The organism is Chryseobacterium sp. CH25, assembly GCF_004119455.1.
Lineage (GTDB): Bacteria > Bacteroidota > Bacteroidia > Flavobacteriales > Weeksellaceae > Chryseobacterium.
Map to the genome: position 1 here is coordinate 1 of NZ_NRQT01000004.1, position 115,343 is coordinate 115,343.

Sequence of the window (115,343 nt, forward strand, 5' to 3'; positions counted from 1 at the left end):
AAAGATAAAAGATAAAAGATAAAAGATAAAAGATAAAAGATAAAAGATAAAAGATAAAAGATAAAAGATAAAAGATAAAAGATCTTGTCGTTAAACAACTATTATACATTTGAATATCAACATCAATAGGGGCGGGCTTTAGCCTGGCAGGTCAAATAAATAATCCAATCCATTGGCTTTAGCCAAAATCTAAAAGAATAGGATGGGTTTGTAATTAATATAGCTATTGGTTGCGAGGATGAGGAAAAGAAAAACCGGACAATTTTGTCCGGTTTTGAATATCATTATATTTTGATATTATTTTTTATGCTGTAACTGGCTGTAAATATTCTGGATCAAACCGTCTGCTACGGAAATCTTAGGAACAAAAATTTTATTAATATCTGCCCAGGCCATTACATTGTTGAAAATGCTTAAAGCGTGAACCAATACATCAGCTCTGTCTTCTCTAAGACTGTATTTTGTCATTCTTTCTTCTACAGAAAGTTCATTGAACTCTTTGTGAGCCTTTTTCAGATGAGATAAAGACATTGGTTTTCCGTCTTTGGTTTTGCTCATGGAGAATACCTTATTGATGTTTCCTCCTGACCCGATAGCCACAATTGGTTTTTTGCTGACAATATTTTTTTTGATCTCCTCCTTCATTTCTTTCCAGTTATCCATGGTAACGAGATTGTTGAGAAGTCGGATTGTTCCGATGTTGAAAGATCTTTCATACACCATCTTACCATTTCATAGAAAGTAAGCTCTGTGGAGCCACCACCTACGTCAATGTATAGATAGGCAAATTCTTTATCAAGTCCTTCAGCAACATGATTTTCATAAATTAAAGTAGCTTCTTCATCTCCGGAAATGATCTCTATATTGATTCCGGAAGCTTCCTGTACCTGCCTGATGATTTCATCACCATTGGCTGCATCACGCATAGCACTTGTTGCACACGCTCTGTAATGGTCTACTTTGTAGATCTTCATCAGATCGCTGAAAATCTTCATGGAATCAACAACCATTTTTTCTCTTTCAGGGCCTATTTTTCCAATGGTAAATACATCCATACCTAATCTAAGAGGGATTCTCAGAAGGTTCAGTTTGATGAATTCCGGTCTTTTATTGTTTATTTTTACTTCATTAATGAGAAGTCTTGCGGCATTACTTCCTATATCTATTGCTGCGATCTTCATTTTTTGCTTGTTTTAGCTTTTAAATACTTATAGGTTTCTATTTGTGATCGGCATTCTTTTTTATCATTTCTGATGTATTCGTTGCTTAATTTCTTATCTAAAATTCTAGCCTTTACATTGTCTCTAAGCTGAATATCAAGAATGTCTTTTAATTCTTTTTTAAGGTTCTTGTCGGTTATTTTGGCTGCAGCTTCAATTCTGTAATCAAGGTTTCTGGTCATCCAGTCGGCAGAAGAAATATACATATCTTCAGCCCCTTTATTGTAAAAATACATTACTCTGGCATGTTCCAGATATTCATCTACAATACTGATAGCCTTAATTTTCTCTTTGAATTCCTTTTGATTAACGGCACAATAGATTCCTCTTACAATCAGTCTTATGGTTACTCCTACTGTGGCAGCATCATATAATTTCATGATTAATAATCTGTCACTCAGGGAATTTGCTTTAACAATAATCTCAGCTTTTCTTCCTGCTTTAGCTTCTTCAATCTCCTTATCAATATGGTGAACAATCTTTTCACGCATAAATTGAGGGCAAACTAGTAAATTTTTACAAGTTTTCAAAACCGGAAGGTAATCATCTTTTGGTTTTTTCAGTACATTGAACACTTTGTTGATGTCTGCCATAATGCCACGGTCAGAAGTAAGAAGCAAATGATCTCCATAAATTCTTGCCGTTTTTTCGTTGAAATTTCCAGTGCTTACAAATCCATACTGAATGGTTTTGTTGTGAGCTCTCTTTTTGATAACACAAAGCTTGGCATGAACTTTTTTGCCCGGAAGCCCTATAAGAACAGTTATTCCTTCCGGTTCCAGCATCTCTTTCCATTCCAGATTGGATTCTTCATCAAATCTTGCCTGGAGCTCAAGCATTACAGTGACTTCTTTACCATTTCTGGCTGCATAAATTAATGCATTACTGATCTTTGAGTTACTGGCCAGTCTGTATGCTGTAATCTGTATGGATTTTACATCCGGATCCATAGCAGCCTCACGCAGAAGATCAATCACCGGATTATATTTATGATAAGGGAAAGTAAGCAATACATCTTCCTTCATAATGACATCGGTCACTCTTTCTCCATGTTCAAAAGCCTGGTGAGTGAAAGATGTTCTTTCCACTGGTTTCTCATAGGTTTCAAAAACATCAGGAAAGTCCATAAAATGTTTGAAGTTATGAATTTTTCCGCCTGGGATAATGCTGTCTTTCTTGGTTAAATTCAATTTTCTGATAAGGAGTTCCAGTAGAGCCTTGTCCATATCTTTATCGAAAACAAATCGGGTAGGTTTTCCTTTTCTACGGTTCTTAAGTCCTTTTTCTATTTTTTCTGCAAAGTTGGTACGGATGTCATTATCCAGATCCAGTTCAGCATCCTTTGTTACTTTAAAAGCATTGGCTGAAAATTCATCGTAGCCGAAGTAAGAGAAGATATGCGGTAAGTTGAAGGTAATTACATCTTCCAGAAGCATTACATTTTTTTCTTCCAGATCCTCAGTGGGAAGCAGTACAAATCGCCCTACAAATCGGGAAGGGATTTCAATGATGGCATAATTACTGGAATACTGCCAGTCTTTTTTTCTCATGGCAACCCCAAGGTAGAGACTTTTATCTCTCAGGTAAGGCATTGGAGTATTTTCATGAAGAAGAATAGGAATTACATTAGATTCCACTACTTCATCAAAGTATTTTCTGACAAAATCCTTTTGTGGAGCTGTCAGGTTTTTAGAATTTTTGATGAAAACTTTATGATCAGCCATTTCAGTCTGGATTTTTTTCCAGGTTTTATCGAAATTAAGCTGTTGCCTCATCACAATTTCATTGATACGCTGAAGAATTTTGGAGGGTGGCTGATAAAAGGACTCGGCAATTACCTTTTCCTTAAAATCCATGGCACGCTTTAATCCGGCAACACGTACCCGGAAGAACTCATCCAGATTGTTGGAGAAAATTCCAAGGAAACGTATTCTTAAATGTAAAGGAACTTTTTCATCCATGGCTTCCTGTAAAACCCTTTCATTAAAGGCTAACCATGTAATATCTCGTGGATTAAAGTGTAATGACATTCTGAATGTATATATTTTATCAAAAGTAATGATTCGTCCAGTTTCTGTCTCTATTTCTTAGGTTAAACTTTGATTAATTTTAACATTTTTATTCCTATCGTTCTATTAGATTGTACTCTTGCCATATTGTAATATAGGATTTCTGTCGGGTTACTATATTTTGTTCTATACTATGTATTAAATGATATGGATGATTGTGACTGATAATAACAGTAAAATCAAGATTACATGAAAAAATTTCAGTATTAAGGTAACAAAAAACCTTATTATTTCAGGGTTTCTGTCTTGATTGTGTCATTTTGTCACAAAACAGGATATGGTACAGATGTTGTGAAATAGTGAGTGTAAATTAAATATAGAAATTAGAAAAAATAAAAATATTATGAGTAAAATAATTGGAATTGACTTAGGAACAACCAACTCTTGTGTTGCTGTTATGGAGGGTAAAGACCCTGTTGTTATTCCTAACGCAGAAGGGAAAAGAACGACTCCATCTATCGTAGCATTTACAGAAGACGGAGAAAGAAAAGTAGGTGATCCTGCAAAAAGACAGGCTGTAACAAACCCAACTAAAACTGTTTACTCTATCAAAAGATTTATCGGAACGCACTTTAAAGAAGATGCTAAAGAAATCTCAAGAGTACCTTATAAAGTTGTTGCTGGACCAAACGATACAGTAAAAGTAAAAATTGACGATAGAGAATATACTCCACAGGAAATTTCTGCAATGACCCTTCAGAAAATGAAGAAAACTGCTGAAGATTACCTTGGTCAGGAAGTAACAAGAGCGGTAATCACTGTTCCTGCATACTTCAATGATGCTCAAAGACAAGCTACTAAAGAAGCTGGGGAAATCGCAGGTCTTAAAGTAGAAAGAATTATCAATGAGCCTACAGCTGCAGCGTTAGCTTATGGTCTTGATAAAAACCATAAAGATCAGAAAATCGCAGTATATGACCTTGGTGGTGGTACTTTCGATATCTCTATCCTTGATTTAGGTGATGGTGTATTTGAAGTATTATCTACAAACGGTGATACGCACTTAGGAGGTGATGACTTTGATGATGTGATCATCAACTGGATGGCAGATGAGTTCAAAGCTGAAGAAGGTGTAGATTTAAAATCTGATGCTATTGCACTTCAAAGATTAAAAGAAGCTGCTGAAAAAGCAAAAATCGAGTTATCTTCTTCTCCACAGACTGAGATCAACTTACCATATATTACAGCTACAGCTACAGGTCCTAAACACTTAGTGAAGACTTTAACTAAAGCTAAATTCGAGCAATTATCTGCAGATCTAGTAAGAAGATCTATGGAACCAGTTGCTAAAGCATTAAAAGATGCAGGTTTATCAACTTCTGATATCGATGAGGTAATCTTGGTAGGAGGTTCTACAAGAATCCCAATCATCCAGGAAGAAGTAGAAAAATTCTTCGGTAAAAAGCCGTCTAAAGGAGTTAACCCGGATGAGGTTGTAGCGATTGGTGCAGCTATTCAGGGAGGTGTATTAACAGGAGACGTAAAAGACGTATTACTTCTAGACGTTACACCACTTTCTTTAGGTATTGAAACTATGGGTTCTGTATTCACTAAATTAATTGAAGCGAACACTACGATCCCAACTAAGAAATCTGAAGTATTCTCTACAGCTTCTGACAATCAGCCGGCTGTAAGCATCAGAGTAGGACAAGGAGAAAGATCTATGTTCAACGATAACAAAGAAATCGGTAGATTCGATCTTACAGATATTCCACCAGCACCAAGAGGAGTTCCTCAAATTGAAGTAACTTTCGATATTGATGCTAACGGTATCTTAAGTGTATCTGCTAAAGATAAAGGAACTGGTAAAGAGCAGTCTATCAAAATCCAGGCTTCTTCAGGTCTTTCTGACGAAGAAATCGAAAGAATGAAGAAAGAAGCTCAGGAAAACTCTGCAGCGGATGCTAAGAGAAAAGAAGAAGTTGAAATCTTCAACAAAGCTGACGGATTGATCTTCCAAACTGAAAAGCAATTGAAAGAGTTTGGTGAAAAGCTTTCTGCTGACAAAAAAGCAGCTATTGAAGCAGCTCACGGAGAATTGAAAACTGCTTTTGAAGCTAAAAATGTTGATGACGTAAAAGCTAAAACTGAAGCGTTAGATGCAGCATGGATGGCAGCTTCTGAAGAATTATATGCAGCTGGTCAACAGCCGGGTGCTGATGCAGGTGCTCAGAACGCTGGTGGAAACGCTGGTGCTGAAGATGTACAGGATGCAGACTTCGAAGAAGTAAAATAATTATTGATTAATAATCATTAATAAAATATATAAAACCGCCTTGGATAGTAATCTAAGGCGGTTTTTACTTTTTACCTTCTGATGTATCCTGATTTTATTTTGCTATTTGTTTACAGATAAGCTTATCAATTTTATTTGTAAAAAGATATTTCTTTCACCTTTCAAATAACTAAGATCTGTTGGTTGATAATAAACAGTATATTTGAGCGGTTTTTTAAATAAAAAATATACGTATGAAAATAAAATTTATCTTTTTTTCTTTATTATTATTCAGTTTTACAAATGCTCAAATCATTTCTGGGAAAATTATCTCAAATGAAAACAATCAGGTAATTTCTTACGCAAGAATTGGAATTGAAAATGAAAGTATCGGAGCACTTACAGATGAAAATGGAAATTATAACATTGACTTATCCAATATCGATCAGTCTAAAAAAATAATTGTTCAATTAGGTGGGTATCATTCTTTTGTGCAGAATCTCAAAGACTTTATCAGTTCAAACAATCATAATATTATTCTTAAAGAAAAAGTTAATGAGATCCCTGAATTAAAACTAACTCCAAAAACTTTTGAAAATAAAAATATTGGGGTCAGATCAAAAGCAAAGAATATGCTTTATGGATTTAGCTCGAATGGTTCCAGCCAAACGGCTTATAGGGAATTTGCTATTCCATTTTCAAACAAAAAAAGGTTGAAAATTGAGAAAATACATCTTAACATTGCCAAGTTTAAAACAGATAAACCTATCGTTCTCAATTTCAATATTTATTCTAATAAAAATAAACAACCGGGAGAGTCTATTCTTTTGGAAAACCTTACTACAGAACTCACTGCAGATAAAATCATAGACGGGACATTTACTTTTGATTTAAATGATTATTCTGTTTGGATTGATAAAGAAGATTTTTACGTCTCTGTACAGGTTATGAGTGGATTTAAAGGTGATTTTGGTTTTAGCGCGGCATTATTAAGAACCGTTTTTGAAAGAACCTTTTACAGCAATTGGGAAAAAATAATTGCAGGAAGTCCGGCAATTAATATTGATGTGAGAATTGAAAAAGAAAAACGATCTACAACATAGTGTATTATAACGTTTTTACATTAATAGTTTTAAGCGATATTTTTGTATAATTGTTTAATATAACTATAAGCAGCAGATGAAGTTGAAATTATCTTTTATTTTGATTGTATTTTTTATAACGGTCAATGCACAATCAAAAAATGATTTAAATCCTGAAGAGAGAGAATATATTTCGAAATTTATATATCCAATAAAAACATTAAACCCGGAAGAAAAAGATAATAGTGATTTACTTATCTTAGACAAACTCATTGGAAATTCTACAATAGTAGGATTAGGGGAAGCTACTCACGGTTCGAGTGAAGTATATCAAATGAAATATAGAATAAGTGAATATTTGATCGCTCATAAAAATTTCAATGTCTTTTCGCTGGAAGCCAATATGCCGGAAAGTTTTTTAATGAATCAATATACTCAGGAAGGAAAAGGAGCTCCTAAGGATATTCTAAAGGGAATGTATTTCTGGCTGTGGCAAACCGAAGAAACTTTAGCTTTTGTTGAATGGTTAAAAAATACAATGAAGATCATCATTCAAAAGTTTTTTTTGATGGTTTTGATATGCAATATGCAACAGGGGCAATAGATCAAATTAGAAAAAAGTATCAGGAAAACCACTTGCCCGAACAAGAGATTAATGATCTTGAAACAGCTTTAAAAGAAAACAACAGAGGCTTCAGAACTTACTCTAAAAAAGGTCAAAAAATCATATCTGAGTATCTGTTTGTAATAAAACAGAAATCTGACTCAATAAAAAATCCGGAAGAAAAATTACGCTTCTTACAAAATATAGATATTGTCAGACAATATAGCCAACTCAGTTTTATCAGGAGAGACCAATTCATGGCGGAGAATGTTAAATGGTTAAAAGAAAACCATTTGAACTCTAAGGTAATCGTCTCGGCTCATAATTATCACATTGCCAAATTAAATTCAGATAGAATGGGGTATTGGGTCAATGAAATGTATAATAAAGATTTTGTGAATTTTGGATTTGCCTTTTATGAAGGTACTTATTCTGCAAGTATTGATGGGAAGCTTGGCTCCTATAATTCAGAAAAAGCCGGCCCTGGAACATTAGAATACAAGCTTAACTCGCTTAATATTCCAATTTTTATTTTAGATTTAAAAGCAATCAAAAAGGACGGCAACAAACTTGGCAACTGGATATTGAAAGATATTCTATTTCGTAAAACAGGATCAGGCACGGATGGAAATGAATTTATAAAAACCAATGTTGCTGATTCTTTTGATTATTTGATATTCATCAATAAGTCTACAAATTCAAAACTTTTAATTGGTAAGTCAAAATAAAGAAATTAGAGTATTGTAAAGTTTAATTAATGTAGCTAACATTTAGTTTATAAAATAATCCGGCGGTAAATTTTGTTTATTGCCGGATTTGCTTTTTGTCAGATGTTCTGTTTTACAATTATTTGTATTAATATTACATGGTTTAAAAAGAGAAAAGAATAATGGACGCAGAAGGGATATTTTTAATAGTATATAATCATCACTACCATGAAAAAAAGCCTTTTAAACAAGGAAACTGCCAATTTCATTATTGAAAGAGTTCAGCATTTATCAGCAACTCATCAACCTCAATGGGGAACCATGACAGCTGGTGAAATGCTTCTTCACTGTAATTCCTGTAACCGACAAATTTTAGAAGAAGGAAGGGGAAATAAAAAGACTAAAATAAAACAGTATTTATTGAGAATCCTCGCTCTTTATGTTGCTCCAGATTTTAAAAAGAATATTCAAGGTGAATCGGAACATAATACCAAAGGAAAAGCCAACGATCTAGATTTTGATCAATATAAAAATGAATTTGTTAGTTTAATTCGCCAATTTCCACTTAATACCCAGCCTTTAACATTATCTCATCCTGCTTTTGGAAATATTTCTACCAACGAATGGGGTATAGCAGCTTATAAACACATGGATCATCATCTGAGACAGTTTGGAGTGTAGCTTTTAATTTTAATGATTAATATTTTTGTCAGCATGATAGCAAGCAGTGGCTCATGCAGATTTTACATACACGGTAAAATAAAGATCCAATAGTCGTAATTGTATCATATTACTGTATATTTATCCCTTCAATTTTAAGCATCAGAAATAGAGAATATATGAAAAAGATCATCGGTATAATAGGGCTGCTCGCAGTTTTGACAGGTTGCAATAATTCTGATCGTAAAGGACCACAAAAAGATGAACTGAAAGACAAACAGTCTTTATCCAAAGAAAAAAAATCAGGTACAAAAGAACCGGAAGCTTCCAAAGACAGGATTTCCAGAGAAGAAGCTGTAAAACTGGCCATGAAACAATTTGATGATTATTTACCTAACATTCTTAAAACTTATGATGATGGAGTGATTGATCTTCAGGTTCCTAATGTTGGAGATTTTACCGGTGATGGGATAGAAGATATCGCCATTTACTGGAATATTGCACCAGAAGGCGGAAATGCATTGATTGGGCAGGGATTATCCCTATATAAGAATGATGGACATACTGTTAAAGTGATTGCAGGATATGAACCGGACTACCTTTTTGCTTTCGATACCATTAAAAATGGAAAAATCATCGTAGAAAAACTGGAATATACCGAAGAGGACGGAAGATGTTGCCCTTCAATAAAAACTAAGCATGCTTTAACTATTAAAGGAAGCAAAGTGTATTAAATAAGCTTATATCTTAAAAACTTGAAAGGCAATTCAGGTTTTTAAGATGTTATTTTCTGTTTCAGAATATTTTTACCCCAATCATTGATATTATCCAGCAGTGGAATAAATGAAGTACCCAATTCTGATAAACTGTATACTACTTTCACAGGTGGTTTTGTCCCGAAAACTGTTCTGGTAATCAGTCCGTCTCTTTCCAATTGTCTCAACTGAAGGCTTAGGGTAGTTTCTGTGATGAAGGATAGCTCTTTTTTGAGTTCTCCAAACCGTTTTTCTCCATTTTTTAAATGACATAAAATTACTCCTTTCCATCTTCCGCCAATAAGATCCATTACAAAGCTTACGGCGCAGGGATAGGATTTTTCGCCAATATTAATATAGGAAGTTTCACACACTTTTTCCATCTTTTTTATAGTATCTAAATTGATAGTTATTTCATGCTAATGCTGCAGAATCTATTTTTACACAATAATAAACATAAAACAGTAAATAATAAAATGTATCAGTTAGCACAGATCAATGTAGCCAGAATGATTGGCGTAAATATTGAAGATCCGGTAATGAAAGAATTTGTAGAGCATTTCGATTCAGTGAATCAACTGGCAGAAGAAAGTAATGGATTTGTCTGGAGATTAAAGGATGAAAATAATAATGCTACGGGTTTTAATCCGTTTAATGATGAACAGGTGATCATCAATCTTTCGGTATGGAAAGACAAAGAATCATTGGAATACTTTACATACAAGACCTTCCATGTAGATTTTTTACGAAGAAGAAAAGAATGGTTTCAAAAATATGGAAAAGCATCTTATGTGCTGTGGTGGATTAAAGACGGTCAATATCCAACTGTAGAAGAAGCATTGGAAAGGTTAGAATATCTTCAGAAAAACGGACCATCAGAATATGCTTTCAGTTTTCAGGCTGCATTTCAAAAACCGGATTAAGATTCTAAATTTTGTATCTTGTCGTTTCATTGCCAGTACAAAATTTTAATACAATGTATAAACTGAAATTTCTCTTTTTAATACTAAACTTTTCATTTTTATTCCAATCATGTCAGAGCCAGGGTTTTGATTTAGAGAAAATGCAGCTTCCCGTTAAACAGACAGAATTAAAAACATTAGGTTTGAAATCGTATGGAATCGGAGTAGGAACAGAGGCAGTTCAGTATTCTATATATAAAGCGGATGTTGTTAATGATGGTAAGCTTCCTGTTAATTTTGGAGGTATGAAGATTGAAGATGCTCCAGAATCCGAATACTATACTCCGGGTATGCTTTCTTTTTACGGAAAAATGAGGGAAGTAACTGCGAGGGATTTAAACTTAATCTTGAAAATCCGGAGAACTTTCAAGCAGTATTGAACTATCTGTTAACTAAAAAAGAGAAGTTTAAACTGGTTTTTGATAACGGAAAAGATACTGTAGACAGGGCCAGAGTTTTCACAGGTAAACAAAATAATATCACGTATCTGGTGTTGTCAATGTTGAATGAAAAAGGGAAGAAAGTTGGCTATTTGGAAGCTATCAGTGCTAAAGAAACGCCTTTGTTAACTTCAAGATTAGGAGGAGTATTTCAATATTATAATGATTATCTGCAGTATCGTAAAGATAAGGCGGCTAATTTCAGTTATCTTGATTTTATCAAAGAAACCGATGATCAGTTTTATAAGGAAAACAATAATCTGAAATAGAAGAATACATTGTTATGAGAAGTATTTTGATCCTATTATGTGTTCTTTTATTTTCAGTGTCTATCTATGGACAGACAAATAACTCTGATAATGAAATCTCAGCTCAGGATAAGATTCTTTTGCAAAAATTCTGGAAAGATTTTACCGATGCTGTTAATAAAAATGACAAGAAAAAATTAGAAACACTCTGTGAATTTCCCTTCTATTGCAGCCCATGTCTTGATTATATTAAATCTAAAAACAATAACCTTTTCACAGTGAAGGTAACCCGGGCATTATATCATCAAAAACATTATAAAATCTTTTTTGAAAAGGCTTTAAAAACCGATGTTAAAAAACATCAGAAGTTTAATGTAAAGCTTTTCCATCCTTATTTTAATGAAGAAATAAAACGATACGGAATTTCCTTTTTATACACTCTGGTTCCACCTTCGGAACATTGGGAAGGCTCTCAGGGAATGATTACTTTGAGAAAGATAGAAGGTAAATTTAAAATAACAGGAATTGACACTGTTCCATAATTTAATCTAAGTTTAGGAATTATTATGCTCCTAAAAAATAACTATCAGATTTTATGACATTCATTAATGATATGACTAAGAGTAATTTCCAATTTCTCACCTTCTCATAAACGGTGCTGATGAGGCCATGGCTTGCCTTTTCCCGTTTCACAAAGCAATTTTAAACTTCTCAGAAACTGTCCCCAGGTATAATTACATTCTGCAAACATAGAAGAATAGGTATCCCAGCCTTTATGCTGAAAAATCAATAAAGTACCGCTGTCATATACCAACTGCTCAATCTGGCCTTCCATTTCCGGATGCATTCTGCGTAATGTTTCTTTGTCTCCGGATAAAAGCTGGAAGGATATATCAGTTCCAATCCACTCATGGGCACCTGCAACACAATGCCATTGAACTTCTTCAAAGGGAACCAATTTTATCAGTTTCATTTCCTTAAAATAATCAGGGCCAAAAGAGAACCGGGCAATACTGCCTGCTTCATTGCTGGTTTTGGTATGTGGAGTCCACCATGCAGATAATCCGGACTGGCTGCTGATGGCGTGGTATACTTTTTCCCTTGATGCTCCAATCAGTAAAGAATGATAAATATTCAGCATGTTCAATGATGAGTTATAATGGTTTGGTTTTTAATTGAATACTAAAAATACAAAATAAAACTAAATCATAGAGTTAAAGAAATGAAAATCAACTATAATAGTATTCTAATAAACCGTTTTTTGTACATTCGTGCTAACAAAAACTATTTTTCGCTTAGAGCAAACATAAATATTCGCTCTTAAACCTGAAAATGGTACACCATGTAAGCAAAATTAATGTATGAGGTATTTTTTTATTGTATTCGTTATCGTATTACTGCAAGCCTGCAATAAGAAAAAGGATGAAAAGCTGATTGTATCTTCCCAAACCGAAATAAAGGGAGATAACAGAAATACAGATTCAACAGCAAACAATACAAAGCCAATTTCTGAGAAACTAAAAGATGGGCAGGACGATGTCATGCTGGCAGAAGATATCCGTTTCAATGGCAAAACAGAAAGAATTTTTGATCTTAAAGATTTTGAAAAGGTTTTTGGAAAACCGGACAGTATCAGGCTGATGGCTGATGAGGAACCCTGTGCCTATATTTTTGAAGAAGGTACAATGGAAGATAAATACCTGTATAAAAACGGTTCTTGCTTTGAAAACAGCAGAGATAAAGTAGGAGTAAATGAATTTATGTTTCTGAATGGAAATTATATCTTGTATAAAGGGAAAAAGATTGATGCTAAAACTACGCTTGATGATATCAGAAAGATATTTCCCAACTCAGTACGAAATATAGAAAAATTGGAGCGTCCGGGTGAAGGAGTGCTTCCGGTCATTAGATTAAGAGAAGATAAAGAGGGCATTTCCGATGGGCATATCAATATATACTTCAAAAATAACCTGATCCATTCCATCTGGTGGTGGTTTCCCTGTTAAAGGACAGATGGTCATTGACCTTAGAATATAAAACAACAATCCAAACAAATATTAAAATGAAACTAACAAAATACCTATCATTATTATTCATAGGCTTTTGTCTGACAAGCTACGGACAGAAAAAAGAAAACAAAGAATTACAGTCTAAGGCAGAACAGTTTACCCAAAAAGTAATCCAACTGGTGAATAAGAAAGATTATGCTGCCCTGAATCAGTTAACAACTTCAAAAGTATACTGTTCTCTGTGTTTTGATGAAGCACCAGAGAAAAGCTATTTTGTGGGGAAAGATATTTTTTACAGGAAACATGTCAGCACTATTTTCAACAAAGAATTATTGGAAAGATTGGGACGTAATGAAGTAAAGTTTTCCTTTGACGGATCTGATCCAGGCTTCAAAGACAGAGATTATATTGTATTATACACTACTTACCGGAAAAATGAAGTTGGCGAAGGGCATGAAGGAGCACAATTTATTTTTTGGTTAAAGGATGAAAAAGGAAATTTCAAGCTTTCAGGAGTTGAAACAGTGCCTTAAAATTTTAAAAATAAGGCCTAAAAAATTCTTCTAATATTTTTTAGGTCTTATAAGATAGTAGAGTTGGCGTTCTTCATCCACTAACAACATATAGTCTCCGTTTTTAGGCTGGTATACAAAAAAAGAAAAAGGATCTCTTACATTATTGTCCGGATGCTCTATGAAAACATCCTGTTTGTAATGCAGTGTTTTTTTCGGCATTTTGATAGAAAAATAGGAAGTGCCAGTCCATCCATGGCGACCGGAACCATTTCCGGTTCCCCAGCTTAGGTTTTTTAAACTCCAGAAAGTACGGGCATTCCATTCTTCTTTCTGAACATGATCTCTTTGGATAAGCCCTGAAGATTTATCCACTTCGTATCCGGCATTGCTGAAGTCAACGGCCTTTTTGTTCGGTGTGTTTTTAGGATAGCCGTGCCAGTCTTTTTCAGCATAAAAATAATTCCAGACATTGTCTTTAAATACAGTCAGTTTATATTTATACTCATTTCCGGGGGATTCGGAGTGAATAATATCATCATACATATAATCTCTGTTGGCTATGATATCTTCCGTTTCTGCTACCGAAAATATCTTAGTATCATCTAGATTTTTATATGGATAATGAGTGGTATCACCATCTTTCATCCAGTTACTGTAGGTATTTTGATCTACATCTACAATATAATCATTGAACGTCTGATAATTATGAATACCATTTTCAGTGTTGTATTGGTATTGAAGGCTGTCTGTAATTTTGCCCTTTAGGTTGATTTTATACCAAGTATACGTATTGTTGCTGCCTTCTTTTCCAGAATCATGATCTCTTTTGGTAATAATCACAATCGTGCTGTCGTTCTCCTGAATAACAGGTTCATGGATGCCACGGGATAGTTTAATGATTTCATAGTCATTATCTTTCAGGCTGTCCAGTGTAGTGTATGATGTATATTGTACCGGAAGTTTTTCAGATTTCAGTTTATATCGCTGGTAATACATTTCAGAATCCGGTAAGATAATCACTGCAATGATGGCAATGCTCCAGAGTATGATAGTTTTCTTTTTAATATTTATTTTCATCGTATTGGTTTTTAGTTTTAATACCAGACTAAGCATGAGATTTTAACCGAATAGGGTAGAAATAATGCCTGGAGTTTGATCCTGATTCCAATATTTTTTTGAGGGGAAGCAAAATACAATAAAATAAAGAATATTGAAAATAAAATATTCTTTAAAAATTTTTTTAGAGTTGAAAATTAGGGATTTATCTGTATTTACGAAGTTTATTATTGAGTAATTGTTTTTATTTCAAAAGCTTCATAAGCTCTGTATTTTTGTTAGCTTTAGCCATCTGTAAAGCTGTTTTTCCGGAAACAGTACCATTATCTGTCTCAAAAGAGATTCTAGATTTTTTATCAGCTCCCTGAGACAGTAGATATTTTGCAATTTCAGTCTCATTTTTTTCTACGGCAATCAATAAGGCATTATATCCATCATAATCATAGTAATCCATTGGGGAATCTTTTCCTTTTAATGGAAGTTTTTTGATGAATTCCAAATCCTTACTTTTTACAGCCAACAACAAAAGTTTACCCGGATCATCATAGTTAATGATCTGAGGTTGGTGATTCAGATAGAGTTCTTTGGCAATGCCGAAGTTTTCATAGAAGATGGCGGTGTATAATGCATTTTTAGCATAAGCTCCTTTTTTGATGAGGTAGAAAGTGATTTCCGGACTTCCATATTCAATAGCACCATCTACCAATTTTTTGTTAGCAGTAATGTTGGCCCCTTTTTCAACCATATATTCAACCATAGGAAAATTCTTTTTCCAGATAGCAGCCAATACGGGGGCTGTTTGATCTGGAAGCGTGGTTTTAATAGGAAATCCATGATCTACTATTTTCTTTACCAGCGGGAAATTATTCTCACGGATGGCAGTATAGAAAGCATCAATCTGCTGCTTGGTTTGGGCACTTAATAATGAAGACAGGCATATAATAACGGATATTCCGAACTTTTTCATTCCAGGTATAATTTTAAAAGGGTGTAAAAATAATTAATTTCAGAGATTACAGTGAAAGAGTAGGTTTATAGAATTTCATTTTGTGAATAAGCTGATTTCAGTTTCTGAAACCTCTTTTCAATCCGGGAAGAATGAATCAGCAATGTCAAATGCTCTTTAAAAGATTTAAGATCTTTATTCATGATGTAATTTGATGTTCAAAGATACATTTAAAAAGATGATAACACTTAAGTTATTGGAAGTAAAAAGTTCTATGCATAAGAAGTACACTTAAGTTTTTTGAAAACCTTAGATTTTCATCTTTAGTGCTCTTTTCTACAGCATTATTTTTAAATTTTCCAAAGTGAACAAAAGTGTTTAAAAAATAAAAACTTTTGTGGTTAAAATATAAACATTAAGATTTAATAATACTTTAAAAGTATTAAAGGATAGCTTTGATGGTAAATTTTCTAGAGTGAAGAAACACCTAAACCTATGATGAAAAAAGGAGTTCATCATAGGTTTAATTGTAAAATAGATTACGAGGTTAGAGGATTTCAACTTCTTCCGGAACCATAAACAGAATAATACATCCATTTTCTGAGGTAACAGAATGTTTAAAGTTAGGTGGAGTATACAAATAATCTCCTTTTTCCAGATTGCCACCTGCGATGGCAGCATCACCTTCCAGAATGAAAAGTTCCTCACCTGCAGGATGGTTGTGGTAAGGATAACTAGCTCCCGGGTCAAATTTTAAAAGGATGGTGGTAGACCTATTTTGCTCCGGATCAAATTTTAAAGATTTTACAAAAATACCTTTGTAGTGGATGCCTTTCTCAATTAAAGGTTGCCATTCTTTTTGTTCTGTTTTTACGATGTAATCGTTGATGCTAGTGCTCATAATATTAAATTTTAAATGATTAATGTAAAAGTTGTTCTAAAGACCATGGATAACGGGGAAAGGTGCTCAGTAAAAATGCTCCCGCACTGAATATGAAAACAGAATAATCCAAAGCTTCCTTACAGCCAAAAGAAATACTAATGGCTATGGCAAAGATTAAAGTCAGGACAGAAGCTGAAAACGCAGCTTTACGGATCTGATACCCAATCAAAAGTAAAATACCAATAGTTAATTCTGTAGTAGTAGATAATACCGCAAGTGTAGGAATCCAGGAAGAAGGTAAAAATGAATTGACTTCAGCAGTATACTGAACAAAATTTTTCCACCCGGAAGATTGGGGTCCCCAAAGATTCAGCCTGCTGGCAACAGCTGATAAAAATCCGGCTGCCAATGCTATTCTTAATAAAAAAGCTGCGATGTCCTGTCTTGTTTTCATAAGCGTAATTTTTAGGTCTTAATGACAGGTACAAAGTTCAGCGAAAGCGGCTGTCTAAAGAATAGACAATTCCGGGAAAAGCATATAATATTTGGTGGAGTTCAGAATTTGGATTAATAAATTATATCAGATTAGTTTTAAAAGTTGAGGAACATAATGTTTTGTATATTGAATCTGTTTTTAATTGAGACGCAAAGTCTTAAGAAACTTATGTTTTATTTTTAGGAGGCAAAGAGGGAATCAACGGAGTTGATTCGATGAAGCAGCTGGATAGCATTCGCTTCATCAGAATCGATTGCTAATCGATTCCTGTTTAGCTCACTTAAAAATATTGCGTATTTTAAATGAAAACTTTGCGTCAAAAAAACAGAAAGAAACATCCCGCTTCAATCCTCCCACTTCCTGATTTATATTAACTCTTTACAGATTTCTGATAGTCTTTGGGAGAAAGAGAAGTATGCTTTTTGAAGAAGTTTGAGAAATAAAAAGGATCGTTAAAACCAAGCTGATAAGCAATTTCTTTAACACTTAGTTTTTCATATAACAATAATCTTTTCGCTTCGGAAACGGTAAGACTGTAGATGACATTTTGAGCCGTTTTATTGGTGTGAAGCTTAGAAACTTCATTCAATTTAGCTTCAGTGGTTGCCAAAGCATCAGCATGATAGGATACAGGGTGATTCTCTGAAAAATGATTTCGGACGCTTTCCAAAAATTTTAAAAACAGAGCATCAGGCTTCCATACTTCATCACCATTGGCAATTTTACTGCGGTTAATTTCCACCAATAATAATTCTACCATAGAATGGGTAGAAATCAGATATTGGTAAGGTTGTTCCTGAATTTCCTTTTCAATAAGATTGAGTGTATCTGTAAAAAATGTAGGGTGCTGAACGGTAATCATTTCATTCATTCCGAAGTGACAGAATAATCCGTTGTGGAAAATCAATTCAATATCACTGTCACTTTTGCAGAAAAAATCCAAAGTAAATTCAAGAGCAGTAAGTTCTCCTTCAACCGAGATTAGCTGATGAAACTGTCCCGAAGTAATGGTAATGGTTTGGCCGATTTTCAGGATGAAAATATTCTCGTCAATCAGAATTTCAGCAGCCCCGGCATGGCACCAGAATAAAGTATATTTTATCACTCTTCTTGGTTCGGGGTGTCCTGGCTGGTTGGAATATTTTTTTACTTCAATCATTTTTTATATTGATTAAAAATGAAAATTGTGATATTGTATTGAAACGAAATTACAAAAAATGATAAAGTAAAGTATAAATTTTATACTGTGAATTTCAGAGTACATAAAAAAGAGAAAAATCCCTACATTCGTACAGCTTAAAGTAAAATTCAATGAAATATTCAAAAGTTATTGTAGTTGTTGCCTTATTGCTGTTTCAGCTGGGAGTAGCACAGGAAAAGGCCGATGTTGTTTTAAATAAAGCTTCTATTGAGGCTAAGGCAAGTAAGAAAAACGTTTTATTAGTATTTCATGCTTCATGGTGTAAATGGTGCAAAATCATGGAAAAGAATATGAACCTTCCGGAAACACAATCCATTTTTGGAGATCGATTTGTTACCGCTTATGTAGATGTTCAGGAAAGAGGAGAGAAGAAGTCTCTTGAAAATCCAGGTGGACAGGAATTGATGAATAAATACAAAGGAGAAAATGCAGGACTTCCATTTTGGCTGATCTTAAATCCAAAAGGTGAGGTATTGGCGGATTCATTTAATGCAAAAGGAGAAAATTTGGGATCCCCTTCAACTCCTGAAGAAGTAGCCACTTTTATTGCCAAGCTCGGGAAAAGTTCAAAATTGAGTAAAGAAGAGATTTCAAGCATTGAAAAGGTATTTACTAAGAAGTAAAAAAGTTTTGATATATGAACAAAAAAAATCGCCTCAAATAAAAGAATTTGAGGCGATTTTTTATCTATTGAATTTTATTTTCCAAAGTAAATCTGGTCCTGCTTCTGCTGTTCATTATAAATAATCTGAAAACTTACCGGCATATACTGATAAAGAAGTTTCCAATGGGCAATCTTAGCATGTTTTTTAAAGCTCTCAAAAGATCTTACAAAGATGTTTTCAATCATTGTTCTTACATAGGAATTTCCATTTCTGTAAAGTCCGTCCATCAGTTTGATGTGATAGGCAATAATGTTGATCTTCGATTCCTGCAACAGTCCTTTCAGATAATTGACGGTTGCCTGCATAATTCCTGCAAAGTTGTCCTGTACAGACAGCTGTATGATTTCATTGCAAAGTCGCGGATAGAAAAATTTTAAGTATTCAACAGCTATTTTTTGATTAATAGTTTGCATTTGTACTTTCATCATAATTAAGAATTTTTCAAACACTTATTATTGCAGCGAAATGTATACCAAAATTTAAAGACACGCTGCAAAAATAAATACCCCTACAATTACAGCGATGTGGGTGAGTAATATCTCTGTATTGTGTCTGTTAGTCGTATTTTTCAATGTTTTCCAGTCGGAAATTCTTCTGATTTTATTTTTCATAATCTATTGATTGTGAGTTATTTTCAATTTTGTTTAATTTAAACACTTTGTAATGAAACCGTTTAAAAATGTAATAAACACTTCATATACCATGACTGTAAATTTGTCTCGAATAGCTGTTTTTCAGGTCAGAAGAAATATGACTGAAGATCATTTGTCTGTATTCTTTGCTGCAAAACGCGGTAAAATTGTCCAGAGAGTAGATAAAAGTGTTCTCAATGGCATTTTTTAATAACGTGTCACCATGAATGTACATTTTGTCTATCTTTTGTAAACTTTTGAATAGCAGATTACTGTCATTCTGGCGGATCATATTTTTAATACGTTCCGTGAAAGTCCGGATCACACTATATGAATTGGGACTTTTGGTTTCATTCACTTCCGTTTCAAAGTCAGGAAACAATTCTTTGATTTCCTGTACAGCCTGTAAATAGTTCATAGTATATATTTGTTAAATGTGGTTTTGTTCCAGCAGTTTGATGAAGGCTCCAAACATGAAAATGATTAAAAAGGCGATGAAAAGAAGGTGATAAGGTTTCAGCCATTTAGGTGTTTCCGGTCCTCTGCTTTTTAATCTTCTTAATTTGTCTATTCGGTTCAATGTTTTCAAGTCCATTTTCTTATGTTTTGAAATTGATGATGCCAATGGTATACCTTTGAAATTGAATTTTATTTAATTAATTGAAAAGCAATGATTTGTGTATTTGTGTTTGAAGCTTGAAAGATGAAAAAGCATTTCAAAATGATAAGGATTTTATCAAATTGGAAAAGATAAATAGAACCATTAAGAGGTAATAAGGTTTTAAGAGTATTAAGAATAGTTTTGTTTTAATCTGAGGATTTGAAAACCAGACTTTCTAAGTTTTTTCAAACGCAAAGAATTAGTAATTCGAATGTTTTATTTTAGGAGGCTAAGGGTGCGACTTCGTCACTGATGAAGCTTTGTGGCTATGTATACGCTTTGTAAGAATCAATTTATTGATTCCACTCTTTGCTCCCTTAATATAAAGCGATATAATTATTTTTCTTTGCGTTTATTTTTTAACAGATGCTAAAGAGTCTGTAATTCTGACGAATGAAGAATATTAAATTATAATAAAGAGATTCTTCATTGTAATCCGTTCCATTCTTGTGCTTTTTTTGTCAACCACAAAAGCCACAAAAGAATTATAACACTTAAGCTATTTTGAGTGAAAAGATTTGTGTATAAGAAGTACACTTAAGTTTTGAAAATCTAAGATTTTCCTCTTTAGAGAACTTTTTTTTGCAGTATTATTTTTGATCTTCTAAAGGAACTAAAGTGTTAAAAAATAAAAACTTTTGAGCCTTTTGTGATTCAAAAAAATCAAAGTAATTCAAAACAAAATCAATACTAATTTTCAGTTTCATAGAAAGGATAGAATGAATATCTTTGCAGTCCAAATATTCAGAAGATGTTTTCAAAAATCATAGTACACAGAGTCGGAAATAAGATTAACGGAGATTCTCTAACGCTTTCCCAGGAGGAATTGAAGCTGGAGGAAGGAATGGCAGAGATGCTTGAGGATTACTTTTTAGGATCATTCAAGTCAGAAGAAACTTTTCATTTTTACAGTGACACGTATCTGGTGAATAACCCGGTTTACAGTGCTGTATCTGAAATTTTTGAAGATAAGTCCAAGTTCATGTGGGAATCTGAGAATATTGCAAAACACCTTTTTGAAGCGGCTGAAAACCCTAGAGTTCAGAGTGGAGAATTGTTTATTGTACTTTTTGAGGACGAAAGTGATCGTCCGGATAAAGTAGATAAGATCGGGATCTTTAAAACTGAGAAAAGAGAATCATTCCTGAAAATTAATCCTGCAGAAGAAACATTTGATATTGAAAAAGATCAGGGGATCGGTTTATCTAAAATTGATAAAGCTGCATTAATCTACAACAATAATAAGGATACAGGATATGTACTTTCTGTGGTTGACAACAACAAAAATGGTGATATGTACTACTGGTTCGAGGATTTCTTAAAGGTAAAACAGCGTGATGATGAGTATTTCCACACTCAGGAAGCTCTTATGGTTTACAAAGATTATATCACGAAGCAGCTTCCACAGGAATTTGAAGTTTCAAAAGCTGACCAGGCAGATTTTCTGAACAAATCCATCAACTTCTTCAAAGAAAAAGAAGAGTTTAAACTGGATGAATTTGCCAATGAGGTTTTAGGCGATGAGCATGTAATCGAAAGTTTTGTGAACTTTAAAACCGATTACGAACAGGATATGCAGGTGAATATTGCTGAAGAATTCCCAATCAGTGAAGCAGCAGTAAAAAAGACCCAAAGACATTTTAAAAGTATTATCAAACTAGATAAAAACTTCCATATTTACATTCATGGAGACCGTCAGAAACTTGAGATGGGAGAGGATGATAAAGGAAAATATTATAGACTTTATTTTGATAAAGAAGTATAATTGAGAAGAACTTTTGAAAGCTGGATGTGGGAAGCAGGATGCTGGAAGTTATGAAGGCCATAAAAACTGCTATTTGTTTGTTTTATATTCTTTTAGGTAGAATTTTAATGAGGTGGTTGACGGTCAGTCATTATAACTGAAAGTAACTTCCAACATCCTGCTTCCATCTTCCTACCTTTAATAAATAATAATATCATAACTTTATTGCTGATTACAAAATAGCAATTATGAAGTTCATGATCGTTTTCTGGGGAGCTTTTCTCTTCTTTTTCTGTGTCCCTTTCCCGATTTTCATTTATTTGATGACGGAGGAAGTCACAACAGGGCCGAGAAATTCATTAGCGGTAAGCTATGGGTTTCTCGGTCTTTCTTTTTTGATATGGGGATATATTCTCGCCTTCTTTATCAATATCCTTTTCATTAAAACCTTTAAACAACGGAATACCATTCATTCCATTCTGAGAAATGGTATTCCCAGAGAGGCTAAAGTGATGCGTTATCAGCTTTTAAAATATTTTCCGAAAACCAATATGAATGCCATTCAGATTGTTCTTTCATTTCCTAATCTAAGCAATACACAGATTGAACATGAGACAATGTTTCATGATTCCAAACCCCAGGAAAAAAGGTTTGATGTGGGGAACCATGTGAAGGTATTACTGAATCCTAATGTTTCAAAGGAACCTTATTTTATTTTAAGCGACCAAAAGGTAGGGTTCAATGCATCAGGAATGATATTAAGAATTGTATTTATTGTATTGTTAATTGCTTATATCATCGGTCTGTATTCTTATTTCTATATCCGGGAATCCTCTGATTTTGGCTGGCAGTTTCTCACCTTTATGCATCCGATTATTTTCAGTGGCGTGATGATCCTGATTTATGTTTTGGTTTTTCAGTTGATTATAGGGAAGTTTTTTAAGAATAAAAATGAAGAACGTATTCTCTTTGCCGGAAGAAATGCGGAAGCTCATATTCTCAGTGTCAGTGAAACGGGTGTTACCATTAATGACCAGCCGCAGATTATGTTTCAGGTAAGTTTTAAAGACTTCAGAGGAAATGAACATATTGCAACCTATAAAAAAATTGTAAGTCTCTTGAATCTTTCCTCTGTACCGAGAAAAGGAACTATAGAGATTATGTATGATGAAAATGATCCAAAGAAAATTATGATTCCAAAAGTGATTTAGGGAAAAACAACGAAGTAAAAGGATAAAAATACATCAAAATAAGTAAAACCATTTTTAGACTTTAGATGTAAAGATTTCTGTTCGAAATTCATTATTTAACATATAAAAAAAGATAAAAAAGCATTTTATTAATAAATGGTTTTTTGTTTAAGTAACATAATAAATTAATTCGATTTTATATGAAAATTTTTTAATCGAAAAATATGTTTTTATCAGATAAACAGCTGCTTAACATAATATGAGATATTCTTTAGGTTTGAGTTAGTTCTATATATTTGAGAACTAATTAAAAATATATTTTATGAAAAAAATTGCTGTAATTAATATTTGTTCATATTAATTATTTGCACTTATGATCTAATAAAGTTATAAGTGCATTTTTTTTACAATCAAAAATAATTCTATGTATTATTATAAAAAAATATTTCAATTATTATTCTTATTTTTTAGTGTCTTATTTTTTTCTCAATTACATAAAAAAGATACTCTGCGTGGTGAATTTACCTATTTATTAAAAGCTAAATTGAGAACATTAACTCCTGATTATAAACATGAAGAATTTTTTTCATTACAGATAGGTGATAAACGTGCTTTTTTTGCAAGTACACAATCAATTAAGAGAGATTCTACATTTCAAACAACCCAACATAAGAAATTGGATAATGGTGGGATTCTTTTGAGTACAAAAGGAATGAATATACCAAAAACCCAATTCTATTATATAATTATACAATCAAATGAAAACATACAGTATTTTGAGTCTGTTTCAATGTCATTACTTATGTATAAAGAACCCGTAATAAAAAATTGGAAACTTATAGACGAAACAAAAATAATCAATACAATTACTTGTAAGAAAGCAGAGGTTTATTTTAAAGGTAGAAACTGGATAGCATGGTATTCTCCTGAAATTCCGCTGCCCTATGGCCCATATAAATTTAGTGGTTTGCCAGGACTAATTGTCAAAATAGCAGATGATAAAGAAGAATATGATTTTGAATTGGTAAAATCTATACCTGCATCTAAATTAAAAGATAAATTAATTACCATTAAAAAGAGCAGATATACAGAAGTCATAGAAACAACACAGCAAAAATTAAAACAAGCAATTAGAAATGCTGATGCAAATGTTGCTGCTGTACTTGCAAGTTACGGAACTACTATTATACAAGGTCAAGAAACTATAAGGCAACGACAAAAAGAAAAAGAGAAAAATAAAAAATACGAAAACCCGATAGAATTAGAAAAAGAGTAGCAATAGCTAATCTTTTTTCGTCTGCTAACTATCTGTTCGTCTTTTTAGCTTATTCATTATCTTTGCCTCCTTAGCTAAATCATATGAAAACAACACTTGTCGATTTAACAAAACCTATTCAGTACAATGCAGGAGATCCTTGGTTTATGAGAGTTAAAATCAAACATAAATCCCACAGAAAATCCCATTGGCTGATTCGCCTGGCTTTGAATCTTCCCTTCAGACTTTTTCCTAAAAACTGGATTGGCTGGGCGGATGATACGATTAAAAATATGGGACTTCATGCTACGACTCATATTGATGCACCCTGGCATTATGGTCCTGTCGTAGAAGGAAAACCTGCTAAAACAATAGACCAGATTCCACTGGAATGGTGCTATGGAGACGGAATTGTGATCGACTGTACTCATAAAGAAGATTTTGTTGCCATTACTATTGATGATCTGAAAAAAGATCTTGATAAAAACGGAATCACGATTCAGGAAGGGAATATTGTTTTGATTAGAACAGATCGGGATAAACTGATGGGAACTCCGGATTTTGTAGAAAAAGGAACCGGAATGAACCGTGAAGCAACAGAATGGCTGATTGACCAAGGCGTAAAAGTAATGGGAATCGATCAATGGGGTTGGGATCTTCCCTTAAAATTTATGGCTAAAAAAGCAAAAGAATTGAACGATCCCGAATACTTCTGGGAAGGTCATCGCATAGGAATAGAAAAAGAATATCTACATATAGAACAGCTTACAAACCTCAAAGCTTTACCGCCATCAGGTTTCAAAGTCTGTGTATTTCCATTAAAGATTGTAGGTGGTTCTGCGGCTCCGGCAAGAGTAGTGGCTATGATGGATTAACACAAATAGATCAAGTGCAAAACTTAGTAATATTTTAGGAGATGTAGTGGATATGCATATGCTTAGAAAGAATCAATGAAATTGATTCCATCCTTTGCTCCCTTGAAAGTATAAGGTTATGTGCTAAAAACTTTACGTTAAATAAAATACAAACAATATTATCCTTCACCTTTTTGAGACTGGTTCATAAAAAATAGAAAGAGCAAACTTGCATTTGCAAATTCGCCCTTTCACACATTATCATTTTTAGCGTTCTTCGTTTATTTAGCTTTTTTTATTGAAAAATAAAGCTCTGTTGTATTCAAAATTCATTCTGGCAATATTCAGAACAGAAATTCCCTGTGGACATTCCACTTCACAGGCTTCCGTGTTGGAGCAGTGCCCGAATAGTTCAGTATCCATCTGAGAAACCATATCCAGCACACGCTTGCTTCTTTCTTCTTTACCCTGAGGCAGTAATGCCATATGAGAAATCTTGGCAGAAGTAAATAAAGCTGCACTTCCGTTTTTACAAGTAGCCACACACGCACCACATCCAATGCACGCTGCAGAATCAAAAGCTTCTTCAGCCGTCTGGTGAGTAACCGGAATAGCTGTAGCATCAGGAGCCTGACCGGTGTTCACGGAAACAAAACCTCCGGAAGAAATAATCCTGTCAAAAGCAGAACGGTCTACCTTTAAATCTTTCTTCACTGGGAATGCTTCTGCACGGAAAGGTTCTATCAGAATAGTTTCACCATCTTTGAATGAACGAAGGTGAAGCTGGCAGGTAGTTGTATTTTTTAATGGACCGTGGGCGATACCGTTAATCATCATTCCACATTGCCCGCAGATTCCTTCACGGCAGTCGTGATCGAACTCTACAGGTTCATCTCCCTCAACGATCAGTTTTTCGTTTAAAGTATCCAGCATTTCAAGGAAAGACATGTGAGAATTTAATCCTTTAAGGTCATAGCTGACCAGTTTTCCCTCACTTTTTCTGTCCTTCTGTCTCCATATCTTAAGGTGTAAATCCATAATTTTTGTTTTTTATTTGTAACTTCTTACCGTTGGCTGTATTTCTTCAAAGAGTAATGGTTCTTTGATGAGTTCAGGTTCGCCATTTTCACCTGTCCATGCCCATGCTGAGATAAATTGATATTCTGCATCATTTCTCATGGCTTCTCCATCCTGAGTCTGGTATTCTTCTCTGAAGTGAGCTCCACAAGATTCATTACGGGTTAAAGCATCGTAGCACATCAGTTCCCCGATCTCAAAATAATCGGCAACACGGCCTGCTTTTTCCAGTTCTGCATTCATTTTGTCGCCTTGTCCGGAAACTCTTACATCTTTGTAGAATTCCTCTTTTAGCTTTCTGATCTCCTGAATCGCATATTTCAGCCCTTCTTCATTTCTGGCCAGTCCGCAATAATCATACAGTAACTTTCCTAATGTTTTATGGAAGTAGTCAACGGTTTTGGTTCCTTTGATATTCATGAAGTCCTGAATCTGGTTTTTGACAGCATTTTCAGCCTGTTCAAACTCAGCAGCATCCGGTGAAATTTTCCCGGTGTGAATTTCGTCTGCTAAATAATTGGCAATCGTATAAGGTGCAATAAAATAACCGTCTACAGAAGCCTGTAAAAGAGAGTTCGCTCCCAATCTATTGGCTCCATGATCCGCGAAATTAGCTTCTCCCAATGCAAACAACCCCGGAACGGTGGTCATCAGCTCATAATCTACCCAAAGGCCTCCCATGGAAAAGTGAGCAGAAGGGGAGATCATCATCGGTTCCTTATAAGCATCATATCCTGTAATCTTAAGATACATATCGAATAAGTTTCCATATTTCTCTTTGATCTTATCTTTTCCCTGCTCTTTTATTGCTTTGGAAAAATCTAAATACACTGCATTTTTCAACGGACCGATTCCAAATCCTGCATCAATTCTTTCTTTAGCCGCACGGGACGAAATATCTCTTGGAGCTAAGTTTCCGAATGCTGGGTATCTTCTTTCCAGATAGTAATCTCTTTCATTTTCCGGAATATCATTCGGTGCTCTGTTTTCATCCTGTTTTGCAGGAACCCAGACCCTTCCGTCATTACGCAATGATTCGGACATCAAAGTCAATTTAGACTGATAATCTCCGGATTGAGGAAGGGAAGTAGGGTGTACCTGAATCCAGCTTGGGGAAGCCATCAAAGCTCCTTTTTTATGGGCTCTCCAGATGGCAGAACCATTACATCCCATGGCCAATGTAGACAGATAATAAATCTTTCCATAACCTCCGGTTGCCAGTATCACAGCATGGGCAGCGTGCCTTTCAATTTCTCCGGTATCTAAATTTCTCACGATAATTCCTCTTGCTTTACCGTCAATAGTGACTAAATCAAGCATTTCATGTCTTGAAAATAGCTGTACAGAGCCTTTTCCAACCTGTCTCATTAAAGCCTGATAAGCGCCCAGAAGCAATTGCTGTCCGGTTTGTCCTCTGGCATAGAAAGTACGGCTTACCTGAACTCCCCCAAAAGATCGGTTATTAAGGTAGCCTCCATATTCACGGCCAAAAGGAACGCCTTGTGCCACGGCCTGATCGATGAGGTTTAAAGAACATTCTGCCATTCGGTAAACGTTAGCTTCACGGGCTCTGAAATCTCCTCCTTTTAAGGTGTCTACGAACATTCTGTACACACTGTCACCGTCATTTTTATAATTTTTAGCGGCATTTACACCACCTTGAGCAGCTACAGAGTGCGCCCGTCTCGGACTGTCCTGAAAACAGAATGCTTTCACATTATATCCCATCTCTCCTAAAGAAGCTGCAATAGAGCTTCCTGCAAGACCTGTTCCTACAACAATCACATCAAGCTTTTTACGGTTGGCCGGGTTCACAAGCTTGGCTTTCTTTTTATAATACGCCCATTTCTGTTCCAACGGGCCTTGTGGTATTTTTGAATCTAAAATCATGATGAGGTCTTTTTAATGATAAGTAAAGAATACATAAACAGGCATCAGGGCAAAACCTAAACTGATTATGATAGAGTAGGCTGTTCCAGCGATTTTAACCCATTTCACAAACTTAGGATGGTATAATCCAAGTGTTCTTACAGAGCTGTATAATCCGTGTATTAGGTGATAGCATAAGGCAATCATAGAAAGTACATAAATAACCACATACCACCATTCTTTAAATACCGTTACTACCAAAATATATAAGTCCTTGTTTCCGTTTTCATCCAAAGGTGGATTTCCGAATTTATAGACATACCAGAAATTCTGGAAATGAATTACTAAAAAGATCAGGATTAAAGTTCCGAGGATCCCCATATTTCTGGAAGCCCATTTACTGGCTCTTCCACGTCTGTCATTCTGATAACCGCCACCGGATTTTCTATTTTTCAGGGTAATTACCAGTCCATCTACGGCATGAAGAATGATACTGGCATACAAAACATAAGAAACTATTTTGATAATAATATTTCCTGATAAAAAATGCGAATAGGCATTAAATTGCAGATGAGCCTGCTCCTGAGGGAGAAAAAGCTGAAGATTTCCGAGGAAATGAATCAACAGGAAGAATCCCAAAAAGAGTCCTGTAAGGCACATCAGCATTTTTCTTGACAATGTTGATAACATATATTTGATTTAATAATTAATAATATCCTAAGACTTTCATCCATAGACCTCCTATAACCATATAGATAATTAAGAGTACGATTCCGATTTCAAGGCCTCGAAGCCACCAGGCTTTCAGATCTACATATCCACTACCGAAGAATACCGGTGCCGGACCATGTCCGTAATGAGTAAGTACCCCATAAATTGAACCCATAAAACCTAACATCATGGCTAAAAGCATAGGCGGAATTCCTAAAGAAACACCCACTCCCAAAAGTGCTGCATACATCGCCGCTACGTGAGCCGTTGCACTGGCGAAAATATAGTGACTGAAGAAATAGACAACAATGATAACTGGGAAGGCTACCTGCCAGCTCAAGCCACCAATCTGAATTTTGATAAGGTTACTGAACCAGCCAATGAAGCCCAATTCATTCAAAGAACTTGCCATCATTACTAAAACAGCGAACCAAACAATGGTATCCCATGCCCCTTTTTCACCTTTTACATCTTCCCAGGTTAATACTGAGGTTAATAGGAGTAAAGTTAATCCGATAAAGGCTGTAGTAGTGGCATCAATAGAAAGGGCTCCTCCAAAGATCCAAAGGAATAAAAGGATAAAGAAAGCCAGCAGCATCAACCATTCGTTTCTGGAAATAGGTCCCATTTCTTTTAGTTTCTGAGCCGCCATTTTTGGGGCATCGCCTGTTTTTTTCAATTCAGGCGGGTATAATTTGTATAAAACCAAAGGAACTACGAAAAATGCCACCAAACCAGGTACAAAACCTGCCGCAGCCCATGACATCCATGTGATATCAATTCCAAGATTGGCTGCAAACTTCTGACACATCGGGTTACTCGCTGTTCCGGTTAAGAACATAGAAGAAGCGATGAGGTTCATGTAGTAACTGTTCAAGGTTAAGAATGAACCCAGTTTTCTATGGGTTTCCGGTTTTTCAGGAACAGAATCAAAGCTTATCGCCATAGATTTCATAATCGGATAGATAATTCCTCCACCTCTTGCGGTATTACTTGGAATAGCTGGAGCCAGACAAACATCTGCCAATCCTAATCCGTAAGCCAATCCCAGTGAGCTTTTTCCAAAAACTCTGATGAATAGAAACGCAATACGGTTTCCAAGTCCTGTTTTGATAAATCCTCTGGCAATAAAGAATGAAATCCCGATCAGCCAGATCACTTTATCTCCAAATCCGGAAAGTGCTTTGGTAATAGATTTTCCGGCATCTCCTGGAGCTACAACCTGTGTAAGGGCTGTAAATCCAATGGCCATCATACACATGGTTCCCATTGGCGCGGCTTTCAGAATAATTCCTAAAATGGTTGCTGCAAAGATTGCAAACAGATGCCACGCATTCTGGGCAACCCCTTCAGGTGCAGGAATGAACCAGATGATTAACGCAACGACAAACGTGATCGCAACGTTTTTAATATTAATTTCTTTCATAATAATTCATTATTTAATCTGTTAAAATCTACTCTGTACTTGCACTATGAATAGGTTGTTATTGTATTGATTTGTATTTTCTACCTGATATTTGTAGCGGTCGAACTGTACACCCAGCTGAATTCTTGCTCCGTAATTTTTCAGGAATTCAAGCCCAACCATTGGAGTAATAGTCTGTCTTGGGTTGGAAGCCATTCTGAAATTGGTATCCAGATATTCATATCGACAAGACAATTCAAAAGCACTCAGGTTTTTGTGGTTAATCTCATATCTCAAATTCGGAAGGAAATAAGCTCCACGAATCAGGTATTGATCCGGATTATCAGGTCTTACTTCAGGAGCAATGGAGTTGTAAAGAACGTGGTTGGTGGCCTGTTTTGCTTCCAATTGCATATCAAGGCTCCATTTCGGATCAAACTGAATCATTGAGCTGAGGTCAATACCTACAGCATATACTTTTTTGCTGAAAACCTCACCAATACCACCATTCAGACCTACATTGAAATTATATTTCTTGGATAGTCCGAAAAGTAAACGGGTAGAATACTGTTTTCCATTGTCATTATCATTGATCTGATTTTTTCCGTTTCCGTTCACTACGGAAACTGCATATTGAAGTGGAATTTCTCCTAATTTTACCTGTCCTGTAGCAGAAAGTCCGATCTGGAAGCTCGTCCAGCCCAGTTTTCCGAATTCTGAATACTGATTAGACCAGTCCAATGATTTAATAATATCAATAGGGTACGTCTCTTCAATACCGAACCAAGGTCTGAACTGTCCTACTGTAAATGCCAATTTGGGACTGAAGGTATACTTCAGATAAGCATTTTCAAGAACTCTGCTTTTAGGATCATTTTTAAAATCTGCAAGATTAGCCAATGCAACAACTTCTGTACGTTTACTGATCTGTGCTCTTACCTGAATCCTCATATATTTCAACATGAAATTATTGCTGGTTCCTGATCCGTCAGAATGATGAAGACCGTTTACATCAACATCCTTGCTCATTCCTACCAGATATCGTGCCTGAAAAAGCCCTTTGATCTGAAGCTGAGGATACTTTACATTATCTTCTTCCTGTGGTTTTGGTGTGGTCTGTAGAGAATCCTGTATCTGTGCGTTGGCTGAAAACCAGCCCATGAGTATGCACAGCATCAGGCTTCTCTTTTTAAATGAAAAAAAGGCCATATCTATTAATTTAATTTTTGCTTTTTTGAAATTTTAAATAAGCATAAAAGTCTCTATCCCTATCTTTGAAAAAGTTGAGAAAATACACGGTACGTGCTCATAAAATGATAAAAACTTTTGGTGCTTAGTTCCTTCCCCATAGGAAAGAAATGATCTTATATCTCATCGTGAATGCAATCATCCGCGATTTACAAAACCCTTAATGTTTCAGATATTTTTATAAGAAACATTTAAGATTGAATCTTTATTCTAAACCTAAGAATTTGAAAGATGGAGTTTCTTTGAAACTGGTATTTGACTTACCGCTATATGTTTGATAGTTGCTCAGATCAAGTTTCATAACTTTTCCTTTTGCACTCAGATCAAAATCTTTAAGATCTACCCAGAATGTGTTTGGGGTGAAAACGGTTTCAAAATAATACACCAGATTCTTCTGATCCGAAACAGAACGCCATCTTGTAGAAGAAATATTAGGTTCTGTAGGAGAAGAAATTCCATAGGGTACAGAGCAGTTTCTGATGACACTGAATACACTGGCAACAGCAGTACGGGTATCAGCGGTTTTTGGAATGGCATCAATGTAGTAAGAAGCTCTCACAAAACGATCGGCAGCACGGTTGGTTCCCGGCAGCATTACCGTTCCCGGAATTCCTTTCCAGTAATTGTTAAGAGCAAGCTGCTCGTCAAAAATAGGAGAGTTGGTCATTACCGTGTAAGAAGGATCATGATGGATAACCAGTTTTCCATTAATATATTCTAGCACGGCATTATCTCCTGAAGCATCAGAAAGAGAAAGATGAATGGTGGTAAATCTTTCCGTTCCCGGAATATTATCACTTACTACTACAAAAGGTTCCTTTCTTGAAAACTCCACGGCTTCTTTCACGGTTGAGAAATTATCAAGGTAATATTGTGCCCATAAAGAAATGGCAAGCCCTTTTTTACCGCCTTTAGGATCGAATTTAGGATATTGAGATTCCCCTAGCCATAACATATTGGCTACTAATCCTTTTTCGTTCATCCCATCTGCAGAAGCAATATCCCAGGTAGAACTGATGACACTTCCGTATTTGGAGGTCCATTTTACAGATTTAGGACCGGTTTGGCCATTGCGGTCTATTCCTTTTGGAAAAACCCAGACATTAGCCGGAATCTCATCACGCCAGTCCATAGAGCGGGCTGTAAGAATAGTATTTTGTGGACCTTTGTACACAACGCGGGTACACGCTTCTGACGGATTCCATAATCCTACTGAAAGGACAAGAGAAAATAAAATTAATGGGAACTTTTTCATAATAGTATTATTTGAATTTAAAATTTATATTGAAATTATTGTGAATAATTCAATTGTTTTATAGTCATATTCATTATTTGGTGATATAAATTTAGTTAAAATTGTTTAAAGAACATAATTATTTTAGGTGATAAGCTGCATTTCATGTTATGAATCATGGTTTAATGGTTAAAAAGACTATTACTGGAAAATTTTTCGTATATTTTAGAGATATCATATAAAAAGAGATTGAAAATGAATAATTTTTCAATGAAAATATATGCTATTTTTCTGCGTTATAATTCTTGATCAATAGGCGGAAAATTAAATAGCAAACAAAGGGGGAAGCTGTTAAAAAAGCGTTATATTTGGTTGATAGACTGAAAAGAGATATGAATTTTGTAGAATGTCACGAAGAACCTATCCATATTCCCGGCTCTATACAAAGTTTTGGTTATCTGATTGGCATTGATGCAAAATCTCATTCCATTACTTTTTTCAGTAGGAATATATCGGATATTTTTAAAATCGGAAATCCGGATGAGGTATTCGGGGGGAAGCTTACGGATTTTCCGGAAAGTTTTCAGAATATTATAGATTCGGATATCTATACTTCCCTGGATCGCTTTACCAGACGGGAAAATGAAACATATTTTGATAAGATCTTTATTAATGAAAAGGAATACCATTTTTCTGTTTTCAGAAGCGGTGGATATATTTTCCTTGAATTTGAGGAAGTTCTGATGAATCCTGATAAGCGAATCTCCAATAAATATGATAATTTTTATGTGATAGATGATGAACAGGAACTTTGGAATCATCTTCTGGAAACTCTTTCTAAAGTGGTGAATTATGACCGGATGATGGTATATAAGTTCATGATGGATGGCTCAGGAAAGGTAATTGCGGAGAAGAAAAATGAAGAAATGGAAAGTTTTCTGTGGCTCCATTATCCCGAATCTGATATCCCGAAGCAGGCAAGAGAACTTTATCTGAAAAAAAGAAAAAGGATCTTTAGTAATGTCTATGCAGATACGGTTCCTGTTATCAGTAAAACCATTAAGGATGTTGATCTGAGTCTTTCCGCATCGCGGGCAATGTCTCCTGTTCATGGACAGTACCTTAAAAACGCAGGAGTATCTTCCAGTTTCAGTGTGTCCATTATTATTGATAATCATCTTTGGGGGTTGGTGACCTGTCAGAATGTAGATCCCAAACATATAGACCTTGAAGATAGGGTACAGGCCGGCATTTTTACCGCATTAGCTGCTAATGCTTATTCCTCTTTCAAATCAAAAAAAGAACTGAATCACCGTCTTGAACTGAATGAAAGAATTTCTCAGCTTAAAACAGAGTTCTTAAAGCATAATAATCTGTTTGATTCTCTTTGGGAGAGTAAAAGAGAGATGATGAATTTGCCTGAAGCAGATGGTCTTGCCATTGTATCCGATGAAAATATCATCACTGAGGGTGCAACACCTACGATTGACTGTATCCACAGAATTGTAAACTGGGCACTGGAAAATACAAATGACAGAATTTATGTCGACCGAAGTTTTCTCAAAAACTATGGTGAAGAGCTGAAACTCTCTGAAAATGCAGCTGGGATTATCATTATTTTATCGAAAGGGATAAAAATGAAATGCTGATCTGGTTCGCAAAGAATTTGATGAACATATTGACTGGGCAGGAAATCCGGAAAAGAAAATTGAAGTGTTTTCTCAAAATGGAGAAGACAGACAAATGATTTCTCCAAGAACCTCGTTCCGTATTTTTACAGAAAATATTAAAGGACATTCCAAAAGATGGAACTCCAGAAATATAAGTTCTGTACAGGCTGTAAGAGATCTTATTTTAGAAACGTCTCACAAGAATTATAATGCGATCAAAAGGCTGAATGATGAGCTTAAAAAAGTGAACGAAGAACTCGACAGTTTTTCCTACACGATTTCTCATGATCTGGGAACTCCTTTAACAGTTATGAAACTGAACGCACAAATGCTTTTGGGAAATCTTACAGATGGTTCTGAAAAGAGTAAAACGAAAATCAATACCATTATTGAAGAAATTGACAGTATGGCTGAAATGATGCAGGATGTTCTGCAATTGAGCAGGGCAAAGCATAGTGAAATACAGCTTGAAACGCTGAAAACCAGCAATACGATTCAAAAGATCTCAGATAATGCGAAGATCACCTATGGAAGTCCGAGAAGTGAAATTGTCATTAAGGAATGTCCGGATGTTCTTGCGGATAAAACCATGCTTCATCAGGTGTTTCTGAATATCATCAATAATGCCGTAAAATATTCGTCTCATAAAGATCAGCCTAAAGTTGAAATTGAAGGGACGGAAGATGGGCAAACCATTGTATACAGAGTCTCAGATAACGGAATTGGTATTCCTGAGGAAGAAAAACACAAAATGTTTAAAATCTTCAATAGAATGGATAATGCAAAGAAATTCAAAGGAAACGGAGTAGGACTGTCTATTGTTTACCGTATCATGAAGAGAATAGGCGGAAATGTAGATTATGAGAGCAATAAAGATGGTACATCCTTCATTTTAACGTTCAAAAAACCTTACATTTGAGAAACTTTAAAATGTAATTATGGTATCAGAATATCTTAAACAAAATACAGCAGACTATCACGATGCAGCCGAGAAACTTTTTAATTCTGAAAAGATTTTTAATAAAACCTTCACTTTAGAAGATTATAAAAAGATCATCCATACCAATTACCTGATGCTTCTTCACAGTGAAGATAAAATTTTCAACAGACTTTCTGACAAGTTTGCTGATAAGTTACAGCTTACTGAAAGAAAGAAACTTCCACTTATTGAAAAGGATCTTGCCAGTCTTTCTTTGGAAAATCAGTCAGCATCCCATCACCTTGAGTTTGAAAATGAACATGAAGCTTTAGGGGCAATGTATGTGATTGAAGGTTCAACGCTGGGAGGAAATGTAATTGCTAAGCAGCTTTCCAAAACAGAAGGTTTTGATGCAGTGACTTTTAACTTCTTCGGATGTTATCAGGAGAATACGGGACCTATGTGGAAGAACTTTAAGGAGGTTCTGGATACTGAAGTGGCAGAGGAAAAGTATGATGAAGTACTTTCCGGAGCGAAAAAGCTGTATACTTTTTTACTGAATGTCAACTAATTCCTTTTAATTCTAATAAAATTTCTGAAAAATTGCTCATTTTTTCAGGATTTATTAAATTTGGGAAGTTTCAAGTTTAAATAATAACTAAACAAATAAATAATTAAAAAAGTAACAATATGAAAGTAACTGTAGTAGGTGCAGGCGCTGTAGGAGCAAGCTGTGCGGAATACATCGCAATGAAGAACTTCTGTTCAGAAGTAGTTTTAGTAGATATTAAAGAAGGATTTGCTGAAGGTAAGGCAATGGATTTGATGCAGACAGCGTCTCTTAACGGATTCGATACAAAAATTACCGGAACAACAGGAGATTACAGCAAAACTGCAGGTTCTCATGTAGCAGTAATCACTTCAGGGATTCCAAGAAAACCTGGAATGACAAGAGAAGAATTAATCGGTATCAACGCTGGTATCGTGAAAGAAGTTACTGAAAACTTAGTAAAACATTCTCCGGAAGTAATCATCATTGTGGTTTCTAACCCAATGGATACTATGGCTTATTTAGTACACAAAACTTCAGGTCTTCCTAAGCACAAGATTATCGGAATGGGTGGTGCTTTAGATTCTGCAAGATTCAAATACAGATTGGCTGAAGCATTAGCAGCACCAATTTCTGATGTTGATGGAATGGTAATCGCTGCTCACAGTGATACAGGGATGCTTCCATTATTGAGCAAAGCTACAAGAAATGGAGTTCCGGTAACTGAATTCTTAAGCGATGAGCAACAAAAATATGTAATCGAAGAAACTAAAGTAGGGGGTGCTACCCTTACTAAATTATTAGGAACTTCTGCTTGGTATGCACCAGGTGCAGCTGTTTCTGTAATGGTTCAGGCGATTGCTTGTGACCAGAAGAAAATGATCCCTTGTTCATTAATGCTTGAAGGTGAATACGGTCAAAACGATATCTGCTTAGGTGTTCCTGCTATCATCGGAGCAAACGGAGTAGAATCAATTGTAAATGTAACATTGACTGCTGAAGAGCAATTGAAATTCGCTGAAGCTGCTAATGCAGTAAGAGAAGTGAATGGAGATCTTAAATTCTAATATACTGAATTTTATATAGGAAATCCGCGCCCGAAGGGCGCGGATTTTTGTTTTTATTGAAAAAAAATCTATGATGTCAGTAAGATTATTGAGGTTATAATTATTTCTTATGACTTATTGATTTGTATTTACAAAACGACTCACAGCATTCACAAAGTCTTTATTTTTCTCGTAATAAAGAAGATGTCCGCCATCAATGATCACTACTTTCTGATTGGGAAACCGGAAGGTTTTATAATGTTGAGTTCCGACTGCTTTATCTTTTTTTCCTGTAATGATAAGTACAGGAATTTTGATATCTTTTGTAGCAGGAGCATAATCGGCATAGTATTCCGGGAAGTCTTTAGGTTTTGAGATGACAGCCATTCCAAAGTCGATAATACGGGGATGGAGAGAATCTATTTTATCTGCCTCTTTTATGGTTTCTATATCTTCGGTCAGAAATTTATATCCAATTCTTTTTTTTCTTAAGGCACTGCTGATTTTTGAAAGCTCTGAGGAAAGACTATCCTTAGGAACCTCTCTGTTTTTTTTCTGTAAGAGATCGTTTCCATATTCAATCTGTTCTTTTACAGATTCATCATTCAGGAAATGGAGTGTGACATTGGCAAGGATAAGTCCTTTGGTATACTGTGGATATTTTTTGGCATAACTTGTCGCAATGATTCCTCCAAAAGAATGAGCCAGCAGAAAGATTTTTTTTAACTTGAGATATTGCCTCAGTTCTTCAATATCCTGAATCATTTTATCAAGATGATAATTTTCAGAAATGCCGGATTCGCCGGATCCGCGTTGATCCATATAAATCATCTGCATATTTTTTTCAAGATTGTTTCCACCCATCAGTTCAAAAGACGGATATCCCTGCCCAGGTCCTCCGGGAATATAGATACAGGCTTCTCCTTTTCCGGATACTTTATACTTGATCTTTACATGATCTGAGGTTTCATAAAAACCTTCAGATTGATGATTCTGAGCTGAAATGACAGTCAGGGAAACGAAAAAAAAGAGTAGAAAGGCAGTTGTTTTCATAGTATTATAACAATTATGAATGAGCATTTATTACTAAGAACAAAAATTATCTTCCTTTCGCTTTATCACCCCTCAAAGTCATAATTGTACTTGTCACTGCAGCCACCAGCTTCCCTTCAGTATTCGTAATTTCACATAGATATACAGTAATTGTTTTTCCGGATTGTATAGGTTTGGCGTGAGCCGTCAACGTATCCTTCCAGGTTGGGCGGAAAAAGTTGATTTTTAACTCTATGCTGGTAAAGCTTTCACCTTCGTTCATTAAGGTGGAGTGGGCAGTTCCGATAGCTGCATCTGCCAATTCACAAAGTAATCCACCATGAATGGTTCCCTGTTGGTTTCCATGAAGCTCTGTATCTGCATTGATGGCTACTTTTGCCTCCCCTAAAGCAATATCTGTGATTGTAAATCCTAGCGTCTTTGAAATGGCTGTTGGATAGATTTGAAAGGTGGTAAATTCTTCTACATTTTCACCGCTGACTACCTTTTTAAGATAGTCCAGAATTGGAATTGTTGTCATGGATTCAGTATGTTTATAAGAGTAAATATACTGATCTTAAGAAAGGTTTATTCATACAGAATACAACCATTTATTTTTTCTATTAAAATTTATTTTTCAGTAATTTTATAACCAATATTAACTTTCAGCCTCGTTCTTTCAGCTTACTAATAAAAATCATAATACAAACTCCATTCTCCGGTCTCCTTATTCTTTGCAAACATAAAACTGCCACTATGAATTACATTCAAATTAGCCTTATCATCCGAGGAAACCTGAAAAACAAACTCGAAGCCTTCTCCAAAACCATCCTTAAATCCGATACCAGGCTGGCAGAATGATGGATAGCCACCCAATTTAGTTCTGTAATTGTGCTTAATGATATCATAATAACTGTTGAAAAGCCCTTCTCTTTCAAGTTTCACAATGTCAGAGATTAAACGGTAGTCTATATCCTCAATTCCGCCACCATCCCATACAGGGGCATCTTTAGGATATAATTCGGAACGTAGTGGAAATGGTTTTAAATAAGAAACCGGACTTTGTAAATCCTTGATGACTATATTTTCCAAATCATCATATTCCCGGATAACCCAATGATCACCCATTTTTCAAGCATTTCCGGAAAATACTGAGAGACAAATACGGTAATTAATTTTTTATTCTTTATCAGTTCCGGTACAAAAGGCTGGTTGGGAAGGTAAAACTGAATAAGTGGCATCATAGGATCTCCATTTTTATCCAAAGGAATCTCTTCATCTTCAGCATAGGCAAATACCCGTCCGATCCATGATTCTTCCAAAACATTCAGAGGTCTGAAGCCACCAGTGAAAAATTCTGTAGCAGGCTTTTCTATTTTATCTTTAATTTCCTGAATTCTGTTATCCATTTTGTTATAATTTTAGTTTTCTTCTTCTTTAAAATCCTCCATCATCAAATTATGATATCCGTTGTATTCAGCTTTTTCTTCATCTGTAAAGGCATCAAGTTCCAATGTCAGATCTTTAGCTTCTAAAGTTGAAATCTGTTGATTATGTTGAGTAAACGCAAAACATCCGAGATAAGAAACTCCGCTGTCTTTTAATGCTCTTATTTTTTTGCTCAGCTCCTGTTGGTTTAGAATTCCACAAGTAAGGGCTGCTTCTTTTATTTCCGAAATAGTCATGGTGATTGTTGATGTTGAGTCAAAGATAAAGAAATGAATAAGGATAATGAAATTAAAGTTGAACAGGTTAAATTTCAGCTATTTTATCAAACAGTTTTGGATAATGAACCACCAAACCACTTTCATCAACTAAAATATCGGCTTTAAAATCGGTTTGCAGATTGTCATAGTGATAAGTTTGATGGTCAATTTTTGTGTACTGTTGAGTAACAGGTTTTACCAGATTATTGATAACATCAATATAAATGACTTTGATTTCCTGAGCCTCATTTTCAACCAGTTTTAGGCTGTTAATGGGTAAAGTGTTGGTGAAAGGAGTCAAAGAAATATCAATAAAGTTAAAACCTTCAAAATCCGGATTAACTACATTGTTTATTTCCCATTGATTCTGATATTTCTTGCCTGTCAGTATATTTTTAACCGTGTTAATCTCAGAATCAATCGTAAATTCCTGAATATTCCAATCACGATCAATAGCTAAACTATAATCTACAGTATAGATGTTGTTCTCATAGCAGCCAATAATTTTGGATGCTACTTGTATGTTTTTATCATTTTCCTGAATACTGAAATATTCCAGAGATTGAAAAGCAATTCCTTGCCAGATCAATATTTTCATTTTGTTTTTTTGTTGAATGTGATGATATTTTTAAGTAAGAAACTCCAGTTACCTGGAAATTCTCCGTTTTCTGATTCTGCTTAAAGTTTCTCTTGCGACTCCCAGAAATGAAGCCAGTTGGGTAAGGGAAATCCGCTGCAACATTTCAGGATATTCTTTTTCAAGATATTCCAGTCTTTCCTGTGCCGAATACAGTTTGAATACATTTGAAAATTCTTCCTGCTTAACGGCAAACTGACGGATACAGTGTCTTCCCAGTGATTCTATTTCGATGTGCTGCTCTGCAATTGTGAACAGTTTTTCCTTATCAAAAATCACAACATATAATTCCTCACAGGCAATCATATTGAATTCCGAATGTTTTTCGCTTCCAAAACTGCTGATATTGGTAGCTATTTCATTTTCAAAGAAAAAATTGGTGTTTTTTGTTACACCATCTATTTCATAATATGATCTGCAATATCCTTTATCAATGTAAAATAAAGATCGGCATATTTCACCTTCCTTCAATAGAAGTTCATTCTTTTTGTATCTCTTTTCAGAGAGTGCGGGCTGAAGTAATGCCCAGCTTTCATCTGAAAAAGAGGTAAGAGATCGGATATATTTCAGAAGGTTTTCCATAGAGAGACTTTTTGGAGATGTAGTAAAGTCTTTCAAAGATGCATATTTTTTATTTAAAATGTAGGTTGTTTCTTATCGTTAAGCCATTTGCAACCTTTTTCGTAATTTCAATGAATTAAAATAAATGGCAAAATCCATTATGAAAAAAATAATCCTCCCTTTTCTCTTTGCTTCTGCTGTATTTAATGCCCAGCAAACGGCTCATCAGGATCCTGAAATCATCAGTTATGTTTCACAGGTAAGTACAGATTCTCTGAAAAGTCATATCAATTCCCTGGTGAGTTTTGGAACGAGACATACCATGAGTTCAACTACAGATCCCAAAAGAGGAATAGGAGCTGCCAGAAAATGGATGCTGAAAAAATTCAATGATTATGCGAAAAATGCAGGGGGAAGAATGGAAGTTTTTCTACAGAATCAAACCATCCAGCCGGATGGAAAAAGAATAGACCGGCCTACCGATTTAGGAAATGCCATTGCGGTTATCCATGGAACAAATCCCAATGATAAAAGACTGTTCATGATGAGTGGGCATCTGGATTCGAGGGTAAGTGATGTAATGAACTTTAAAGATAATGCTCCGGGGGCCAATGATGACGGAAGTGGAGTAGCTGCATTGATTGAAAGTGCAAGAATATTGAGTACATCTAAATTTCCTGCAACTATTGTATTAGTGGCTTTTTCTGGAGAAGAACAGGGGTTGCTGGGATCGAAGATGTTGGCTGAAAAAGCAACCAATGAAGGCTGGCAACTGGAAGCTTTGCTGAATAATGATATGATTTCTAATAATCTCAGCAGTGATACCCATTTGACTAATACCCATCAATTAAGAGTCTTTTCCGAAGGTTTGCCTCAATATGAGCTGGATAAAAAAGCCCAGGATATAAGAAAGTTTGGATTGGAAAATGATGGAGAGCCAAGGCAGCTGGCAAGATACATTAAAGAAATAGGAGAACGGTATATTGATAACTTTCAGGTTAAATTGATTTATAGGAATGATCGGTTTCTGAGAGGTGGAGATCATACTCCATTTGTTGAAAAAGGATTTTCCGCTGTAAGATTGACGGAATTCAATGAAAACTTCAATCATCAGCATCAGGATATCAGAAAAGAGGATGGGGTACAGTACGGGGACTTACCGGAATTTATGGATTTTGGCTATTTTAAAAAGAATGTAGGAGTAAATATTGCAGTCCTGGCCAATCTGGCAAAGTCGCCTTCAAAACCAGAAAATGTAAAAATAGAAGTCAGTAAACTTACCAATTTTACAGATCTTTCCTGGGAAAAGCCTAAATCAGGAGAAATAACCGGATATTATGTGTTAATGCGTGAAACGGATGCTTCTGTATGGCAGAAAAAAATCTTTACCAAAGAAACTTCAATTAAGCTGCCATATTCTAAAGACAACTATTTCTTTGCTGTACAAGCGGTAAATGCTTCAGGAAATGAAAGCCTGATCGTTTTACCGAAAATCAAATAAAAGAACAGGAATTTAAACATTAATAGGAGCGGGCTATTATCATCCTGAGCGTAATCGAAGGAAGCCCGCTTTTATCATTAACGGCTTTAGTCAAAACCTAAAACCATCAGTTATTCCACATCCAGCGTCATGAAAAGAGCAATTTCCTCAGAGTTATCATACAATCTTGTGTTCACTCCGGTAATATTGAATCCCATTCTTCTGTAAAACTGTATGGCAGGATAATTCATGTTCTGAGTTTCAAGTTCAATAACCCTGCAGTTTAGTCTTCTTGCTTCTTTGAGGGCGTTTTTTATCAGCATAATTCCCAGTCCCTGCCTTCTGTATTGTTCATTAACAAGAATATTTTCGACGTAGAAGCTGTTGTTCCAGGTTCTGTGCTCACAGATGATCCAGCCCTGAAGCTCCCCATCTGCAAAAGCTCCGAAAGAAGTGTCTTGTTCAATGATGATATTAAGTTCATCAAGATCATCTGAATCGGTTTCCCAGGTTTTAGTGTAGGATAACTTCTTCTCTCTCAGAGTAAATTCAAAAGAACCTCCGAATTCAAGTGAAGAAACAGAGTAGATGACATCAGTAGAATATCCATTATTCCCCCAGTTTACACCAGGATTAGATATTAGCTTTTGTAGTTTTTTTATTTCCACGGAATGATTTTTTATTGAATTTCAGTACAGATTTCTACTAAATAATGATCAAGATCTTTGATGTAAGCCGTCTTTTGTCCCCAAGGTTTTACGGTAATATCTTCGTACAGAACTGCTCCGTTTTTTACTGCTTTTTCTACCAGGTTTTCTACATCGTCTGTCACAAATCCGAGTTCAATTCCAAAAGGTTTTTCTTCAGCTTTTGAAAGAAGGAATCCTTTTTTAATATTAGAGCTGGCTAATTCAACAGAAGTGAAGGAAAGGGTAGTTTCTCCTGTAATTAGTTCTCCATAATCTTTTTCCGGAGTGATAAATTTGATTTCGGAATCAAACGTGTTTTTGTAGAAATTCATGGATGATTCTACATCTTCTACATACAGGATAACATACTTAAACTTAATCATGATATTATATTTAGAACGGTTTTGTTGAGTTAAACTTGTTTTATTTTTTATTTAAAATATATTCTTCATCTACCATCAATTCAATGTGAGATACATTTTGAGGATAATATTTCAACCCTTCAAGATGACCAAAATAAACAGGATATTTTTGAGTAAGCTGTCTTACTTTGCTTCCAAAGGTGTTGAGGTTAACTGTTTGAATTGAATCTGTTCTCTGGCGACCATTCGTAAAGAAAAGCATCAGATTACAATGGCTATTGAAATCATGATTTTTATAATAAAATACATTGATACTTTCTTCCCGGCAGATAGATTTTAAATCATTGATGAAGAAATTCTTATCAGCCAAAGGCAGATTACAGTCAATTCTTATAGAAAGATTTTCAGCATTATTTTTTTTGAAATCTGAACCTACAATCTGTAGAAAACGATGCTCGTTACTTTCAAATTTTTCTCCTTCACTATGAAAGGTTTTAGTAGACAATGTTTTAAATGGAATGCTGGAATCTAAAATGATAGCATTTTCACGAATTAATAATTCTTCTATTTCTAGAGCAAACTGAAAATAAAAATCAAAAAGCAGATGGCTCCCAATACTGATGATGAGTTGATTTTCATTGATGTTAAGATGTAAAAAGCTTTTTTAAACCGGGTTTTCAGCTCTTCCAGTTTTCCAATAAAATCCTCCGGGTTGTTAACCTGAACTCTTACAACCAATTCAGCAGCGTTATCTGCATGACCACCATATCCTTCGAAAAATTTTAAAAACTTGAAATGATATAAATTTTCAGGAAATTTAAAGTACCAGTAGACTCCTAAAATCATGATGAATTTTGTTGAAAATTGAATAAAGATCAAATTTAAATAAAATTTCATGTTCTAAAACATTCAAAACCCCTAAATTTGTGATCAATAAAATTTTACTTGGATGCTTAGGAACATTTCAATTGCGGCAGCTACTTTCTTGTCCGTAGTTACAATCAATGCGCAGAAGAACAAAAATTCTCAATTAGATAGACCTAAATTGGTCGTAGGTCTGGTAGTAGACCAGATGCGTTGGGATTATTTATACCGTTTTTACAACAAATATGGAAATGACGGTTTCAAAAGACTTTTGAATACAGGATATTCTTTAAATAACGTACATATTCCTTATGTTCCTACTATTACAGCTTTAGGACATACTTGTATCTATACAGGATCGGTACCAGCTATTCACGGAATTGCAGGAAATGACTGGACAGATAAGGAAACTGGTAAAGGAGTATATTGTACAGCGGATGACAGCGTTCAACCGGTAGGAACAACCAATACTAAAACTGGAAGCCACTCTCCGAAAAATCTTTGGTCTACAACAGTAACAGACGAGTTGAGACTGGCAACTAATTTCCAGGGAAAAGTAATCGGAGTTTCTTTAAAAGACAGAGCTTCTATTCTTCCTGCTGGTCATACACCGAACGGAGCTTTCTGGTTTGATGACAGTACAGGGAACTTTATCACAAGTACATGGTATATGAATGATCTTCCTCAGTGGGTAAAATCATTCAACTCTCAGAATTTACCGGAGAAACTGGTAGCTAACGGTTGGAATACTTTGCTTCCGATTAATCAGTACACAGAGAGTGCACCGGACAATTCTCCTTGGGAAGGGCTATTAGGAAGTGCTAAAACACCTACATTCCCATACAATGATCTTGCAAAAGATTATCAGACTAAAAAAGATAACATCCGTTATACACCTTTCGGAAATACGCTGACATTAAAGTTGGCTGAAGCTTCTGTAGACGGAGAGAAATTAGGTGGTGATAACATAACAGATTTTTTAGCTATCAACCTTGCTTCTACGGATTATGCAGGACATAAATTTGGTCCGAATTCTATTGAAGTGGAAGATGTTTATATCAGATTAGATCAGGATTTAGCACAATTCTTCAACTACCTGGATTCAAAAGTTGGAAAAGGACAGTATACGGTTTTCCTTTCTGCAGATCACGGTGGAGCACACTCTGTAGGATTCCTGAAAGAACATAAAATCCCAACAGGTTTCTTTGGAGAAGGGGCTGAAAAGAATCTTAATCAAAAGCTGAAAGATAAATTCGGAGCGGATAAATTAATCAACGCGATAGATAACTACCAGATTTATTTCGACAGAAAAGTATTGGCAGACAGTAAACTTGAACTGGATGATGTAAGAAACTTCGCGGTTAAAGAACTTGAAAAAGATCCTACTGTTTTATATGCCGTTTCTGTAGACAGAGTGGCTGAATCAAGCATTCCGGAGCCAATTAAACAAAGAATTATCAACGGGATTAACAGACAGAGAAGTGGTGATATCCAATTGATCTCTCACGATTCTATGCTTCCGCCATATTCTAAAACAGGAACTACACACAGTGTATGGAACTCTTATGATTCACACATTCCATTGATTTTTATGGGCTGGGGTGTTCAGCAGGGAGAAAGCAATAAGCCTTATCATATGACTGATATTGCACCAACTGTTTCTTCATTACTGAAAATCCAGTTTCCAAGTGGAAGTGTTGGGAATCCAATCACGGAAGTTATGGGTAAATAAGCTGAATAACATAGATAAAAAAACATTCCATTTCGGAATGTTTTTTTGTTTTATACCCATCATGAAGTTCTTATGATCTGTTGGATTTCCTTTTGAAATTTTTTATTCTTTTTTCTAATTTTTAAAATGAAGTAAACTAAAAAAGGGATTAAAATTCCAGCGATGACAAAGGACAGAATATTCATATAATAATATTGGGATTTCAGTTTCCGGCTTTTTACAGAGGTTTCTTTATTGTGATTATCTATAACCTTGTTAATAGAGGATAATTCATTTTGCTTTCTCTTAAACCGCATTTCAAAATACTTTTTATTGTAGAGCTGATATAAATCCTGCTGTCCCATAGCGAGATAATTGTTGGCCATTTCATTATAAATTCCTTCATTCAGGATAATATCGCCTGTGTTTTTACTGAGGTTTTCAGCTTTTACCAAAAGGCTGATAGCGGTTTTGTTTTCATGTTTTTGTTTATAAACCTCAGACATTCCTTTTAAGGCAAATGCTTCCAGACTTTTTGCATTATTTCGCTGGGCACAGTCTATGGATTGTAAAAATGCCTGTTGGGCCTTATCAATTAGATTTAGGTTAAGATAACAATAACCAATATTGTAATATACAACGCTCATATTAGAGTAGGTTGTTTTCTTTACAGGGACTTTTTCAAAGTTTTTTATGGAGATCAGAAACTTTTCCAGAGCAATTTCAGAGTTGGACTGGCTTTTATAAATCATTCCTCTTATGGCGTAGATGGTAGCAGTTTCAATATATTTTTCAGTTGTTCCGTCCGTCAGCTTTGCCAGATATGGATCTGCCTCATTCAGGGTTTCAAGACTTTTGCTGAAGAGTTCCATTTGCTGATATTGTATAGCAACAGAGACAAGTACACTTACCTGGCTTTTGATATCATTGGTTTTTTGTGAGAGTTCTTTCGCTTTTAAAATATACATCAAAGATTCTTCAAAATTCCTTTTGGCAACATTGGCCGTTGAAAGAAGCATATAGATTTCAATAGATGTTTTGAGATCATTATCTTTTTTCAACAGTTGTTTTCCTATATCAATGGCTTTGTCAGGGTTATCATAAATTTCCAGTTTGGCTTTTTTGAATAGGGAAGTATACGAAGTGTTTTGCCCATTAATAAACATAAAGGACAGAAGGATTAATAAGAAAATTTTTAATCTTAATTTCATGATACTTTACTTTTACTGATTTCCTGAATATAAGCATTAGGAGACATTCCGGTAACGGATTTAAAAACGGTGGTAAAAGAACTGTGCGAAGAAAACCCCGAGTATTCTGCAAGATAACTTACCTTATAATTAAGAAAAGTAGGGTCTGTTTTTAATAAGTGGGCGATGTGGTTAATTCTTAATCTGTTAATATATCCATTGAAGTTTTTCTCCCTGTTATTAATGACTTCTGAAAGGTATTTGGTGTTGATCTCCATCTGAGCAGAAAGCATAGATAATGACATGTTTTTGTTCAGGTATCTGTTAGATTGTTCAAATTCTTCGAGTTTTTGAAGGATCTCTTCTTCTTTCTCTTTGGAGATTTTATTGGAACTTCTTTCTGTTTCAGAAGTATTTCTTATCAAGTCATTAACTGGAGGAATGTTTTGTTTTTGTTGATTATTCTGTCTTTCAAAGAAGTCAAATTGCTTTTTGAGATCTTTATTTTTGTTTTTAATAATCAGGAAATAAATCAATAGTCCAATGATGATCACAGATAAAATAAAAGTGGAAGTCCAGAAAGATTTTAAATAATTCTGCTTTTCAAATTCAAGGGTTTTATTTTGATTAGTTTCAACCAGTTTTACAATATATCGTATACCTTCTTTCGTACTGGAATCTGTTTTGGATCTTAAATCATTATAATATTTGTTGTATTGATGGTATTTGATATCATCATGAAGTGCAAAATAAGTCCGGGATAGCGATTCATAAATCTTAATCTTTATATTATTAAAAGGAAGATCTTCAATCAAAGACAACCCCAATTCCAGTTTTTGAGCAGAAGTTGTATAATCCTCTTGTAAAAAATAGTACCGGGATAGGTTTTCATAAGCTAAACTGAGTAAAAATGGTTGGTTTTTCTGTTTTTCAAGATCAGAAATTACATTCTCTATAAGTTTTTTATATTCAGTCAGCCTATTTTGCTTCATTAAATAGGAAGAACGGAAGATCTTATTTTCTGTTGTAATGATTTTATTTTCTTCATTATCATTATTGAGATACAGATCACTTCTATCAAGGTTTTTTAAGGCATTAGGATAATCTCTGTTGATTCCCAGATTCAAAGCCTGTAGCTGATAAAGTTTGGCTGTGGTGATTCTTAATTTGGGATCACTGCTTTTCAGAAGCTTTTGATCTGATAAAAGCTGAGCTATAATTTTCTTCGACTGATTATACAATCCCAGATTCTGATATTGGTCTGCAAGATTATAATCTCCAAAACCCGCATAAAATAAGACAGATCTTGATCCAGATCCGGATTTTCTTTCTGAGAAAAGCTATTGACAGACTGCATATAATCTCCCTTCATGGCAAAAGCCTGTGAAATAATATTTTGAAGTATAATTTTATCCTCTATATCCTGGTTGCTTACCAGAATTCCCTGAGTATAGATGATACAGTCGTCAGGATTTTGATACAGTTTCTGAAATGCCTTATCAGCAATAAGACTAAAGTCAGGACCAGACTGTCCATTGATAAAAAGGAAGCATAATGTGAAGGTCAGCAGGAAAATTCTTCCACTGTTTTTAATCATCTTTCTGAATAACAATTTATTTTTCATGTTTTTCTTAGCAATCTGCCTGGAAACCGTCTTCAAATTTGGGTTTATTTAAGTGTTTGATTATTATGTTTTTAAGTTTTTTATTCTTTTGAAATTCACGAATTGTGAAAGCCTATTTCTTTTGTGTGGTTAAATATAATATTAATATTGTTTCTGTTGGTTTTGAAAATTAAATATAATCATATATGAGAAATTTTTACAAAATGTCAATCAAATTACTTGCTGCCTGTTTCTTTTTTAATTTTAGTGTGGCGGAAGCTCAGCTTACAGTAATGGGACTCGGAAATTATAATGTAGGTGCCGTTTCTGATAAAGGAGTAGTAAGTATGCATACCAGTGGCGGAGGAATCTATATGTGGACAGCTGCTACCGGAATTGTACAGATAGGATCCATCTCAAATGGATATCCGGCGGCAGGGAGAACAGTTGTATCTAACGATGGAAATACAATTGCATCATCATTAACCAATGCTGTAACAGGTTTTAATGAGATTTCAACTTATAATGTAATTTCGTCAACCTGGGTAAACAAAGGAGGTCTTGTTCCTACCGGTTGGGACGGAAGTGTAAGTTCTACATGGGGAATGTCTCCCAGTGGAAATACAATTGTAGGATTGGGCTGGCTTACCGCATCAAACGCTCATGCGGTGAAATGGGATGAAACAAATGGAGTGGTGGATCTGGGAAGTATGGTAAGTGGAAGAAGCTCGAGAGCAAATGCCATAAGCGGAGACGGAACTGTTGTAGTAGGGTGGCAGGATGAGGCCACGGGAACCAGAAGTGGTGCCAAGTGGGTAGATGGTGTGGAAAGTTTCATTACAGACAGCAATGGGAACAATGTAGGGGAAGCAGGAGCCGTTTCTACAGACGGGAATACGATAATAGGTGCGGCAAATCCCAATCCTTATGTTTGGAAGGCAGGAACAGGGGTAACTTATATAACCCATCCTAATGCTTCATTTTCTTTTAAAGGTGGAGCAACCGGAGTCTCTGGAGATGGATCAACAGTTATAGGATATTATCGGGCGTTTGGAGCACCACCGATGTCCGGAGAAGGGTTTATCTGGACTGAAGCTAGTGGACGAATTAACCTTAATGATTATGCAGCAAGTTTAGGCATTAATACTAATGGAGTGACGATGGGGCTTCCTTTGGCTATATCTCAGGATGGAAAAAAAATAGCAGGTATGGGAATGAATGCTTCCAATCAATGGTAGCATTTTATCTCGAACTTACAGGATTCTTATCCGTAAACGATCGTATAAAAGATAAAAATACAATAGGTATTTATCCTAATCCGGTAGCAGATAATTTATACATTAAAGGAATGGGTAATCCTGAAAAGGCAGAAGTTTATAATATGGTAGGGCAAAAAGTAAAGTCATTCACAGCTATTGAAAATCAGATTGATGTATCGTCTTTGCCAAAAGGAAATTATATAATAGAGCTTTCAGAGAAAGGAGGTAAACAGCAGAGCTATAAATTCATTAAAAAATAAAAAAAGCAAATTTTAATAATAGTTATACCATGAATGGCTGTTTTCAATATTGAAAGCAGCTGTTTTTTGTACATCATTGGAATAGGAGTGTCGGAAATTTTTATTAAAGTGTAAATACTATAAAAGATAGCATTGTAAAGGGGATTATTATAGCTGTTTTTGTTGATGGACACTTTGATACTTTCCAACTCCTATTTTCTTTATTATCAGCCATGTCATTCACTTTTTGTCTAATACATTTAAAAAGCTATCTTTGCAAAAATTTTGGTTTCCAGTATATTGGAATGAAAAGGGAATTGGGTGAAACTCCCAAACTGTCCCCGCAACTGTAAATCGCTATAAAAATTTCTGTACACAGCCACTGTATACAACGGGAAGGCACAGAAAGCGAAAGTCAGGAGACCTGCCAGAATCATAATCAAAAAAACATGTTGCTTTCGGAGGAAAAGTAGAATGATATGAATATAAAAAGATTTCTAGCACTGTTTTTGTCATCTTATGGCAGTTTTCTTTTCGGGCAGGAGAAGATGGTTGATACTATCTATATTTTCGACAGCCAGATGAACAAGGTGAAACAGTTTCATCCTGTAAAAGTAATTAATACAGAGGATGTTCAGAAAAATTCAAGTAACCTTTCCGAATTATTAAGATATCAGTCTGCTATTTATATCAAAGAAAACGGACGTGGGGCAACTTCTTCACCTTCCTTCAGAGGAACTACAGCTCAACAGACATCTTTTGTCTGGAACGGGATTAATATTAATTCCAATTTTCTGGGTCAGGGAGACGTGAATAATATTTCCCTGTTCGGATATGATCAGATCGGAATAAAAGCCGGTGGGGGAAGTGTTACTTATGGTTCCGGAGCTATTGGAGGTACTATTCATATGGATAATAGCCTTCATTTTAATCAAGGATTTCACGGGACTTTCTTTTCAGAGGCAGGATCTTTTAATACCTATAATAATTTCGTTAAAGGTTCTTACAGCAACAATAAATTCAGCTTTAAAGCTTCCGGAAATTATTCTATCAGTGAGAATGCTTACGAGGTAAATAAAAAACCTCAGAATTATATTAACCGTAACGGAGAGTACTACAATACAAATTTTAATATTGCAGCAGCTTATAAACTGGCTCCCCATCATCAGATTTCATGGATTTCCGAGTGGTTTAACGGACAACAGCATTTTCCCATTCTTTTTGAAAGCGAAACAAAAACGAAATACCAGACTCAAAACATCAGAAGCCTGATTTCCTGGGACTGGAATACAACAAAGTTTAATAATTCCTTTAAAGCCGCTTATACGGAAGAAAATTTCGAATATTTTAATGATATAGACAGACCTAAATTCAGTAGTGGAACAGGAAAAAATTATATTCTGAAGAATGATTTCAATTATTTTCTCAATTCAAAGTGGAACTTCAATATCATTGGAGAATACCAACTGAATAAAGGAGAAGGTTATGGATCAGGAATAGATAAGGTAAACCGGAATATGGGTTCTGTAGCTGGATTGGTAAGGTATCTTCCTACATCAGATTTACGCCTTGAAGCCGGAGTAAGACAGGATTTTGTGGGGATAACCAAATCTCCTCTTTTATTTTCTTTTTCAGGAAAATGGAATGCTGTAAGCTGGTATAATCTAGGACTGAGTATTTCAAGGAATTTCAGAGCTCCTTCTTTCAATGATTTATATTGGAAACCGGGTGGAAATGAAGATTTAAAGCCGGAAACTTCTTATCAGTTTGAACTGAGAAATCAGTTTAAAGCAGGTGATTTTAAACTTTCTCTGGTTCCTTATTATTTAGATATCAAAGATATGATAAGATGGCTTCCTACTTCCTTTGGTTACCATAGTCCTGTAAATACGGATCACGTAAGATCTTATGGAGTGGAAACTCAGGCAGAATTTACTAAACGCTTTGGAAAACATTTCCTGAATGTAGGTTTAGGATATACTTACACAAATTCTCAGGACCTGGAAAAGAAAAAACAGCTGATGTATGTTCCTTACCATAAATTTACCGGAAATCTTGATTATAGATATGAATTTATAAAGGTATATGTTCAGGGATTGTTTACCGGACTTACTTATACCGATTCCAACGAAAAGAAAAGTGAGGCCCTGAAAGAATATTTCGTTATGAATGCCGGAGTTGGAGCCACGATTTTAAAGAATTATACACTAGGCTTTAAAGTCAATAATATTTTCAATCAGACTTATTATACCATGTTTGCTTATCCGCTACCGGGAAGAAATTACAGTGTAAACTTAAATATCAACTTTTAAAAAATAAAATTTAATACATTATGAATATCAAAAGAATTTTACCTCTTGCATTTGCTTCAATGATGCTTTTCAATGTTTCTTGTAGCAGTGATAGTGATTATATAGAGGCTATTGAGAAACCTCAATCTGGTCTTTATGAAAACGGAATTATTGTTTCTAATGAAGGAGGGTTTACAAAACCTACTTCCGATCTTACTTTTATCAGTAATAACCTGGGTACGGTGTATACAAATATCTATTCTGGTAATAACGGAGGAGAAGTTTTCGGGAAGGTACTTCAGAGTGTAGGTTTCAGTGGAGATAAAGCATATCTTGTTGCCAATGTTCCTAATAAAATTGATATTGTAAACCGATACACATTTAAAAAGCAGGCTACAGTAACAGAGAGTCTTGATGGTCCGAGATATATTGCATTCTCAGGGAATAAATATTTTGTAACAAATAATAATTTTGCAGGTAAGCAGAAACTTAATGCTTACAATGTTGCAGATAACGTTTATTTCGGTAGCATGGGATTTCCACGTTATGCTGAAAAAGTAGTGGCAGCAGAAGGTAATATCATTGTACAGACAGATGGTATTGGGTATGAAACTACTCCACCTTATAACTCATATGCAACAGGTTATACAATCACGGTTGTAAATCCTGCTACAATGATTAACCCTACCACGATTACATTGCCTGCTAAAGGAATTATTAGAGACCTTATTGCTTATAATGGAATTGCTTATGTGTTAGTTTCTGATACAACAGATTCATATATTTATAAAATCAACTCAGCAGCAGGAAACTATACAACAACAACCCTTGCAGGAATTGCTGATGCTCAGAAACTGAGAGCTGATAAGAATAACTTTTATTTTATCACAGGTTCCAACAATATTTATAGTATGACTGTTGGTTCTTCTTTCGTTTCTAAAGTTCCTCTTGTTAAGGCAACAGGTAATGTATATGGTTTTGATGTAATTGACGGTAGAATTTTTGCATCAGATGCAAGCTTTACGGAAGACAGTAAGGTGAATGTCTACAGTGCATTGGATGGGACTCTATTGAAGACCTTTACTGCAGGTGTTGGAACAAACGGTTTCTATAAAAACTAAAAATTACGCTTCGGCGTATATAAAATAATTTTTTATTTTTTCATCATTTGTGTTTTTTCCGGGCGGGTTCTTAGAACCCGCCCGGCTTTGGTATATACTTCATTGAAGCATAAAAAAAGCTGGATAAAATATCCAGCTTTACATTTTCTATTGAGTAAAAATCAGCTCATTTTTAATCCAAGTTTTTCGGCTTCGGCAATAACAAACTGGGTTGCTTCTTCCTTTTCATTGGCAATTTCGCCTTCAAGGATAGCTTCTTTTACCTTTTCTTTTAAAATACCAATTTCACGGCCCGGCTGAAGTTTAAACATCTCCATAATCTCTTCTCCTGTAATAGGGGGCTGGAAGTTTCTTACCTGATCTTTTTCTTCTACCTCTTTGATCTTCACTGCTACATATTCAAAGTTTTTCTTGAATTTCTCCTGCTTTTTAGAGTTTTTAGTAGTGATATCTGCCTTGCAGAGGGTAAACAGATCTTCAAGATCTTCTCCGGCATCAAATAGAAGCCTTCTTAGAGCAGAATCTGAAGCATCATCCGTAATCAGAGCAATAGGTCTGGAAGAAAGTTTTACCATCTTCTGAACATATTTCATATCGCTTCCTAAAGGCAGTTTCAATCTCTGGAAAAGAGTTTTTGTCATTTTGGAACCTAGGAATTCATGTCCATGGAATGTCCACCCTGTGCCTTCCACAAATTTTTTAGTAGGTGCTTTTCCTATATCGTGAAGCAATGCAGCCCAACGGAGCCAAAGATTGTCGGTATTCAGAGAGATATTATCTACAACCTCAAGAGTGTGGTAGAAATTATCTTTGTGGGTTTGTCCTTCCACTTCTTCTACACCTTTCAGTTCAATTAATTCAGGAATAACAAGCTTTAAAAGTCCTGTCTGTTCCATTAATTTTAACCCCACGGATGGTTTTTCAGAGAGCATGATTTTGTTGAATTCCACCATGATTCTTTCCATAGAAACAATCTTGATTCTTTCTGCTTCCTGCTTAATAGCTTCCAAAGAATTCTCTTCAATGGTAAAACTTAGAGTGGACGCAAAACGTACAGCTCTCATCATCCTCAACGGATCATCAGAATAAGTTTGAGCCGGTTCCAATGGTGTTCTTAAAATTTCTTTTTCAAGATCGCTAATTCCATTAAAAGGGTCAATCAGTTCTCCAAAATTATCTTTATTCAGAGAGATAGCCATCGCATTGATGGTGAAATCTCTTCTTTTCTGATCGTCTTCCAGGGTTCCGCCTTCTACTTCAGGTTTTCGGCTGTTTTCTGTATAGCTTTCTTTTCTGGCGCCTACAAATTCCAGCTCAAGATCTTTATATTTAATCATGGCTGTTCCATAGGTTTTAAAAACAGAAACCTTTAATTTTGGATCAATATCCTGAGCTACATTCTGAGCAAGTTCAATACCGCTCTGTTCCGTAACAAAATCAATATCTGTAGAAGCTTTTCTCTTCATCAGAAGATCACGAACATATCCACCAACAATGTATACAGACTGGTTATTCCTTTCTGCGGCTTCAGAAATTATTTTAAAAAGTTTTAAATTCTTATTTTGAGTAAGATTAATTTTCATCGTTTATAATAGCGTCAATTTCTACCAATGCCGATCATTAATCATAATGAGCGTACATTCTACTTATTTTTCCTTCTTCATTGAAAAACATCACTTCTACAGCGTGTTTATCCATGATAGACTTATAAAATAATGCTACAGAACCTACTCCTGCTGTGGAATGAATCAGATCAAAATGAAGATCCGGAAACTTCTCCAGCGCCTTTCTCCAGTATTCACGAACAGCTTCTTTTCCTTTTAAAGAACTTTCTTTTCCTCCGGTGGCCATAGCAATCATGGGAGTGGTAATTTCAATATCATCAGAATAGTGGGAGAGGATATTCTCTAAATCATGAGAGTTCCAGACATTTACCCATATTTGAGCGAATTCTTGATGATTCATAGCATATACTTTACGAGTTGGATTTTGCAAAGATAGAATTAAAAAAAAGAAATCCTGCCGATATACACAGACAAGACTCTAAAAAATGAACAGATTGATACCGGATTTTATTCTCTAAGAACTTTTATCCTGTTATCACTCCATATTTTAATAACGGAAGATCCTGAGTATTTTGATACTTTATCTCTGTCTTCTTCCACAGCATAATCTACAAGACTGATGATTTCCGGAGAAATATCCGAAAATTTCAACGGACTTTTATCACCACTGAAATTAGCAGATGTAGATACTAAAGGTTTATTTAGTTTAGTAATAAGTTTTTTACAGAAGTCATTCTTTACCAATCTGATTCCGATGCTGCCATCTTCTGCAAGAAGTTCTTTAGGTAATCCTCTTGGGTTTTCATAAACAATCGTTACCGGTTTTTCACTTAAGTCAATAATTTCCCAGGCCATTTCCGGAACATCCACCAAATCCTGAAGCCTTTTTTCAGACTCTACCAGAATAATCATGGACTTGTTTTTTTCGCGTTTTTTGATATCAAAAATCTTATTGACAGCTTCTATATTGGTAGCATCACAACCAATTCCCCAAATGGTATCTGTAGGGTAAAGAATGGTTCCGCCGGATTTTAGTATTTCAATAATAGGTTCCATATTTTATGTACATTCAAAACAATGGATAAAGGTAGAGAATATATGAACTTTGAACAAAAAAATGAGGATAAAAAGGATTGTATTTTGATCGTTTTTTAAGTTTTGGCTAAAGCCAATAGATTGGATATGAATTTTAAAAGACGGGCTAAAGCCCGTCCCTATTGATGTTTTATGTGTGTAAATAATTTTTCGGCATTTGATCAAATTCAATAGGAATGGGCTTTAGCCCATTCAAAAATAAATACAACCTCTATCTGGCTTTAGCCAAAACTTACTTACATTTTAAAATTATATTTTTCAATAAATTCCTGATATTCCTCTGCAAAGCTCTTTTTCTGGTGATTTTTTTCCTGATTTTTGATATAATTTCTCACCGTATCTAATTTGTGTTCGGATACAGAAACAGCAAAGTATTCGTCCTGCCATGAAAATTTATCTTTGGTGAGTTGCTGTTTATTGATCCAATAAGATGATTCTCCCTTTAGTAATTGTACAACTTTTTCTATATTCTGATTGGATCCTAAAGAAATTAAACAATGACAATGATCTGAATATCCATTAATCATGTCCAAAAATATTCCTTTTTCTGAAGCGTATTCTTTGATGTGTTTCCACACTTTTATTCTTAGATCGAATGTATTGAGATAGGGCGTTCTGTTTCTTGTTGAGAAAACTAGATGAACGTAAATTTTGATAAATGACATTTGTGTTGTTTTTATCAAAAATAATGTTTTTAAATTAAGCTTTGGCTAAAGCCAATGGATTTGATTTGAAATTAAAAGACGGGCTAAAGCCCGTCCCTATTGATGTTTTTTATATATGTAAATTATAAATTTCTTATTATCTATGAACGGAAAAATAAGCATCGAATCATATTGTCCAAAATAATTTTTACGGTATTTTATCAAATTCAATAGAAACGGGCTTTAGCCCGTTTAACAATAAATAATTTATTCCATTGGTTTTAACCAAAACTTATTATTTCATCACATCCATCCCAATTTCGATAAATACCTCTCCTCAATAATATTAAGATGGTGGTAATTGTGTCCAATAATCAATTTTGCTATAGTCTCTACTGAAATTTCATGACCATTAGCTGTTCCGATGTTTTGTAAAGCGGCCGGATTCATCGTTTCAATTAAAATCTGAGAGGATTTTCTTACCAATTTATATTCTTCCAATAAAGATTCCAATGATCTTTCACTAGCAAAAGACTTTTCTGCATATTCATTTTCATCAAATCCGGGAAGGTTGTTTTTATCACCTCTTGCAAAAGCGAGGATTCTGTATTGGAAAACTCTTTCTGTATCAGATAAGTGGAGAAGTAATTCTTTTAAGGTCCATTTTCCTTCAGCGTAAGCGAATTTTGATTGCTCTTCAGTAAGATTAGAGTAAATTCCTACAGTTTTTTCTTCTGATATTTTTAATTCAGCTAACCAATCTGAAGATGGAATCTGATCTAAATATCTCTGTATGTATTTTTGAAAATCTGTCATGTTGTTTTTGGGTTATAAGTTAGGGGGCGAGTTAATGAGATTCGGGTTTCGGGTTTTTGAGAATGAAAAATAGTAGGTTATAATATTTATTACTCATTATCCATTACTTATTGCTTATGAATTGCTCCACTCATAAAAATTCACGGAATCATAGAGTTCAAAACCACAGGCAGGATAAAGTTGGTTACCTACATCATTGCCTTTTCCTGTTTCGAGAAGGATTCCACAGGCGTTTGAAGCTCTGCATAGTACTTTGGCTTCTTCAATAAGTTCCTTGGAATAACCTTTTCCCCTATGATTGGCATTTACGTACAGATCATTCAGCAGCCAATAACGCTGCATTCTGGTAGATGAAAAGATAGGGTATAGTTGTACAAAACCAGTCAGGATTCCATTTTCTTCTGCTATAAAAATTTCAGAATCTTTATTTTTAAGTCTTTCCTGAAGAAAATCTGAAGCAGCAGGAATGTCGGATGACTTGTGATAGAATATTCTGTATTGATCGAACAGTTCAGCCAGTTGAGGTAAATCTGCAATGACTGCTTTTCTCGTATTTTTCATAGGTATACTAGTGATTATAGCTCAGAACACGCTTCAGTTTCCATTGGTTATTTTCCAAAATCCATAAATGGGTAAATTTTGCCTGTCCTGTTTTATTCCATTTTCCGTTGGTGTTCTCGAAAAATTCGTGGTTGCCTTCCTGAATGAAGCCGTATAGTGTTTTGTTATTGTACATTGGATATACCAACATACTGTTCGGAATAAGCTCGCGTTTTACTTTTCCGGGTGTACTGCAGATATTGTTTTTAACAGATGCTACGAAAGCCTCTTTTCCTTTGGAGACTCCGCCTACATCATGATAAAACTCAAGATCATCACTGATAATGGTATTATAATGAGAAGGATTACATTTATTAAACCCTTCTTTGAATATCAAACTATCCAATTTCTTTGCGGTCAGATACAAATCATCGGTATTTTTAACCTGAGAATATATACACTGACTGAAAAAGCTTAAGAAAATAAAAATATAAGCCCTTCTCATTATTGTTTATTTTAAGATGTTAGGAAAATGCTTTTTCCAGATCTGCAATAAGATCATCAGCATCTTCAATACCAACGCTTAAACGTACAAGGTCATCAGTGATGCCCAATTCAGCACGTTTTTCAGCTGGGATAGAAGCATGGGTCATTAAAGCAGGGTGGTTTGCTAAAGATTCCACACCTCCTAAAGATTCAGCCAATGTGAATACTCTTACTTTTTCAAGGAACTTGATAGCATCTTCTTTCTTTCCTGATTTGAAAGTGAATGAAACCATTCCTCCAGATTCCTTCATCTGAGATTTTGCAAGCTCATATTGAGGGTGAGACTCTAATCCCGGATAAATTACTTTATCTACTGCCGGATGAGTTTCAAGATATTTTGCTACAGCAAGTCCGTTATCAGAATGTCTCTGCATTCTTAATGCCAATGTTTTGATTCCTCTTAAAACAAGGTAAGAATCGTGAGGTCCTAAGATACCACCACTTGCAAACTGAATGAAGTGAAGTTTGTCACCTAATTCAGCATCTTTAGCAATAAGAGCCCCTGCAATAACGTCAGAGTGTCCTCCTAAATATTTGGTTGCAGAGTGCATTACGATATCAGCTCCCAGATCAATTGGTCTTTGAATATAAGGAGTTGCGAAAGTATTGTCTACAGCTACTAAGATATCTTTTCCTTTAGCAATGTCTACTACCGCTTTGATATCTACTAATTTCATTAATGGGTTAGTTGGTGTTTCTACCCAGATCAGTTTTGTTTTATCTGTAATGACATCAGCAATTTTAGAAACATCATCAAAATTCACAAACGTGAACTTCAGCTGATATTTTTCAAAAAGTCTCGTGAACATTCTGTAAGTACCACCATAAAGGTCATCTACAGCAATTACTTCATCACCTGGGTTTAATAATTTCAAAACACAGTCGATGGCAGCAAGACCAGAACCGAAAGCCAAACCTCTCGCTCCGTTTTCGATGCTTGCTAAAGAGTCTTCTAACGCCTGTCTTGTAGGGTTGGCAGCTCTTGAATATTCATATCCGGAGTGTACTCCAGGGCTTTTCTGTGCAAACGTAGAGGTTAAAAATACAGGAACGTTTACAGATCCCGTTGCAGACTCATGATGCTGCCCTCCGTGAATTACTTTGGTATTAAAATTCATATTTATATAATTTGATAATTTTAAAATAGGGTAATTTGAAAATTAGTTTTTATAGTGTTACAAAAAGTAGTCCTTTTATTTTTCAAATTCTCAAATTACCTCATTCTCAAATTGTTTTTACTTTATCGCTGATTTTACAGCAAACTCTTCCGCAACTTCTTCCAACCATTGTGCCACATCCTCTTCTCCGGTTGCTCTTTGGTAAGTATTTCCCAGGGAAACTAAAATCTGGTGGATAAACATCTTCATCTGATCTACAGGCATTTCTTTGGTCCAAAGATCGATTCTTAAAGCCTCCATTGTTTTATCATCCCATACAGAGATCATAGTAGCCTTTGTTTCCTCCTTTTCAACACCTCCATCCTGAGCATTCCATGTAATATTTTCCGGAACGTGGTTTTCATCCAGCTCTACATCTATCGTAATCTGAGTTTTTCTCATATCAATCTAAAATTTTTCAGCAAAGTTAATACTTCTTCAGCTTATCCAAAATTTCTACGAAATTATCTTCATCAGGAAATGGAGTATTTAGGTTGAAAACTTTACCTGCAGGATCTATAATAATAAATCTTGGAATGGATTGAATTTTATATTTGTTCATAAACTCAGCAGCATCAGCCAGCCAGAACTGAGGGACTTTTGACGGTTTCGTTTTTAAATAATTCTGCCATTTGGATTGGTTTTCATCCAGACTGATTGAAATAAACTGAATATTATCAGAATAACGGTATTGGTGGCTTCTTGTATCAAATACCGGACGAATCTGCTTACAAGGCCCACACCAGGTTGCCCATAAATCAATAACCACATATTTTCCCCTGTATTCTGATAGAAGATGATATTTTCCCTGAGCATCAAGGAATTTTAGATCCGGAAATTGTGCTCCTTTTTGAGAAATATTAAGCTGTTCAAGTTTGGATGCAGTTAATTTTTTATAATCAGTATGGTTGAGCAACTTAAACTCTCTGGCAAAAAGCTGATTTCTGAAAATACTGTCAGATTCCAGCTCCATACTTTTTACAAGATGTTTAGTGAGTAGACGATCTTTATCAATATTGCTGGGGAGAGCATTTAATTTTAGAAAAAGAATACTGTCCGGATTGGATAATCTTTCTTTATCCGTAAGCATTTGATCCAGTTTATACTGTAGATAATCTTCATTTTTGCTTAACAGAATGGTTGGTTTTATAATTCTAGCATTCAGTTCATTTAAAAATACTTTTGGAGCGGCAAATTTAGGATCGTCCCAAGAGGTCATTTTTCTGTAATTACTAATTTCATTCAAATACTGAATAGCCAATAGTTGTTTTCTGTATGCTAAGTATTCATCAGATAATGCATTATTTTCACTATCTGTATAGTGGCTAAGTCTGTCAATATTCTTTTCCCAGTCAGTTTGTGCCAGTTCATAGAATTTTTTCGGATCATCATTATATTTTTGTTGTTCAATAGAGTAAGAAAACTCATATCCGAATCCATCTTCTTGATTTTTATATTCCTGTTCTGCAGATCGGTTAGAGGTAAGAAAATACTTAATGTTGGAAGCATTACAACGGATATCAAAGTCAAAATGATCACCACTTCCCATCATGAAATCAATTCTTTTGGTACCAAATTCGAGACTATACTCATCAAATGGAATTTGTTGTTTGGTTTCCCATGTGAAGATTCCGTTTTTAAGAGGTATACTGCCGATTTTTTTATGAAAATCTTTAGAGAAGATCTTTACAGAATCTATTTTCAGGTCAGTTTCAATTTTTCCCTGTACCAATACTCCAGTGCCTTCGCTCGTATAAGATTTAGGTTTCTGTAAAAGAAAAAATGCTCCCGCTGTTATAAGAAGAAATACAGATGAATAAGCGATCTCTTTTTTAGTATTCAAAAAAGCTGTTTTAAAGCCTTTTCCCTTATACCAGAAATAACCAACGATAACAAATACAATGGCCCAGAATATACTTAAGTATTCACTGTAGGTAATAAAATGATTCAGACTTTTAATATTGGGCGCTTTTGAGAGAATATAGAGTGAATTATAAGGACAAAATGGAAGTGTAATTTTTTGAACCAAAGAAAATATATTGACAATAAGCCCCAGAATCCCTAACAGAAAAGCCCAGATAAACCCAGGAAAAGCAACAGACACACACAATTGAAGCGCTGCAATTCCCAATACGGCAACACACAGCCTTATGAAGGTCTTTAAAATCCAGATTATATCAAAAGTAAGCAGTTTTACCTCACTGGGATGAATATAGTAATCTAATAAAGAAAACAGAATAGTGAATCCTATGTAAGATGCAATACACAGAAAAGTTAAAGCCAATACAACCAGGTATTTTGAAAAATAAAGCTGGAATTTACTGATAGGTTGAGTTTCCATCAGCTGCCAGCCATTATTTTTATGATCGGTTTGGGCAATTCTGTTGGCTGCAATTACAATATAAAGCAGAAGAAGGAACATCGAAAATGCTTTAAAATTATCATTGATGGTGTCTTCAAAAACAGAATAAGGAAGATCTTCTGAAGTAAGGAATCGTGGATTGTAAATTTGGAATAAAAAACCTGTAACAGGAAGTAAAAGTCCCATAATTAACGCCAGATATACCAAACCCAGCCCCTTTATTTTCAGCCATTCGGTATTGACTAATGTGATTAATTTTTTCATTGGTGTTAATTTTTAGTGATTTCCATGAACCAATCTTCCAATCCGGCACTGTTTCTGATCTCAAAAATTTCAGCATCTTTAAGAACCAGAATTTTAGTTAGCTTAGCAATATCTTCTTTAGACTGAACAGATACTTCTATAGTATGATTGTCGATGATTTGTGCCGTGTAATTCTCCGGAATATGTTGTATAAAAACAGAAGGTTCATTTAAACCTATTCTTACCCGGTTATGTCGATAATGAGTATTGAGCTCTTCAACACTTCCGGAAAATTTAATCGAACCATGGGAGATAATGGCCAAATGAGTGACCATTTTCTCTACTTCCTGTAATAAATGGCTTGAAATAAATATGGTGATTTCCTGTTCTTTGTTTAACTTTAGCAATAATTCACGGATTTCCAGCATTCCATTCGGGTCGAGACCGTTTACAGGTTCATCAAGAATTAAAAGTTCCGGTGATCCAAGCAGTGTCATTGCAATGGCTAATCTTTGCTTCATCCCTAATGAGTATCTTTTCATCTTTACATTTCTGTTCTCCCAAAGATCTACGAGATGCAAAACCCTTTCACATTCCGAGTCAGGAAGATCTCTTAATTTGGAAAGAATAATCAGATTATCCCAGCCGGATAAATGATCATAAAATGCGGGGCTGTCTATGAGACTTCCAATTTTTTGAAATCCGTCAGGATAAAGTGAAGTAAGGTTTTTATTAAAAATCTCAACAGTATTGTTTTCGTCAGGAAGATTTCCCAACATGACTTTCATAGTAGTAGATTTTCCAGCTCCGTTGGCTCCCAGAAATCCAAAAATGCTTCCCTTCGGAACAGAAAGACTTACATTTTTAAGAATGAGCTTATTCTGAGTGAATCCATAGCTTAGATCCCGTATGTTAATTAGGTTTTCCATAGATAGTGTGTAATTGGTGTCAATAAAAAAAGACTTTCTGTAGTTACAAAAAGTCTTCTATAGGTATGAAATTACGGTTACTTTGTTACACGGGGTTTGTAACCGGATTCGTTAAAAATTTGTGTGGCATCCATTTTAAGGAAGGCTGTAAGTTTTGTGTCAGGCTTTTCCTTGAGATAGGCTTTACAGATCTGCCATCCTGTAAAAATCCCGATTTGTGGGGAAGATTCATTATCTATTTCAGTATAGAATTTTGAAAATGGTCCTGGAGCAATAAAACGTTCTCCCAATCTTGGATCATCTCCAAATAGCAGATTGCTTTCCACGAAATAATTCCAGATGTTGGCTTCATTGTAAGTAGCCCATTCATACTGCTTTTGGGTGTAATTCATTTTCAGATAATCCGGAGTATCAGGAAGGAATGCATCCTGAAGAATCATCACTTTTCCGTTCAGAATCACCTGATCTATGAATTTCTGATGATCCGGAGATTCTGTAACAATATTTTCAGCATAAAGCTGAGAAACCTTGGGAACAATATTCTGAGGGTTCATTGATTTCTGGAAATAAAGCTCCAGTCCTTTGTAGTGGGCATTGCCATCACCCATAAAACCGGTAATATCTATGAATAAAAGATTTCCTTTTTCATCATAAAAAATAGGATCCTGAACCATTTGCAGTGCTGATGAAAATAAATATACCTTCGGACTTTTAAACTGCGGGAAATAATGTTTGATGTGAGAAAATAAATCCTGAAGATCTTTCTGTAGTTTTGCCTGATCTATTTTTCCAATAGCTTCCTTATAAATCTTAATTTCTTCTGCATCAGCTCTTCTTTTAGAGAAATCTACATCAGAAACGGTTCCCTGAAACCACGGAAACTTAGCTTTGAATTGATCTAAGGGAACATTTGGATTATAAAGTTCCTTGGAAATATCAGTCATTTCAATCTTTTCGGCAGTATCTTTTACCTCTATTTTCCATTGGTTTTCAGGTTCTTTTTTACAGGAATTCAATCCCACCATTAAAACAGAAGAAAGGGCAATATATCTGAAAATCTTCATTATTTTTACGTTAAGTTTACAAAAGTAAGGATTAAATGGACATTTCATGATGAAATTTAAAATATTTACCGCTGCTATAGGCATTTTCGGATTTGTTTTTCTTCAGGGACAGAAGCTTGATTTTAAAGATGAAAATTTTGAAAAGGCAGTTATAGAAAATTTTGATCTCAATAAAGATGGAATGATAAGCAGCTCTGAAGCAGAAGCAGTTAACAATCTGTTTTTGGTTCAAAAAGGGATTTCTTCCACAGAAGATCTGCATTTCTTTAAAAATGTGAAAATGGTAATGTTGGATGATAATATTATCCCTTCCATAGTTCTGAAAGATATGGATAAACTGAACCTTTTTTCATGTACAGGCTGTAAAGTTGCCTCATTGAAAGCAGAAAATCTGAAAAATCTTACTTCTTTATACCTTGATAATAACCTTTTGGACACTATTTTGCTGAAGGGAACACCAAAAATTGATCAATTAACATTATCTTTAAATCAGTTAAAAACAATTGATCTGTCTCAGCTTAAAAACTTAAGGCGGTTAAATCTGGAACACAATAAAATTCAGCAAATAGATATTTCCGGAAATCCGGCTTTACAGACCTTAAATGTTGAAGGAAATAAAATGAAAGAAGCTGATATAAAGAAAGGAATAAAGACAGATGTTACCATTTTTGGAACTGGCGAACAAAACTGATACTATGAAAATAGAAACAAAAAGACTGATTTTAAGAGAATTTGAAGATGCGGATGTTGGGCAGGTATTCCTTATGGATTCTAACCCTGAAGTGATGAAATATATTGGTGTGCCGGTATCTACAGATATCAATGAATCTAAGCATGTTATCAAACTGATCCAAAAGCAATATGAAGAAAACGGAGTGGGAAGGCTTGCTGTTGTTGAAAAAGAAAGTGGGCAGGTCATTGGTTGGAGTGGATTGAAACTATTGACCAAAGAGACCAATGGTTATCAGAATGTTTTGGAGCTTGGCTATCGTTTTTTACCAGAATCTTGGGGTAAGGGATACGCTGTGGAAGCAGGAATAGCTTCTCTGGATTATGGATTTAATGAGTTGAATGCTGAGATAATTTATGCATGTGCCCATTCTGAACATGATGTTTCCAATCATATTTTAAGAAAGCTGGGATTTGAAAAAACAGGTGAATTTGAAGAACCGGACGGCATTTGCTTTTGGTACGAATTAAAAAGAGAAAATAAATAGATTGATATGATGCTGGAAACGGAAAGATTAATTTTAAGAAAACTGGAAGAAACAGATGATGAACGCATGTTCCTGATGGATTCTGATCCTGAGGTGATGAAATACCTGGGAACTACTGTAAAAAGAAGAGAAGACTCACAGGAAATCATCAGAATGATTCAGAAACAATATGAAGAAAATGGAGTGGGAAGATGGGCTGTTATTGAAAAAGAAAGCGGATTACTGATAGGATGGTGCGGTTTAAAACTATTAAAAGAACCTATAAACGGTCATGTAGAAACTTTGGACTTAGGATATCGCTTTATCCCGGAATTCTGGGGAAAAGGATATGCCTGGGAAGCTGCAAAAGCTACACTGGATTATGGTTTTAATGAGTTAAGTGCAAATACAATATATGCGTACGCTGATGCTGGAAACACAGGATCCAATTATATCCTAACCAAAATGGGCTTTGAAAATACAGCAGAATTTGAAGACTCTGGGATTAAATGTTTCTGGTATGAACTGAAACGGGAAAAGTATATTGAACATACAACATAGGCCAAAAGCAAAATATCTTTTTACAATTCTTTTTGAAAATGAAAGATGTTACCCGAGGTTTGGTGACAAAAAAACAAGTAATTTTGGGATCTCATTTTTGTTTGAAAAATGACTATTGATCTGGTGAAATACGGATTAAAAAAAGCGGAATGATAAATATTCCAAAGAATTTAGAATAGACTAAAAAAAATATAAACGATGCAGACACAAAAAGTGATAGATCATATTGTTGGCTGGCTAAAAGATTATGCCACAAAAGCAAGAGTAAACGGATATGTATTAGGAGTTTCAGGTGGGGTAGATTCCGGAGTGGTTTCTACATTGGCAGCAATGACTGGTTTGAAAACATTACTGATTGAAATGCCTATCCGCCAGAAAGCAGATCAGGTAGACCGGGCACAGGATCATATGAATGACCTGAAATCCAGATTTCCAAATGTAGAAATCATGTCTGTCAATTTAACACCGGCTTTTGAAGAACTTTACAAAACTTTTGACGTTCATGATGATCTTTATCCGAACGAAAAACTGGCGTTTGCCAATACAAGATCCCGTTTGAGAATGCTTACATTATATTATTATGGTCAGATCAACGGACTTTTAGTGTGTGGAACCGGAAACAAAGTAGAAGATTTCGGAATCGGGTTTTATACTAAATATGGTGATGGTGGAGTAGACGTTTCTCCTATCGGAGACCTTTATAAAACAGAAGTGTATGCTCTGGCAAAAGGATTAAACCTGATTAAAAGCATTCAGGAAGCCATTCCTACAGATGGACTTTGGGATGTAGACCGTACAGACGAACAGCAAATTGGGGCAACCTATCCGGAACTTGAAAAAATTCAGAAAGAATACGGAACCAAAACTGCAGAAGATTATGAAGGCAGAGATAAGGAAGTATTCCAGATCTTTGACAGAATGCATAAAGCTGCAAAACATAAAATGGATCCTATCCCGGTTTGCGATATTCCTGAAGACTGGAGAGAATCATAAATATCATGTATCCATATAAAAGCAGTGTAACGAAGTATTCACCATTGTTACATTGCTAAACTGATACATTGTTACCCTAAACAATCGTTACTATGAACAGTAAAATAAGAGCAGTATTTTTTATCTGTCTGGGACTCCTTTTTGGAATGTCTGTGATGTATCTTTATAATAATTTCATCAAAGATAAAAATCACTCATCTTCAGCTAAGACTGAAAGTGTAAGCTATGGAAGTACTTCCACAGAAGATCAGTACACAGGAAATTCATCATCACAGATTTCTATTGAAAAACTGACTGAAGAAAAAACGGTGATCAGCTATGTGAAACAAAACCATAAGCTTCCGGATTACTACATCACCAAAAGAGAAGCAAGAAATCAGGGGTGGAATCCTTCCAAAGGAAACCTTTGTGAAATCCTTCCCGGAAGAGCTATTGGCGGAGATAAATTTGGAAACAGAGAAGGAAGACTCCCGGATGGGAACCAATATTTTGAAGCCGATGTGAATTATGATTGCGGTGGAAGAAATGCAGACCGTATTATCTATACTAAAAACGGAGAGGTCTATCTTACCAAAAATCATTACAAGAGTTTTGAAAAACAGTAACTGTCATTGCGAGGAGCAGAGCGACGAAGCAGTGACAATAGCTAAAGGATAAAAAGTAAAAAAGTATAATTTGCATTTAAATTAGGATAAATCGTAATTTTGAAAAATAAAAGTTTTGTTTATGTGCTGTTTTTATTTCTGATATTCTCATGCTCAGAAAAGGAAAAGACAGCAAAAAACTCGGAACCAAAACCTTCAATAACTATACTGATTCAGCCATTCAGGGATATTAATCCTAAAAAAGTAGAATCCGTAACCGAAGGAATTAAAAAAGTATATCCTAATATAAAGGTGCTTGAAGTTATAGACTTCCCGGAAAATGCTTATTATAAGGAAAGAAATCGCTATAGAGCGGATTCAATCATTAAGTTTTTAAGCAGCAGAACAAAAGAAGGTTTTGTGACCATTGGGCTTACCTCAAAAGATATCAGTGTAACCAAAGGAAAGATAAAAGATTTTGGGGTGATGGGATTGGGGTATAGACCTGGGAAAGCTTGTGTAGCTTCCGATTTTAGACTAAACAAAGAGAATTCAGATGAGCAGTTTTATAAAATTGCGATTCATGAACTTGGTCATACCCAAGGGCTGCCACATTGCCCGGAAAAAATGTGTTTTATGAGAGATGCAGAAGGTAAAAATCCTACCAATGAAGAAACGGATTTCTGCAAAAAATGCAAAACTTTTTTAATCAGTAAAAATTGGAAATTTAATTCAATATGAAGACAGTATATATAGATTTTACAGACATAGGCGATTACGAGGATTTCTATGCTCAATTAAAAGAAAAAGTTCAGCTTCCTGAACATTTCGGAGATAACCTTGATGCGCTTTTCGATACCATTACCGGTGACCTTGAAATGCCGCTTCACATTGAATTCGTGAATATGACTGTAGATCAGCTTGAAATCTTTGAAGATCTTTTAACCACATTAGAAGATGCAGAGGAAGAAGTGGAAGAATTCACTTTCAGTTACTACCTTGAGCAGTATGAAGATGATGAGGACGAAGAGGAAACAGAAGACTAATTAGTAATTTAAAAAATAAAAAGGTTGTTTTAGAAATAAAGCAGCCTTTTTTATTCATGCTTCTCAAACATCTGCTCAATCAGCATAATCTGCGAGAGTTTAAAAACTCCATGCAGAGTATTTTATCGCAGATTTAGGGGATTTCGCAGATTTTATCTGATGCTGTTTGTTGGAAAGCATACTGGCGCAAAGAAGATAAAATCTTTGTGCCTTAAAAACTTGTAGAATGGAAAAAAATAGTGCCTTTGCTTTTTCCAACCAGAGTATGAAAATAAAAAACCAACAGAACTTCTGTTGGCTTAATCATATAGAACTTATCACAAAATGTAAGTCCGTATTATTTTAAATATCACAGCAAAGACTGAATATTTATTTTAGAATCATAGATTTCAATTCTACAAATTCGCCTTATAAAAAGGTTGAATCAAAATAGAAAGGCAATAAATCCTTCACCGCACGTACCTTTACCACTTCCTCATTCATGCTTGAAAAATAAAGGTCGATGTTTTCGTTTTGCTTGGTTTCATATTCTATTAAACTCTGGCGGCAGGCTCCACAAGGAGGAATTGGTGGATTCTTCTCATGAAATTCCTTTGGACCACCCACAACGAAGATCTTTTTTACCTTCACATCAGGGAAATTAGCGGCTACCCAGAAAAGAGTAGTTCTCTCTGCACAAAGTCCTGATGGAAATGCTGCATTCTCCTGGTTATTTCCGGAATATATTTCTCCGTTTTCCAGTAACACGGCACATCCTACAAAAAATTGAGAGTAGGGAGCATAAGCGTTTTCGCGGGCCTCTTTGGCTCTTTCGAATAATTGTTTTTCTATATCGCTCAGTTCACTGCTATTTTTAAAATATTCGTAACTGATCTGTATGTCTTTTTTCATATATTGTACAGTAAAAAAGGGGGGTAAAATTAGTTCTTTTTAATGAGGTGGGCAATATTTTATTCTTCCAATAAAAAGTTCAATTTTTTAAGACTGTAAAATGTTATATACTCCAATACAATTCAGGAATATAGAGTTAAAAAACCGTTGGGTAATGTCTCCTATGTGTATGTATTCATGCGAAAACGGAATGGCCAATGACTTCCATTTGGTACATTACGGAAGCAGAGCACAGGGCGGAACAGGTTTGCTTGTGGTAGAAGCTACAGGAGTAGAACCGAGAGGAAGAATTACCAATCATTGCATGGGAATATGGAATGATGAACAGGCAGAAAAACTACAGAGAATAGTAGAATTTGTTCATCAGAATTCAGACAGTAAAATAGGAATCCAGCTGGCTCATGCCGGAAGAAAGGGTTCCACATGGAATAATATACAGATTCCTGTTGAGAAAGGCTGGGAAACTATTGCCCCAAGCTCCATTCCTTATCATCCTTCAGAAAGAATTCCGCATGTTTTAAGTACCGATGAGGTAAAAGAACAGGTTCAAAATTTTAAAAAAGCAGCCCGAAGAGCTGTGAAAGCTGGCTTCGATTTGATCGAAATTCACGGAGCCCATGGCTATCTTATCCATCAGTTTCTGTCTCCGTTATCTAATATCCGCACAGATGAATATGGGGGAAGCTTTGAGAACAGAATCCGTTTTCTTATTGAAATTGTAGATGCTGTAAATGAAGAACTGAATGAAAATACCGCTCTTTTTGTAAGGATCTCCGGAACCGAATATGCAGAAAATGGCTGGGATATTCAGGAGAGTGTAGCACTGGCAAAAATCTTAAAAGAACATTTCGTAGATCTTGTAGATGTATCAAGTGGTGGAAATATCCATGGTGCCAAAATTTCAGTTTTTAATGGGTATCAGGTTCCTTTTTCTTCTCAGATAAGAAGTGAAGCCAATGTGAAAACTGGTGCAGTAGGCTTAATCACAGAAGTAAAGCAGGCTGAAGAAATTCTTCAGAATGGTGAGGCAGATCTGATCTTTGTGGCAAGAGAAATCTTAAGAAATCCATACATTGCAGTTCAGGGTAGCTTTGAGATGAAAGAAGATTGTTTTTTCCCACATCAGTATACCAGAGCTAAGATATCTTCATAATAAATTTTCGGAAATGAATATAGAAGACTTTATGCTGACCTGTCCCAGTAAAAAATTCCTGGGCGTGGAATGTCTGGGATGTGGTGCCCAACGCGCCATTGTACTGGTCTTTGAAGGAAAGTTTTCGGAAGCATTTAAAATGTATCCTGCTGTATACACGGTATTGCTTTTCTTTTTTATTCTGGGATTAAGTTTTGTAGATAAGAAAAGAAAATATTCCTCAGTTTTGATGCCCCTGATCATTATCAATCTTGTGATTATGGTGGTTTCCTATGTTTATAAACATTTCTGATTATATTTTTGAGAAGATTAAAAACCAAAGTTCTTTTTTGAAAACTATATAATTTCGAAAAAAGGAAAGTCGTAGAATTACTACAATTTTTGAAACAGTGGTCTTAAAACTTTTTAAATTAGAACTTGAAGTCTATCTTTGTTTTAGAAAATCCTTTAAACAGGGCTATCATTAATGATTTAAATTTAAGAATATGGCAGGAAATTCAAGAGGAATCTTAAAATTCAATGGAGGTGAAGGTCAGAAGTTATTAAAACTTAATTACAGTGTTTCAAGAGCTACAGATGTTTCAGGACGTGTAGCGTCAGATCCGTCAAACGCATTGATTAAAGTAACCATCGAAGCTACAGAGAAATCTGATGTTTTAGAAAGTTTATTAAACAGTAAGTACAAGCCTACAAGCGGGGAAATCAATTTCAATAAATCTCACGAAGAAGGAACATTAATTACTTTGAAATGGGAAAACGGATATGTAATTCAGCATGAAGTTGATTTTGATGCAATAGACAGCAACAATATGCTGATCAGCTTTGTAGTAAGCGCTGAAACCATTACTTACGGTAATTCTGAATATGCAGGACTTTGGCCAAGCAGCTAAGTCTTCCTTACTTAAAAATAAAAAGACTGTCTCTTTAGACAGTTTTTTTTATCATTATACCTTTTTATAAAAACAAATAAAATAATATGAAAACGAGTTTAAACTTAAAACTTTTTACAGCAATAAGTACACTGTGCTTCAGTTTATCTTTTGCTCAAAAAGTAGAATTTACAGTACCTAAAAGTATTGATGTTCTTGAAAATATCATTTTTGATTTTAAAAATGACTTTACAAAGGATAGTGCAGTGGATGCAGCTGCTATGGAGGATAACTTTTCAACCACCGTTGATCTTTTTAACCTGAAATATGATGGCGGAAATAAAAACCCTTATCTCAATCTTGCATTAAATAAAGGAGCAAAAGCCAAGCAGTTTATTGAACGAGCAAGTTGGTTGGTAACCTTTAAGAAAATCACCAAAAAAAGTACAAAAGTCACTATAGATATTGAATCCATTGTTCCTGATCGTTGGTCAAAGAAAGATGTAGATGTGAAACTTACCCAATCTACAGGAAAAGTGGAAAAAGAAATCAAAGAATTTCTGTTGACCTACAAGAAACCAAAGTCTTCTTCTGCAATGGCTACAGCAGATGCGGCAGCAGAGCCTACGGAAGAACAAATAGCTGCAGCAGAAGCTCAGGCTGTTGCCCAAATGGAAGAGCTTGATAACAGAAGACTGATAAAACAGACAACTTCAAAAAAGTTACAGGCATTATTCAGCAAAAAACAGTTTATTGCTCTGCCAACAACAGCGGATACCTTCACAAAATCTTTACAGATACAGCCAAGTGAATTAGAATGTGAGAGCTGTAAAGGTGGAAAATATTCAAGTTGGGATATTAATGAGGTTTTCAACCTGATCTATGCTAAAATGAATGATGGAGAAGAATATTATGCTCTACAGTATTATGGTGATCAAAAAGTTGCCGGTTTACCTTATGGGTTGGTATTTAATGAAAGTTCAGCTTCAGAGTGCAAAACCAAGTTTGCAAGATATAATGCTCAGCTCTATCAAACTACGGTAGAGGTGGATGCCAATACATCAAGCGCATTAACAGTGGTTAGTTTCAAAATGGATAACCGTTTTGTTCGCCTTGAGTTTGGAAACCAATACCTGACGAGAGTTCTTGTATCTAATAAAGAACAATAAGTTTGCTATTGAAATAAAATGTATTTTTGAGATACAACTAACCTGAAAGAGATTTTAAACAGATTATTATATTATGGAGAATAAGAAAAAAATATCCCCTGCAGGCTATACCATTTTAGGGGTATTGCTGTTCTGCTTTCTCTATTTTATATTATGGATGATTTTTAAGGAGAAAATGCCTTTGCATGAATACCTTTCAGATATTGGTATCCATTATGATGAATATGCCAGCCGGGTTTTGTACTGTATTCCTTTGGTGATTTTAGTCGTGGTCTTTTTTACCATTATGAAACCTTCAGGAACCAAAAGATTTTTAAGATTACAGGCTTCATTACCTACTTCTAAAATAGCGTCATTGGCAAAAGGAACTGTTGAAGTGGAAGGAATATTAATGATGGAAGCCCCTTTGCATTCACCGGTAAATAATGAAGAATGTATCGGATATTACTATACCATTGAGGATGTTGATAAGGATTCGGATGGAAAGTATACTTATACAACCATTCACAGAGAAACCCAATGCAATACTTTTCGGATGAAAGATGCTACAGGAACTATAGAAATCCAACCGGAAGGAATTGAACTGGTCTTATTGGGAGAAACCAATATCAGCAGTAATTATAATAAAAGATATACAGAAACCCTTTTAAAAGACGGTCAGCAAATGTTGTTGGTAGGCTATGCCGATTCAAGAAACGGAGTTCCGTTCATCAGAAAAGATGACCACTATAAAGTTCTTGGGATTACTTCATCATCTGGGATTTCTGTGTGGAACAAATACCAGCCGTTGTTAAGGTCATTTCTTTTCACCTGTTCAGTTATTTTATTAATCATCATTTATATACTTATACAATAATGAATCAAACCGTAGCCATTATATTACTTGCACTGCTGGCTGTAGCAGTGATAAGCTTTCTGATTAATTTATATAACAGATTGGTATTGCTCAAATTTAATGTAGATAAAGCATACAGCAATATTGATGTTGTTCTGAAGCAGAGGGCCGATGAAATACCCAATCTGGTAAGTGTAGCCAAACATTTCATGAATTATGAAAATGATATTCTTACAAAGCTTACAGAACTGAGAACCGTTTATAATACCACTACAGATTCTGATAAGAAAACAGAATTGGCCAATGAAACTTCAAAAGCTTTAGCTTCATTCTTTGCCGTATCTGAAAACTATCCGGAACTGAAGTCTAACAATAACTTTCTGGAACTTCAGAAAAGAATCTCAGAACTGGAGAATAAGATTTCCGATAGAAGAGAGTTTTTCAATGACAGTGTCAGCCTTTATAACATCGGAATTCATGAATTTCCTAATGTGATCTTTGCAAAAATGTTGGGATATAAAGATAAAACCCTGTTAGAAGTAACAGACCAGGAAAAACAATATAATGGAGTTCAGTTTTAATACCTTTTTTGGTTTTGAGAAAGACCTTATGGCTCACCCCGAAATGCTGATTTTTGTAGCTTTCCTCGGTCCGATACTGCTGATGCTTCCTATTGCCTTAGTAGGCTGGGCTTTCAGAAAACTGAAGTTCAATATGTATATCATCAATGTACTCCTGTACACCCTGATGTTTACCTTTCTGTTTGGAATTCTCACCATTTTTGTTCTTTATTTTATTACAGATAAAAATGGTGTTAAATTGATGTATTGCTGGTTAACCATATTCGCCGGAATGTTTTTCTTCTGTCTGATGAATGAGAAAACCATTACCAAAATGTTTACAGACTGGTCTAAAATAATTGAAGCAAAAGATAAGCGCAAAAAGTAAGAAAGTAGGGAGCTGGACGTTTCTGAAGTTTGATAAATAGAGTAATTCATTGAAACAGATTAACAGAAATAATTTGAATCATCAATTTTATCGCAAAAAAATTTTGCGTCTGAAAATAACACTCAGAAAATCTGCGAGAACAAAAATGGCTGGCCTCACAAAGAGGCCAGCCATTTTTTATAGTAAATATTTTTTGATTTATTTTACCAAAAACTGCATCGTAGTTCCATCCAGTTTCAGAATATAAATACCTTGGTTAAGAGTTCCAGTTCTGATTGTATTTCCATTTCTGAAAGGTCTGTCAATCGTCTGTAGAACTTTTCCCTGTAAAGTATAAATCTCAGCTTTTTTAACATTCTGAACATCACCTTTTACCGTTATTTCCTGATTGGTGATCGGGTTTGGGGTAATTTTAAAGGTTTGTGCAGCCTCTTGGGTAACACTTTGCGCTTGCCTGGCAGAAGATCCGGAATAGCATGTCCATTTCAGATCATCAATTGCCACTCTGTTGCTGGCTGAATTATTCACAAGGCTTACCGTTACATTTCCGGAAACATTAATGTTATTGATAGTCGTTGTTGTTGCTGTAGTACTGTAAGGAATTGTTCCCACAGATGTTCCGTTTACTTTTACATCAAAAACTCCATTACTCCCTGAAAATTTCAATTGTGTAGTTACGGTTAAAGAACCAATACCGTTAGCAGAACTTCCTGATGTTAAAGATCCACTTCTTACAGTAATGGCTTTATTATTGATCATTTGGTCAGTTCTTGAATCTGTAGCAGTCCAGGAAATACCACCATTACTCCACGTTTTGGTAGAATAAGTAGAACTTGCCGCAGGAATAGATTCAAAGTTTTCATTGGCACAATCTGTAGATGGATTGGTTGTTCCCGCATTCGTTGTTCCTGAAACAGTAGAACTGTTGGAAGAAGAATTTCCTGCAGCATCTTTTGCTACAACATAGAAACTATAGCTTGTAGAAGGCGTTAATCCTGAAATTGTGGCAGAAGTTGAGCTTACTGTAGTTTGCAGGCTTCCGTTCATATAAACATTGTAGGCAGAAACTCCCACGTTATCTGTAGCAGCATTCCACGTAAGAGAAATACTGTTGGATGTTTTGGCAGAAATAGCTAAACTTGTAGCAGCTGTTGGAGCCTGAGTATCACCAGTAGGCTGTTGAGAACCCCAGATAAGGTTTACATAGCTTGGATTATCGATAAAAGGATTTCTGTTCCCCTGAAAACTGTAAGACGCATTATTTCTCTTGATTTCAGCCTGTGAAACAGGATCCTGATTGTGCCATGCTAAAAGAACATTCAGCTCCCAGGTCTGAAGGCCTGGAAATGTAGAACTTCCCAGCATATTTCCAGATGAGAAAGAAGAAAGTTTACTTTGGTAACGTGTTACGAAATAGAAGATCATACGGGCAACATCCCCTTTGAACTCATCAATCGGTTCAAAAACTACTCCTGAATATCCTGAAGAAACAGAGTTCCCTAGTTTTGATCCATTTTGGGAAGTAAAAGTAGCACTTCCAACCTTTCCAAATGGGTAATTACTTCTCATTCCATTTACTTTGCCATCTGTAGCTCTGATGAAATGGATGTCTGCTACCATCGGAGAAGCCTGACTGAATAAACTTTGAGGCACAATATGCTCTCTGTTGTAGCAGTTTCCTTCTGTAGAATAAGTTCCACACTGGTTAGATCCCGGAGTGTACTTATAAGGATCAGTACCTACAGGTTTTTCTGAATAAATATCAAGGATAGACCCGTCATTTTCGTAGTCTTTATCAATATCAGTGGTTTTATAGGCTGTCCACAATCCATTGTAGCCTTTATCCTGATGTCCCGTTGTAATAATGCTGCTTAAAGCCGTTTTCAATGCTGCACCGCTTAAACCATTGGCAGAATTATAGTATCCCGCAGGTGCTTGAGCATGCGCAAGTCCCGCAAATACAGAGAATAAGATGATTTTTTTCATATCAATACAAGTTTCAACAAGAATACTACATTTTTATGAATAAAAAATTACATTATCATTAATTTTGAATGTACTGCATTTTGCTTATACTAATGAATGATAAATGATACCTGATTAATCAATATAGAGGATGAAATTTTCTCCAAAAAACGATATTCTTCATCTTTATAACCTCAAATCCCGTATCTCGAATCCCGAAACTCGCACCCCGGATATCTTTACTTCATAAAAACAAAAAAGCCAGTACAAAAGTACCGGCCTATATAATAATAGCTATAAATCTTATTTTCTCTGTGGTGGATAATTTTTCATGATCTCAGCCATGATTTCAGGAATCTGTCTCTGCTTAGATTTTGGAGAATCTACAGAAATTCCGCTTCCGATACCCTGCCAAACCAACTTATTGGATTTTGAATCAATAAGGTCAACAATAAGGGCACCTTCATTATAATTGCTTGTCCATGTTCTGTTCATTCCAACACCCCATCCGAATGGGCCGCCCCAGCCCCACATTCCGTAAGGAGAAGAACTTTGTATATCGGTAATTTTTTTATGATTTGCTTTTACGTTGACAATTAGATCAGGGTTCTCACCGGACTGAAGTCCTTTGCTCTGAAGCTGTCTTGAAAGCTCATTCAGAACTCTGTCTTTATCAATATCATTCAGTTTTAGATCATCAATTCTTATTTTATAAGTTTTATAAGAATTGAAATTGGCGGTTTCAGCATAATCTGAACGTACCTGAAACGGGCTACAAGAAGTTAAACCTAATGTAGCTGCTGCCAACAAAATAAAAATATATTTTTTCATTTTATTTATTTTTTTTTGTCATTTTTAATGAATGTATCAGTCTTTTTATCGTACCCGTAAGGACAGTGTCTGCAACCGCTTTTACAGCAATATCCTCTTTTCAGATGGAATTTCTCTGTAAAAACTTTATATCCCTGTTCATTATAATAAAAGTCTTCACCTTCTTTGATGTCATAATGGGCCATAAGTTAAATGCAAGTCAAAAAACTTTTTATATTTGTTAGTATGATAATTGTATGCCAAAAGCCATTAAAAAAACTAAAAATTAACGGCATTGCTCTCTTTCCCTTTATCTTCATTAGGAAACCCGAAGATAAGGAAAATAATACACTTATCAATCACGAAAAGATCCATCTGCGGCAACAGCTGGAGATGCTTGTCATATTTTTCTACATTTTCTACGTCATCGAATATTATTACTGGTTTTTTAAGCTGAAAGATGGCTACCAGGCATACAGAAGAATCTCATTTGAAAGAGAAGCCTACGCTAATGAAAGTAACCTGAATTATCTTAAAAAAAGAAAATTCTGGAGTTTCAGGAAATATTTGTAGAAGATAAAAGATAAAAGATAAAAGATAAAAGATAAAAGATAAAAGATAAAAGATAAAAGATAAAAGATAAAAGATAAAAGATCTTGTTGTTAAATAACTATTACCTGTTATTCAATGATCCTTTGGGTATCCACATCAATAGGGGCGGGCTTTAGCCCGGCCGGACAAATAAACATCAAATTCCATTGGCTTTAGCCAAAACCTATATTTAAACACAAATAATTCCACAAATATAAATGTTGGTTTTATAATACAATCATCTGTGTAAATCTGTATTATCTGTGGTTAAAAAACAATCAATAGCCATCTGAAAAAACCAAAGGTAATCCTGGAAAAATAATAATTAATCTTTTCCTACTTTTGTATTCCATAAACCATGAATAGTCTAAAAAACTAAAATGCTATTACAATTCCCTACAGAAGCTGTTCCCATTCAGGAAATCCCGATTCATAAAAATATAAAACTCTATATCAAGAGAGAAGACCTTATTCATCCTCAGATTTCCGGTAATAAATACTGGAAGCTGTTTTATAATGTTAACCGTTATTTGGAAGGAAATCCGGAGAAACCTTATATTATTACATTTGGAGGTGCTTTTTCCAATCATATTGCAGCAGTTTCTGCTGTAGGAAATCTTTCAGGTATTCCAACACTGGGAATAATCAGAGGAGAAGAGTTACAGCATAAATGGCGCGATAATCCTACCTTGCTTTTTGCGAAAAGAAACGGAATGAACCTGAAATTTGTCACCCGTGAAGAATACCGCCATAAAGAAAAGCTGACAGAATTCCTGCAGCAGGAGTTTCCTGAGGCATTGGTAGTTCCGGAAGGCGGTACCAATGAAGATGCTGTGGAAGGGGTAAAAATGATGCTCAATGAGCATACCAAAGATTTTGACTATCTTTGCACCGCAGTTGGAACAGGAGGAACCATTGCCGGAATTTCAAAATTTTGTGAAGATAATCAGAAAGTTATAGGATTTAAGGTTGTTGACGATGCTTCACTTGAAAATAAAATTTTTGAATTAACTTTGAAACAAAATTTTAATCTAATAGATTCATGTTTTGGAGGTTATGGTAAAATAAGTGATGAAAATATCCGTTTTATCAATGATTTCAAAGAGAAATACGACATTCCTCTGGAACCGATTTATACAGGAAAGATGATGCAGAAGGTTTTTGAACTGATAGAAGAAGATTATTTTCCTGAAGACAGCAGAATTTTGTGCTTTCACACCGGTGGACTACAGGGAATTGAAGGAGCTAATCTGCTTTTAGAAAAACAGAATAGAAATTTAATTATATAAGTAAAATTGAAAAACATGAAAAGACTTTTCCTATCCATAAGCCTTTTAGTTTTATCAAAATTTTCTGCTCAGGGATGGGCAACCGAAGATCAGTACATTCAGAAATTTGCTAAATATGCAGTAGAAGAAATGGAAAAATATAAAATTCCGGCTTCTATTACTCTTGCTCAGGGGCTTCTTGAAACAGGAGGCGGACAAAGCAGACTGGCACAGGAAGGTAAAAATCACTTCGGAATAAAATGTAAAGAAGACTGGACCGGTAAAACGATGAAACATACGGATGATGCTCCCAATGAATGTTTCCGTGTATATGATGATCCAAGACAGTCTTACGAAGATCACTCTATATTTTTATCCACCAGAAAATATTACGCAAATCTTTTCAAACTTGATATGAAGGATTACAGAGCGTGGGCAACCGGATTGAAAAAAGCCGGATATGCAACCAATCCACGTTATGCTTCTATCCTGATCACTAAAATTGAAAAGTACAGATTATACGAATACGACAACACCAATTCTAATGAAGTGTTGTATGCTGTTCTTAAAATGTACCCGGATCTGAAAGACGACAGAACTTTCATGGCACAATTAGAGCCAGGAAAAGCAACAAAGAAAGTTAAAGAACCGGTGACAGTAGAAGTTCCTTATAAACAAACCTCTTACGCACAACAGCAGAAAAGAGTAGAACGAATCAAAACAAAAGCTGAGATTCTGAATTCTATTCTTATCAAAAGTCATCCGAATGACGGGTTGAAATATATTGTCATTCCTGAAGATACCGATGTCAGATTCATTGCCAATAAATTCAAAGTTAGCGAAAGTCGCCTGATGAAGTGGAATGAACTGGAAGATGAAACATTGAAGAAAAATGATATCGTCTTTCTTGAATCTAAAAATTCCTCAGGAAATACGGCTACTTATAAAGCAATGTCTGGAGAAGATATGCACGCTATTGCTCAGAAATTCGGGATCAAATTACATAAATTATATGCTAAAAACAGAATGGATGAAGGACAACAGCCATCCGCAGGACAGCTGATTTATCTGATTGATAAGAAACCAAGAAACTAATACCCTTTACTTCCCATGAAAATATTGAATATGGCTTCCAAGTATCTCTGGATATTTTTGATGTTTTTGTCATGTACAATATTTTCTCAGGAGCAGAATTATATTCCTTACAGAAAAGGTAAGGTTTGGGGACTTTGTGATGCCTATAAATTTATTACTGTACAGCCACAATATAGCAGTATAAGCTGGTATGACGAATCAGTGAAAGGTTTTCATGCGGAACAAAACGGTAAATTTGGAATCATTGGTTCTAATTCAACGATGATTATGCCATTCATTGCAAATGAGCCGATCGTTGTACATGGTGATAAATTCTTAGTTTTTGATGGCTGGAGTTATTATTACTATTCCATGAAAACAAGAATGCGTTTGGAAGAATATATTCCACATGAAAGATATCCTGTTAATGACAGAGGATGGGGAGGAACAGAACCGTTTTACAGAGGAGATATCAAGGAAAATGTATTAAGTTGGGATGATCTTAGTGATGAAGACATTGAAATGCTAACCCCCTTTGATAATGATCAGTATGAGCTAAATTTTAAGAGAAATTTTATAGAAATATCATCTGCGAATATAGACATTGGGATTTACATACCTGAATTGAAAAAAATATTTTTAAATACACCGGATCTGGTACATACAGGATGGGGGTATTATAGAGGAAATCCTTATATTTTTACAATGAATACTGTGCACCTGAAGGGACTGGTAGATGTAAATTCAAAAGAGATTTATCCTAATAAATATCATGATATCAGCTTGGTAGATATCCATCATTTGATATATCTTTCAGAAGTTGATTCCAATCATCAGAATAATTTAATTTTTAAAACAATTCTTCCCAATAATAAAGTATTAGATGGTAAATTTGACCCGGCTATGCAGCTATGGAAAATGGTAATCCTTTTCAACTTTATTATATGATAATTGATGGAAAGAAAAACTATGCAGGAGAAGATGGTACCCTTTACTTTGAGGGTTAAATAATAAAAAATAGAAAATGAAGTATCAAAGAAGTTCGGCTTTGTTTGATGAAGCCTACAAATACATTCCTGGAGGAGTAAACTCTCCGGTAAGAGCATTCAAATCAGTGGGAGGAGTTCCCGTTTTCATGAAATCAGCAAAAGGAGCTTACCTTACTGATGCCGATGATAATACGTATATCGATTACATCAACTCATGGGGACCTGCTATTTTAGGACACACGCATCCTGAAGTACTGGAAGAACTGAAAATTCAGGCAGAAAAAGGATTCTCTTTCGGAGCTCCTACAGAACTGGAAACTGAAATTGCAAAATTTATCATCGAAAACGTTCCGAATATCGATCAGATCAGAATGGTTTCTTCAGGAACAGAAGCTTGTATGAGTGCGATCAGACTGGCAAGAGGGTATACAAAAAGAGACAAAATTGTAAAATTTGAAGGTTGCTATCACGGTCATTCAGATTCATTCCTGATTAAAGCAGGAAGTGGAGCAGCTACTTTCGGTAATCCAAATTCTCCAGGAGTAACAGAAGGTACCGCAAAAGATACTTTATTGGCTCGTTATAATGATTTTGAGCAAGTAGAAGACTTATTCCGTCACAACCAAGGTGAAATTGCAGCAGTAATTATTGAACCGGTTGCAGGAAATATGGGATGTGTATTGCCTGAGAATGATTTCTTACAGAAATTGAGAAAAATCTGTGATGAAAATGGAGCTTTACTGATCTTTGATGAGGTAATGACTGGTTTCAGATTAGCATTCGGTGGGGCACAGGAACTTTTCAATGTGAAAGCAGATTTAGTAACATACGGAAAAGTAATCGGAGGCGGACTGCCGGTAGGAGCTTTTGCAGGAAGAAACGAAATTATGGACCACCTGGCTCCAAAAGGAGGTGTATATCAGGCTGGAACATTAAGTGGAAATCCATTAGCAATGAGAGCAGGATTAAAAACACTTCAGCTGATTAAAAACGACTCTGAATTCTTTAACAGATTAAACAAAACAACACAAACCTTGAGCCTTGAAATCGGAAAGATTTTAAATGAAAAAGGAATTCCTCATAAGATCAACAGACAAGGTTCTATGATGTCTGTATTCTTCCACACTAACAGAGTTTCTAACTTTGATGAGGCGCAGGATTCTAATCATTCTTTATTCAACAATTTCTTCCATCAGATGCTTCAGAATGGAGTTTATTTACCACCAAGTGGCTATGAAACATACTTCATCAGTGATGCAATCAAGGAAAAAGAAATTGATATGACACTGGAAGCCGTTAGAAAATTTGAATATTCTAATCTGTAAAAATAACAAGAGACTGTCCCGAAAGGCAGTCTCTTTTTTTATCTGTATTGTATTCAGCTGATTATGCCAAACCGTAACAAAACAAGCACATCCATCTTCCTTCTTTATTAGCAGCATCAGCGTCAAAGATATAAAGTCCCTTACTGTCAATATATTCTCTCTGGCTTTGTTTGTCTCCACCGGAAGTATCATTGATATATATGATGGCACCGTCTTGCTCCATTCCATATAAAGTATTTCCTTTTTCAGTAAGTTCTGCACGGGTTAATCTTGGGGGAAGAAGCCCGTCAAAAGTCAGAATATCTTTTTTAGCAGTAACATCCAGGGTTGCTTTAGGAGTTTCGGTATTAATTCCTGTTTGCGCCAATACAACCGATGATGCAGCCACAAAAAAACAAATAATAATTTTTTTCATATTTTTTTCAAATGTAAATTTAAAACTCAGTCTCTTTTTTGTATTTATAGGTAGATTAAATAGAAGCGTAACAATATAAGCACATCCATCTTCCTTCTTTGTTGGAAGCTTCTGCATCAAAGATATAAAGCCCTTTACCTTCAATATATTCTCTTTGGCTTTGTCTGTCGCCGCCGGAAGCATCATTAATATATATTATGGCTCCATCCTGTTCTGCTCCATATAAAGTATTTCCTTTCTCTGTAAGCTCTGCGCGGGTTAATCTTGGGGGTAATAAGCCTTCAATAGCTAAAGCATCTTTTTTAGCAGTTACATCCAGAGTTGCTTTAGGATTATCAGTGTTAATTCCTACTTGAGCAAATGCAATAGATGCTGTCCCTATTAAAATCAAACTCATCAATTTCTTCATATATTTTTCTTACAAATATAAATTATACAAAAAAAAATAAAATTGATGTTTCATTATGTGAAATACACTAAACATGCTGATTGATGATTTAATAGTGTATGTATAAGAAGTTATTTTGGTGAGATAACAATGGATAATGTATTATTGTAGAGATTTTTATTACAGTTATAAAAAAGTATAAATTATACAGATTTTGTAATAAACCATACACTTTGTTCAGAGCACTTCTTTTTAATTTTGTCATAAATAGATTGGAAATGAAGACTTCAGACAATAATATGTCCCGTAAGGATTTTATCAGAAATTCAGCATTGGCAATGGCAGGATTAAGTTTAATACCGAATATTATGACAGCATCTCCTTTTTTGGATGAAAAAAATAGTTTATCAAAAGGGAAATTAAGCCTTAAAAATGTCCGCCTGGAAACTGGGTTTGAATATGAAGATGGAGAAGTTTCTGCAACAAAAACAGATCTATTTTATGTAGAAGTTGAAAACGGAAAGATTACTAAAATCGTTCCGAATCAACCTAATGCAAAAGCTATAGATGCAAAAGGGTTATTGATGCTTCCTGCCTTTAAAGATATGCATATCCATTTGGATAAGACTTTTTATGGAGACAAATGGCTGGCGGTAAGAAAAAGAACCGGCGGGGTAAAGGGAATGATTGAACTGGAGCAGAAAATGCTTCCGGAAATGCTTAAAAATTCAACATTCAAAGCTGAAAAAATGATTGAATTATTGCAGTCGAAAGGAACATCCTTTGCCAGAAGTCATGTGAACATTGAACCTACCTCAAAGCTTCAGTCATTAAAGAATTTACAGAAAGCTTTAGACAATAAAAAGAAAAGTTTTGGAGCAGAATTGGTGGCTTTTCCACAACATGGAGTGTTCTATACAGATTCTGCACCCTATCTGAAAGAGGCTGCAAAAATGGATATTGATTTTATCGGTGGAGTAGACCCTTTCAATGTAGACGGGAATATTGAAAAAGTAATGGACTTTACGGTTCAACTAGCTTTAGATCATAAAAAAGGAATAGATATTCACCTGCATGAAACCGGAGATTCCGGATTGAAAACAGTAGAATATTTAATTAAGAAAGTAAATGAAAACCCATCTTTAAAGGAGAAAACATACCTAAGCCATTGTTTTATACTGGCAAAGTTGGACGAAGCAAAACAGGAAGCTATTGCCGAAAAACTGGCTGAAGCCCAGATTGGAATTGTTTCCACGATTCCTTTCGGAAGACTGATTATGCCGATTCCAACTTTATATAAACATAACGTAACGGTACTTACAGGGAATGACAGTATTGTAGATCACTGGAATACTTTCGGAACCGGAAGTGTGCTTCAGAAGGCTAATTTAATGGCACAGCTGTATGGCTATTCAACAGAGTTTTTATTATCAAGAAGTTTAAAACTGGCAACAGGAAATATTCTTCCACTGGATGATAAAGGAACTCAGCAATGGCCTAAAACAGGAGATAAAGCAGATTTTGTTCTGCTGAATGCAAGCTGTTCTGCTGAAGCCGTATCAAGAATCTCCAATGTAGAATCATTGGTACATCAGGGAAATGTAGTTTTTTAAATTCAATCAGAAAAATGAAGAAAGTATTGGTATTTCTTTTAGCATTCGGAAGTCTGAGTGCCTGTCAGGAGAAATCCGGTGATTTTCCAAACGAAGAAATTATGCAGGAAAAAGACATTGTAAGCCTGGTAAAGAAAAATGATATTTCTGCAGTAAAATCTGTTTTGGAAAACGGAACAGATGTAAATACACGTGACAGAAAAGGGCGTTCTTTACTGCTGATTGCAACCGTTGAAAAGCTAACAGAAATGGCTAAGTTACTGATAACTTATAAAGCAGATGTTAATCTTCAGGATGATCAATTAGACAGTGCATTTTTATACGCTGGAGCAAGTGGACAGACAGAATTGGTAAAATTATATTTGGAAAATGGTGCCCGTTTCGATGTATTTAACCGTTACAACGGAACAGCTTTGATTCCTGCCTGTGAACGCGGGCATGTAGAAACTGTGAAAGTGTTGGCAAAAACAAAAGGTTTTCCTATTAATCATGTGAATAAATTAGGATGGACCGCTTTAATGGAAGCCGTAATCCTAGGAAACGGAACTCAGAAATATCAGGAAATTGTACAGATTCTAAAAGATAATGGTGCAGATCTTACCATTCCAGATCATGAAGGTAAAACCCCTTTACAGCATGCAGAATCATTAGGGTTTAAAGAAATTGCTATGATTTTAAAATCATAAAAAATGTAAAGGCCAGAATGATTGTTGCCGTACAATCAGCAGTATTCAGTTTTATCGAAGATAAAATCTTTGCGCCTTAAAAACAGCATCATAAATAAAACCTTCGCGCCATTGCGATTTTCCAACATTAATACGTAGAAAATTTAGATATATAATTTAGTTGGGTGTTAACCACAAAGGTTACAAATGTTTTTATTACTCTGTTTTGAAATAATTTTCTTTTAAAGCAGTGTTGAATTCAAAATCATTCTCTGTGTTGTAGAAAAGGGGAGAAACAGTAGTTTGGGTGAGAATGATTAAAAGCATTTGTTTCTTTTGTGGTTATTTTAATTTTTTCTCTCGTAAATTTTATTAATTTTAAGAGAAATTCAGGTAGCGTGAGTTATCATACAGATCATTTTCCGATTTTAGGAATTCAGGAGTTTAGTGAGAATCAGCTTAAAGGCTGTAATTTGCTGTTTAATGAACTCCACGGGGCACGTTCTATTGATGATCCCCATAAACATGATTTTTTATCATCAATCTTTTTGAACATGGAGTAGGCTCCCATACTATAGATTTTACGAAATATGAGGTGAAAGATCATCAGATTCATCTTGTTTTTCCGGATCAGGTACATCAATGGGTGATTGAAAAAGAAACGGTAGGGTATCAGCTGATGATTAGCCGGGATTGGTTTGAAAGTTTTTTGCCATCGTTAAGATTTTCAGCTTCCTATTACCAGAATCATCCTGTAATTAATCTTTCCGAAGAAATTTTTAAAACATTTTTATATGAATTTCAGGCCATTCAAAAAGTATTGAGTGGTGAAAAAGTTTTTTGGGAACTGATTCAGAAGAGAAGTGAGCTCATCGGATTATTGGTTAGTCAAACGGTGGAAGGTGCATTCAAAGATTTTGAAATGTATCATTCAAATCCTATTATTTCTAAGTTTTTGCAACTGATTGATGAACATTTCAGAACCGAAAGATCTGTATCGTTCTATGCAGATAAGCTGAATATTTCTGCTAATTATCTGAATATTGTCTGTAAAAAGAATCTCAATGCTTCAGCGTCATCACTTATTCAGGACCGTATTTTACTGGAAGCAAAACGGCTTTTGAAAGTTTCGGAAATGTCTGTAAAAGATATTGTATATGATCTTGGTTTCTATGATCATGCCAGTTTTTCGAAATTCTTTAAAATGCAGACGGGAATGACACCATCTCAATTCAAGGAATAATTTATACAAAACAAGACATAATTGATACACCGGTTTTCAGAAGAAGCCGGTGTAATTTTGTAGGGTTAAAATATTAGAACATGCAATTTCCCTATCAATTAACTGCGAAAGGAAACTATTCCCTTAAAAATGTACGCCTGGAAACAGGTTTTGAATATGAGAATGAAGAGGTTATCGGAACAAAAACAGACCTTTTCAGTATTGAAATTGAAGACGGAAAAATTAAATCGGTAAAATCCAATGATCCGACTTCCAAAGCTATTGATGCCAAAGGATATCTGATGCTTCCTGCTTTCAGGGATATGCATATTCACCTGGATAAAACATTGTATGGTCTTCCCTGGCAGGCTCTTTCTCCTAAAAGGAAAAGTGTAAAGGATATGATTGCCTATGAACAGGAAATTATTCCTGAACTTCTGAAAACTTCAGTGGACAGAGCAGAGCAGCTGATTAGCCTGTTACAGCATTATGGGACGCATTTTGCCAGAACGCATTTCAATATTGATCCTACTTCAGGATTAAAATCGCTGGAAAACCTGGAACAGGCCCTTCAAAATAAGAAAGATTCCTTTAACGCAGAATTAGTTGCTTTTCCACAGCATGGTGTGTATTATACAGAATCAGCTCCTTTAATGAAGGAAGCTGCAAAACTAAAAAGCGTTGCTTTTATTGGTGGACTGGATCCTTTAAGCATTGACGGCAGCATTGAAAAAGTAATGGACTTTACGGTACAGTTGGCCTTAGACTACAATAAAGGAATTGATATTCACCTGCATGAAGTAGGAGAATCCGGAATGAAGACGATTAATTATCTGATTGATAAAGCTATTGAAAATCCTGCCCTTCAAGGGAAAACTTTTGTAAGCCATGCTTTTGCACTGGCTCATCTTTCTCCAAAAGAAGCAGATGAAATCTCAGAAAGACTGGCTGCAGGAAAAGTAGGAATTGCTTCTTCCGTACCGTTTAAAAAGACTATCATGCCAATTCCCACTATGAAAAAACATGGGGTAAATGTCCTGATCGGGAATGATAACGTACAGGACTTCTGGAGTACTTTCGGATCCGGGAGCATGTTACAGAAATCCAATCTGATTGCAGAATTATATGGTTATGCCACTGAATTTGCTTTGTCAAGAGGTTTACAGTTTGCCTCTCAAAGTATTCTTCCTTTGGATGATAAAGGAAAACAACAATGGCCTAAAGCCGGCGATGAAGCTGCTATAGTTTTAGCAGATGCTTCATGTTCAGCAGAAGCTGTTTCCAGAATGTCTACAATAGAAGCCCTGATGCACAACGGGAATCTGTTCTGGAGAAATTAAATTGTACGTAGTATATATTTTTTATACACTTGTTTTTTGTGAATCAACCACTGGAGTTTTCTGGTGGTTGTTTTTTGTATAACAAAAAACCATCAGAATTTTTTCTGATGGTTTTTTATTTGAAATGAAGAAACTAGTTATTGTAAAGCTGCTAAAAGGTTTACCCCGTCTACGGTAGCCCATGCTCCCGGAGTTAGAGAAACTTTTGTAACAGTTGTAGCATTTGTGAATGTTTTACCACCATTTGGACTGAAAGCATATCCCCAAGCTCCAAGATTATCAGAGTTTACGTAAGTAAGAGGGTCTACTTTTATTTTACCTGTATTTACCTGGCTTGTTTCTGTAGCTGCATCCTGAATTAGTACACTATAAGCTTTTTGTGTTCCAATATTTTTATAACCACTTGCATAAACGTTGGAGAAGATTCCTGTTCCCTGCTTTTTAAACTGGATAGCAGTAATTTCTGGAGAATTTGCTGTTTCAGGAAGTGTATTAGCATCTCTGATTAATGTAATGTTTGAGATTTTTGGTGCTACATTATCAGCATTACCAGAAGCTTCTATTTCCATTCCGAAGTTACCTGTACCGGTTTGGAATGCATACCAGTTCGTATTATTTTGTCCACTCCAAGCATCCTGCCAATCGAAAGAATCGTCAAAGTTACCATAAGAAACAAGATTCTTAGCACTCACTGTCCCTCCAAAGAATTCATAACCATCATCGGTTCCTTTGTAAGTAACAAGGTTCTCAAGTATAGTTCCAGCTCCTACTGCATAAAAAGTCATAGAATTGGTTTCAGAAGTACCATCACCGATTTTTTTACCAGCATATTCTACTCTTACGAATTTCATTGTTCCTGAGTTTGAGTTTGGATCTGTCCCACCATAGTAAACGTTATTTCCATCTTCTGAAAGAGCTTGTGCATTTCCATTGATAGCTTTGATTGGTGCATTTCCATATAGAGTAATTCCTCCCCAATCTCCAGGAGTTTTAGTAGATGTTGTAAATACAATCGGTTCAGCTGCAGTACCTACTGCATTAATCTTTCCGTCTTGAAGAATTACAAGTCCACTTGTTTTAGTTGTTGTAACATTGAAAGTAGCTCCAGCTTCAATAGTAATTGTAGCGTCATTGGTTACTTTTACAATTCCATCTAATGTATAGTTACCTTTTTTAATAAGGATATTTTTTGAAATAGTACCTGATAATGTCCCGCTTCCGCTTAAAACACCTTCATTCGTTCCTGGAGTGGTAACTGTCGTACCGTCTCCTAAGCCGTCATTTACCTCGATAGTACATGAATTTAAGGCTAATGTTAACACAACTGTTAACGATAGTAATGATAAAACACTTCTTTTCATTTTTATACTTTTTATACTTTATTATTAATTATTGAATTATTAGAATGTATACCCTACAGTTAAGTTGAATGTAGTACCTCTGTAATAGCTTGTGAATCTATTGTTTCCTTGCTCAAAATTAGTTTGAAGATAATTTTTATCTCCAATTAAGATTTTGTATTGGCTGTTTAAAATATTCTGAATTCCGAATTTTAAATTCCAATTTTTAGATAGCTGTCCTTGATAAACAAAGTCTAACTGACTGAATGGTTTTTCATAATAATTATCAGTACCTGTACCTCCTGTTGCATATATTTTGCTTCCAGATACATTATACACAAGAGAGAATGTGTGTGCTAAATTATTACGGCCTTTTAATTCGTATTTTAAGTCAGCATTAATGGTATAAGGAGACGCTCCCTGTAAACCTCTTTTATTTAATTTTTCACCTGTAATGGCAAACCAATCAGGTTGTTCCATATTAATTTGATCCTGGCTTCTTTCTACATTTGAATGCATAATAGTAGCATTAGCTCCTAAAGTGAAATTTCTAAGAGATTCAGATAGTCTTCCCAAACCTAGGATTCCCTCTAATTCTATTCCGAATAATTCTGCTCTTTTTGCATTGAAGAAAGTAATAGTTGAACCAGTAGCATTTCCAGAAGGTACTAATGAACGCTCTATTGCATTATCAATTCTTTTGGCAAATAAGTTAACAGCAAACATTTCTTTGTTTGTTGGGAAGTATTCCCATTTCAAATCGAAATTGTAGTTTTCACTGTTTTTAATTGCTGGATTACCAACAATATTTACGTTATCAGGATTAATATAAGTAATAGGCATAGTCTCAATTAATATCGGACGTGTAACCGTTTTACTAAATGAGAATCTAATATTATTTTTATTATTAATTGCTTTCTTTATTGATAATGAAGGTAAAAAGAAGTTCTTGTTTTTATCTAAATTTATTTTCTCATCTGCACTTTGTTCAGAATAGCGGATTAAAGTCATATCATTTTCAAATCTTGCCCCTAATAAGATATCCCAAGAATCACTAGGTTTAAAATTAATATTAGCATATCCACCATTTATAATTTGATAAAAACTTGAATAGTATTGTGAAACATCAGAACCTTCCTGATAATACAAATCTCCCTTTCTGATTGATGAATTAAAGACATCTTGTGGATTGTCAATATTAATAATGAAAGGTGTTAATGTTGAATTAGATGTACGTCCAAAGATAAATCTATATGACGTTTTTCTGAAGTCAGAAAAACCGTTATAACCTAAGGCAATTTGAATTGGGAAATCCTTTCTATCTCCTTTTTCTCCTAAAGACAATTGATATTCAGCAAATGCTGATCCATAGAATCTGGAATCAACATCCAGATATTGGCGGATAATATTATTTCCACCATAGCGCATAGAAATATTTCCATCTGTAAGAGCTGCTCCAGTAATTGGATCAATTGTATTTCCCTCTACAATCTTTCTATCAGGTTGCTGATAATTATTAATGACGTAACTTGCTCCGGCTTTAACCTGGTGTCTTTCATTTATTTTTTGTGAAGCCGTCAATTGTAAATCTAAAAATCTTGAAATATCTAATTGATTCGTTCTGAAGAAAGTTGTTTTATTAAGTACCTGTCCGTCTTTATAGCCGTGGTTGTCTTCTATAATATTGTTAGTGTTTTGTAAATAGATGGCATTTAAGTTAATATTAGTGCCTCTATTTTTGTACCCTAAACCTAATAAAACGGAAGATTCTGTTTCGTAATTATATTGTTTACGACTAAGAAAATTCATGTTCTCAATAAGTGAATTTCGGCCTAATCCTTTAAATTGGTTATTATCCCCCTCCTTATATTCAAATTTACTTCCTTGATTTAGTGAAAATAGGATTCCTAAGTTTCCTGATTCTCCCATTTTTACTTTTTGAGCAGTCGTAAATCCAATACTTGTATTAGGCATTGCTCTTACATTATCCACATTCCATGAATCTTTAAAAGAGTTCAGTGATTGATCGGCTGTAAACCTATAGTTATTAGGTCTTGCATTTCTAATCTCACTAGGAAGTCTTCTATCTCTGGAGTTTAATCCAAGATATCCCTTCATCCCATCAGCACCCTCAGCCACTTTAAAGTTATCTCTGAAAGTACTCAAAGTGTTTACTCCTACGCTGAATTCTACTTTGGTGAATGGCTTATCAATGGTAAGCGTTTCAATATCAAAAGTTGCTCCTGCAAAATCCCCGTAAAGGTTGGAGTTGAAAGTCTTGTAGATGTTCAGTTTACCTACAACATCCGTTGGAAACTGCTTTAATGCAATAATCTTTTGGAAAGGGTTGTTGGATGGCGAACCAAGACCGTTAATTAATAAATAGTTGTATCGCTCTTCAAGACCTCTTACGAAAAGACCTCTTCCTTCTACCGTAGTGATCCCCGTTACCTTCGTAAGTCCTTGCTCTACGTTGGAGATCCCTTTTCTGGAAATCTCTTCAGCACTTACAGCCTGCTTCTGAATAATCGCTTTTTTCTGTTCTCCTAATACAGCAGTTTCAGTTTTCTTGTTGCTGCTTCCTTGGATTACTACGCCTTCAATTTTTTCTCCTTCGCTAATGTATCACGCTTTGTTTCCTGCGCGTAGAATACAGATCCGGATAAAAATAAGACTGCAATACTAAGTTTATTAATTTTCATTCTCTTTACTTGTCTTTATTACTAGATTTCTTTCGGTGCAAAGGAATAAAAGTTTGATGGGGTATTTGGTTTAGTAAAATTTAATTTTTTTTTAACTAAACATTAAGAAAAGAGTATTATTGTTAACTTTATATGAACGATAACTAATTTGTTAATCTATCATTCAAAAATGATTAACTTTGAAACAGTAAAAATTTAAAATGAGTCAAAAGAAAATACTCTTAATAGACGACGAACTGGACATTTTAGAGATTCTGTCTTACAACTTGGAAAAGGAAGGATATGATATCTATACTGCTACCAACGGTAACGAAGGAATAGAAAAAGCAAAGGAAATTGTTCCGGATCTTATTCTACTGGATGTAATGATGCCCGAAAAAGATGGTATTGAAACCTGTCAGGAACTTCGTAAAGTAAAAGAACTTCAAAAGACATTGATTGTTTTTCTTTCTGCAAGAAGCGAAGAATTCTCTCAGCTGGCAGGATTCCAGGCAGGAGCCAACGATTATGTTGTGAAGCTTATTAAACCGAAAATCCTGATCTCTAAAGTAAACGCATTATTACAGTTAACCTCTCAGGTTTCTGATAATGCTAAACTGATCGAAATTGGTGACCTTGTCATTGATAAAGATAACTTCAGAGTTTCTAAAAGCGGACAGCAGTTTCTTCTTCCGAAAAAAGAATTTGACTTACTTTATCTTTTAGCATCCAATACCGAGAAAGTATTCAAAAGAGAAGAAATTCTTGAGAAAGTTTGGGGTAATGATGTTATCGTAGGAGAAAGAACTATTGACGTTCACATCAGAAGATTAAGAGAAAAGTTAGGAATCAACACGATTCAGACTTTAAAAGGGATTGGGTATAAACTTATCGTTTAATTGCTTTAAAACCTTATCCTTACGTTCAATCATTAAAACGTTGTAAAATTGAAATTTTACAGACTTACACTCGTCGCCTCATGTCTGCTGACACTGGTGATGTTGTTTTTAGTGGTCGTTTTCGATTCACTTAAAGATATTTATTATGAGACCCCTTTATTTAAGACGGGTCTTTTAATCTGTATAGTCCTTATCTTTATTATCAACTGTGTAGTATTGGAACTTCTTTTCAATTATTACGGAAGAAAGCAGGTGAAGGGCCTTTCTGGGATTCTTCCTCAGGAAATGGTTCATGATAATGATGAAAATATAACCATCAAAGAACTGGGAGAACGATTTTCGGATCTTAATCAGCAAAGAGCTACCGAAATTGATATGATGAAGGAAATGGAAAGCTACCGTAAAGAATATATCGGTAACGTTTCTCATGAGCTTAAAACGCCATTATTTTCGATCCAGGGATATGTAGAAACATTAAGAGATGGAGGAGTAGATAATCTCACCATTCGTGATAAATACCTCGAAAGAATTGATAAATCCGTAGAAAGGCTTATTGCCATTGTTACAGATCTTGATATGATTAACAGGCTCGAAGCTGGAGAAATTAATCTTACCGTTTCCAAATTTGATGTCAATCTTCTTATCAAGGAAATTTTTGATCTTCTTGAATTTGAAGCTGAAAAACATAATACCACACTACAAATCCAGACTTTACATCCTCAAATTTTCGTAGAAGCCGATAAACAAAAGATTTCTCAGGTTTTTATTAACCTTATTTCTAATGCCATACACTATGCCAACAGACAGGAAGCAAAAGTGATTGTTAAGACAAGCGTTTTGAAAAATAAAGTGCTTATTGAAGTAATAGATAACGGAATGGGAATCAAATCTGAAATTCTTCCGAGAATCTTCGAACGTTTTTACCGTGTGGAAACCAGCAGAAGCAGAAGAGAAGGTGGTTCCGGATTAGGATTAGCTATCGTAAAGCATATCCTTGAGGCTCATAACGAAAACATTACCGTAGAAAGTGTTTATCTTGAAGGAACGAAATTCAGTTTTATGCTTGAAAAAAGTAAATAATTCCGGCAAAATGTAAGAAAAAAAAATATTTTAAAAAATCCTGAAATATTTTTTGTCACATGTCATTTATTATATATTTGCACCAGAGATTTATCATAATTATAAAGGCAAAAAAGTAATTTAAGAAACTGATATGGTTTACAAAATCCGCGTAATATTAGATGCGAAAGAGGATATTTTCCGTGATATTGAAGTTAAGGGAAAACAAACGTTATGGAACTTACATTTAGGAATTAAAAGTGCGTTCAATCTGCATGGAGAAGAGCTTTCTACTTTTAATTTGTTAGAGAGTGATGGAACAATCGTAAAAAGTGTTCCACTCGAAGATATGAGTGACGATGGTGATGGCGAGATTATGTCAGATGTGTACATTGATGAAGCTTTTGAAAATGTTGGAGACAAAGCGCAGTTCCAATATGGACTTCTTGACCTTTGGGAATTCTTCTGTGAGCTTATAGAAATCATTGATGAGAAAAAAGGAGTGAACTATCCAATTACAGTATACAGATTTGGAAATGTTCCATTAAAAGCGCCTAGCAAAAACGGAAGCGCAGGAGGATCTAAAAAGAAATCAGCAATGCCTTTGGCAGATGATGAATTTGGTTTCGATGAAGATTTTGGAGCTGGCGGAAACTTTTCTGATGAAGATGACAGCTACGATGATGAGGAAGAAGAAGACTACAACGATGACGTCTTTGATGATGAAGATGACAACGATGATGAAAGATAAGATGTAGATACATAAAAAATACAGCCCTGGATTTTTAGTCCGGGGCTTTTTTATTGAAGGAATCCAAGAAAAATAATATTAAAGCTATTACACATCTGCTTAGAAAGAATCAATGAAATTGATTCCAATCTTTGCTCCCTAAAAAATATAACGAGACTTACTAAAAGCTTTGCGTCAAATTAGACACAATTAGAACAAGAGACTTTAATTTCTTAACAGTAATGCTTTATGAATTTTACCTTTTAGCCCCCTTTCCCTAGAAAACAATCCTTACTTTTGTTAAAAATAGATTAATGAAGAAATTAATTTTATTAGCCGTAATTGGTCTGGGAATTGTTTCCTGTACCACTCAAAAAAATACAAAGAGGATGACAGAACTGCCAAAAGAATGGAAACATAACACTAATATCTACGAAGTAAATATCAGACAATATACACAGGAAGGAACTTTCAAAGCATTTGCAAAAGAAATGCCCCGCCTGAAAGCAATGGGTGTAAAAACATTATGGTTTATGCCTATTACCCCAATTGCCCAGCAAAATAAAAAAGGGAGTATGGGAAGTCCTTATGCGGCTTCAGATTATACTTCTATTAATCCGGAATTCGGAACAATGGAAGATTTTAAAGCGATGGTGAATGAAGCACACAGATTGGGCTTTAAAGTAATCATAGACTGGGTAGCCAATCATACTGGTTGGGACCATGTCTGGACGAAAACACATCCCGAATTTTATCTGAAAGATCCTGATGGGAAATTCCATATTGCTTCAGGAATGGATGATATCATTGAGCTGGATTATAAAAATCCCGAAATGCGTCAGGCCATGATTGATGCCATGAAATTCTGGATTACAGAAACTGATATTGATGGCTTCAGATGCGATTTAGCTTCATGGGTAGAAGTAGATTTCTGGCAACAGGCCCGCCCGGAAGTAGAAAAGATAAAACCTCTTTTCTGGTTAGGAGAATTTGACGAGCTGGAAAGTCCGGAATATGGAAAGGTTTTCGATGCAAGTTATTCCTGGAAATGGATGCATAAATCTGCAGATTACTACAAAAAGAATGAACCGCTTCAGGAGCTAAAAGACCTATTGGTACAGTATTCCAACATCGGGGACAAGTCAATGAGAGCCTGGTTTACCGCTAATCATGATGAAAACTCATGGAACGGCACAGAATATGAAAAATATGCAGTCATTACAAAGCCAATGGCCGTATTTTCAGCTACATGGAATGGTGTTCCATTGTTGTATTCAGGACAAGAGCTTCCGAATATGAAGAGATTGGAGTTCTTCGAGAAAGATCCGATTAAATGGACTAAAACTTATCAGGTTGCTGATTTCTATAAAACATTATTAGATCTGAAATCTTTCAATCTGGCTTTGAGAGGTGGTGATCCGAATGTAACCACTTATTTACTGAATACAACTGCCAATGACAAGATACTGGCTTACGTAAGAAAAAACGGAAAAGATGAAGTATTGGTTGTTTTAAACATGTCAAAAGAACCAGTTAACTTTACTATTGAAGACGGAAATATATCAGGAACTTTCAGAAATGTTTTCGAAAAAACAAAAAGAAACTTCGATGAAGGTAAAGATTTTAATTTCAAGGTTTCGGACTACGCTGTATTTGAAAAATAAAAAGTAAAGAAACACCATAATTTCAACCACAAGTTATTAAATGGTACTACATTCCTCTCCAGTGGAGGGGTGTCAAAATTTATAATTTTGACGGGGTGGTTTTCTCCATCCACAATAAAACTATTCCAATACTACAATGAACAAACAGGAAATAATCAACATAATTAAAGCTAAACTGACAGACAAAATTCAGTATTTTGAAAATCTGATCGCAGAAACCCGTGCTTCCAATAATGACACCAAAAGTTCAATGGGAGATAAATATGAAACCGGAAGGGAAATGCTTCAGCAGGAAATTAATAATCTGCAGCGGCAGCTTAATGAAGTACTGAATCAACAGAGCGTCTTACAAAAAATAACAGCAGATCCTTCGGAGAAGATTCAGAACGGTGCTTTGGTGAAAACCAATAAAGGCTTATTCTATGTTTCAGCTTCTATGGGAGAAATTCTTTTTGAAAATCAGAAGATTATGACTGTTTCTGCAGAATCCCCTTTAGTAAAGGCAATGTTTGGCAAGAAAATGGGAGATACATTTACCATCAACAATATCAATCAGGATATTGAACTTATTTGGTAAATCAATCTTTAATAATATGAAATTTAAAAATTTACTTCTCCTTGCCTTTTTATTAGGCAGTTTAGTCATTAATGCACAGGTTCGTGCTACCGTTTCCTCAAGAACATATGATCTGGAAACCGTAAAACTTACTGTAGACGGTTTTGTAATTACCCTTAATGCTGACGGATCAATTTCTGATTTTAATGCTCCTGACCTTAATGGTAAACTTGAGTATTATGATAATCAGGTTTTCGATAAAGCTAAATTTGGAAAGCTTAAAAGTATAGGGAATGTTAAAATAGATTATTGGGATGATTCCGCATTTACAAGTGAAAAAGCAGGCAAACTGAAAAGTATAGGAAATATTTCTGTAGACTATTGGGACGATTCTGCATTTACCAGAGAAAAAGCGGGTAAGGTAAAGAAAATAGGAAACCTTAATGTCGACTACTGGCCTAATGATGTTATCGATAACAGCAGGATGGGAAAACTGAAAACGATTGGCGATATTTCTATAGATTACGGAACAAAAGATATTATTGATGAAAGTAAATTTCAGAAGCTTACAAAATTTGGTCCGGTGAAACTGGATTATTCAAATGATAAATTCATTGATAAAAACAGATATGGCCAACTGAAATCAATTAATGGAAACAGTGAAAAAATTAGTGTTTCTGTATTATAATTTTTCTCTTGTCTTAATAGACTGAAGGTGTAGGATATACACTGGTTTTATAGAAAATAGATATACATCTTATAAAAAGCATCCATAGGCTGGGTGCTTTTTTTTTACTAAATTTGACCCATAAATCCCTTTTCAAAATGCAAAACTACCTGGATCTTTTACAGCATATTTTAGACAACGGAACTGATAAAACCGATAGAACCGGTACCGGAACAAGAAGTGTGTTCGGATATCAGTTAAGATATGATCTGTCAAAAGGTTTTCCATTGGTAACCACTAAAAAAGTGCATTTAAAATCCATTATTTATGAATTGCTTTGGTTTCTGAAAGGAGATACCAATATCAAATACCTTAAAGATAACGGTGTAAGCATCTGGGATGAGTGGGCTGATGAAAACGGTGATTTAGGACCTGTTTACGGAGCACAATGGAGAAGCTGGAATGGAGCAGACGGAAAAGTAGTGGATCAGATTACAGAAGTAATAGATCAGATTAAAAAGAATCCGGATTCCAGAAGACTAATTGTTTCCGCATGGAATGTTGCTGAGATTCCTAATATGGCTCTGGCACCTTGTCATGCATTGTTTCAGTTTTATGTAGCAGACGGAAAATTATCATTGCAGCTATACCAGAGAAGTGCAGATGTTTTCCTTGGAGTCCCTTTCAATATTGCAAGTTATGCATTGTTATTAATGATGGTAGCTCAGGTTTGTGATCTTGAAGTAGGAGATTATGTTCACAGTTTCGGTGATGTTCACATTTATAACAATCACTTTGAGCAGGTGAACAGACAGCTTTCAAGAGAAACAAGAGCACTTCCTACTATGAAATTGAATCCTGAAGTTAAAAATATCTTCGATTTCGATTTTGAAGACTTTACTCTGGAAAACTACGATCCACATCCGGGAATTAAAGCTCCGGTAGCAATTTAATATTGTATCAACTCTTTTATTATCTTTTGTAATTGACAGATTTCTATTATTTTTGAAGTTTGTGAGTATCTGATGCTCTCCACAGATTTTGAAAATAATATGGAAAAAAATTAAACAGTACGTATCTGATATTTTTGAATATCCTGATCGTTGTTTACAATCTTTATATAGGGCTGTCCGTTCTCAAAGAGAAAGTCATTGTAGCAGATGATTTAAAAGAAGCGTATAACGCCAGACATATCTCGAAACCCTATTTCAATTATATATATTCCTATCTGGACTCTTCCAATATGGCGGCAAGACCGGTATCCGGATTTGTGACAGGAACTTTAGTTTTTCTTTCAAAATATAATAACTCTGTTTACCTTTTAGGAATACTGTTTTTTCCACTTTCGTTGCTTGTTATGTATTGGATAGCCCAAAAAATACTGTCAAAAGAACTGGCGAGTTTGCTGACCTTATTGTATTCATGTTCTTTAATTGGTACAAGTATTCAGTTTTCTCCAATTATGCTGAACTCCAGCCTGGCAACTATATTTTTTAGCCTGAGTATTTATTATGTTTATATCCGTAAAAATATTCTGTTCAGTGCTCTCTTTTTTATACTCTCTATATTAAGTTATGAAATTTTCTTACCACTTATTCTTCTGAATCTGTTTTTAATCAAAGACAATAAAAAAAGAGTAGTTTTTCTATTGCTGACTCTAGGATCAGTTTTTATTTTTAGAAAAGTGATTCAGCCGGCAGTATTTACTCATTCTTATCAGAGAGATGAGGTAGGGAAAATCTTTGAACTGAAAAGAGTAGTACAGGTAACGGTTTTAACGGCAAAAATGTTTTTCAAAGATATTTTTGTGGGAATATATAAAGGTATTTTGAACCTTAAAAACCTTCATATTGTAGAAATACTGTTAGCGCTGATCATCTCTTCTGTTGTTTATAAGGTATTTATCGGCTACGATTTTAAAAGCAGATTAAAAGCCATTAAAAATGTAGGATTAATTTCTTTGGTCTCAATAATTCTTGCTGTAAGTGTTTTCTACGTTTCTGCTTATATCCCGACTCTTTTTGGATTCGATAACCGAAGCCTCGGAGCTGTCAGGCTTTTTTATACACTCTTTGTTATCTCAGGAATCATTTATCTGGCTTTTAAACTGAAACTGGGAAATAAAACGGTAAGTTCTCTTTTTGCAGGCATTGCCTTTCTGTTGCTAACCACCAATATGAGTGTGAAAAATGCCTGGATTTATGCTAGTCATTTTAACCATCAAATGTTTAATGAACTGAGCAAAACATTGAAAGCTGAAAAGATTGAAAATGGAGTGGTTTGTTTAAATTATGATATGTTCACAGAACTGAAAACCAATCCGCATTTTATCCTTAGAGAACCTATCTTTTACAATAACTGGGAATCCCGAATGCTGGCTGAAATGAATGGTATTGATCCTAAAAAAGTATTTATTTTTAATGCTGACAGACAGACGAAATGTGAAATGATATTTCTATATAAAAACGGGAAGATTGTTAGAGAAAAATAGCAGATAAGGTTGGAAGTCACAAGCTGAAAGAGGGACGTTTTTCCAGTCAGCCAATAACAGATGTTTTATCTTTTTCACTTAAACAGGTCTTTTTTTAGAATGATTTACAGTTTATATTTCATCCAATAGTAACCTCCATTATCCCGTTCCCATCTTCCGTTCCTCGCATTTCTCCTGCAATAAAAAGTCACTAACAGACCCATTGTTTCTAAAATAAGTTCTAAATTTGAAAGAACTTGATTTTTGCCCTTTAACAAAAGGCAGAATTATAAATCCAATCACAAAAATTATGAAATATTTAAAGATAAATATTGAAGAGAATGCAGACCCTGAAGTATTGAAAAATATCGTACTTCAGTTAAAAGGGGTTGCTTCAGCAGAAATTGTTGACGAAGAGAATCCGGAAAGTGAACTGAAAAAAGCTTTTGCCAAAACAAAAGAACAGTTGAAAACCGGTGATTATGAAAATTTAGTCAATGATATTTTCGATATCATCATAAAAAATAACTCTAAAATTATAAAGTAGACAGATGAGAAAGGCCATTTTATCGATTGCGATACTTGGAATCCTGTTTTCCGCTAATGTATCAGCACAAACCGAGACTTCAGGAAGAGAAAAAGTGTACAGAGCTACCCATACCAAGGTAACAGAACTGAAACATACAAAGCTGAAAGTAAACTTCGACTATCAGAAAGAACAGATGAATGGAGAAGAATGGTTAACAGCTTCACCATATTTTTATCCAACCAATGAACTGATTCTTGATGCGAAGGCAATGCTGATTCATGAAGTAGCCCTTGATAACAATGGTAAAAAATCCCCTTTAAAATATGAATATAAAGATGATGTTCTGAAAATCACGTTAGATAAAACATATCAGAAAAATCAGGATTACACAGTCTATATCAAATATACCTCCCGCCCGAACGAAGTGAAACAGGAAGGAAGTATGGCTATTAACGATGCCAAAGGACTTTATTTCATTAATGCACAGGGAACAGATCCGGAACTTCCAACACAAATCTGGACACAAGGCGAAACGGAATCTTCTTCTGCATGGTTTCCAACTATTGATAAACCCAATCAAAAAACAACTCAGGAAATCTATATGACGGTTCCTGACAAATATGTTACCCTTTCAAATGGTATCCTGAAAGACTCTCAAAAAGAATCTAACGGATTAAGAACTGATCACTGGGTAATGGATAAAAGGCATTCAACTTACCTTTTCTTCATGGGAGTAGGAGAATATGCCATTGTAAAAGACAAATGGAAAAACATTGCTGTTGATTACTATATTGAAAAAGAATACGAGCCTTACGCCAAACAGATCTATGGAAATACTCCGGAAATGATTGAATTCTTCTCTAAAAGAATGAATTATGATTATCCTTGGGCTAAATACGCACAGATTTCCGGTAGAAACTATGTGAGTGGTGCGATGGAAAATACAACGGCAACACTTCACGGAAGTGATATTCTTCAAAAACCGGGACAGCTTATTGATGAGAATACATGGGAAGATACTATTGCTCACGAGCTGTTTCACCATTGGTTTGGAGATCTGGTAACTGCAGAAAGCTGGAGTAACCTTACAGTAAACGAGTCTTTCGCTAATTATTCCGAATATCTTTGGAATGAGCATAAATATGGAAAAGATCAGGCAGATTATCACCTGATGACTGATGTAAACAGATATATTCATAATCCGTCTGACTTTAATAAAAATTTGGTAAGATTCAATTATGCGTCTCGTGAAGATGTATTTGATCTGGTAACTTACCAGAAAGGAGGTGGAATTCTGAATATGTTGAGAAACTATTTAGGAGACGATGCTTTCTTTGCCGGAATGAATGATTATCTGAAAACCAATGAATATCAGAATGCGGAAGCACATCAGTTGAGACTTTCCTTTGAAAAAGTTTCAGGAAAAGATCTGAACTGGTTCTTTAATCAGTGGTATTTCGGAAGTGGAAACCCGAAGATTAATTACTCGTTTACATTTGAACCTGTGAAAAAACAGGTGAGTGTGACTATCAATCAGACCCAGGATCAGATGTTTGAATTTCCTCTGGCTATTGATGTATATGACAATGGAAAACCAAAGAGGTATAATGTTTGGGTAAAAGCTGATGGAAAGAATACATTTAATTTTGATGTTTCCAAAACACCGGATTTGGTAAATATTAATGCTGATGGTGTTCTTCTGGCAGATATTACAGATAAGAAAACTCCGGAACAGAATCTTTTGCAGTTTACAAATTCCAAAGAATTTAAAAACAGATATAATGCATTAGCAGGAATAAAAGATCAGGTTGGAAAAAGCCCTGCTGCAACTAAACTATTGGCAGCGGCATTAAAAGATCCGTTCTTCAGAGTAAGAATTCAGGCTTTGGAATTGATGGATCTCAGCAATCCTGAGCAAATGAAAGCATTAGGTGCGGAAGTTGAAAAATTAGCGTCCAATGATCCTAAAACATTAACGCAGGCCGCTGCAATTGCAGCTTTGGCTAAAACAAAAGATAAAAAATATCTTCCTCTTTTTGAAAAAGGAGTAGGAGCTGTTTCAAATGCAGTAAAAGGAAGCTCGTTAGGAGCTGTTTTGGCTATTGATCCGTCAAAAGCTAATTCATTAGCGGATAAGATTGATCTGGATGGAGCGTCAGACGATTTGCAGGCACAGTTACTTCCTGTTATTGTAAAAAATAAAGTAGTTTCTCAAATGCCAAAAATTGCTCCGTTGGCAGCATTTTATCCTTTTATCAAATTCCAGAATCCGGAATTGGGTAAATCTGCAGAAGAAGGATATAACTGGATCATGTCATCTGATAATTTAAAAGCTACCGAAAGTGTTACTAAGATTTTAGGTTATGCAAAAAATCAGATGGGTGATAACCCACAGGCAAAAATGATGGTAGTGCAGATGCTGAAGGATGGTTTAAGTAAGAAAATGGAATTACTGAAACAGAATCCACAGAATGCAGCAAGCATTAATAAACAGATTGACGCAATTAATAAAACCATAGAAAGTTATAAGTAAGATATAAAGCCGGCAAAGTTGCCGGCTTTCTTTTTATAGAAGAGCTGCATTGGGACTGTTTTTCTAGCATTAGCAGAGGTTTCATACCATGAATTTAAGATGCAGAAAAGAGTATTAATGAAATCCGTCTGGATTTTATTTATTTTTAATAATATTACAAAAATCAGGTATTTTCACTGCTGTTTTTTGCGGTATCTTTCATAAATTCGTTTAAAATTTAAAAAAATATGAGTTTTGGAATTGAAGCGGCAAGCTATTATGTGCCTTCTTTGTATTTGGAAATTAAAGATTTAGCTGAAAAAAGAGGCATAGAACCGGCAAAATTGGAGAAAGGGCTAGGACTGCATAAAATGGGATTGCCTGATGCGCATGAAGATGCTGCAACCTTTGCTGCAGAAGCATTATTAAGGTTAATTCAAGACTATAAGATCAACCCTAAAGAAATTTCAAGAATTTATCTGGGTACGGAAAGTGCTGTAGATGCAGCAAAGCCAACTGCTTCTTATGCCATGCAGATGGTTGAAAAGGTAATGGCCGCAGAATTTGGAGAAAGAGTTTTTAAAAACTGTGATGTTGTGGATATGACTTTTGCCTGTGTAGGTGGAGTAGATGCTTTACATAATGCTTTAGATTTTGTAAGAGTAAATCCAGATAAAAAGGCGGTAATCATTGCCAGTGACTATGCAAAATATGAATTGGCTTCCTCTGGAGAATATACACAGGGTGGTGGAGCAGTTGCATTATTGATCTCTGCAAAACCTGACCTTCTTGAAATTGAAAATAACTGGGGAGTAGCTACAGAAAGTGTTTTTGACTTTTTCAAACCAAGAAGACAATATAAAAAAGAAGATCTGAACGGAGCACCGGAAATGTATCCTGATAAAATTGAAATCTTTACAGATGAACCGGTTTTTGATGGACAGTATTCCAATCAGTGCTATCAGGATAGAATCAGAGAAGCTTATCAGCACTATAAAGAGGTTACAGGACAGGAGAAGCCTTATGAAAACTGGAAGTATATTGTTTTTCATTTGCCCTATGCTTTTCACGGGAAAAGAGTCTTTACAGAGATATACAGTCTGGAAAATGGAATTTCTTATGAAACTCCGGATGAACAGAAAGCAGTTGCTAAATCAGAAAATTATCTCCAGCTGATTAATGAAGCTATTGAAAAAACTCAGAGAGCATCATCAGAAATAGGAAATATGTATACTGCTTCTATTTTTATGGCATTCCTTTCTGGCTTACAGACTTCTTTTGATGAAAATGAAGATTTATCCGGAAAAGAAATTGGTTTCTTTGGATACGGCAGTGGTTCCAAATCAAAAGTATTTGCCGGTAAAGTATCCTCCAATTGGAAAACAGTGGTAGAAAAGTGGAATTTATTTGAAAATCTGAACAATAGAAAAGCTATTGATTTTGAAATTTATGAAAAGCTTCACAGGAAGCAGTTAAATCAGTCTGTAAATCCTGATTATAAAGGATTTGGTCTTGTTTCTATAGAGACTGAAAGCCCTGTTTTAATGGGAGCGAGATATTATAATCATCAAAAATAGTATAGCAGTAAATATTATAAAAAAGCATTTCAGTTTTGAAATGCTTTTTTTTTGTACTTACTCCGTGATATCATTGTTAATAAATAGTAACATGGCATTGACTGATTATATGATTTATTTGATAAAAAATGTTAAGCTTAAAAAAGAAAATAGAGTAATTTATTTTATGAAAAGCATTATTTCAATATCAAAAATAACATAAGAGAATAATCTCAAAAATCTACTGATTGATATTTGTTTTTAGCTAACATATATTAACGTATTTTTAATTTTATTTTTACAACAACAGTCTTTTTAAGCCGTATTCCTGACTTTTATCAGGTCTTTTTTGATAGCATTTCATTAAAAAACACTAGTGCTTTTACTGATTTTGGCTAAAAAACGAATGAGCTTTGTTTTATTTTTTTCATTAATATTGGCGCTTATTATTTATTTTTTTCATTTGATTCTTTAAATTAATGTACATTAATTTTTATTTTACTTTTCTTTAAAATCTCCTTAATGTTTAAAAAGCTTTGGTATTCTTTAAAATTTCAAATATAATTGGAGTTTTTTTTTATCGTTTTTTAGAGTTAAGTGCGGATAATCCTTTTCTGATGGGCTTTTTTGAGGTTTTAATAAATTGATGTTATTAATATTTATTAACATATTTGTCCCCTTGAATATATTAAAATCTGTTAATATGAATGTGAAGTTACATGTATTAAGTGCTGGAGCTTTGTTTTTTTTAGGACAAGCTGCCTATGCGCAAAAATCTAAGAATGATTCTATTCTGAAGGAGAATAAGATCGATGAGGTAATCGTTACTGGATATCAGAAGAAAAAAGCAGATGAAATTACCCAGGCTCAGGCCGTTGTAAGTGGAGATGCTATCAGAAGAAACTCTCCTACAACATCTATCGGAAACTCTTTACAGGGTAGAGCTTCAGGGGTATACGTACAAAGTGCTACCGGACAGCCAGGTTCTACTGCTACAATCATGGTAAGAGGGGTTGCTGGTGTTGGTGGTTCTTCTGAGCCTACTTATGTAGTAAATGGCATGTACATGTCTGCTAGACAGTTTAGTGCAATCAACCCTGCAGACGTAGAATCAATTTCCGTTCTTAAAGATGCTGCAGCTACGGCTCAGTATGGTGCAAGAGGAGCAAACGGGGTAGTTGTAGTAACAACTAAAGCCGGAAAAGTTGGAAAAACTAACTATTCATTTGAAAGTAAGTTTGGTTTCAGTGAAAAGCTGAAGGATAAGAACTTCACGATGATGAATGCCAGAGAGTTAATGAACTACCAGAATGAGCTAGGTTACTTAGGAGTAGCTCCAAGATCTCAAGCTGAAATTAATGCACTTGCTGTTTATGATCACAACTGGCAAAAAGACCTGTTGAGACCTTCAAGTATTCAGTCTTACTTGTTCAGTGCACAGGGAGGATCTAGAGAAAGCACATTCTACTATTCATTAGGATATGATGCTGATAACGGTATTCTTAGAGACGTAGACGGACTTAAGAGATATACAGGTAACTTCGGTTTTACTAACAAATTAAGCGAAAAGTTAAATGTTGGAGTTAACCTTGGTATTCAATATCAGGTTACAGAAAACTTCAGAGACAGAAACAATACACAGAACCCATTCGCGGCAATGTATAAATATGCTCCTTACGAGCCGATTTATAACCCAGATGGAAGCTACAATCAGAAAATGAGAGCGGGTTCAAATACTGTAGAGCAGATCCGTAATAACAGATCTGAAGATCAGAGATTAAGAATTCCGGTAACTTTATTCGCAGAATATAAGATCACGAACGGGTTGAAATTTAAAACGAATTTCAACGGGCTTTACGATTGGTATATGAATACCACTTGGATGAAAAAGGGATCTAACCTGGATTTAACTACGAACAAAATCCCTACAGGTTCATTAGCGAAAAACTCATTCTATGCATTTAACTATACGTGGAATAACTCATTAAATTATAAGAAATCATTCGGAAAACATAATTTTGATTTCTTAGGATTTATCGAATATAACGATAACTACACTGAAACAGTGAATGCAAGTGCTTATGGATTAAAATCTACTACTCTTAGCGTTCCTTCTATCACGACTCCTTCAGACAGAAATACATTTACCGGAACTAAAGTTAGAAATACTCTTTTCAGTTTAGCTGGTATGGTTAACTATGATTATGAAGGTAAATATTTAGCAACTGGATCATTAAGAAGAGATGCGTCTTCAAGATTTGGAGCTAATAACAAGAGCGGGATCTTCTGGTCTGCAAGTGCTGCTTGGAACATTGCCAAAGAAGACTTCATGAAAGGTGGTTTCATCAACGACTTGAAACTTAGAGCTTCTTACGGTACAACAGGAAATGACGGTTCATTATCTGACTATTATAATGTAGCTAATGTTGGTTTCGATTTATACGGAAATAACGCAGCTTTATTCCCTGGAACTTACAACAGTGCCGAAAAAGTTTACATCGTTGGTAACACAAACCTGAAATGGGAATCTAATGCGGTAACCAATGCAGGGGTTGACTTTACAATGTGGAAGAGAAGAATCCGTGGATCTGTTGAAGTTTACCAAAACAAGAGAAAAGATTTCGTTCAATTAGTACCATTAGATAAGCAGGAAGGTTCATATTACCAATATATCAATGCTGGTGATATGACTCAGAAAGGTCTTGAAGCTGAATTAAGCGTAGACGTGATGAGAAAGAAAGATTTCCAATGGACTGTACGTGCTAACATCTCTTTCCAGAAATCAACTCTTGATAAGCTGGCAGACGGACAAACTGAAAGAAACCTTGGATATACTTATCTTAAAGTAGGTGAATCTCCATATGCATTCTATAGTGTTAGATTTGCAGGGGTAAACCCAGATAATGGAAATGCTCAATATTACGATAAAGCAGGAAACATTACAGAAAAATACAGTGCTTCTGATGCTGTTGCGCTTACAGACAAATCTCCTTTCCCAACAAGCTTCGGAGGTTTCGGAACTACACTTCAATATAAAGGATTCGACTTCAGTGCAGACTTTACATTCAAGTTAGGAGGTTATACATATAACAACATGTATCTGCTTGCTGTTGACCCAACTCAGGCTAAAGGAGGAAGAAACATGGCGCAGGCAGCTGCTAATATGTGGAGACAACCAGGTGATACAGGAGTATACCAAAGAGTAGATTCTAACGGTATGCGTGATTCTGATCAGTGGATTGAGAAATCAGACTACTTAAGATTAAGATCCCTTACACTAGGATATACATTTGATAAAAAGATTCTTGGAGAAGATGCACCAATTAATAAACTGAGAATGTTTGTACAGGGGCAGAACTTATTTACATTTACTAATTTCCACGGAGAACCTGAAATTTCTGTAGGATCTGCTGAATCTGCATCATTATTTGTTCCAGGATCATTTAACCTTTATACTTATCCTGCTGTAAGAACGATCATGGTAGGAATGCAATTAGAATTTTAATATTGAATAGCTTTATGAAAAAGAATATAATAAAAATAAGTTTAGCTGCGTTGACTGTTTTTGTATCGTTAACGTCTTGTGAAAGAAATTTGGATCAGATTTCATCTGTGAATGAAGCTGAAGAGCAAGCTATGACCAGACCTGAATCATTCAGACAGGCTTTAGATGGAGCTTATACTGCATTTAAAGGAACAGGTTATTACACTAGTGATGCAGGTAACCAGCTTATTATGGGAGATCTTACTACTGATAACCTTATCATTTCAGATGCAGGAAGAAACTCTAACGCTTCAGCTTCTAACTTTGAATTCTCTGCAGATAATTCACAGACTACAGGATTGTTCAGTGCAGCATATGCTGTAGTAAGCAGAGCTAACTTTGTTCTTTCTTATTTAGGAAACGGAGTTTTATCCGGTGCTCAGAAAGATAATGTTGAAGCAGAAGCAAGAGCTATCAGAGCAGCAGCTCATTTTGATATTTTAAGAGCTTACTCTGTAATCCCAACACAAAACTCAGTAGCAAAGAACCAATATGGTATCTATTATTCTGAATCTTATAGACCATTGAATAATGATTCTTCAAGAAGTTTATCAGTAGATGATTCATATAAGAAAGTAATCGCTGATTTATTAATTGCTGCTGATAAAATTACACAGAATGATGCCGATAAAGGAAGATTCAGCAAAGCTGCTGTATACGGATTATTATCAAGAGTATATCTTTATAAAGGAGATAATGCAAATACTGTAAAATACGGTCAGTTAGCATTAGGGCTTTCACCAAGTGTTACAACATTGGCTAACTTTAACAGTATCTGGAAAGAAAATGAAGGATTGGCTAAAATTACTGATGGTGTTTTATTCCAGATTTCAAATGCTGCACCTGAACGTAATACAGTAGGGGTTGCTTATAACCAGTTAATTGATGGTCAATACAGATCAGAATTTGTTGCAGATTACGATTTCTTCAACACTTTCGCTGCTAATGACGTAAGAAAAACAGCTTACTTCACTACTGCATTGTACAACAAGAAAATGTACAACCACATTACAAAATATGCAGGTAACGGTGGACCGGTTAACATTGTACCAGTTAAGTATCTGAGAACTGCTGAAGTATTACTGAACGTAGCAGAAGCATCTTACAGATCAGGTAACGAGGGAACTGCTCTTACTTTGTTAAACCAGTTGAGAAAAGAAAGATATACTTCATTTACTCCTGGGACAGAAGCTGGAACAGCTCTTTTAGACGCTATCCTGAAAGAAAGAAGATTGGAGCTTGCTTTTGAAAATGACAGATGGTATACTTTGAAAAGATTAGGAAAGTCTATTACAAGATCCAATAAAGGAGATATTGCTGATGGTAGCGGATCAAAAGCGCTTATTCAGACTCTGGATGCAAAAAGTGACTTATGGCAATGGCCAATTCCGATCAATGCTATTCAGGCTAACCCGAACATTAAGCAGAATGACAATTATTAAGAACTAACATTTTTAATATAAATAAGAAGAGCTCCATGAAAATGGGGCTCTTTTTTATTTGAATTTCATTGAAAAGTAACTAAGCAGTTTCGTAACACGAATCCCGTACCTCGTATCTGTCATTACTCCCGCACAATCATCCTGTTTTGATAGCTCTTAGGTGTTATTCCTTCCAGTTGCTTAAAGACTCTGGTGAAATAATTGGTATCCGAAAACCCAGTTTGGTAAGCGGTTTCTTTAATGCTGTTCTGGGTAGCCAGTAATTCTTTAGCCTTACTGATTCTTTCCTGCAGGATAAAGTCATTAGGGGAAGTTCCCAATTCATCTTTGAACATCTTAAAGAAGTTCGATTTGCTCACATACGCAAGCTTGGCAATACTTTCTATTGACAATTTCTGATGAAGGTTTCTTTTAATATAATCTACAGCAAAGCCAATTCTCGATTTATTTTTTACAATATTTCTCTCTACCATACTCCTGGCCTGTGTCTGCATAAGCCGTATCAGAAGTTCTTTCAGAGCGAAATCAGCCATGATATCCTTTTGAGAATTATCATCCATAGCAATCCTCATAATATTGTTGGTTGCAGAAGCCAATGCCTGGTTGTTAAATAGAAAATATTCATCCAGCTGAATATTCCATTGTGATGCTTCATCTGCTTTTGGAAAATGATAATTTAAATGATTAAGAGAATTCTCTATAAAGTCAGGATTTAAACTTAAAGAGATACATTGAGTAGGAGTTTCATCAGCCTCAGGAAAATCAATGACCATAGTTTCACCAGGTGCTACCAGAATACTTTCTCCTGGAAAATAATCAAAATAATTTGTCTTGTTATCCAGTTTCATGTGCTTTTTGCCTCTCAGCATAGCAGTAAATGCAATATTTTCAAAATGAAGCTTCACCCCGAAGGCCGCTTTATGCGTTTCGTAGATACTGAATTCACAATTGTTTAGATTGAACTTTGTCTGATTTTCAACAAGACTCAATAGCTGGTTTTCCTTTCGTAATTCAGGAGTATTTAATAAAATCTTACTATTGTTGTTCATTTCTGAGTATTTTGATAAAGGCGGTAACTCAAATATATAAAATTTGCTCCAACGTTGCTGTTAATAAAATAATAAAATTGATTTCTGTACTATTCTGCACTTTTTTTATACGATTGTGCTATAGGTTTTTCACGCATCCGTGTAATTTGGGGGTATCTAAAAAATTAAATAAATACTGATATGAGTACTCTTACAGAACCAAGATCAACAACGCTTTTACAACGTCCCGAGTTCAAAAGCAGATATGATAATTATATTGACGGAAAATTCACTCCACCCGTTAAAGGACAATATTTTGATGTAGTTTCACCTGTTGATGGTAAGAATTTTACACAGGTCGCTCATTCCTCAAAAGAAGATCTGGAACTTGCTGTAGATGCAGCAGAAAAGGCATTCCAGACCTGGAAGCATACTTCAGCCACGGAAAGAAGTATCATTCTTAATAAAATTGCAGACAGAATAGAACAGAATTTAGAATATCTGGCTACTGTAGAAACCATTGATAACGGGAAGGCTGTCAGAGAAACCTTAGCTGCTGATATTCCTTTGGCAATTGATCATTTCAGATATTTTGCTTCAGTTATCCGGGCAGAAGAAGGATCTCACAATGAACTGGATAAAGATACCGTTTCCCTGATTGTTCATGAGCCTCTGGGAGTTATTGCACAGATTATTCCATGGAACTTTCCGATTCTTATGGCAACATGGAAGCTTGCTCCTGCATTAGCAGCAGGAAACTGTGTAGTTTTAAAACCTGCAGAAAGTACACCGGTTTCTATTATGATCTTAATGGAATTAATTGGAGATTTATTACCGGCAGGAGTTGTGAATATTGTGAACGGCTTCGGTGCAGAATTGGGAAGAGCTTTGGTAACAAATCCTAAAGTATCCAAAGCAGCCTTCACAGGGTCTACAGCTACAGGTCGTATGGTAATGCAGTATGCAACAGAAAATATTATTCCTGTAACGTTGGAATTAGGAGGGAAATCACCCAATGTATTCTTCAATTCTGTGATGGATGCTGATGACGAATTTCTGGATAAAGCGATTGAAGGAGCTGTTCTTTTTGCCCTTAACCAGGGAGAGATCTGTACATGTCCGTCAAGACTGCTGGTTCAGGAAGGTATTGCAGATGCTTTCATCGAAAGAGTAATTGAAAGGGTAAAAGCAATCAAAGTAGGAAATCCGCTGGATAAAACAGTGATGATGGGAGCTCAGGCTTCAAAAATTCAAAAAGATAAGATACTTTCCTATATCCAGTTGGGGGTAGATGAAGGTGCAGAAGTATTGGTAGGAGGAGATGTCAATCATCTGGGAGAAGATCTGGAGGACGGATACTATATTCAGCCTACCGTCTTCAAAGGAAATAACAGAATGAGAATTTTCCAGGAAGAAATCTTCGGACCTGTACTGGCATTTACAACCTTTAAAGATGAAGAAGAGGCTGTTAAAATTGCCAACGATACCATCTATGGATTAGGAGCTGGAGTATGGACGAGAGATGCTCATCAACTATACAATATACCACGTCAGATTGAAGCAGGAAGAGTTTGGGTAAACCAATACCATTCATATCCGGCAGGAGCCCCTTTTGGTGGGTATAAACAATCAGGAATAGGAAGAGAGAATCATAAAATGATGCTGGATCATTATCGTCAGACCAAAAATATGCTGATCTCCTATAACAAAAATAAGTTAGGTTTCTTTTAATATTATGTAGGACGTGCCCGATTGCCTTGGCTTTTCCCAGGGCAAACGGTCGGGCTATGCAGGGCTTCACTTCGTTTCGGTGCTTTATTGCATGACGCACCGGCTCGTGCCTCGCCGCCCTTACTATCCCTCACGCATTAAGTGTAACATTTCCCTATACATACCCTTAAAAAATATTTAAATGATAAAATAATCGGATAATTACTTAAAATAACCATAATAAAACTCATTCAAAAAATAAAATATGATCCCCAAAACGATGAAAGCTGCGGTAGTCCAAGGTTATGGACAGCCCTTGAAGATTGAAGAAGTTCCTGTTAGAGAACCCGGAAGATATGAAGTACTTGTGAAGGTGATAGCCTGTGGTGTTTGCCATACAGATTTACATGCAGTAGATGGAGACTGGCCGGCTAAACCCAAAATGCCACTTATTCCCGGGCATGAAGGGGTAGGAATTGTAGTGGCTTGTGGCCCTGAAGCTTTTGTAAAAGAAGGCGATGCGGTAGGTGTGCCATGGCTTTACAGTGCCTGCGGTTGTTGTGATTACTGTATTACAGGATGGGAAACACTTTGTGAAGCTCAGAAAAATGGTGGATATAGCGTTGATGGAGGATTTGCAGAATATGTAATTGCAGATTCAAGATATGTAGGGCACTTAAAACCAGATGTAAACTTTCTGGAAATTGCTCCTATTTTATGTGCCGGAGTAACAGTATATAAAGGACTAAAAGAAACCGAGACCAAACCTGGTGAATGGGTGGCCATATCAGGAATCGGAGGTTTGGGTCACGTAGCAGTTCAGTATGCAAAAGCAATGGGAATGCATGTAGCGGCTATTGATGTAGCAGATGATAAGCTTGATTTGGCCAAAAAATTAGGCGCAGACCTGGTGGTTAATGCAAAAAATACAGATCCTGGCGAATATTTACATAAAGAAGTAGGTGGAATGCATGGTGCATTGATTACTGCTGTTTCACCCATTGCTTTCAAACAAGGTATAGATGTTTTAAGACGGAAAGGAACTATTGCTCTAAATGGATTGCCACCCGGATCATTTGAACTTCCGATTTTTGAAACAGTATTAAAGAGAATTACTGTAAGAGGATCTATAGTAGGAACCAGAAAAGATTTACAGGAAGCATTAGATTTTGCAAATGAAGGACTTGTAAAAGCTACAGTAACTTCAGCAAAACTAGAAGATATTAATGATGTATTTGATAAAATGAAAAAAGGGCAGATCGATGGCAGAATCGTATTAGATATTGCAGGCTCAAATTAAATAATGAAGTGGTTGATCCCGGTGAAAAAATTATTTTACCGGGATCTTTTATAAATAACCTTTATGATTTTAAAACAATAAAAATGGAAACAAAAATATCAAGACTTTCCGCCACAGAAAAAGCCTTTGAAGTCATCCGTGAACTTGAGGAGAAATACGGTGATCTGATGTTTTACCAGGCAGGAGGCTGTTGTGAAGGCACACAACCACAATGCTTCGAAAAAGGAGGTTTTTTCCCAAGAATGAATGATGCCATGATCGGAACCATTAACGGACATGAATTCTGGATAGACCGCGATCTTTTTGAATACTGGAAATATTCCCATTTTACCCTTGATGTAACAGATGGTTTCGGACCGGGAGGCTTCTCATTAGAAACTCCTTTAGGAAAGACTTTCAAAGTAGAATACAGACTTTTTACTCCTGAAGAATATGAAAATCTTGAGGCAGTAAAACGCAGTGAATAAACTTAAGAATTTTATATCAACCGTCAATCCTTGACAAACCGGTTCACAAACATCGCGGCGACAATATCTCCCACAGAGTTTAAAACGGTAGCTAAAGGATCTACCAGAGTTCCGATAATCATTACCGCCGGAATAGCTTCCTGAGGTAATTTATAGACAGAGATCATCAGCATTTCGCCAATATATCCACCATTAGGAATTCCACCCGCTACAATACTCACAAAAACGGTAATTCCCAAAGCTAAGAGCAAGTTGGAAGGATCAAAAAAATCTTTTCCAATAATTAAAAAAGCTACATAAATTTTGATAATTGAAGACATCGAAGACCCATTTTTATGCAGTGTTGTTCCAATAGGGATTACCAGATTGGCAATGGAATTCGGTATTCCGATCTTAGAAGCTGCCTGTAAATTAGCCGGCATGGTCGCAAAGCTACTACAAGTACTTATTGCTGTAAGAGTAGGGTATATCGCATTAGTCCAGAAACTTTTTACCCCTTTCTGTCCGCTCGCCATAAATGCATAAATGGAAAAGAAAACAAGGAAATAAATAATTCCCGCCACGTAATATAATCCTAAAGGTTTAGCATAAAACCCAAAAAGCTGTGGCCCTAAGGTAGCTACCTGATAGGCAAAATAAGCTCCCAGACCAATGGGTGCCAGTTTCATCACCAACAAAAGAAGTTCTTTCATCACCTCATATCCCGATGCTATAAAAATTCTGAAAGGTTTTCCAACTTCTCCCGTTTTTCTGGCTGCAAACCCCGTCATGAAAG

Annotated in this window: 118 protein-coding genes, 3 pseudogenes and 1 riboswitch (1 of these 122 running past the window's edge); of the genes and pseudogenes, 65 read left to right on the top strand and 56 right to left on the bottom strand. The window is 35.2% G+C overall.

What is annotated here, in order from left to right:
• Positions 1 to 297: 297 nt before the first annotated feature.
• Together BOQ64_RS10720 and ppk1 are read right to left on the bottom strand one after the other, a co-directional pair.
• Positions 298 to 1,181: pseudogene (locus BOQ64_RS10720) on the bottom strand (exopolyphosphatase).
• On the bottom strand, positions 1,178 to 3,250 hold the full coding sequence (gene ppk1, locus BOQ64_RS10725; protein ID WP_129055118.1) for a polyphosphate kinase 1: 2,073 nt from the start codon (positions 3,248 to 3,250) through the stop codon (positions 1,178 to 1,180). Before ppk1 ends, BOQ64_RS10720 begins: the two are co-directional and overlap by 4 nt.
• Positions 3,251 to 3,632: 382 nt before the next feature.
• On the opposite strand from ppk1, the gene dnaK reads away from it, so the two are divergent.
• The 5 genes and pseudogenes from dnaK to BOQ64_RS10755 all read left to right on the top strand — a co-directional run bounded on the left by dnaK (position 3,633) and on the right by BOQ64_RS10755 (position 9,291).
• Positions 3,633 to 5,525, top strand: a complete 1,893-nt coding sequence (gene dnaK, locus BOQ64_RS10730; protein WP_129055120.1) for a molecular chaperone DnaK — start codon at positions 3,633 to 3,635, stop codon at positions 5,523 to 5,525.
• A 233-nt stretch (positions 5,526 to 5,758) separates the two neighbouring features.
• Positions 5,759 to 6,607, top strand: a complete 849-nt coding sequence (locus BOQ64_RS10735; protein WP_129055122.1) for a carboxypeptidase-like regulatory domain-containing protein — start codon at positions 5,759 to 5,761, stop codon at positions 6,605 to 6,607.
• A gap of 400 nt (positions 6,608 to 7,007) precedes the next feature.
• A pseudogene (locus BOQ64_RS10745) lies at positions 7,008 to 7,918 on the top strand (erythromycin esterase family protein).
• Positions 7,919 to 8,125: 207 nt separating this feature from the next.
• The gene (locus BOQ64_RS10750; protein WP_129055128.1) at positions 8,126 to 8,578 is read left to right on the top strand and encodes a DUF1569 domain-containing protein; all 453 of its coding nucleotides are present in this window, start codon (positions 8,126 to 8,128) and stop codon (positions 8,576 to 8,578) included.
• A 158-nt stretch (positions 8,579 to 8,736) separates the two neighbouring features.
• Positions 8,737 to 9,291, top strand: coding sequence for a membrane lipoprotein lipid attachment site-containing protein (locus BOQ64_RS10755; RefSeq protein WP_129055130.1), 555 nt, complete (start codon positions 8,737 to 8,739; stop codon positions 9,289 to 9,291).
• Between the two features lie 41 nt (positions 9,292 to 9,332).
• Here the strand turns inward: BOQ64_RS10755 and BOQ64_RS10760 are convergent, their stop codons facing one another.
• On the bottom strand, positions 9,333 to 9,695 hold the full coding sequence (locus tag BOQ64_RS10760) for a winged helix-turn-helix transcriptional regulator (protein WP_129055131.1): 363 nt from the start codon (positions 9,693 to 9,695) through the stop codon (positions 9,333 to 9,335).
• A gap of 93 nt (positions 9,696 to 9,788) precedes the next feature.
• On the opposite strand from BOQ64_RS10760, the gene BOQ64_RS10765 reads away from it, so the two are divergent.
• The 4 genes from BOQ64_RS10765 to BOQ64_RS10780 are packed head-to-tail and all read left to right on the top strand — an operon-like array spanning position 9,789 to position 11,504.
• Positions 9,789 to 10,235: a DUF3291 domain-containing protein gene (locus BOQ64_RS10765; RefSeq protein ID WP_129055133.1), complete on the top strand. Its 447-nt coding sequence runs from the start codon at positions 9,789 to 9,791 to the stop codon at positions 10,233 to 10,235.
• A 53-nt stretch (positions 10,236 to 10,288) separates the two neighbouring features.
• A complete protein-coding gene (locus tag BOQ64_RS10770) occupies positions 10,289 to 10,654 on the top strand; it encodes a hypothetical protein (RefSeq protein WP_164975790.1) in 366 nt (121 codons plus the stop codon).
• Positions 10,651 to 10,983, top strand: coding sequence for a hypothetical protein (locus BOQ64_RS10775; protein ID WP_129055137.1), 333 nt, complete (start codon positions 10,651 to 10,653; stop codon positions 10,981 to 10,983). Before BOQ64_RS10770 ends, BOQ64_RS10775 begins: the two co-directional genes overlap by 4 nt.
• 14 nt (positions 10,984 to 10,997) lie before the next feature.
• Positions 10,998 to 11,504, top strand: coding sequence for a hypothetical protein (locus tag BOQ64_RS10780; RefSeq protein WP_129055139.1), 507 nt, complete (start codon positions 10,998 to 11,000; stop codon positions 11,502 to 11,504).
• Between the two features lie 104 nt (positions 11,505 to 11,608).
• Here BOQ64_RS10780 and BOQ64_RS10785 read toward each other — a convergent pair whose 3' ends face one another.
• On the bottom strand, positions 11,609 to 12,103 hold the full coding sequence (locus tag BOQ64_RS10785; protein ID WP_228448316.1) for an SRPBCC family protein: 495 nt from the start codon (positions 12,101 to 12,103) through the stop codon (positions 11,609 to 11,611).
• A gap of 220 nt (positions 12,104 to 12,323) precedes the next feature.
• Between BOQ64_RS10785 and BOQ64_RS10790 the strand changes: the two genes are divergently transcribed.
• Together BOQ64_RS10790 and BOQ64_RS10795 are read left to right on the top strand one after the other, a co-directional pair.
• Complete coding sequence (locus tag BOQ64_RS10790; RefSeq protein WP_129055143.1) at positions 12,324 to 12,968, top strand: hypothetical protein; 645 nt, start codon at positions 12,324 to 12,326, stop codon at positions 12,966 to 12,968.
• Between the two features lie 56 nt (positions 12,969 to 13,024).
• Positions 13,025 to 13,504 (top strand): hypothetical protein, encoded by a 480-nt coding sequence (locus BOQ64_RS10795; protein WP_129055145.1) that lies wholly within the window; start codon positions 13,025 to 13,027, stop codon positions 13,502 to 13,504.
• A gap of 30 nt (positions 13,505 to 13,534) precedes the next feature.
• Here BOQ64_RS10795 and BOQ64_RS10800 read toward each other — a convergent pair whose 3' ends face one another.
• The 5 genes from BOQ64_RS10800 to BOQ64_RS10820 form a co-directional block, all read right to left on the bottom strand.
• Entirely contained in the window at positions 13,535 to 14,563 is a 1,029-nt protein-coding gene (locus BOQ64_RS10800) for a hypothetical protein (RefSeq protein ID WP_129055147.1), read from the bottom strand.
• A gap of 223 nt (positions 14,564 to 14,786) precedes the next feature.
• Positions 14,787 to 15,509, bottom strand: a complete 723-nt coding sequence (locus BOQ64_RS10805; protein WP_129055149.1) for an ankyrin repeat domain-containing protein — start codon at positions 15,507 to 15,509, stop codon at positions 14,787 to 14,789.
• Between the two features lie 526 nt (positions 15,510 to 16,035).
• Positions 16,036 to 16,389, bottom strand: coding sequence for a cupin domain-containing protein (locus tag BOQ64_RS10810; RefSeq protein ID WP_129055151.1), 354 nt, complete (start codon positions 16,387 to 16,389; stop codon positions 16,036 to 16,038).
• 19 nt (positions 16,390 to 16,408) lie between these two features.
• Entirely contained in the window at positions 16,409 to 16,825 is a 417-nt protein-coding gene (locus BOQ64_RS10815; protein ID WP_129055153.1) for a DoxX family membrane protein, read from the bottom strand.
• A 412-nt stretch (positions 16,826 to 17,237) separates the two neighbouring features.
• The gene (locus BOQ64_RS10820; RefSeq protein ID WP_129055155.1) at positions 17,238 to 18,026 is read right to left on the bottom strand and encodes a helix-turn-helix domain-containing protein; all 789 of its coding nucleotides are present in this window, start codon (positions 18,024 to 18,026) and stop codon (positions 17,238 to 17,240) included.
• Between the two features lie 152 nt (positions 18,027 to 18,178).
• Between BOQ64_RS10820 and BOQ64_RS10825 the strand changes: the two genes are divergently transcribed.
• Entirely contained in the window at positions 18,179 to 18,691 is a 513-nt protein-coding gene (locus BOQ64_RS10825) for a thioredoxin family protein (RefSeq protein WP_129055157.1), read from the top strand.
• Positions 18,692 to 18,765: 74 nt separating this feature from the next.
• On the opposite strand, the gene BOQ64_RS10830 is transcribed toward BOQ64_RS10825, so the two are convergent.
• From BOQ64_RS10830 to BOQ64_RS23080, 4 genes are all read right to left on the bottom strand, one after another.
• Positions 18,766 to 19,161 carry a hypothetical protein gene (locus BOQ64_RS10830; RefSeq protein ID WP_129055159.1) on the bottom strand — a complete coding sequence of 132 codons (396 nt, stop codon included), beginning with the start codon at positions 19,159 to 19,161 and terminating at the stop codon, positions 18,766 to 18,768.
• A gap of 51 nt (positions 19,162 to 19,212) precedes the next feature.
• Entirely contained in the window at positions 19,213 to 19,344 is a 132-nt protein-coding gene (locus BOQ64_RS24520) for a hypothetical protein (RefSeq protein WP_262483758.1), read from the bottom strand.
• Between the two features lie 82 nt (positions 19,345 to 19,426).
• Positions 19,427 to 19,783 (bottom strand): hypothetical protein, encoded by a 357-nt coding sequence (locus BOQ64_RS10835; protein WP_129055161.1) that lies wholly within the window; start codon positions 19,781 to 19,783, stop codon positions 19,427 to 19,429.
• A 12-nt stretch (positions 19,784 to 19,795) separates the two neighbouring features.
• Positions 19,796 to 19,960, bottom strand: a complete 165-nt coding sequence (locus tag BOQ64_RS23080; RefSeq protein WP_164975791.1) for a hypothetical protein — start codon at positions 19,958 to 19,960, stop codon at positions 19,796 to 19,798.
• A gap of 817 nt (positions 19,961 to 20,777) precedes the next feature.
• On the opposite strand from BOQ64_RS23080, the gene BOQ64_RS10840 reads away from it, so the two are divergent.
• The 4 genes from BOQ64_RS10840 (at position 20,778) to BOQ64_RS10855 (ending at position 25,090) form a co-directional block, all read left to right on the top strand.
• Positions 20,778 to 21,791, top strand: coding sequence for a nucleoid-associated protein (locus BOQ64_RS10840; RefSeq protein WP_129055163.1), 1,014 nt, complete (start codon positions 20,778 to 20,780; stop codon positions 21,789 to 21,791).
• A gap of 227 nt (positions 21,792 to 22,018) precedes the next feature.
• A complete protein-coding gene (locus tag BOQ64_RS10845; RefSeq protein ID WP_129055165.1) occupies positions 22,019 to 22,981 on the top strand; it encodes a hypothetical protein in 963 nt (320 codons plus the stop codon).
• 403 nt (positions 22,982 to 23,384) lie between these two features.
• A complete protein-coding gene (locus BOQ64_RS10850; RefSeq protein WP_129059714.1) occupies positions 23,385 to 24,236 on the top strand; it encodes a GLPGLI family protein in 852 nt (283 codons plus the stop codon).
• 83 nt (positions 24,237 to 24,319) lie between these two features.
• Positions 24,320 to 25,090 carry a cyclase family protein gene (locus BOQ64_RS10855; protein ID WP_129055169.1) on the top strand — a complete coding sequence of 257 codons (771 nt, stop codon included), beginning with the start codon at positions 24,320 to 24,322 and terminating at the stop codon, positions 25,088 to 25,090.
• A gap of 264 nt (positions 25,091 to 25,354) precedes the next feature.
• Here the strand turns inward: BOQ64_RS10855 and BOQ64_RS10860 are convergent, their stop codons facing one another.
• The 6 genes from BOQ64_RS10860 to BOQ64_RS10885 all read right to left on the bottom strand — a co-directional run bounded on the left by BOQ64_RS10860 (position 25,355) and on the right by BOQ64_RS10885 (position 32,634).
• A complete protein-coding gene (locus tag BOQ64_RS10860; RefSeq protein ID WP_129055171.1) occupies positions 25,355 to 26,107 on the bottom strand; it encodes a succinate dehydrogenase/fumarate reductase iron-sulfur subunit in 753 nt (250 codons plus the stop codon).
• 12 nt (positions 26,108 to 26,119) lie between these two features.
• Positions 26,120 to 28,036, bottom strand: a complete 1,917-nt coding sequence (locus tag BOQ64_RS10865; protein ID WP_129055173.1) for a fumarate reductase/succinate dehydrogenase flavoprotein subunit — start codon at positions 28,034 to 28,036, stop codon at positions 26,120 to 26,122.
• 12 nt (positions 28,037 to 28,048) lie between these two features.
• A complete protein-coding gene (locus tag BOQ64_RS10870; RefSeq protein ID WP_129055175.1) occupies positions 28,049 to 28,705 on the bottom strand; it encodes a succinate dehydrogenase cytochrome b subunit in 657 nt (218 codons plus the stop codon).
• 16 nt (positions 28,706 to 28,721) lie between these two features.
• Entirely contained in the window at positions 28,722 to 30,152 is a 1,431-nt protein-coding gene (locus BOQ64_RS10875) for an anion permease (RefSeq protein WP_129055177.1), read from the bottom strand.
• 21 nt (positions 30,153 to 30,173) lie between these two features.
• Positions 30,174 to 31,340 (bottom strand): porin, encoded by a 1,167-nt coding sequence (locus tag BOQ64_RS10880; RefSeq protein ID WP_129055179.1) that lies wholly within the window; start codon positions 31,338 to 31,340, stop codon positions 30,174 to 30,176.
• Between the two features lie 244 nt (positions 31,341 to 31,584).
• Complete coding sequence (locus tag BOQ64_RS10885; RefSeq protein WP_129055181.1) at positions 31,585 to 32,634, bottom strand: linear amide C-N hydrolase; 1,050 nt, start codon at positions 32,632 to 32,634, stop codon at positions 31,585 to 31,587.
• A 347-nt stretch (positions 32,635 to 32,981) separates the two neighbouring features.
• Here BOQ64_RS10885 and BOQ64_RS23835 point away from each other — a divergent pair, with 347 nt between their 5' ends.
• From BOQ64_RS23835 to BOQ64_RS10900, 4 genes are all read left to right on the top strand, one after another.
• A complete protein-coding gene (locus BOQ64_RS23835; protein ID WP_262708752.1) occupies positions 32,982 to 34,262 on the top strand; it encodes a GAF domain-containing protein in 1,281 nt (426 codons plus the stop codon).
• 64 nt (positions 34,263 to 34,326) lie between these two features.
• Entirely contained in the window at positions 34,327 to 35,202 is an 876-nt protein-coding gene (locus tag BOQ64_RS23840; RefSeq protein ID WP_228448317.1) for a sensor histidine kinase, read from the top strand.
• Positions 35,203 to 35,221: 19 nt separating this feature from the next.
• Positions 35,222 to 35,773 carry a biliverdin-producing heme oxygenase gene (locus tag BOQ64_RS10895; protein ID WP_129055183.1) on the top strand — a complete coding sequence of 184 codons (552 nt, stop codon included), beginning with the start codon at positions 35,222 to 35,224 and terminating at the stop codon, positions 35,771 to 35,773.
• 119 nt (positions 35,774 to 35,892) lie between these two features.
• Positions 35,893 to 36,819, top strand: a complete 927-nt coding sequence (locus BOQ64_RS10900) for a malate dehydrogenase (RefSeq protein ID WP_129055185.1) — start codon at positions 35,893 to 35,895, stop codon at positions 36,817 to 36,819.
• A gap of 114 nt (positions 36,820 to 36,933) precedes the next feature.
• On the opposite strand, the gene BOQ64_RS10905 is transcribed toward BOQ64_RS10900, so the two are convergent.
• The 7 genes from BOQ64_RS10905 to BOQ64_RS10930 form a co-directional block, all read right to left on the bottom strand.
• Positions 36,934 to 37,851 carry an alpha/beta fold hydrolase gene (locus BOQ64_RS10905; protein WP_164975792.1) on the bottom strand — a complete coding sequence of 306 codons (918 nt, stop codon included), beginning with the start codon at positions 37,849 to 37,851 and terminating at the stop codon, positions 36,934 to 36,936.
• 46 nt (positions 37,852 to 37,897) lie between these two features.
• On the bottom strand, positions 37,898 to 38,371 hold the full coding sequence (locus tag BOQ64_RS10910; protein WP_129055189.1) for a PaaI family thioesterase: 474 nt from the start codon (positions 38,369 to 38,371) through the stop codon (positions 37,898 to 37,900).
• Between the two features lie 146 nt (positions 38,372 to 38,517).
• The gene (locus BOQ64_RS23845; protein ID WP_228448318.1) at positions 38,518 to 38,958 is read right to left on the bottom strand and encodes a hypothetical protein; all 441 of its coding nucleotides are present in this window, start codon (positions 38,956 to 38,958) and stop codon (positions 38,518 to 38,520) included.
• On the bottom strand, positions 38,910 to 39,239 hold the full coding sequence (locus BOQ64_RS23850) for a hypothetical protein (protein WP_228448319.1): 330 nt from the start codon (positions 39,237 to 39,239) through the stop codon (positions 38,910 to 38,912). Before BOQ64_RS23850 ends, BOQ64_RS23845 begins: the two co-directional genes overlap by 49 nt.
• Positions 39,240 to 39,251: 12 nt before the next feature.
• Complete coding sequence (locus tag BOQ64_RS10920; protein WP_129055191.1) at positions 39,252 to 39,515, bottom strand: hypothetical protein; 264 nt, start codon at positions 39,513 to 39,515, stop codon at positions 39,252 to 39,254.
• 67 nt (positions 39,516 to 39,582) lie between these two features.
• Entirely contained in the window at positions 39,583 to 40,134 is a 552-nt protein-coding gene (locus BOQ64_RS10925) for a putative glycolipid-binding domain-containing protein (protein ID WP_129055193.1), read from the bottom strand.
• 48 nt (positions 40,135 to 40,182) lie between these two features.
• Positions 40,183 to 40,791 carry a Crp/Fnr family transcriptional regulator gene (locus BOQ64_RS10930; RefSeq protein WP_228448320.1) on the bottom strand — a complete coding sequence of 203 codons (609 nt, stop codon included), beginning with the start codon at positions 40,789 to 40,791 and terminating at the stop codon, positions 40,183 to 40,185.
• A gap of 103 nt (positions 40,792 to 40,894) precedes the next feature.
• Here BOQ64_RS10930 and BOQ64_RS10935 point away from each other — a divergent pair, with 103 nt between their 5' ends.
• Positions 40,895 to 42,235: a M28 family metallopeptidase gene (locus tag BOQ64_RS10935; RefSeq protein ID WP_129055195.1), complete on the top strand. Its 1,341-nt coding sequence runs from the start codon at positions 40,895 to 40,897 to the stop codon at positions 42,233 to 42,235.
• A gap of 110 nt (positions 42,236 to 42,345) precedes the next feature.
• Here BOQ64_RS10935 and BOQ64_RS10940 read toward each other — a convergent pair whose 3' ends face one another.
• From BOQ64_RS10940 to BOQ64_RS10955, 4 genes are all read right to left on the bottom strand, one after another.
• The gene (locus tag BOQ64_RS10940; RefSeq protein ID WP_129055197.1) at positions 42,346 to 42,882 is read right to left on the bottom strand and encodes a GNAT family N-acetyltransferase; all 537 of its coding nucleotides are present in this window, start codon (positions 42,880 to 42,882) and stop codon (positions 42,346 to 42,348) included.
• An 11-nt stretch (positions 42,883 to 42,893) separates the two neighbouring features.
• Positions 42,894 to 43,286, bottom strand: coding sequence for a VOC family protein (locus BOQ64_RS10945; protein WP_129055199.1), 393 nt, complete (start codon positions 43,284 to 43,286; stop codon positions 42,894 to 42,896).
• Positions 43,287 to 43,326: 40 nt separating this feature from the next.
• Positions 43,327 to 43,770 (bottom strand): hypothetical protein, encoded by a 444-nt coding sequence (locus tag BOQ64_RS10950; RefSeq protein WP_129055201.1) that lies wholly within the window; start codon positions 43,768 to 43,770, stop codon positions 43,327 to 43,329.
• 65 nt (positions 43,771 to 43,835) lie between these two features.
• A complete protein-coding gene (locus BOQ64_RS10955; RefSeq protein ID WP_129055203.1) occupies positions 43,836 to 44,111 on the bottom strand; it encodes a hypothetical protein in 276 nt (91 codons plus the stop codon).
• Between the two features lie 103 nt (positions 44,112 to 44,214).
• On the opposite strand from BOQ64_RS10955, the gene pafA reads away from it, so the two are divergent.
• Positions 44,215 to 45,861: an alkaline phosphatase PafA gene (gene pafA / locus BOQ64_RS10960; protein WP_129055204.1), complete on the top strand. Its 1,647-nt coding sequence runs from the start codon at positions 44,215 to 44,217 to the stop codon at positions 45,859 to 45,861.
• Between the two features lie 59 nt (positions 45,862 to 45,920).
• On the opposite strand, the gene BOQ64_RS10965 is transcribed toward pafA, so the two are convergent.
• From BOQ64_RS10965 to BOQ64_RS23855, 3 genes are read right to left on the bottom strand one after another with little or no spacing between them, the layout of a single operon-like run.
• Positions 45,921 to 47,051: a tetratricopeptide repeat protein gene (locus BOQ64_RS10965; protein WP_129055206.1), complete on the bottom strand. Its 1,131-nt coding sequence runs from the start codon at positions 47,049 to 47,051 to the stop codon at positions 45,921 to 45,923.
• The gene (locus BOQ64_RS10970) at positions 47,048 to 48,271 is read right to left on the bottom strand and encodes a helix-turn-helix domain-containing protein (RefSeq protein ID WP_228448321.1); all 1,224 of its coding nucleotides are present in this window, start codon (positions 48,269 to 48,271) and stop codon (positions 47,048 to 47,050) included. The genes BOQ64_RS10965 and BOQ64_RS10970 overlap by 4 nt, the downstream gene beginning before the upstream one ends.
• Positions 48,244 to 48,654 carry a hypothetical protein gene (locus tag BOQ64_RS23855; RefSeq protein WP_228448322.1) on the bottom strand — a complete coding sequence of 137 codons (411 nt, stop codon included), beginning with the start codon at positions 48,652 to 48,654 and terminating at the stop codon, positions 48,244 to 48,246. Before BOQ64_RS23855 ends, BOQ64_RS10970 begins: the two co-directional genes overlap by 28 nt.
• A 203-nt stretch (positions 48,655 to 48,857) precedes the next feature.
• Here BOQ64_RS23855 and BOQ64_RS10975 point away from each other — a divergent pair, with 203 nt between their 5' ends.
• From BOQ64_RS10975 to BOQ64_RS10985, 4 genes are all read left to right on the top strand, one after another.
• Complete coding sequence (locus BOQ64_RS10975) at positions 48,858 to 49,871, top strand: secretion protein (RefSeq protein WP_228448323.1); 1,014 nt, start codon at positions 48,858 to 48,860, stop codon at positions 49,869 to 49,871.
• Positions 49,865 to 50,152: a T9SS type A sorting domain-containing protein gene (locus BOQ64_RS23860; protein ID WP_228448324.1), complete on the top strand. Its 288-nt coding sequence runs from the start codon at positions 49,865 to 49,867 to the stop codon at positions 50,150 to 50,152. The genes BOQ64_RS10975 and BOQ64_RS23860 overlap by 7 nt, the downstream gene beginning before the upstream one ends.
• A gap of 248 nt (positions 50,153 to 50,400) precedes the next feature.
• A riboswitch (cobalamin riboswitch) is annotated at positions 50,401 to 50,578 on the top strand.
• Between the two features lie 32 nt (positions 50,579 to 50,610).
• A complete protein-coding gene (locus BOQ64_RS10980) occupies positions 50,611 to 52,443 on the top strand; it encodes a TonB-dependent receptor plug domain-containing protein (RefSeq protein WP_129055211.1) in 1,833 nt (610 codons plus the stop codon).
• A gap of 20 nt (positions 52,444 to 52,463) precedes the next feature.
• Complete coding sequence (locus BOQ64_RS10985) at positions 52,464 to 53,543, top strand: hypothetical protein (protein ID WP_129055213.1); 1,080 nt, start codon at positions 52,464 to 52,466, stop codon at positions 53,541 to 53,543.
• Positions 53,544 to 53,704: 161 nt separating this feature from the next.
• Here the strand turns inward: BOQ64_RS10985 and BOQ64_RS10990 are convergent, their stop codons facing one another.
• The 12 genes from BOQ64_RS10990 to BOQ64_RS11045 all read right to left on the bottom strand — a co-directional run bounded on the left by BOQ64_RS10990 (position 53,705) and on the right by BOQ64_RS11045 (position 64,504).
• The gene (locus BOQ64_RS10990; protein WP_129055215.1) at positions 53,705 to 55,126 is read right to left on the bottom strand and encodes a CCA tRNA nucleotidyltransferase; all 1,422 of its coding nucleotides are present in this window, start codon (positions 55,124 to 55,126) and stop codon (positions 53,705 to 53,707) included.
• 37 nt (positions 55,127 to 55,163) lie between these two features.
• Entirely contained in the window at positions 55,164 to 55,508 is a 345-nt protein-coding gene (locus BOQ64_RS10995) for a nuclear transport factor 2 family protein (RefSeq protein ID WP_129055217.1), read from the bottom strand.
• Between the two features lie 107 nt (positions 55,509 to 55,615).
• Positions 55,616 to 56,164, bottom strand: coding sequence for an L-threonylcarbamoyladenylate synthase (locus BOQ64_RS11000; protein ID WP_129055222.1), 549 nt, complete (start codon positions 56,162 to 56,164; stop codon positions 55,616 to 55,618).
• Between the two features lie 275 nt (positions 56,165 to 56,439).
• Positions 56,440 to 56,868, bottom strand: a complete 429-nt coding sequence (tnpA, locus tag BOQ64_RS11005; protein ID WP_129055224.1) for an IS200/IS605 family transposase — start codon at positions 56,866 to 56,868, stop codon at positions 56,440 to 56,442.
• A gap of 282 nt (positions 56,869 to 57,150) precedes the next feature.
• Positions 57,151 to 57,663, bottom strand: coding sequence for a DinB family protein (locus BOQ64_RS11010; RefSeq protein WP_129055226.1), 513 nt, complete (start codon positions 57,661 to 57,663; stop codon positions 57,151 to 57,153).
• A 114-nt stretch (positions 57,664 to 57,777) separates the two neighbouring features.
• Positions 57,778 to 58,224, bottom strand: a complete 447-nt coding sequence (locus BOQ64_RS11015; RefSeq protein ID WP_129055228.1) for a GNAT family N-acetyltransferase — start codon at positions 58,222 to 58,224, stop codon at positions 57,778 to 57,780.
• 7 nt (positions 58,225 to 58,231) lie between these two features.
• Positions 58,232 to 58,708 (bottom strand): DUF4440 domain-containing protein, encoded by a 477-nt coding sequence (locus BOQ64_RS11020; RefSeq protein ID WP_129055230.1) that lies wholly within the window; start codon positions 58,706 to 58,708, stop codon positions 58,232 to 58,234.
• A gap of 19 nt (positions 58,709 to 58,727) precedes the next feature.
• Positions 58,728 to 59,867 carry a cystathionine gamma-synthase gene (locus BOQ64_RS11025; protein ID WP_129055231.1) on the bottom strand — a complete coding sequence of 380 codons (1,140 nt, stop codon included), beginning with the start codon at positions 59,865 to 59,867 and terminating at the stop codon, positions 58,728 to 58,730.
• 117 nt (positions 59,868 to 59,984) lie between these two features.
• Positions 59,985 to 60,308, bottom strand: a complete 324-nt coding sequence (gldC, locus tag BOQ64_RS11030) for a gliding motility protein GldC (protein ID WP_045499959.1) — start codon at positions 60,306 to 60,308, stop codon at positions 59,985 to 59,987.
• A gap of 25 nt (positions 60,309 to 60,333) precedes the next feature.
• Positions 60,334 to 62,532, bottom strand: coding sequence for a thioredoxin-like domain-containing protein (locus BOQ64_RS11035; protein WP_129055233.1), 2,199 nt, complete (start codon positions 62,530 to 62,532; stop codon positions 60,334 to 60,336).
• A 5-nt stretch (positions 62,533 to 62,537) separates the two neighbouring features.
• Positions 62,538 to 63,440 (bottom strand): ABC transporter ATP-binding protein, encoded by a 903-nt coding sequence (locus BOQ64_RS11040; RefSeq protein WP_129055235.1) that lies wholly within the window; start codon positions 63,438 to 63,440, stop codon positions 62,538 to 62,540.
• Positions 63,441 to 63,517: 77 nt separating this feature from the next.
• On the bottom strand, positions 63,518 to 64,504 hold the full coding sequence (locus tag BOQ64_RS11045; protein ID WP_185147073.1) for a gliding motility protein GldB: 987 nt from the start codon (positions 64,502 to 64,504) through the stop codon (positions 63,518 to 63,520).
• Positions 64,505 to 64,550: 46 nt separating this feature from the next.
• Here BOQ64_RS11045 and BOQ64_RS11050 point away from each other — a divergent pair, with 46 nt between their 5' ends.
• From BOQ64_RS11050 to BOQ64_RS11080, 7 genes are all read left to right on the top strand, one after another.
• Positions 64,551 to 65,195, top strand: coding sequence for a leucine-rich repeat domain-containing protein (locus tag BOQ64_RS11050; protein ID WP_129055239.1), 645 nt, complete (start codon positions 64,551 to 64,553; stop codon positions 65,193 to 65,195).
• Positions 65,196 to 65,199: 4 nt separating this feature from the next.
• The gene (locus BOQ64_RS11055; RefSeq protein WP_129055241.1) at positions 65,200 to 65,721 is read left to right on the top strand and encodes a GNAT family N-acetyltransferase; all 522 of its coding nucleotides are present in this window, start codon (positions 65,200 to 65,202) and stop codon (positions 65,719 to 65,721) included.
• A gap of 6 nt (positions 65,722 to 65,727) precedes the next feature.
• Positions 65,728 to 66,261 (top strand): GNAT family N-acetyltransferase, encoded by a 534-nt coding sequence (locus tag BOQ64_RS11060; RefSeq protein ID WP_185147074.1) that lies wholly within the window; start codon positions 65,728 to 65,730, stop codon positions 66,259 to 66,261.
• Between the two features lie 198 nt (positions 66,262 to 66,459).
• Positions 66,460 to 67,254, top strand: coding sequence for an NAD(+) synthase (gene nadE, locus BOQ64_RS11065; RefSeq protein WP_129055243.1), 795 nt, complete (start codon positions 66,460 to 66,462; stop codon positions 67,252 to 67,254).
• A gap of 92 nt (positions 67,255 to 67,346) precedes the next feature.
• Positions 67,347 to 67,859, top strand: a complete 513-nt coding sequence (locus BOQ64_RS11070) for a ribonuclease domain-containing protein (protein WP_185147075.1) — start codon at positions 67,347 to 67,349, stop codon at positions 67,857 to 67,859.
• A 99-nt stretch (positions 67,860 to 67,958) separates the two neighbouring features.
• A complete protein-coding gene (locus tag BOQ64_RS11075; RefSeq protein ID WP_228448325.1) occupies positions 67,959 to 68,579 on the top strand; it encodes a Zn-dependent protease in 621 nt (206 codons plus the stop codon).
• Positions 68,576 to 68,884, top strand: a complete 309-nt coding sequence (locus BOQ64_RS11080) for a barstar family protein (RefSeq protein ID WP_129055245.1) — start codon at positions 68,576 to 68,578, stop codon at positions 68,882 to 68,884. The genes BOQ64_RS11075 and BOQ64_RS11080 overlap by 4 nt, the downstream gene beginning before the upstream one ends.
• A 408-nt stretch (positions 68,885 to 69,292) precedes the next feature.
• On the opposite strand, the gene BOQ64_RS11085 is transcribed toward BOQ64_RS11080, so the two are convergent.
• Positions 69,293 to 69,775, bottom strand: coding sequence for a cytidine deaminase (locus BOQ64_RS11085; RefSeq protein WP_129055247.1), 483 nt, complete (start codon positions 69,773 to 69,775; stop codon positions 69,293 to 69,295).
• Between the two features lie 100 nt (positions 69,776 to 69,875).
• On the opposite strand from BOQ64_RS11085, the gene namA reads away from it, so the two are divergent.
• The 7 genes from namA to BOQ64_RS11120 all read left to right on the top strand — a co-directional run bounded on the left by namA (position 69,876) and on the right by BOQ64_RS11120 (position 74,749).
• A complete protein-coding gene (gene namA, locus BOQ64_RS11090) occupies positions 69,876 to 70,928 on the top strand; it encodes an NADPH dehydrogenase NamA (RefSeq protein ID WP_129055249.1) in 1,053 nt (350 codons plus the stop codon).
• A 13-nt stretch (positions 70,929 to 70,941) separates the two neighbouring features.
• Entirely contained in the window at positions 70,942 to 71,220 is a 279-nt protein-coding gene (locus BOQ64_RS11095; protein WP_129055251.1) for a DUF2752 domain-containing protein, read from the top strand.
• A gap of 193 nt (positions 71,221 to 71,413) precedes the next feature.
• On the top strand, positions 71,414 to 71,818 hold the full coding sequence (tssD, locus tag BOQ64_RS11100; RefSeq protein ID WP_045499934.1) for a type VI secretion system tube protein TssD: 405 nt from the start codon (positions 71,414 to 71,416) through the stop codon (positions 71,816 to 71,818).
• A gap of 86 nt (positions 71,819 to 71,904) precedes the next feature.
• Positions 71,905 to 72,966: a hypothetical protein gene (locus BOQ64_RS11105; RefSeq protein WP_129059715.1), complete on the top strand. Its 1,062-nt coding sequence runs from the start codon at positions 71,905 to 71,907 to the stop codon at positions 72,964 to 72,966.
• 73 nt (positions 72,967 to 73,039) lie between these two features.
• The gene (locus BOQ64_RS11110; protein ID WP_129055256.1) at positions 73,040 to 73,822 is read left to right on the top strand and encodes a hypothetical protein; all 783 of its coding nucleotides are present in this window, start codon (positions 73,040 to 73,042) and stop codon (positions 73,820 to 73,822) included.
• Positions 73,822 to 74,382, top strand: coding sequence for a LemA family protein (locus BOQ64_RS11115; RefSeq protein WP_129055258.1), 561 nt, complete (start codon positions 73,822 to 73,824; stop codon positions 74,380 to 74,382). The genes BOQ64_RS11110 and BOQ64_RS11115 overlap by 1 nt, the downstream gene beginning before the upstream one ends.
• The gene (locus BOQ64_RS11120; RefSeq protein WP_129055260.1) at positions 74,366 to 74,749 is read left to right on the top strand and encodes a hypothetical protein; all 384 of its coding nucleotides are present in this window, start codon (positions 74,366 to 74,368) and stop codon (positions 74,747 to 74,749) included. The genes BOQ64_RS11115 and BOQ64_RS11120 overlap by 17 nt, the downstream gene beginning before the upstream one ends.
• Positions 74,750 to 74,947: 198 nt before the next feature.
• Here the strand turns inward: BOQ64_RS11120 and BOQ64_RS11125 are convergent, their stop codons facing one another.
• From BOQ64_RS11125 to BOQ64_RS11135, 3 genes are all read right to left on the bottom strand, one after another.
• Positions 74,948 to 76,735, bottom strand: a complete 1,788-nt coding sequence (locus tag BOQ64_RS11125; protein WP_129055262.1) for an endonuclease — start codon at positions 76,733 to 76,735, stop codon at positions 74,948 to 74,950.
• 282 nt (positions 76,736 to 77,017) lie between these two features.
• Positions 77,018 to 77,545 (bottom strand): DUF4136 domain-containing protein, encoded by a 528-nt coding sequence (locus tag BOQ64_RS11130; protein WP_129055264.1) that lies wholly within the window; start codon positions 77,543 to 77,545, stop codon positions 77,018 to 77,020.
• Between the two features lie 5 nt (positions 77,546 to 77,550).
• Complete coding sequence (locus tag BOQ64_RS11135; protein ID WP_047387294.1) at positions 77,551 to 77,730, bottom strand: DUF5522 domain-containing protein; 180 nt, start codon at positions 77,728 to 77,730, stop codon at positions 77,551 to 77,553.
• Between the two features lie 40 nt (positions 77,731 to 77,770).
• Here BOQ64_RS11135 and BOQ64_RS11140 point away from each other — a divergent pair, with 40 nt between their 5' ends.
• The 5 genes from BOQ64_RS11140 to hemL all read left to right on the top strand — a co-directional run bounded on the left by BOQ64_RS11140 (position 77,771) and on the right by hemL (position 82,771).
• Positions 77,771 to 78,097 carry a hypothetical protein gene (locus tag BOQ64_RS11140; RefSeq protein ID WP_129055266.1) on the top strand — a complete coding sequence of 109 codons (327 nt, stop codon included), beginning with the start codon at positions 77,771 to 77,773 and terminating at the stop codon, positions 78,095 to 78,097.
• 398 nt (positions 78,098 to 78,495) lie between these two features.
• On the top strand, positions 78,496 to 79,404 hold the full coding sequence (locus BOQ64_RS11145; RefSeq protein ID WP_129055268.1) for a 1-aminocyclopropane-1-carboxylate deaminase/D-cysteine desulfhydrase: 909 nt from the start codon (positions 78,496 to 78,498) through the stop codon (positions 79,402 to 79,404).
• Positions 79,405 to 79,419: 15 nt separating this feature from the next.
• Positions 79,420 to 80,478, top strand: coding sequence for a glucosaminidase domain-containing protein (locus tag BOQ64_RS11150; RefSeq protein WP_129055270.1), 1,059 nt, complete (start codon positions 79,420 to 79,422; stop codon positions 80,476 to 80,478).
• A 30-nt stretch (positions 80,479 to 80,508) separates the two neighbouring features.
• Positions 80,509 to 81,405: a hypothetical protein gene (locus BOQ64_RS11155; protein WP_129055272.1), complete on the top strand. Its 897-nt coding sequence runs from the start codon at positions 80,509 to 80,511 to the stop codon at positions 81,403 to 81,405.
• Between the two features lie 76 nt (positions 81,406 to 81,481).
• Entirely contained in the window at positions 81,482 to 82,771 is a 1,290-nt protein-coding gene (hemL, locus tag BOQ64_RS11160; protein ID WP_129055274.1) for a glutamate-1-semialdehyde 2,1-aminomutase, read from the top strand.
• 61 nt (positions 82,772 to 82,832) lie between these two features.
• Here the strand turns inward: hemL and BOQ64_RS11165 are convergent, their stop codons facing one another.
• A complete protein-coding gene (locus BOQ64_RS11165) occupies positions 82,833 to 83,186 on the bottom strand; it encodes a hypothetical protein (protein WP_129055276.1) in 354 nt (117 codons plus the stop codon).
• A 55-nt stretch (positions 83,187 to 83,241) separates the two neighbouring features.
• Positions 83,242 to 83,583 carry a hypothetical protein gene (locus BOQ64_RS11170; protein WP_129055278.1) on the bottom strand — a complete coding sequence of 114 codons (342 nt, stop codon included), beginning with the start codon at positions 83,581 to 83,583 and terminating at the stop codon, positions 83,242 to 83,244.
• Positions 83,584 to 83,852: 269 nt separating this feature from the next.
• On the opposite strand from BOQ64_RS11170, the gene BOQ64_RS11175 reads away from it, so the two are divergent.
• The 4 genes from BOQ64_RS11175 (at position 83,853) to BOQ64_RS11190 (ending at position 88,414) form a co-directional block, all read left to right on the top strand.
• Positions 83,853 to 85,187: an amidohydrolase gene (locus BOQ64_RS11175; protein ID WP_129055280.1), complete on the top strand. Its 1,335-nt coding sequence runs from the start codon at positions 83,853 to 83,855 to the stop codon at positions 85,185 to 85,187.
• 14 nt (positions 85,188 to 85,201) lie between these two features.
• The gene (locus BOQ64_RS11180) at positions 85,202 to 85,873 is read left to right on the top strand and encodes an ankyrin repeat domain-containing protein (protein WP_129055282.1); all 672 of its coding nucleotides are present in this window, start codon (positions 85,202 to 85,204) and stop codon (positions 85,871 to 85,873) included.
• A 553-nt stretch (positions 85,874 to 86,426) separates the two neighbouring features.
• A complete protein-coding gene (locus BOQ64_RS11185; RefSeq protein WP_317127574.1) occupies positions 86,427 to 87,095 on the top strand; it encodes a helix-turn-helix domain-containing protein in 669 nt (222 codons plus the stop codon).
• Positions 87,096 to 87,175: 80 nt separating this feature from the next.
• Positions 87,176 to 88,414 (top strand): amidohydrolase, encoded by a 1,239-nt coding sequence (locus BOQ64_RS11190; protein ID WP_129055284.1) that lies wholly within the window; start codon positions 87,176 to 87,178, stop codon positions 88,412 to 88,414.
• Positions 88,415 to 88,551: 137 nt separating this feature from the next.
• Here BOQ64_RS11190 and BOQ64_RS11195 read toward each other — a convergent pair whose 3' ends face one another.
• The 3 genes and pseudogenes from BOQ64_RS11195 to BOQ64_RS24710 all read right to left on the bottom strand — a co-directional run.
• Positions 88,552 to 89,775, bottom strand: coding sequence for a hypothetical protein (locus BOQ64_RS11195; RefSeq protein WP_129055286.1), 1,224 nt, complete (start codon positions 89,773 to 89,775; stop codon positions 88,552 to 88,554).
• Between the two features lie 39 nt (positions 89,776 to 89,814).
• On the bottom strand, positions 89,815 to 91,920 hold the full coding sequence (locus BOQ64_RS11200) for a TonB-dependent receptor (protein WP_228448327.1): 2,106 nt from the start codon (positions 91,918 to 91,920) through the stop codon (positions 89,815 to 89,817).
• Between the two features lie 138 nt (positions 91,921 to 92,058).
• Positions 92,059 to 92,376: pseudogene (locus BOQ64_RS24710) on the bottom strand (TonB-dependent receptor plug domain-containing protein); the annotation flags it as partial.
• Positions 92,377 to 92,656: 280 nt separating this feature from the next.
• Between BOQ64_RS24710 and BOQ64_RS11205 the strand changes: the two are divergent.
• The 13 genes from BOQ64_RS11205 (at position 92,657) to BOQ64_RS11265 (ending at position 110,063) form a co-directional block, all read left to right on the top strand.
• Positions 92,657 to 93,334 carry a response regulator transcription factor gene (locus BOQ64_RS11205; protein ID WP_065396072.1) on the top strand — a complete coding sequence of 226 codons (678 nt, stop codon included), beginning with the start codon at positions 92,657 to 92,659 and terminating at the stop codon, positions 93,332 to 93,334.
• A 48-nt stretch (positions 93,335 to 93,382) separates the two neighbouring features.
• The gene (locus BOQ64_RS11210; protein ID WP_129055288.1) at positions 93,383 to 94,414 is read left to right on the top strand and encodes a sensor histidine kinase; all 1,032 of its coding nucleotides are present in this window, start codon (positions 93,383 to 93,385) and stop codon (positions 94,412 to 94,414) included.
• A gap of 133 nt (positions 94,415 to 94,547) precedes the next feature.
• Positions 94,548 to 95,144, top strand: coding sequence for an IS1096 element passenger TnpR family protein (locus BOQ64_RS11215; RefSeq protein ID WP_129055290.1), 597 nt, complete (start codon positions 94,548 to 94,550; stop codon positions 95,142 to 95,144).
• A 293-nt stretch (positions 95,145 to 95,437) separates the two neighbouring features.
• Positions 95,438 to 96,787: an alpha-amylase family glycosyl hydrolase gene (locus tag BOQ64_RS11220; RefSeq protein WP_129055292.1), complete on the top strand. Its 1,350-nt coding sequence runs from the start codon at positions 95,438 to 95,440 to the stop codon at positions 96,785 to 96,787.
• A 136-nt stretch (positions 96,788 to 96,923) separates the two neighbouring features.
• On the top strand, positions 96,924 to 97,364 hold the full coding sequence (locus BOQ64_RS11225) for a hypothetical protein (RefSeq protein ID WP_129055294.1): 441 nt from the start codon (positions 96,924 to 96,926) through the stop codon (positions 97,362 to 97,364).
• 16 nt (positions 97,365 to 97,380) lie between these two features.
• The gene (locus tag BOQ64_RS11230) at positions 97,381 to 98,031 is read left to right on the top strand and encodes a hypothetical protein (protein ID WP_129055296.1); all 651 of its coding nucleotides are present in this window, start codon (positions 97,381 to 97,383) and stop codon (positions 98,029 to 98,031) included.
• A gap of 137 nt (positions 98,032 to 98,168) precedes the next feature.
• Positions 98,169 to 98,963: a thymidylate synthase gene (locus tag BOQ64_RS11235; protein WP_129055298.1), complete on the top strand. Its 795-nt coding sequence runs from the start codon at positions 98,169 to 98,171 to the stop codon at positions 98,961 to 98,963.
• A gap of 134 nt (positions 98,964 to 99,097) precedes the next feature.
• Positions 99,098 to 100,501, top strand: a complete 1,404-nt coding sequence (locus BOQ64_RS11240) for a hypothetical protein (protein ID WP_129055300.1) — start codon at positions 99,098 to 99,100, stop codon at positions 100,499 to 100,501.
• A gap of 226 nt (positions 100,502 to 100,727) precedes the next feature.
• Positions 100,728 to 101,027, top strand: coding sequence for a hypothetical protein (locus tag BOQ64_RS11245; protein WP_228448328.1), 300 nt, complete (start codon positions 100,728 to 100,730; stop codon positions 101,025 to 101,027).
• Between the two features lie 4 nt (positions 101,028 to 101,031).
• A complete protein-coding gene (locus tag BOQ64_RS11250) occupies positions 101,032 to 103,542 on the top strand; it encodes a M1 family metallopeptidase (protein WP_129059716.1) in 2,511 nt (836 codons plus the stop codon).
• Positions 103,543 to 103,769: 227 nt separating this feature from the next.
• Positions 103,770 to 105,098 carry a hydroxymethylglutaryl-CoA synthase family protein gene (locus BOQ64_RS11255; protein ID WP_129055303.1) on the top strand — a complete coding sequence of 443 codons (1,329 nt, stop codon included), beginning with the start codon at positions 103,770 to 103,772 and terminating at the stop codon, positions 105,096 to 105,098.
• Between the two features lie 682 nt (positions 105,099 to 105,780).
• Positions 105,781 to 108,582 carry a SusC/RagA family TonB-linked outer membrane protein gene (locus BOQ64_RS11260; protein ID WP_129055305.1) on the top strand — a complete coding sequence of 934 codons (2,802 nt, stop codon included), beginning with the start codon at positions 105,781 to 105,783 and terminating at the stop codon, positions 108,580 to 108,582.
• A gap of 14 nt (positions 108,583 to 108,596) precedes the next feature.
• Positions 108,597 to 110,063: a RagB/SusD family nutrient uptake outer membrane protein gene (locus tag BOQ64_RS11265; RefSeq protein ID WP_129055307.1), complete on the top strand. Its 1,467-nt coding sequence runs from the start codon at positions 108,597 to 108,599 to the stop codon at positions 110,061 to 110,063.
• A 122-nt stretch (positions 110,064 to 110,185) separates the two neighbouring features.
• Here BOQ64_RS11265 and BOQ64_RS11270 read toward each other — a convergent pair whose 3' ends face one another.
• Positions 110,186 to 111,112 (bottom strand): AraC family transcriptional regulator, encoded by a 927-nt coding sequence (locus tag BOQ64_RS11270; RefSeq protein WP_129055309.1) that lies wholly within the window; start codon positions 111,110 to 111,112, stop codon positions 110,186 to 110,188.
• Between the two features lie 180 nt (positions 111,113 to 111,292).
• Between BOQ64_RS11270 and BOQ64_RS11275 the strand changes: the two genes are divergently transcribed.
• The 3 genes from BOQ64_RS11275 (at position 111,293) to BOQ64_RS11285 (ending at position 114,568) form a co-directional block, all read left to right on the top strand.
• Positions 111,293 to 112,822, top strand: coding sequence for an aldehyde dehydrogenase family protein (locus BOQ64_RS11275; RefSeq protein WP_129055311.1), 1,530 nt, complete (start codon positions 111,293 to 111,295; stop codon positions 112,820 to 112,822).
• A 244-nt stretch (positions 112,823 to 113,066) separates the two neighbouring features.
• The gene (adhP, locus tag BOQ64_RS11280) at positions 113,067 to 114,101 is read left to right on the top strand and encodes an alcohol dehydrogenase AdhP (RefSeq protein WP_129055313.1); all 1,035 of its coding nucleotides are present in this window, start codon (positions 113,067 to 113,069) and stop codon (positions 114,099 to 114,101) included.
• 83 nt (positions 114,102 to 114,184) lie between these two features.
• The gene (locus BOQ64_RS11285; RefSeq protein WP_129055315.1) at positions 114,185 to 114,568 is read left to right on the top strand and encodes a DUF779 domain-containing protein; all 384 of its coding nucleotides are present in this window, start codon (positions 114,185 to 114,187) and stop codon (positions 114,566 to 114,568) included.
• A 23-nt stretch (positions 114,569 to 114,591) separates the two neighbouring features.
• Here BOQ64_RS11285 and BOQ64_RS11290 read toward each other — a convergent pair whose 3' ends face one another.
• Positions 114,592 to 115,343 carry the 3' portion of a dicarboxylate/amino acid:cation symporter gene (locus BOQ64_RS11290; protein ID WP_129055317.1) on the bottom strand. 448 nt of this gene lie beyond the right edge of the window, so only the last 752 of its 1,200 coding nucleotides appear in the window; its start codon lies off the right edge, out of view; it ends in the stop codon at positions 114,592 to 114,594.

What these genes read in the sequence shown, in the direction of transcription:
- ppk1 (WP_129055118.1), bottom strand. Translation starts at nt 3,250, where the DNA reads ATGTCATTACACTTTAATCCACGAGATATTACATGGTTAGCCTTTAAT.
- dnaK (WP_129055120.1), top strand. Translation starts at nt 3,633, where the DNA reads ATGAGTAAAATAATTGGAATTGACTTAGGAACAACCAACTCTTGTGTT.
- BOQ64_RS10735 (WP_129055122.1), top strand. Translation starts at nt 5,759, where the DNA reads ATGAAAATAAAATTTATCTTTTTTTCTTTATTATTATTCAGTTTTACA.
- BOQ64_RS10750 (WP_129055128.1), top strand. Translation starts at nt 8,126, where the DNA reads ATGAAAAAAAGCCTTTTAAACAAGGAAACTGCCAATTTCATTATTGAA.
- BOQ64_RS10755 (WP_129055130.1), top strand. Translation starts at nt 8,737, where the DNA reads ATGAAAAAGATCATCGGTATAATAGGGCTGCTCGCAGTTTTGACAGGT.
- BOQ64_RS10760 (WP_129055131.1), bottom strand. Translation starts at nt 9,695, where the DNA reads ATGGAAAAAGTGTGTGAAACTTCCTATATTAATATTGGCGAAAAATCC.
- BOQ64_RS10765 (WP_129055133.1), top strand. Translation starts at nt 9,789, where the DNA reads ATGTATCAGTTAGCACAGATCAATGTAGCCAGAATGATTGGCGTAAAT.
- BOQ64_RS10770 (WP_164975790.1), top strand. Translation starts at nt 10,289, where the DNA reads ATGTATAAACTGAAATTTCTCTTTTTAATACTAAACTTTTCATTTTTA.
- BOQ64_RS10780 (WP_129055139.1), top strand. Translation starts at nt 10,998, where the DNA reads ATGAGAAGTATTTTGATCCTATTATGTGTTCTTTTATTTTCAGTGTCT.
- BOQ64_RS10785 (WP_228448316.1), bottom strand. Translation starts at nt 12,103, where the DNA reads ATGCTGAATATTTATCATTCTTTACTGATTGGAGCATCAAGGGAAAAA.
- BOQ64_RS10790 (WP_129055143.1), top strand. Translation starts at nt 12,324, where the DNA reads ATGAGGTATTTTTTTATTGTATTCGTTATCGTATTACTGCAAGCCTGC.
- BOQ64_RS10795 (WP_129055145.1), top strand. Translation starts at nt 13,025, where the DNA reads ATGAAACTAACAAAATACCTATCATTATTATTCATAGGCTTTTGTCTG.
- BOQ64_RS10800 (WP_129055147.1), bottom strand. Translation starts at nt 14,563, where the DNA reads ATGAAAATAAATATTAAAAAGAAAACTATCATACTCTGGAGCATTGCC.
- BOQ64_RS10805 (WP_129055149.1), bottom strand. Translation starts at nt 15,509, where the DNA reads ATGAAAAAGTTCGGAATATCCGTTATTATATGCCTGTCTTCATTATTA.
- BOQ64_RS10810 (WP_129055151.1), bottom strand. Translation starts at nt 16,389, where the DNA reads ATGAGCACTAGCATCAACGATTACATCGTAAAAACAGAACAAAAAGAA.
- BOQ64_RS10815 (WP_129055153.1), bottom strand. Translation starts at nt 16,825, where the DNA reads ATGAAAACAAGACAGGACATCGCAGCTTTTTTATTAAGAATAGCATTG.
- BOQ64_RS10820 (WP_129055155.1), bottom strand. Translation starts at nt 18,026, where the DNA reads ATGATTGAAGTAAAAAAATATTCCAACCAGCCAGGACACCCCGAACCA.
- BOQ64_RS10825 (WP_129055157.1), top strand. Translation starts at nt 18,179, where the DNA reads ATGAAATATTCAAAAGTTATTGTAGTTGTTGCCTTATTGCTGTTTCAG.
- BOQ64_RS10830 (WP_129055159.1), bottom strand. Translation starts at nt 19,161, where the DNA reads ATGATGAAAGTACAAATGCAAACTATTAATCAAAAAATAGCTGTTGAA.
- BOQ64_RS24520 (WP_262483758.1), bottom strand. Translation starts at nt 19,344, where the DNA reads ATGAAAAATAAAATCAGAAGAATTTCCGACTGGAAAACATTGAAAAAT.
- BOQ64_RS10835 (WP_129055161.1), bottom strand. Translation starts at nt 19,783, where the DNA reads ATGAACTATTTACAGGCTGTACAGGAAATCAAAGAATTGTTTCCTGAC.
- BOQ64_RS23080 (WP_164975791.1), bottom strand. Translation starts at nt 19,960, where the DNA reads ATGGACTTGAAAACATTGAACCGAATAGACAAATTAAGAAGATTAAAA.
- BOQ64_RS10840 (WP_129055163.1), top strand. Translation starts at nt 20,778, where the DNA reads ATGTTTTCAAAAATCATAGTACACAGAGTCGGAAATAAGATTAACGGA.
- BOQ64_RS10845 (WP_129055165.1), top strand. Translation starts at nt 22,019, where the DNA reads ATGAAGTTCATGATCGTTTTCTGGGGAGCTTTTCTCTTCTTTTTCTGT.
- BOQ64_RS10850 (WP_129059714.1), top strand. Translation starts at nt 23,385, where the DNA reads ATGTATTATTATAAAAAAATATTTCAATTATTATTCTTATTTTTTAGT.
- BOQ64_RS10855 (WP_129055169.1), top strand. Translation starts at nt 24,320, where the DNA reads ATGAAAACAACACTTGTCGATTTAACAAAACCTATTCAGTACAATGCA.
- BOQ64_RS10860 (WP_129055171.1), bottom strand. Translation starts at nt 26,107, where the DNA reads ATGGATTTACACCTTAAGATATGGAGACAGAAGGACAGAAAAAGTGAG.
- BOQ64_RS10865 (WP_129055173.1), bottom strand. Translation starts at nt 28,036, where the DNA reads ATGATTTTAGATTCAAAAATACCACAAGGCCCGTTGGAACAGAAATGG.
- BOQ64_RS10870 (WP_129055175.1), bottom strand. Translation starts at nt 28,705, where the DNA reads ATGTTATCAACATTGTCAAGAAAAATGCTGATGTGCCTTACAGGACTC.
- BOQ64_RS10875 (WP_129055177.1), bottom strand. Translation starts at nt 30,152, where the DNA reads ATGAAAGAAATTAATATTAAAAACGTTGCGATCACGTTTGTCGTTGCG.
- BOQ64_RS10880 (WP_129055179.1), bottom strand. Translation starts at nt 31,340, where the DNA reads ATGGCCTTTTTTTCATTTAAAAAGAGAAGCCTGATGCTGTGCATACTC.
- BOQ64_RS10885 (WP_129055181.1), bottom strand. Translation starts at nt 32,634, where the DNA reads ATGAAAAAGTTCCCATTAATTTTATTTTCTCTTGTCCTTTCAGTAGGA.
- BOQ64_RS10895 (WP_129055183.1), top strand. Translation starts at nt 35,222, where the DNA reads ATGGTATCAGAATATCTTAAACAAAATACAGCAGACTATCACGATGCA.
- BOQ64_RS10900 (WP_129055185.1), top strand. Translation starts at nt 35,893, where the DNA reads ATGAAAGTAACTGTAGTAGGTGCAGGCGCTGTAGGAGCAAGCTGTGCG.
- BOQ64_RS10905 (WP_164975792.1), bottom strand. Translation starts at nt 37,851, where the DNA reads ATGAAAACAACTGCCTTTCTACTCTTTTTTTTCGTTTCCCTGACTGTC.
- BOQ64_RS10910 (WP_129055189.1), bottom strand. Translation starts at nt 38,371, where the DNA reads ATGACAACAATTCCAATTCTGGACTATCTTAAAAAGGTAGTCAGCGGT.
- BOQ64_RS23845 (WP_228448318.1), bottom strand. Translation starts at nt 38,958, where the DNA reads ATGGGTGATCATTGGGTTATCCGGGAATATGATGATTTGGAAAATATA.
- BOQ64_RS23850 (WP_228448319.1), bottom strand. Translation starts at nt 39,239, where the DNA reads ATGGATAACAGAATTCAGGAAATTAAAGATAAAATAGAAAAGCCTGCT.
- BOQ64_RS10920 (WP_129055191.1), bottom strand. Translation starts at nt 39,515, where the DNA reads ATGACTATTTCGGAAATAAAAGAAGCAGCCCTTACTTGTGGAATTCTA.
- BOQ64_RS10925 (WP_129055193.1), bottom strand. Translation starts at nt 40,134, where the DNA reads ATGAAAATATTGATCTGGCAAGGAATTGCTTTTCAATCTCTGGAATAT.
- BOQ64_RS10935 (WP_129055195.1), top strand. Translation starts at nt 40,895, where the DNA reads ATGAAAAAAATAATCCTCCCTTTTCTCTTTGCTTCTGCTGTATTTAAT.
- BOQ64_RS10945 (WP_129055199.1), bottom strand. Translation starts at nt 43,286, where the DNA reads ATGATTAAGTTTAAGTATGTTATCCTGTATGTAGAAGATGTAGAATCA.
- BOQ64_RS10955 (WP_129055203.1), bottom strand. Translation starts at nt 44,111, where the DNA reads ATGATTTTAGGAGTCTACTGGTACTTTAAATTTCCTGAAAATTTATAT.
- pafA (WP_129055204.1), top strand. Translation starts at nt 44,215, where the DNA reads ATGCTTAGGAACATTTCAATTGCGGCAGCTACTTTCTTGTCCGTAGTT.
- BOQ64_RS10965 (WP_129055206.1), bottom strand. Translation starts at nt 47,051, where the DNA reads ATGAAATTAAGATTAAAAATTTTCTTATTAATCCTTCTGTCCTTTATG.
- BOQ64_RS23855 (WP_228448322.1), bottom strand. Translation starts at nt 48,654, where the DNA reads ATGAAAAATAAATTGTTATTCAGAAAGATGATTAAAAACAGTGGAAGA.
- BOQ64_RS10975 (WP_228448323.1), top strand. Translation starts at nt 48,858, where the DNA reads ATGTCAATCAAATTACTTGCTGCCTGTTTCTTTTTTAATTTTAGTGTG.
- BOQ64_RS23860 (WP_228448324.1), top strand. Translation starts at nt 49,865, where the DNA reads ATGGTAGCATTTTATCTCGAACTTACAGGATTCTTATCCGTAAACGAT.
- BOQ64_RS10980 (WP_129055211.1), top strand. Translation starts at nt 50,611, where the DNA reads ATGAATATAAAAAGATTTCTAGCACTGTTTTTGTCATCTTATGGCAGT.
- BOQ64_RS10985 (WP_129055213.1), top strand. Translation starts at nt 52,464, where the DNA reads ATGAATATCAAAAGAATTTTACCTCTTGCATTTGCTTCAATGATGCTT.
- BOQ64_RS10990 (WP_129055215.1), bottom strand. Translation starts at nt 55,126, where the DNA reads ATGAAAATTAATCTTACTCAAAATAAGAATTTAAAACTTTTTAAAATA.
- BOQ64_RS10995 (WP_129055217.1), bottom strand. Translation starts at nt 55,508, where the DNA reads ATGAATCATCAAGAATTCGCTCAAATATGGGTAAATGTCTGGAACTCT.
- BOQ64_RS11000 (WP_129055222.1), bottom strand. Translation starts at nt 56,164, where the DNA reads ATGGAACCTATTATTGAAATACTAAAATCCGGCGGAACCATTCTTTAC.
- tnpA (WP_129055224.1), bottom strand. Translation starts at nt 56,868, where the DNA reads ATGTCATTTATCAAAATTTACGTTCATCTAGTTTTCTCAACAAGAAAC.
- BOQ64_RS11010 (WP_129055226.1), bottom strand. Translation starts at nt 57,663, where the DNA reads ATGACAGATTTTCAAAAATACATACAGAGATATTTAGATCAGATTCCA.
- BOQ64_RS11015 (WP_129055228.1), bottom strand. Translation starts at nt 58,224, where the DNA reads ATGAAAAATACGAGAAAAGCAGTCATTGCAGATTTACCTCAACTGGCT.
- BOQ64_RS11020 (WP_129055230.1), bottom strand. Translation starts at nt 58,708, where the DNA reads ATGAGAAGGGCTTATATTTTTATTTTCTTAAGCTTTTTCAGTCAGTGT.
- BOQ64_RS11025 (WP_129055231.1), bottom strand. Translation starts at nt 59,867, where the DNA reads ATGAATTTTAATACCAAAGTAATTCACGGAGGGCAGCATCATGAGTCT.
- gldC (WP_045499959.1), bottom strand. Translation starts at nt 60,308, where the DNA reads ATGAGAAAAACTCAGATTACGATAGATGTAGAGCTGGATGAAAACCAC.
- BOQ64_RS11035 (WP_129055233.1), bottom strand. Translation starts at nt 62,532, where the DNA reads ATGAAAAAATTAATCACATTAGTCAATACCGAATGGCTGAAAATAAAG.
- BOQ64_RS11040 (WP_129055235.1), bottom strand. Translation starts at nt 63,440, where the DNA reads ATGGAAAACCTAATTAACATACGGGATCTAAGCTATGGATTCACTCAG.
- BOQ64_RS11045 (WP_185147073.1), bottom strand. Translation starts at nt 64,504, where the DNA reads ATGAAGATTTTCAGATATATTGCCCTTTCTTCTGTTTTAATGGTGGGA.
- BOQ64_RS11050 (WP_129055239.1), top strand. Translation starts at nt 64,551, where the DNA reads ATGATGAAATTTAAAATATTTACCGCTGCTATAGGCATTTTCGGATTT.
- BOQ64_RS11055 (WP_129055241.1), top strand. Translation starts at nt 65,200, where the DNA reads ATGAAAATAGAAACAAAAAGACTGATTTTAAGAGAATTTGAAGATGCG.
- BOQ64_RS11060 (WP_185147074.1), top strand. Translation starts at nt 65,728, where the DNA reads ATGATGCTGGAAACGGAAAGATTAATTTTAAGAAAACTGGAAGAAACA.
- nadE (WP_129055243.1), top strand. Translation starts at nt 66,460, where the DNA reads ATGCAGACACAAAAAGTGATAGATCATATTGTTGGCTGGCTAAAAGAT.
- BOQ64_RS11070 (WP_185147075.1), top strand. Translation starts at nt 67,347, where the DNA reads ATGAACAGTAAAATAAGAGCAGTATTTTTTATCTGTCTGGGACTCCTT.
- BOQ64_RS11080 (WP_129055245.1), top strand. Translation starts at nt 68,576, where the DNA reads ATGAAGACAGTATATATAGATTTTACAGACATAGGCGATTACGAGGAT.
- BOQ64_RS11085 (WP_129055247.1), bottom strand. Translation starts at nt 69,775, where the DNA reads ATGAAAAAAGACATACAGATCAGTTACGAATATTTTAAAAATAGCAGT.
- namA (WP_129055249.1), top strand. Translation starts at nt 69,876, where the DNA reads ATGTTATATACTCCAATACAATTCAGGAATATAGAGTTAAAAAACCGT.
- BOQ64_RS11095 (WP_129055251.1), top strand. Translation starts at nt 70,942, where the DNA reads ATGAATATAGAAGACTTTATGCTGACCTGTCCCAGTAAAAAATTCCTG.
- tssD (WP_045499934.1), top strand. Translation starts at nt 71,414, where the DNA reads ATGGCAGGAAATTCAAGAGGAATCTTAAAATTCAATGGAGGTGAAGGT.
- BOQ64_RS11105 (WP_129059715.1), top strand. Translation starts at nt 71,905, where the DNA reads ATGAAAACGAGTTTAAACTTAAAACTTTTTACAGCAATAAGTACACTG.
- BOQ64_RS11110 (WP_129055256.1), top strand. Translation starts at nt 73,040, where the DNA reads ATGGAGAATAAGAAAAAAATATCCCCTGCAGGCTATACCATTTTAGGG.
- BOQ64_RS11115 (WP_129055258.1), top strand. Translation starts at nt 73,822, where the DNA reads ATGAATCAAACCGTAGCCATTATATTACTTGCACTGCTGGCTGTAGCA.
- BOQ64_RS11120 (WP_129055260.1), top strand. Translation starts at nt 74,366, where the DNA reads ATGGAGTTCAGTTTTAATACCTTTTTTGGTTTTGAGAAAGACCTTATG.
- BOQ64_RS11125 (WP_129055262.1), bottom strand. Translation starts at nt 76,735, where the DNA reads ATGAAAAAAATCATCTTATTCTCTGTATTTGCGGGACTTGCGCATGCT.
- BOQ64_RS11130 (WP_129055264.1), bottom strand. Translation starts at nt 77,545, where the DNA reads ATGAAAAAATATATTTTTATTTTGTTGGCAGCAGCTACATTAGGTTTA.
- BOQ64_RS11135 (WP_047387294.1), bottom strand. Translation starts at nt 77,730, where the DNA reads ATGGCCCATTATGACATCAAAGAAGGTGAAGACTTTTATTATAATGAA.
- BOQ64_RS11140 (WP_129055266.1), top strand. Translation starts at nt 77,771, where the DNA reads ATGATAATTGTATGCCAAAAGCCATTAAAAAAACTAAAAATTAACGGC.
- BOQ64_RS11145 (WP_129055268.1), top strand. Translation starts at nt 78,496, where the DNA reads ATGCTATTACAATTCCCTACAGAAGCTGTTCCCATTCAGGAAATCCCG.
- BOQ64_RS11150 (WP_129055270.1), top strand. Translation starts at nt 79,420, where the DNA reads ATGAAAAGACTTTTCCTATCCATAAGCCTTTTAGTTTTATCAAAATTT.
- BOQ64_RS11155 (WP_129055272.1), top strand. Translation starts at nt 80,509, where the DNA reads ATGGCTTCCAAGTATCTCTGGATATTTTTGATGTTTTTGTCATGTACA.
- hemL (WP_129055274.1), top strand. Translation starts at nt 81,482, where the DNA reads ATGAAGTATCAAAGAAGTTCGGCTTTGTTTGATGAAGCCTACAAATAC.
- BOQ64_RS11165 (WP_129055276.1), bottom strand. Translation starts at nt 83,186, where the DNA reads ATGAAAAAAATTATTATTTGTTTTTTTGTGGCTGCATCATCGGTTGTA.
- BOQ64_RS11170 (WP_129055278.1), bottom strand. Translation starts at nt 83,583, where the DNA reads ATGAGTTTGATTTTAATAGGGACAGCATCTATTGCATTTGCTCAAGTA.
- BOQ64_RS11175 (WP_129055280.1), top strand. Translation starts at nt 83,853, where the DNA reads ATGAAGACTTCAGACAATAATATGTCCCGTAAGGATTTTATCAGAAAT.
- BOQ64_RS11180 (WP_129055282.1), top strand. Translation starts at nt 85,202, where the DNA reads ATGAAGAAAGTATTGGTATTTCTTTTAGCATTCGGAAGTCTGAGTGCC.
- BOQ64_RS11190 (WP_129055284.1), top strand. Translation starts at nt 87,176, where the DNA reads ATGCAATTTCCCTATCAATTAACTGCGAAAGGAAACTATTCCCTTAAA.
- BOQ64_RS11195 (WP_129055286.1), bottom strand. Translation starts at nt 89,775, where the DNA reads ATGAAAAGAAGTGTTTTATCATTACTATCGTTAACAGTTGTGTTAACA.
- BOQ64_RS11205 (WP_065396072.1), top strand. Translation starts at nt 92,657, where the DNA reads ATGAGTCAAAAGAAAATACTCTTAATAGACGACGAACTGGACATTTTA.
- BOQ64_RS11215 (WP_129055290.1), top strand. Translation starts at nt 94,548, where the DNA reads ATGGTTTACAAAATCCGCGTAATATTAGATGCGAAAGAGGATATTTTC.
- BOQ64_RS11220 (WP_129055292.1), top strand. Translation starts at nt 95,438, where the DNA reads ATGAAGAAATTAATTTTATTAGCCGTAATTGGTCTGGGAATTGTTTCC.
- BOQ64_RS11225 (WP_129055294.1), top strand. Translation starts at nt 96,924, where the DNA reads ATGAACAAACAGGAAATAATCAACATAATTAAAGCTAAACTGACAGAC.
- BOQ64_RS11230 (WP_129055296.1), top strand. Translation starts at nt 97,381, where the DNA reads ATGAAATTTAAAAATTTACTTCTCCTTGCCTTTTTATTAGGCAGTTTA.
- BOQ64_RS11235 (WP_129055298.1), top strand. Translation starts at nt 98,169, where the DNA reads ATGCAAAACTACCTGGATCTTTTACAGCATATTTTAGACAACGGAACT.
- BOQ64_RS11250 (WP_129059716.1), top strand. Translation starts at nt 101,032, where the DNA reads ATGAGAAAGGCCATTTTATCGATTGCGATACTTGGAATCCTGTTTTCC.
- BOQ64_RS11255 (WP_129055303.1), top strand. Translation starts at nt 103,770, where the DNA reads ATGAGTTTTGGAATTGAAGCGGCAAGCTATTATGTGCCTTCTTTGTAT.
- BOQ64_RS11260 (WP_129055305.1), top strand. Translation starts at nt 105,781, where the DNA reads ATGAATGTGAAGTTACATGTATTAAGTGCTGGAGCTTTGTTTTTTTTA.
- BOQ64_RS11265 (WP_129055307.1), top strand. Translation starts at nt 108,597, where the DNA reads ATGAAAAAGAATATAATAAAAATAAGTTTAGCTGCGTTGACTGTTTTT.
- BOQ64_RS11270 (WP_129055309.1), bottom strand. Translation starts at nt 111,112, where the DNA reads ATGAACAACAATAGTAAGATTTTATTAAATACTCCTGAATTACGAAAG.
- BOQ64_RS11275 (WP_129055311.1), top strand. Translation starts at nt 111,293, where the DNA reads ATGAGTACTCTTACAGAACCAAGATCAACAACGCTTTTACAACGTCCC.
- adhP (WP_129055313.1), top strand. Translation starts at nt 113,067, where the DNA reads ATGATCCCCAAAACGATGAAAGCTGCGGTAGTCCAAGGTTATGGACAG.
- BOQ64_RS11285 (WP_129055315.1), top strand. Translation starts at nt 114,185, where the DNA reads ATGGAAACAAAAATATCAAGACTTTCCGCCACAGAAAAAGCCTTTGAA.